We start from the raw sequence: 111,339 nt of genomic DNA on the forward strand, positions 1-111,339 counted from the left end.
ATGCGCAGCACCAGCTTGCCGCTGCGCGCGGGCCAGCGCAGCGCCTTTTCCGCGTCGGGCAAGGCCTCGCACGCGCAGACCACGCGCCACAATATGTCGGCAAGGCCGCTGCCTGCCTCCGCCAGCGCCCCGTCGAACCGGTCGCGCGCCGCGATCTGGCGTTCGCCCGGCGTCAGGTCCGCACCCCCGCCATCGACCCGCACCGGGTCCCAACGCATCGTCACCCGCGGGGCCAGTTGCGCGCGTTCGTAATCGGCGCGCAACCGCTCGCCCGCATCGAACAACCGGTCGTCCAGATGCCCGCGCGCGTGCAGCCATCCGAGCGGCGATTCCGCGATATTGACCGTGGCGGTCCGCCGCTTGCCCCGCACGCCGCCGCGCCGGCGCGGACCCTCGGATGTCAGTTCCCGTTCGACCAGTTCGCGCTTCAATCGCCGTCCTTTCCGTTGCAGGAAGCGGCCTTGCCAAAACCGCATGGATGTAGGACAGCGAAAAAACCAAAGCGGTTAGGCCATCGGGCCGGGAAAGGGTGCGGGCGTGATCAACCGGATACGCGATATTCGAAAGGCCAAGGGCTGGACCCTCTCGCAACTGGCGGAAGCCTGCGACCCGCCGACGACGGCGCAGACGATCGGCCGGCTGGAAACGGGAATGCGCAACCTGTCCATCAAGTGGATGGACCGGATCGGGGCGGCGCTGGACGTCGATCCCGAAAGCTTGGTGCGATCCGAGAAAAGCGAGCGTCCGCGCCTCGTCGCCCGGCTGACCGCCGCCGGCGCCGAAGCGCTGGAAACGCCCGCCGAAGCAGTGATGCCGACCGATACCGGCGGCCAGAGTCCGCTGATCGTCCTCGCTGTGGAAGCGGGCATGGGCGAATACCGCCCGGGCGACCGGCTCTGGCTGCGGCAGGTCGATCTGCAGGACGCGAGCCGCGCGATCAATCGCGACGTACTGGTCCCGCGCAAGGGCGGGCGGTTCGCTTTCGGACGGCTGATCGACCGCCGCGACACGCTGGTCGGCATCCTGCCGCCGGGCCATGGCGAGAAGCAGCAGGTGGTCGACAATCCGCCCTGGATCGCGGTGGCGGAAATGCTGGTGCGGCCGCTCTGACCGGCCACGCAGGCAAGGCTTAGCCGCGATGAAACGCGCCCTCGTCCTCAGCACGCTCTATCCCAACGCGCACGCGCCCCGTTTCGGGACCTTCGTCGCCCGCTCGATGGAAGCGGTCGCGGCCTGCGGCGACTGGGACGTGACGCTGTTCAACCCGATCGGCATCCCGCCGATCGTCTTCGGACGCTATCGCCCGCTGGCAGAGGCCGCGGTGGACGGCGTGGAAGGGGGTGTGGACATCCACCGCCCGACCTTCACCCTGATCCCGCGCGTGGGCGTGGCATCGAACGCGCGCCGCATCGCGCAGGCCGTCCTCCCCCTCGCCCGGGCCATGCACCGCGACCGGCCGTTCGACGTGGTCGACGCGCAATTCTTCTTCCCCGAAGGTCCGGCAGCGGCGCAGATCGCCGACGCGCTCGGCCTCCCGTTCACGATCCTGGGGCGCGGGTCCGACATCACCTATTGGGGCACGCGCGATTTCGCGCGCGAACAGATGCTCTATGCCGCTGCCCGCGCGGACGGATTGATGGCGGTGTCCGAGGCGCTCCGGCGCGATATGGCCGGTCTGGGCATGGACGGCGGAAAGATCGGCATCCGCTACACCGGCCTCGACCGCGACCGGTTCCGTCCGCTCGGCCATACCGGCCTGCGCACCACCCTGGCCCAGTCGCTGGGCGTCGACCTGCCCAGGGGTGCCCCGCTGTTCGCGACGGTCGGATCGCTGGATGCGAACAAGGGGCAGGCGCTGGTGGTCGAGGCGCTGGAGACGATCCGCGAAGCCCGCCTGCTGCTGGTCGGCAAGGGGCCGGACGAGGATTCGCTACGCCGCCTCGCAAAGGAACGCGGCGTTGCCGAGCGGGTGCATGTGCTGGGGACGGTCGATCACGATTTGTTGCCGGTCATCCTGTCCGCCGCCGATGCGATGGTCCTGCCTTCCGCGCGCGAAGGGCTGGCCAATGCCTGGATAGAGGCGCTCGCCTGCGGCACGCCGCTGGTCATCTGCGACGCGGGCGGCGCACGCGAAATCGTGACCACGCGCGATGCGGGCCTGATTGTGGAGCGGCGGGTGGATGCGATCGCGGACGGGATGCGCGCGATCCTGGCCGATCCCGTTCCGGCGGAACGGGTGGCGGCGACGGTCGAGAGGTTCAGCTGGGAAGCGACCGCCGGGACGGTGGCCAGCCACTGGGAGCGGCTGACCACCCGTCGCGGGGTAAGCAGCTAGATCCGGTTCGCCTCGCGTGCGATCCGTTCCTGCTTGTCGGCCACCGATTCCTGCGGGATGAAGCTGTCCGAATTGACGCCCATCCAGATCAGCATCGGCGCGGCCATGTAGACCGAGCTATAGGTACCAACCACGAGACCGAGGAAGATCGCGGCCGTCAGGCCGAACAGGCTTTCCGGGCCAAAAATCAGCAGCGGGATCAGGGCCAGCGCCAGGGTCAGCGACGTCATCACGGTACGCGCCAGCGTCTCGTTCACCGACAGGTCCAGCAGTTCGGGCAGCGGCATCTTGCGATACTTCTTCAGGTTTTCCCTGATGCGGTCGTAGACCACGATCGTATCGTTCAGCGAATAGCCGATGATCGCCAGGATGGCCGCGATGATCTGGAGGCTGAATTCCAGCTGGAACAGCGCGAACATACCCAGCGCCAGCGACACGTCGTGGAACAACGCGAACAGCGCGCCGACCCCGAACTGCCATTCGAACCGGACCCAGATGTAGAGCGCCACCGCGACCATGGCCGCGATCAGTGCGAGCACGGCGTCGTTGCGGAATTCGCCCGACACCTTGCCCGAAACCGAGTCCACCCCGTCGATACGGACGTCGGGATGGTTCTCGCGCATGACCTCGGTGATCTGCTCGGTCATCTGGTTGGCGAATTCGGGATTGCCTTCCGCTTCGGGCGGCAGCTTCACGCGGATCGAGACCTGGTTGTCCTCGCCGAAGCGCTGGATGACCGGATCGCTGACCGTCTCGAGCTGGCTGACGTTCTGGCGCAATTCGGAAATCGGGGCCTGCGCCTCTCCGACGAAGGTCGCCCGGATTTCCTGGCCGCCGGCGAAATCGACGCCGTAATTGAGGCCGTTCTGCCAGACGAGGAACCAGCTGGCCGCGATGATCAGGCAGCTGAAGATGTAGAACGGAGTCGCCCAGCGCAGGAACTTGATGTTCGTATCGTCGGGGACGAGCTTAAGCAGTTTCATGTCTCTCGCCTCCTACAGCACGATGTCGGTGGGCCGGGCCTTGCGCAGCCATCCGGCGACCCACATGCGGGTCAGGAAGACCGCGGTGAAGACGCTGGTGGCAAGGCCGACGATAAGCACGATCGCGAAGCCGCGCACCGGCCCCGAACCGAAGCCCAGCAACAGGGCGCCTGCGATGAAATTGGTGATGTTGGCGTCGTAAATCGCGCGGCTGGCTTCCTTGTAGCCTGTTTCCACCGCGGCGATCACGCGTCGCCCGCGTTTTCGCTCCTCGCGTATTCGCTCGTTGATGAGCACGTTCGCGTCGACCGCCGCGCCGATGGTCAGCACGAACCCGGCGAGGCCCGGCAGGGTCAGCGTGGAATTCATGATCGCCATGATCCCCAGGATCATCGCCACGTTGAACACGAGTGCCGCCGTGGCATAGACCCCGAACCGGCCGTAGGACGCGATCATCAGCGCGATGACCGCGACCGAGCCGATCAGGATCGCCAGCATGCCCTTGCGGATCGAGTCGGCGCCGAGGTCCGGGCCGACGGTGCGTTCTTCCACGATCGCCAGGTCGACCGGGAGCGAACCCGATTCGAGCTGGATCGCGAGATTGCTCGCCTCTTCGGTGGAAAAACCGTTCTGGCCGCCGGAAATGCGCGCCGATCCGCCGATGATGGCGGATTCGAAGACGGGCGCGGAAATGACCTGGTCGTCGAGGATAATCGCGAACTGGCGGCCGATATTCTCGGAGCTCAGCTTGGCGAAGCGGCGGCCGCCTTCTCCGTCGAACTCGATATTGACGACGGCTTCGTTGGTTTCCGGGTCGAAGCCGAGATCGGCCCCGATCAGGTTCTCGCCGCTGATCCCGCCGAGGCGCCGCACGGCGATCTGGCCGCCGGGCTGCTCACTGCCTTCGGCGAAGGGGAATATCTCGCTGCCCGGAGGGGCGATGCCCGCCTGCACTTCGGTCGGCAACGCTTCGTAATCGACCAGCTTGAATTCGAGCTGCGCGGTCTGCCCCAGCAGTTCCTTGAGCGCTTCGGGGTCTTCGAGACCCGGGACCTGCACCACGATGCGGTCGTCGCCCTGGCGGATGATGGTCGGCTCGCGCGTGCCGAGAAGGTCGATGCGCTTGCGCACGACTTCGGTGGCGCTTTCCATCGCGCTGGAGACGGCCTGGTCGGCACCCTGCGCGGTCTGCGTCAGGACGAAGCGCGTCTGGTCGACCACTTCGAGGTCCCACTCGCGCACGGTGCCGGTGCCGTTGATGATCGGCAGCAGTTCCTCGCGCGCGCGGTCGACGTCGGACACGTCCTGCACCATGAAGCTGAGCCGTCCGCCGCGGGTCGACACGTCGCCGATGTTGATGCGTGGGTCGGCGTTGCGCATCGCGTTGCGGACCGATTCCTCCATGTTCTCCAGCCGCGTCGCCGCGACCTGGGAAGGATCGGCCTCGAGCAGGATGTGGCTGCCGCCCGCAAGGTCCAGACCGAGATTGACGGTCGGGTTCGGCAGCGCGTCGGGCCACCGGATGTGACCCTGACCGAAAATGGTGGGGAGCGCCGCGAGGGCGAAGAACAGCGTGACGCCCCACAGGAGGAGCTTACGCCAGAGCGGAAATTCGAGCATCGTTGCGCGCCTTCCCGGTCAATCGTTCGCGGCAGTGCCGGTCGGCGGGATGATGTCGCCGATGGTCGACTTCACCGCCTTGACCCGGATGCCCTGCGCCAATTCGAGATCGGCGTAATCGTCATCCACCTTGACCACCTTCGCGACCAGGCCGCCGGCAGTGACGACCTTGTCGCCCTTCTTGATGGACGCGATCTTTTCCCGGTGCTGCTTCTGCGCGCGCATTTGCGGGCGGATGAGAAGGAACCAGAAAACCGCGAAAATTCCGACCCATGGCAGGATCTGGAGCCAGAACGGGGGTGCTTCGGCGGATGCCGCGGCGGCAAGCAATTCGATCATGTGTGACCTGTCTTAGAAATATGTATGTGCCGGAGCGACAGGAGTTCGCCCCCTCCGCTGGCTCAGGTGGGCGCGCCTAGCAGTATTGCAAGGACAGGGCAACGCGGCTGCGATGGCGGGTTGCGTTGCACAAAACCCAAAACTATAGCGCCCCCTTCCACTGGTCTCGGGAAGTAGCGCAGCCTGGTAGCGCATCACACTGGGGGTGTGGGGGTCGCAGGTTCGAATCCTGTCTTCCCGACCAGTGGTTTTTCACCCCCGCTTTCGGCCATTCTCCGGTTTGCACACCGCGCTCGCGCTTCGTAAGCGTGCGGGCAAGGAGAACGCCCGATGTCCGATACCACCCCTTCCCCTGCCAACGGTCCAGCGCTCGAACAGGCCGCCCGGTCCTGGCTGTTCGCGCCGGCGGACAGCACGAAGAAGATGACCAAGGCCGCCGATGGCGAGGCCGACATCGTGTTGCTGGACCTGGAAGATTCGGTGGCGCCCGCGAACAAGGAAAGCGCGCGAGACAACGTGCGTGACTTCCTTAAGGACCGCGCGGATCGCCGGCGCCTGTGGGTCCGTGTGAACCCGCTGGACGGTGAATGGACCGTGGCAGACCTTGCCGCGATCATGCCCTCCGCGCCGGGCGGGATACTCCTGCCCAAGGCACGCGGGCCCGCCGACGTCGCGACGCTGGACAATTACCTGACCGCATTCGAGGCCGCGAACGGGCTGGACATCGGGTCCACCCGCGTCGCCGCGCTGGTGACGGAAACCCCCGCATCCATGTTCACCACCGGCGATTACGCCGGCAGTCCGCGGCTCGCCGCGATGAGCTGGGGCGCGGAAGACCTGTCCTCGGCACTCGGCGCGCAGGAGCAATGGAAGCCCGACGGTAGCTACGCCCACCCCTACGAGATGGCACGCACGCTGTGCCTGTATGGCGCGGCGGCGGCAGGTGTCGCCCCGATCGAGACGATCCAGGCGGACTTCCGCGACCTCGAGGGCTTGCGCGACCGTGCCCGGCGCGTGCGCAAGGCCGGTTTTCGCGGGATGCTCGCGATCCACCCGGCGCAGGTTCCGGTCATCAACGAGGCCTTCACACCCAGCGAGGAGGAACTGGCCCATGCCCGGGCGGTGGTGGACGCCTTCGCCGCCAGTCCGGGTGCCGGCACGGTCGGGCTGGACGGGCAGATGATCGACCGCCCGCACCTCGCGCTGGCACAGGCTCTGCTGGCGGGTGCGGCACCCGAAAAATAGGCTGTCCTACACGAACCGATATGGTTATCTGATTCGGCTCCCACCATTCGCAAGGTCAAGGAGCCGTCCCATGCCACTCGTCGAATCGCTCATCGGTCCGGTCGCATCGCTGATCGACAAGATCATCCCCGACAAGGAAGCGCGCGCCAAGGCCAAGCTCGAACTGCTGCGGCTGGAAGGCACGCAGGAGATGCGCGAGATCGAAGCGCGCCTGTCCGCCATCGTGGCCGAAGCCAATTCGCGCGATCCTTGGACCAGCCGCGCCCGGCCGAGCTTCCTCTATGTCATGTACGTGCTGCTGCTGTTTGCCCTGCCGATGGGCATCCTCGCCGCGTTCCACCCTGACATCGCCCGCGACATCGGCACGGGCATGAACGCGTACCTGAACGGCCTGCCGGACGCGCTCTACGCTCTCTTCGGCACCGGATACCTCGGCTACACCGCCGCGCGCCAGTGGGGCAAGGTCAAGGGCGTGGAGGGGTAACTCTCGCTCGACTTGATCCATCCCACAGATCGTGTTGGGCGTTCGCATCTGAGAACTCAAACGCGAGGGCGAGAGGCTTTTGTCTTATGATCTTGTATGACCCGGTCCTCGGAGAGCTCCGCGCTCGATGGAGAAACGGCACTCCCTTCATCAGCAAGGACGATCTTGTAAGGTGGTCGGAATCGAGCGGACTGAGTGTCCTTGATTTTCTCGACACATTGGCCGTCGAATTGTCGATCGACTTTTGGATTAGTGTTCTCACATATGATTTTGTCTGTCTCACCGCAAACAATCTCAATTGGGCGTGGATAGACCTGACAGCCGATACCTCAGGCCTCGAATGGCCCGATACATTCGGCGAGTTCTACTGGGCGTTCGATCATAGCGATTCCATTGGGACGAAAGATCGCGAGATAATACGAGAGTTTTTACAGAAGCACCGGACGCTGACCTAGGGACACACAATTTGCTCTCTTGTCGGCAATAAGGAAACGCATCCTGCGAATGCGCTGGAAAAGCCCGCGCCTTTATAGCTAAGCAAGCGCTATGACCGACACCGTCTTCATCCTAAACGGCCCGAACCTCAACCTGCTCGGCACGCGCGAGCCGGAGATCTACGGGTCGGACACGCTGGCGGATATCGAGGCCCGGTGTGCCGACAGGGCGGCGGAGCTCGGCCTGGCGATCGATTTTCGCCAGTCCAACCACGAAGGCGTCCTCGTCGACTGGCTGCACGAGGCGCATGCGATGGGCGCGGTGGCGGTGATCGTCAATCCGGCGGCCTATACCCACACCTCCATCGCGCTGCTCGATGCGGCGAAGGCGATCGACCCGCCGGTGATCGAAGTCCACCTGTCCGACCCCGAGAGCCGGGAGGCATTCCGGCACGAATCCTTCATCGGGATGGCGGCCATGCGCACGATCAAGGGCCACGGGGCACAAGGGTACCTGATGGCGCTCGATGCCGTAACGCAAATCAACCGCTGACTTGCACACCCTCTTGTCAGGCGCAAAACCCCCGCGCATAGGCGCGTGCACGCAATGACAAGGATGGCCATGGCCGAAACAAAAGGCGCTGCGGCGCGTAAATCCGGCATGAATGTCGATGGGAAACTGGTCCGCGAACTTGCCGAACTGCTCGGCGAAACGGGCCTGAGCGAGATCGAGGTCGAGGACGGCGATCGCCGGATACGCGTCGCCCGCGAACTCATGGCGCCTGCCGCCGCACCGGTCGCGCATGCCCCCGCCCCGCAACCCGCGGTCGCGCAGCCCGCCGCCCCCGCCCCGCAGGCCGATGCCGGCGGCGCCGAGGCGTTCGATGGCGAAGCGATCAAGTCTCCCATGGTGGGCACGGTCTATCTCGCGCCCGAACCCGGCGCGTCCGACTTCGTGTCGGTCGGCGACAGCGTGAAGGAAGGCGATACCCTCCTGATCGTGGAAGCGATGAAGGTGATGAACCCGATCACCGCCGACCGGTCCGGCACGGTGAAGCAGATCCTCGTCTCGAATGCGCAGCCGGTCGAATACGACCAGCCGCTCGTCGTCGTCGCGTAAGCCGGCATGAGCATCAAGCGCATACTGATCGCCAACCGGGGCGAGATCGCCCTGCGTATCCACCGCGCCGCCCACGAAATGGGCATAGAGACGGTCGCGGTCCATTCGACCGCCGATGCCGACGCGATGCATGTCCGGCTGGCCGACCATGCCATCTGCATCGGCCCGCCGCCCGCGGCGGACAGCTACCTCAACCACGCGGCGATCATCTCGGCCGCGGAAATCTCCGGCTGCGACGCGATCCACCCGGGCTACGGCTTCCTGTCGGAGAACGAGAAGTTCGCCGAGATCGTCGAGGCGCACGAGATCAAGTGGATCGGGCCCAAGCCCGAACATATCCGCACCATGGGCGACAAGGTCGCCGCCAAGAAGACCGCTGGCGCGCTCGGCCTGCCGCTGGTGCCCGGTTCCGCCGGCGCGGTGTCGGATCTTGACGAGGCCAAGGCCGTGTCCGCCGAGATCGGCTATCCTGTGCTGGTCAAGGCGGCGAGCGGCGGCGGTGGCCGCGGCATGAAGGTGGTGCCCGAGGAATCGCAGCTCGAAAGCCTGATGAGCCAGGCCAAGAGCGAGGCGAAGAGCGCCTTTGGCGACGACACGGTCTATATCGAGAAATATCTCGGCAATCCGCGTCACATCGAATTCCAGGTCTTCGGCGACGGCGAAGGCAACGCGATCCATCTGGGCGAGCGCGACTGCTCGCTCCAGCGGCGGCACCAGAAGGTTCTGGAAGAAGCGCCCTCCCCCGTCCTCTCGCCCGAGGAGCGCGACCGGATGGGCGAAGTGTGCGCGCAGGCGATGCGCGACATGGCCTATCGCGGCGCGGGCACCATCGAGTTCCTGTGGGAAAACGGCGAGTTCTACTTCATCGAGATGAACACCCGCCTGCAGGTCGAACACCCGGTCACCGAGATGATCACCGGCCTCGACCTGGTGCGCGAACAGATCCGCATCGCCGCAGGCAAGCCGCTGTCGCTGACGCAGGACGAAGTGACCTTCACGGGCCACGCGATCGAATGCCGGATCAACGCGGAAGACCCGTTCACCTTCGCGCCCAGCCCGGGCAAGGTCACCGCCTATCACCCGGCGGGGGGCATGCATGTCCGGGTCGATAGCGGCCTATATGCCGGCTATTCCATCCCGCCGCATTACGACAGCATGATCGCCAAGCTGATCGTCTACGGCCGCAGCCGCGACAAGTGCATCATGCGCCTGCGCCGCGCGCTGGAGGAAATGGTCATCGAGGGCGTGAAGCACTCGATCCCGCTGCACCAGGAACTGATCAAGCAGGACGACGTGCTGAGCGGCGACTATTCGATCAAGTGGCTGGAGGAATGGCTGAAGGAGCGCGAGGCCTGAGTTCGGCCCTCACTGGAGAGCGGACGACATGAAATCCTTCATGGTGCCCGCAGTGATGATCCTCGTGATCGGCATCGGCGTTTTCTTCCTGCCGACCATGATGGGCGAGACGGACAACGCCGAACTGGTCGCGCTTACCGGCCAGATCGGCGGCGCGCTGATCGGCTTCGGCCTGGTCGTGACGGTGATCATTTTCCTGAAGACCCGTCGCAGGTAGCCCTACCGGCGCCCGGCATCGGCCTCAGTCGAACGTGAACCCGGCCGCTTTCGCTTCGGCGATGACCTCTTCCCCGGTCTGGCGTGGGTGGTCCCCCTGCAGTCGGGACCACGCGGCGGCTTCATCGACGAAGATTTCCTTTTCTATCGCGTGACTGGCCGCGGCGTCGAACAGTCCGGCGGAGAAACTGCGATTGCCGGTCGGCAGGAAGCGGAACCAGAGATGGGTGCCGCAAGCGCTACAAAAGGCACGCTCGGCCCAGTCGCTTGAACGATAGACGCTGACGCTGGCTTCGCCCGTCACCTCCGGATTTTCGCCATATTGCGCGCTGTAGAGCGATCCGGACCAGCGGCGGCACATGCCGCACTGGCATAATTCGACCTGTTCCGGTGCTTCCTCAAGGACGACCTGCACCGCACCGCACAGGCAATGGCCTTCGATTGATTCAGTTCTATTTTTTCCGTTCATCGAACCACTCCACGAAGGCTCTCGCATCACTTTCATCGACATTGCGCACTCGACGGGTCCCCGACCCGCGGACCGAAATGATAAGGTCCGAGGAAAGCGCAGACTGTTTGTGCCGAACCGAGCGAACATCGGCACCTGCAACTATCTTTCGCCGTGATTGGGAATAGAAAATCAGTCCGACGTCGGAATATCGGAGAGCATACGGGCGCGCCAGTTTGCGAACTGTGCGGTAGACTTCCCAGACGAGCCCTAGCGCCAACACCAGCAGAGGAAGGCTCACACCCCTCCAGCGCATGGCGGAGACGGCATCGAAAAAACGGCCGGCGCGATTTGATGGACCGTCACCGAGCAGCGTCGGATCGAAAGCGGCCCAGAAGAGGAAGCCAGTCGTCGGAACGAGCAGCAGGAGAAGAACGATCAGGCATCCGCCACGCCATCGAACGACATTCTCGGCGTCGGAATCGGACATCACCCCAGCGGGACGCCGGGTTCGTCCTTGCTTGTGCGGATCGTCAGGCTGGTCTTCACGCTTTCCACGTTCGGGGCCGGCGTCAGCTTGCCGGTCAGGAATTCCTGGAAGCTCTGCAGGTCGCGGCTGACGACTTTCAGGATGAAGTCGATCTCGCCGTTCAGCATGTGGACCTCTCGTACTTCGGGCAGGTCGTGCATCGCGTCCTCGAACTCGCGCAGGGCGCTTTCGGCCTGGCTCTTGAGGCTGACCATCGCGAAGACGGTGATCGAGAAGCCCAGCTTCGCGCCATTGAGATCGGCGTGATAGCCGCGAATGACGCCTTCCTCCTCAAGCGCGCGGACGCGCCGCAGGCACGGGGGCGCGGTCAGGCCGACGCGCTGCGCCAGCTCGACATTGGTGACCCGTCCCTCGTTCTGCAGTTCCGCTAGCAAGCGCCGGTCAATCTCGTCGAGATTTGCCATCTATCGCCCCCTGTTCGCCAACAGCCGAAACCCGTGATTCGGCAATCTATGCCGACCGTATTGCACGGTCCGCCTAATATTATTGTTCCTGCCAGCAATTGTCCCGCTTTGCAACGCGCCTCGCGCAAACGCTGCGCGACAAACCTTGCGTTGATAGTAACCATGCAGCCGGTCGCCCCCGCCCGGTGCCGCCGCTACCGGAGAACCGATGCAAATCGACGACCGCCTTGTCACCGTGCTGCGCCAGCGCGCCACGGGCGAGCGCGCGTTGCGAACGCAGTACCGGCAGCTGATCGACCTACTCGGAAATGCCCGGCCCGGCAGCGATACCAGCCTGCGAACGGCCGCCTGGATGCGGCTCGCCGAGCTCGCCCGGCAGATACCTGCCGAGGAACGCGCGGCGATCCTGCGCGAACCGGGCATTCGCCTGCGCCAGCCCGATCTGGTACGGAACCTCGCCGAGGGCGAATTGCAAACCGCCACCGCGGCGCTCGCCAAGGCGGAACTGCCGGGCGAGGCGTGGGAGACGCTGATCCCGCAATTGCCGCTGCGCGCGCGCGGCTTCCTGCGCCTGCGCCGCGACTTGCCAGGCGCGGCCATCGCCGTGCTCGAACGGCTGGGTGTGCACGATCGCGGACTGCCGCACCCCGAGCCGGTCGTGCCTACACCAGCCAACGAGGAACGGCCCGAAGAGCCTGCGAACGAGAACCAGCCCGACAGCCAGATCGGTGCGCTGGTCAAGCGGATCGAGCGATTCCGCCGCCACCGGCCGGCTGCGGGCGCGGCGCCGCGTCTTCCGCTAGAGGGGCGCGACGCTCCTGCGCGGACGGGCATCCAAGGATTCGATTTCGGCCTGGGTCCGGACGGAACGGTGGACTGGGCCGAAAGCCACGTCGCGCCCTATATCGTCGGAGCCCGGCTGGAGCACCCGCGCGTGTCGCGGGCCGTCCGGCTGCGGCAGCCGGTAGAAGGCGTCGCGATCCTCCTTGCCGTCCCGAACGAACTTGCCGGCCGCTGGCAGGTCGACGCCGTGCCGCGCTTCGCGGAGATCGGCGGGCATTTCCTCGGCCATGCCGGCCGCCTGCGCCGCATCGCGGACTTGCCCGAGGAGGCGCCGCGCGCGCCCGACACGGATGCCGGGACCGACCGGATCCGGCAGCTTCTCCACGAACTGCGCACGCCGGTGACGGCCATCCAGGGCTATGCCGAGCTGATCCAGCAACAGGTCGCGGGCGAACTGCCGCATGCCTATCGCGCGCTCGGCGCCAATATCGCCGGCGATGCGGCGCGCATGTTGTCGGGGTTCGACGAGATCGACCGCTACGCGCGCCTGACCGGGCGCAGCATGCAACTGGACGAGGGGCGCACTTCGCTGCGCGAAGCGGCATCGCTGACCATCGCGCATCTGGAGCCGGCCCTGAAGGCCCGCTCCGCCAGAATCGAGTTCGAGGCGGAGGAGGACGCGCAGGTGGCCCTCGCCCCGCACGAACTCGCCTCGCTCCTGTGGCGCATCTTCGCGGTCGTCGCCAACGGCCTGGGGCCGCATGAGACGATCCGCGCCTCGCTGGATTGCACGGACCGAACCGCCCGCCTCGCAATCGCCCTGCCCGCCTCGCTGGCGGGCGATGCCGACCCGTTCCTCGCCACTGCGGCCGAAGCGGCCGGGTCGCTCAGCGCCAGCATGCTCGGGTCCGGTTTCGCACTGCGACTCGCCCGTGCCGAGGCGACAGCGGCGGGCGGCGCATTCCTGCGCGAAGACGGTGCGCTGCGCCTGACATTGCCCGAATGTCCTGAGGATTCGCAGGAAATTAGCAATTCCGCCATAGACGGCCGCTGACTCCGCAGGTTTTGCGGGGGTACGGCACGCGAGGCGGAAGGGTTCACATGCAGGCGATTTCGGAACCACCCCGGGACGCAGAGCTCGTGCGGTTTCCCGACCGTTTCGGCCCCCGCTACATCCTGACCGTCGATACCGAGGAGGAATTCGACTGGGGCGCGCCGTTCACGCGCGACCGGCACGGGCTCGCGCATGTGCCCGCCCTCGCCCGCTTCCAGGCGTTCTGCGAGAAATCGGGCGTGGTGCCGGTCTACCTCGTCGACTGGCCGATCGCCAACGATCCTGCCGCGATCGAAATCCTGAAGCCGGCCTGCGCCGCAGGCCGTGCGGAAGTCGGCATCCAGCTGCACCCCTGGGTATCGCCGCCTTTCGACGAGGAAGTGACCACCCGCAACAGCTTCGCGGGCAATCTCCCGCAGCCGCTGGAACGGGAAAAGCTGACCCGGCTGCGCGACGCGATTGCGGAGAATTTTGGGCTGGAGCCGCGCATCTACCGCGCCGGGCGCTACGGCACGGGCAGCGCGACGGCCGACATGCTGAAGGACCTGGGTGTGCGGATCGACACTTCGGTGCGCAGCAATTTCGACTATTCGCGTGGCGGCGGGCCGGATTACCGCAAGCATCCGCTGAAGCCATACTGGCTGGAACGTGATGCGGGCCTCCTGGAACTGCCGCTGACGACCGTCTTCTGGGGCGTGCTGCGGCGGCAGGGCCGGCAGGTCGCGCCGATGCTGGGATCGGTGCCGAGGCTGGGCGGCGCCGCGGCCAGGCTGGGCCTGCTGGAGAAGATCGCGCTCACGCCCGAAGGCGTCTCCGTCGACGAGGCGATCCGCGGTATCGACATGGCGATCGACGACGGGCTGCCGATCCTCAACCTGTCCTTCCACAGCCCCTCGCTGGCGCCGGGGCACACGCCCTATGTCCGCTCCGAAGACGATGTGGAGATCCTCTACGACTGGTTCGAGCGGGTGTTCGCCTATCTGGAAATGCGCGGTGTCGCGCCCACGCATGTCGACGAGATCCTGCACGCGGTCGCTGCCTGAGAGCAGCACGCTTGCCTCTCCGCGGGCGGCGCTGTAACGGCCATCTCCACCGTACGGTATCCGGGGGCCTGTAGCTCAGTTGGTTAGAGCTGGCCGCTCATAACGGCTAGGTCGCGGGTTCGAGTCCTGCCGGGCCCACCAGGATCCCGCATGGTGCACCGCACGGGTCGGGGAGTAGCGCAGCCTGGTAGCGCATCTGCTTTGGGAGCAGAGGGTCGCAGGTTCGAATCCTGTCTCCCCGACCAGCATCCCGTGACGGGGCAATCCGCGCGGACGAGGCAAGGAGCCGATACGATCGCCCGCACCCGTCCCCAGCTAGACACCAGGCTCGATACGCGCGCGATCTGGGCGATCGCGATCCCCGCGATGCTGACCAACGTGGCGACCGCGCTGATCGGGATCGGCGACATCTGGATCGTCGGGCGGCTTGGCGACGTCGCGGCGCAGGGCGCGGTCGATATCGGGGCGCGCCTGTTCGCCGTGCTGTTCACGGTGATGAACTTCCTGAAGACCGGCACCACCGGACTTGTCGCGCAGGACGGGACGCGCAGCGGCGCGGCCGAACAGGCGACGACACTGCTGCGCGGCCTTGCCATCGGCCTGGCCATCGCTCTCGTCCTGCTGGCGATGAAGCCCGTTCTCCTGGCCTTCGCGCTGCACGCGCTGGGCGCGCAGGGCGACGTGCTGGTCGCCGCGCGCACCTATGCGGAGATCCGCTACTGGACCGCGCCCGCGGTGATGCTGAACCTGGCGCTGGTGGGCTTCCTCGTCGGCCAGCGCCGGATGACGGCCGTGCTGGTGTTCGAAGTGACCTACAACCTCCTCAATGTCGGGCTCGGCCTGTGGTTCGTGCTGGACCTGCAATGGGGCATTGCGGGGATCGGGTGGTCCAGCTTCATCGCGGAATATGCCAAGCTCGCACTCGTCGGCCTGTTCGTGTTCCGGGGCGACATGCTGCGCCATGTGCGCGATGCCGTGACCCAGCGCGCGGTGCTGCGCTGGGCCGCGCTGAAGCCGTTCCTGTCGGTCAACCGCGACCTGTTCCTGCGCACGCTTGTACTGACGGTGGCGCTCGCCTCGCTGACCCGGCTGAGCGCGGAACGCGGCGACGTGGTGCTGGCGGCGAACGGCATCCTCTACCAGATGTTCATCCTCACCGCCCTGCTGCTCGACGGGTTCGAGAACGCGGCGCAGGTCCTCAACGGGGAACGGTTCGGGGCAAAGGACGGGCGCGGCTTCGCGGGTTACGTGCGGGCAATCCTGTCGCGCGGCATGGGCATGGCCGCCATCGTGGCGCTGGGCTTCGCCCTGTTCGCCGATCCGCTGCTGGCGAGCTTCGCCGCGACGCCCGCCGTGGCGCAGGAGGCGAGCGCAATGGCGGTGTGGCTGGTTGTGATCCCCTTCGCGGGGCTGGCCGGCTTCGTGCTCGACGGGGTGTTCGTGGGCGCCAGCTGGACGCGGGGACTTTTGCTGACGATGCTCGGCTCGGTCCTGGTCTTCGTGGCCAGCCTCTACCTCACTTGGCCGATTGGCAATCACGGCCTGTGGCTGTCCTTCACTCTGTTCCTTGCCGTCCGGGCGGGGTTCCAGCTGGCCTATCTGTCGCGCCGGTTCCCGCAGGCGTTTCCGGCTCCGCGCTGACCTCTGCCGCCCACCGTTTCTCGCGCCGCAGCCTGCGCTGGTTGAGAACGAAGAACAGCAGCGCGCCGACGATCAGCGGCAGGTAGAAGAAAACGAGCCGCCAGATGGACACGGCCGGCACCAGCACGTCCCGGTCGGTGAAAGGCGAGAACAGCAGGAGGAAGGCGGCTTCCGCCGCGCCCGATCCGCCGGGCGTAGGGATGACGCTGCTGATCGCCTGCACGAGGTATTGCAGCAGCCAGTAAAGCACCGGCTGCCAGTCGGCGCCGAACGCCGCGAGGACTAGCGCCGCGATGGTGAAGCGCGCACCCCACTGGGTGGCGGACAGCGCCAAGTTGGCCGCGACCATCCCCTTCCCGTTGCGCAGCATGGCGCTCCAGTCTTCCGCGACCGACGCGACGATGGCGCGCAGCCGGCGAGCGAACCGGACCAGCAGGTCCCGGACCCTGCTGCCGAGCCACCCTTTGACCGCGGCCACGACAAGGCCGACCACCACGACGAAGGCGGCGGCCCCGACGGTCATCACCGTCTGCACCGATCCGCCGACGCTGCGCACGATGGCGGGATCGCTCGACAGTGCGGCAAAGGCGGCGAAGCCGGTAAGGATCACTGCCAGCAGCACCAGCGAGAACAGCGCCACGAAGTCTTCCGCCATCTGGAAGGTCAGCAGCGTCAGGGCGCGCGCGCTGGGTATCCCTTCGGACACCATCATCAGCCAGCGGATCGGCGCACCGCCCGTGGCAGACGGCGTGACCGCATTGGCGACCGTCGTGCCGATGACGATCCGCACGGATGCCGATGGGCGGAGGCCGAGACCGAGGAACCGGCTCCACAGGAGCAGCCGGATCGTGTTGCAGGTCCACGGCACGAACACGACGATGCAGGCCGCGACGAGGAATTCCGGCCGGACCAGCCGGTCCGCCAGCGGCACGCCGTCCAGCGAGACGAACAGCGCGACGATATTGGCGAGCGCCAGCAGCGGCAGGATGGACAGCGCGATCGCCCAGCCCCGGGGCGACAGCTTCCACCCGCTATCGGTGGCGCGCACCCATCGTGGGAGCTTCAGTTCGTCTGCCATGTCCCGGACACAGCCTTGCCCGCCTGCCCGAGGCGCCGGTCGCGCGCTTCGAGCGCGGCCTTGTATTCGACCTCGACCAGCTGGTCGAACGTGTCCTTCCACCTGTTCGAGCGATCCGCATTGGCGATCGCCGCCGCGCGCATGGCGGGATAATCCTCGCGCCAGGCGCGCACGACGTTGTCGGCCATCGCCTTCGCATCGTCGATCGGTCCCAAGAGGCCCGTCCCGGCGGGCACGCGGTCCGACATCGCCCCGCCATTGACGCCGACGACCGGGAGGCCGGACGCCTGCGCCTCCAACACGGAAATCCCGAAGGTCTCGTACTGCATGCCCGAGACGTAGATGTCGGCCGAGGCGAGCGCGCGGGCCATGAGGCCGCGATCCGCCTGGTAACCAGGAAAGGCGATCGGCAGGTCGTGCGACTTTTCCATCAGTTCGGTGCGCAGCTTGCCGTCACCCACCAGCACCATCGCCGCGCCCAGATCCGGCGGCAGCTGGCGGAACATGTCGACCAGCACGGCCGCGCCCTTCTCGTTGTCGATCCGGCCGGCATAGATCAGCAGCGGCCCGTCGCCCGGCGGCAGGCCGAGCTGCTGGCGATAGTCCGGGTCGCGCAGGTCGGGCGAGAACCGGTCCAGGTTGACGCCCAGCGGCAGGACGCCCGTCTGGTGGATGTCCAGCCCGGCGAACATGTCCTTCGCCTTGCTGTTGAGCGTGTAGACGCGGTCGAACCAGCGATAGGTGTGGCGTGCGTAGAAATAGGACAGGTCGACGAACACCTGCCCCGCCGCATCGCCGAACATGTCCTTCGCCACGCGGTCGACATGGGCGTTGGGAAAGTCCGTCCGGTATCCGGCGACGAGCGCCGTCTGCGGGAAGCGCCAGCGATGGCGGATGGCGACCCAGGGCAGCACCCAGGGGCACAGCGATTCCAGGATATCCGGCTGGTATTCCGCGAGCAGGTCGTAAACCTTGCCGGTGCGGCTGATCCAGCGGTAGTTCGGGCTGCCGATCACCGGCTTCCCCGCCACCTCGATCCGCGTGTAGCGCCCTTCCTTCGTGATGCGATCTTCCGGTCCCGGGATGATCTGCATCAGGCGATGCGGCGTGTTGGCGAGGAAATGCTCGCGCTTCTGCTTCAGGTAGGTGGTGATCCCGCCACCGCCGCTTGCCGACCAGCTTTGCGTCAGGTCGCACACCAGCAATTCTTTGCTCACAAAGGCTCTCCCCTGGATGGCCATGCGAGAAAAGGCCGGCGGAATTCAAGCGGCACGTCCGGAAAAACTGATCTGCGGACCGTGCCTATACGTCGGTGACCGCGCCTGCGGGCGCGATCAAGTGGACGCAATGTGGTATTCCCCGCCCAATATTGCCAGATGCTGAGCGCCCCGGTCAGGCGACGGCTCTATTTCGGGCGGATCGTGCCTTCGTAATTGGCGAGGATCCCGGCGATCTGCGTCCACACGGCCACGTTCTGCCGCAGCTGTTCGGGGTCGATCTTGTCCAGCGTGTCGTCGGGCGTGTGGTGGAAGTCGAAATAGCGGGTCCCGTCCTGCTGCAGGTCGATGATCGCCGTGTCCTGGTCGCGGGCGATGTTGATGTCCGCCCCGCCGCTGGCGACGATCGTGCTGTCGGCGACGCCGAACCGCGCGACCGAGGCCGCGAGGCGCGCGTGCAGGTCCGGGTTGCTGTCGCGGAAATTGCTTTCGAAGCGCCAGATACGGTCCGCCCCGAAATCGCTTTCGAAGGCGACCCCGATCGGCTCGTCGATATGCGCCTCGGAATAGGCGACGCTGCCCAGCAGGCCCACTTCCTCCGCCCCTGCGAACAGGACGCGGATTGTGCGCAACGGGGTGCCGGTAGCTTCCACATTCTTGGCCGCGGCCGCCGCGATGGCGCAGCCTGCCCCGTCGTCGAAGGCGCCGGGCGAATTCCACCAGCTGTCGATATGGCAGGCGAGCAGCACCGGCGGCAGCGACGGGTCGCGCCCGACGATCTCGCCCACCACGTTGCCGCTGACCTGTGTGCCGATGCGCTCGGGCGTCAGGGTCAGCCGCATCCGGATCGGCCGACCCTCGGCCCGCTCGAACATGCGCGCGAGGTTCTCCGCGTCGGGCAGTGTCAGCGCGCCTGCCGGGATCGGTTCGACACCGTCGGGAAAGCGGATCACGCCCGTGTGCGGGTTGCGGTGATAGTCTGTACCGATGGAGCGGATCACGATGCCGGCCGCGCCCTTGGCCGCGGCGATGCCCGGCCCTGAGAAGCGCGCTTCCCCGAAATAACCGTAATGCGATCCGTCCATCGAAGGCTTCATCGCGTGCGAAACGAAGGCGATCTTGCCGCGCACCGCCGCTGCCGGCGCCGCTTCCAGGTCGGCGAAGGAGGGGAAATAGACCACTTCCGCCTCGATCCCGTCCGCGCCGGTGGAGGCGCTGTTGCCGAGCGGCTGGATCACCAGGTCCTGCGCGAAGTCGCCGAGGACGCGGGCGCGATGCACTCCGCCGGGGATCCAGGTGTCCATCTCGAACGGCTCGTCGGCCACGTTGCGGAACCCGTTCGCGCGCAGCCAGGCAACCGCCCAGTCGCGGCCGCGCTTCTCCGCTTCGGTGCCCGCCTGCCGCGGCCCGACCTCGGTCGTGATGCCTTCCACGAAGTCCCAGGCAATGGCGTCGCTCTCGGCGGCCATGTCGGCCTGTGCTTCCAGCGAAGGTGCTCCGGTGGCGGTCTGGCCGGTGGCGGTCTGGGCGATTGCGGGGGCGGCGAAGGCGGCGGCCAGCGCCGCCAGAGTCAGGGTCGATTTCATCGGCAGCGCGCTATCGCCTCCCCGCCGCCAAGTCCAGCCGAGGCGCGCGCGCAGCCCTCCCCCGCGCACTTAATTTTCAGCAAGATAGAAACCGGATTCCCCGCCCGCGGTTCAGCGCACGAGAGGACGCCAGCGGCAATGCCACACTACACGTTGAACATCTATTCCGACGAGAACGGCATCGGCCGCCAGATCCGCGTGCATGCCACCACCCCCTGGCTCGCGATCGAGGAAGCCGCGTCGCGGATCGGAGCCTTCGGCGCGGAAATCTACTGCGGGAAAATCCACCTGGGCCGGGTCACGCGCCAGTCGCACGGGCGCAACTGCTTCTGGGAAATTTCCGGCCCCGCCAGGCGCTGACGGCCACGCGCCATTCGCCCCCCGCAACGGGCGGCTTGCCCGCGCCGCCGGTGCGGCCTATCTGCACCGGCAAATCCCGAACCCGTACGAACACCATCCGAACAGCGAGGAACGCCCGTGTCCGCCCAATACGCCTATGTCATGAAGAACATGACCAAGACCTTCCCCGGCGCGCCCAAGCCGGTGCTGAGCAACATCAACCTGCAGTTCTACCAGGGCGCGAAGATCGGCATCGTGGGCCCCAACGGTGCGGGCAAGTCCACGCTGATGAAGATCATGGCCGGGATCGACACCGATTACAGCGGCGAGGCATGGCCGGGCGAGAACATCACGGTCGGCTACCTGCCGCAGGAACCGCAGCTCGACGAGAGCAAGACGGTGCTCGAAAACGTCAAGGATGGCGCGCGCGAGACCGCCGACATGGTCGAACGCTTCAACGCGATCGGCATGGAAATGGGCGAGGAAGGCGCCGATTTCGACGCGCTGAGCGAAGAAATGTCGCAGCTGCAGGACAAGATCGACGCAGTCGACGGCTGGACGCTCGACAACCAGCTCGAAATCGCGATGGAGGCACTGCGCTGCCCGCCCTCCGACGCCAGCGTCGCCAACCTCTCGGGCGGCGAGAAGCGCCGTGTCGCCCTCACCCGCCTGCTGATCCAGAAGCCCAGCATCCTGCTGCTGGACGAACCGACCAACCACCTCGACGCGGAATCGGTGAACTGGCTCGAAAACCACCTCGCCGAATATGCCGGCGCCGTGCTGATGATCACCCACGATCGCTACTTCCTCGACAATGTCGTGGGCTGGATCCTGGAGCTCGATCGCGGGTCCTACTATCCGTACGAAGGCAACTACTCGACCTACCTCGACAAGAAGGCCAAGCGCCTTGCGCAGGAAGAGCGCGAGGATTCCGGCCGCCAGCGCGCCCTGTCCGAGGAACTCGAGTGGATCCGGCAGACACCCAAGGGCCGCCAGACCAAGTCCAAGGCGCGCCTGCGCAAGTTCGAGCAGCTGCAGGACGCGCAGAGCGACCGCAAGCCGGGCAAGGCGCAGATCGTCATCCAGGTGCCCGAACGCCTCGGCAGCCAGGTGATCGAGGCGCACGGCATCTCCAAGTCCTTCGGCGACAAGCTGCTGTTCGAAGACCTCTCCTTCACCCTGCCCCCGGGCGGCATCGTCGGCATCATCGGGCCGAACGGCGCCGGCAAGTCCACGCTTTTCAAGATCATCACCGGCCAGGAGGAACCCGATTCCGGCTCGATCAAGATCGGCGAGACCGTGCACCTCGGCTACGTGGACCAGAGCCGCGACGACCTGACCGCATCGAACAATGTGTGGGAGGAAATCTCCGACGGGCTCGATTACATGAAGGTCAACGGCCACGACATGAGCACGCGTGCCTATGTTGGCGCGTTCAACTTCAAGGGCCAGGACCAGCAGAAGAACGTCGGCAAGCTGTCGGGCGGTGAACGCAACCGCGTGCACATGGCCAAGATGCTCAAGGAAGGCGGCAACGTGCTGCTGCTGGACGAGCCGACCAACGATCTCGACGTGGAAACCCTGCGCGCGCTGGAAGACGCGATCGAGAACTTCGCCGGCTGCGCCGTGGTCATCAGCCACGACCGCTTCTTCCTCGACCGCCTCGCCACCCACATCCTCGCCTTCGAAGGCAACAGCCACGTCGAATGGTTCGAAGGCAACTTCGAAGCCTACGAGGAAGACAAGCGCCGCCGCCTGGGCGACGCGGCGGACCGGCCTACGCGACTGGCGTACAAGAAGCTGACGCGGTGATCTTGCGACAGGCCGCCAGAAGCGGCCTGTCGGCTAGCGACCGGACTGTAGACATTCGCGCAAACCGGAGATTTTGCGCGGGGTGGTCATATTTCCCGGACTTCTCGAGCCTCCAAGTCCCGTAGTGAGAGCGGACACGAGGGCTACCGTCCAAGTGCGATTTCATCGTAGTTATCGAGGAAGTACTGATACTGGCGTGCTTGGTTATGGTAGTGAGCGAGTGTAAGATACCCGAACGTCTGGTCATCCTTACATTTCTGGAGGGTTGAGAACAGGTCTAGGTAAAGCTCAGCGATACGGCGGTAAGGCGCTGGCTGACGGGACTGTAGAACAATTTGCCCGCCGTTAAAAAGAATGCCGAGCTCGTCCTCGAGAAAATATTCTTTATTACTACAAGAATTAGCTTTCTCTACGGCTATTTCGCCGTTTGCTACAATCACTTCGATGAATAGCCTTGTTTCTCCATCGTCCGGATAGCGCATGTCTCTCGGGCTTCTATCTTCTCGACGGAAAAGGTTCTCCATATCCTCGAAATCATAGTTGCCGAGATACTCCTGTTCGTACCGACGGACATCAAGACTGTGCAATGATGCAAGCAGTTGAACGCGGAACCGAAGATATCGGTATCGCTCAGCTCTCGATCGAAGCTTGTAGTCGCGAAGCTCCCGGTCTTGAAATGCCGGATCGAAAGCGCGCGCACTCCATTCATGCGCAGCAAGAATGCTCTCCTCTGTCCGATTTGTAGCTGCCCTTGCAACTGCGAGTGAACCTCCCAAGAATTCACCCTGCCGGAAGTAAGCAACTCTTCTCAACAATCGTTCTGGCCCTGAAAAGCTCTCCTCAGCCGGAGGCGGCTCGGGCGGCGGGAGGTAGCCGTACCAACGAGTGGCCTCATCCAGCAGAGAGGGCGAGCGATGCCAGTCTGCGGCGTCTATGTAGAACGAGACCAGGTCGCTGGTTTTGGAGAAAGTTTGGCTCAAAACCCATAGCTCAGCCATAGCCGGATAGAGTTCGGCATCAATGACGCGGTTTTCTTCGATGAATTTCTCGTAAGTGAGGTTCTTGGAGTGAAGATAATCCTCAGCCTCGGCCAGCCCTCTCGGAAGCAATTCGATATAACGCCGGGCAGCACCCGATGAGAGGTCGAACTCGAAGGTCATGCGTTCTGCGATGTAGCGCAACGCCTCCTGCGCCGAGCCTTCCGTGCCAAAGTCGAAGTGCCAATTCATTAGATCGTGGAAACAGCGGTATGTCGTCACGGTCGTATGTATTGTCGTGTAAGGTAGTTCCTCCGCCTCGCACCGCTCCTTATAGGAAGCCGGAACAGATACCCGATTAATCCGGCTCAGTTCCTGCGGGGTCCCCTGCCATGGTCGAAGTCCTGTTGGGAGAATAATCTGGGGCTCTCGGACATTTTCGATATAAACATCTTGAGCCGAGAGCGCGGTGCCGCTGTTTACGCACACTGCGATGATCAGAAATAGTCTACCAAGTCTGGCCACTGATCTTCCTTAAGGTCGCTAAGAGCTGAACTGTCACTTGAGAACACAGATCGCTAGCAAGAGAACTCCCCAATAATTTTGAGCCGCTGGAGGTAAAATTGAGATTAAAGAGTGCAATAGGCGCGTTTGGCGGAGTCGAAATAAATTGGTTCGGTATCATTAATTAGGCCAACCCCGAGCCTCGTAAAATCATATCCAGATCACAAAACCGGTCTCTGAAAGCGCCCCGTTTGCAGCCCCCCCCCCCAATCCCGTACGATCAACGTGAGTTCTTGATCTCTCGAGACCGGACCGGCAGCCACCAGACCTTGCAAGATACAAGCAGACGTCCTTCCGCCCCACCCCACAAATGTCCATCTTGGAGCCTCCCCGCCCCCCCCGCATTGAGGGGGCATGACAGGGGGAATGCAGTACAAGGTGTGGCCCTGGGCCACCGCGATCGCGATTGTAGCCATCGGGTACGGGGCGCGCAGCGCGATCGGGACGGTGTATGGCGAGGCGGAGGCGCGCCAGTTGCTGGAGGCGCTCTCGCGCGCCGGGCTCTACCTCGGCTCGGCCATCGCGACCGCCGCGGCCACGACGCTGGCCCTGATGCTGACCCTCATCGGGATGATCCGCCGGTCCGACACCGATTTCGATGATGACACATACCGCCGCGTGGTGCTGATCTCCACGCTGGCGACCGTCACCCTGCTGACGAGCCTGGTCGTGCTGCTCGCCTTCGTGTTCCCGGTCGGGGAGTTCGAGGCGTTGCCCGACGGCTGGTACAGCACGCTGTACGATGTCCTGTTCGGGGCGTGCGTCCTGATGGTCGCGCTGCTCGCCACGACAGTCATCGTCACTTACCTGACCCTGCGCCACGTCATCGCCCGCATCACGCCGACGGACGATATCTGACCGGCGCGCCGACCGGGCAGACGCACCTTTTTCCCGCTTCGTTTGACTAGAGCGGCCTGAGTTGCGAGACTCCGGGGCATGGCGTTCGCATTCACGACGCATTCCCCCGGCGGCACCCCCCGTGCCGCAAAACACGATCCCAAAAGGATTCACATGCCAACAGCAAAGAACGGTGACACCGTCACCATCGACTATACCGTAAGCCGCACCGACGGGACCGTCGTCGGCAACACCGCCGAAAGCGGCCCGCAGGAAATCACGCTGGGCGATGGCGGCATCTTCCCGCAGATCGAACAGGTCCTGACCGGCATGGAGCCGGGCGATAACGAGAAGGTCGCGATCGACGCGGAAAACGCCTTCGGCCCGCGGCGCGAGGAAATGGTCATCGACATTCCCCGCCAGAACCTGCCGCCCGAACCCGCCCCGCAGCCCGGAATGGCGCTGCAGGCGCAGCAGCAGGACGGTTCGCCGCTGACGCTCTATGTCGTCGAAGTCGGCGAGCAGTCGGTGAAGGCCGACGGCAACCACCCGCTCGCGGGCGAGGACCTGACCTTCGACGTCACGCTGCGCGACATCAGGCAGGCCGCCTGACCCGGTTGTTCGGAAGGGGCCCGGCCGCACATCCGGCCGGGCCCCTTCCCTCCTATTTTCTGCAGGACACTCTTTCCCCAAGTGACTTCGCGCCACCTCATCGTTCACGGCACGGTCCAGGGCGTCTTCTACCGCGACTGGACGGTCGCGGCCGCGCGCAATCGCGGCGTCACCGGCTGGGTCCGCAACCGGCAGGACGGAACGGTCGAAGCGAGACTGGAAGGCGAGGAGGACGCGGTCGAAACGCTCATCGCGGCCATGCACGAAGGACCGCCCAGCGCGCGCGTGGAGCGGATCGACCAGAATGAAGCGCAAACCGACGGATTTGCGTCGTTCGAACGCATATGAAGCGGTTCATTCGCACCCGGATGCACACCTGCGGGCGGTCTGATTAAGGCCTAGGGCGCGACCCAGCGGCCTTCCCATTCGCCCATCCCGGACCGATCGAACTGCGCCCGCCGATGCCCGTCATGGGCGAGGTACAGCCAGTCCAGGTGGTCCAGCGCGACCAGCAGAACCGCAAAATTCCGCCGCGCCGGCGCTACCTGCTCCGCGGTCGGCTCTACCCCTTCGAACTCGGCCGGCAAGCCCGACGTGGCCTCTTCCGACACGGCGCCCGGCCCTTCGCCCAGATAGCACCGCCGCGCGAAATTCGTCGCCTCCTCCCACGCCCTGTCCGCTCTCTCCCCCTCGCATTCGACCCGCCCAATGCCCTGCGCGCGGATCTGGATCTTCGCCTTGCGGTCGTAGAACAGCACGCCCGTCCGATCCCCTTCCGTGCCGATGAAGCGTGCTTTCGGCGCGCGCGAATCGGTATGGAAGCGCAGCATCCATACCGAGGAATTGAACTCGCGCAGCACCATGACCCGCACGCTCGCATCCGTCGTCGCAACGACCGGCGCGTGCATCGCGGACCGGCGATCGTTCGCCGCATTGCCGAGCCGCCGCATCACATCCTGCCGGATTTCGTCGAGAGTCGCGTACATTGCGCTCCCCTTCCCCGCCCTTCGTTAAGCGTCAAGTCATTCAGCTTCGCCTATACGAACCTTAACAGAAGCCGCATCAACCAGTTCAGTTTCGGGTCACACATCCTTAACTACTTCCCATAGGCCTTAGGGGCCGCAAGGTGGGCGCGGCGATCGACAAAGGAGAGCCGCAATGACTTTCAAGGAATTACTGACCGCGGGAAGCGCGTCGGGCCTGGCACTGGCCATGGCCCTGATCGCGCTTCCGTCACAGGCTGCCGCCGCTGCGGCCGTTACCGCCACTGCAACCGCCGACGCATCGGCAGCGGTGGCCGCGCAGGACCGGCAGCAGCGACGCCAGGCCCGCCAGGAACGACGGGGCAACCGCGGCCAGGCCCGCGAGAACCGACGCCAGCGTGCAGCCGTCGCCCCGCAACGCGCCCAGCGTGCGCCGCAAGTGCGTAACGAACGCCGTGCGGACCGGGTGGAACGCCGCGGAGACCGCCGGGCCAACCGCGCGGACAATCGCAGCGAACGGCGCGCGAACCGTGTGGAACGTCGCGGCGACCGCCGTGCCGACAATCTGCGTGATCGCGGCGCCGACCGCCGGGCGAACCGCGTCGACCGGCGCACCGACCGGCGGGCCGACCGCATCGAGAACCGCGGCGACCGCCGGGCGAACCGGATCGACAGGCGCTCCGAGCGGCGCGCTGATCGGATCGAGAACCGTGGCGATCGCAGGGCTCAGTGGCGCAACCAGGACTATCGGGACGCACGGCGTGCGCAGGACCGTCGTGACTATCGTCAGGACCGGCGCGAGGCACGCCGCGACTACCGGCAGGACCGCCGCGAATATCGCCGGGATCGCCGCGAGGCGCGCCGCGATTATCGCCAGTGGAACCGCAACCAGTGGCGCAATGATCGCCGCTACAACTGGCGCAGCTATCGCAACAGCAATCGGGGCATCTTCCGCATCGGTCGCTATTATTCGCCCTATCGCAACTACAGCTACCGCCGCTTGAGCATCGGCTTCACGCTTGGCAGCCTGTTCTACAGCAACCGCTACTGGATCAACGATCCGTGGCAGTATCGCCTGCCCGAAGTGTACGGCCCGTATCGCTGGGTCCGCTACTATGACGACGTTCTGCTGGTGAACACCTATACCGGCGAAGTGGTGGACGTGATCCACGATTTCTTCTGGTAATCGCTTCTCGCCGATAGCGAGACGGGGTCCTTGCGGATCGGCGATGCCCCCGGTTGGCCGCGTGCCGGCCGGGGGCAATCTTTTTTAGCAGGGATACCGCTCGGTCGGCCCCTTCCGCGTGTTGCGACGGCGCTTCGCCGTGCTATCCTCCGGTCCATGACGAAGACAGCCGTGATACCCGACCAGGACGCCCTTCGCCGCGTGGGCAAGTCCGTGCGAGAAAAGCTCGAGGACAATCCCAGAGTGCACCGGGTGCCCAACGACAAGGTGGAAATCTACGCGATCTCGGACTTCCTCAGCGTCGAGGAATGCCAGAAGCTGATCCACATGACCGATGTCGTGGCGCAGCCCAGCGTCCTTTACGACCGGGACTACGATTCGGGTTTCCGGACGTCCTATTCGGGCAATTACAACCCGAACGATCCGCTGGTGCGAACGGTCAGCGACCGGATGGACAAGCTGCTCGGTATCCGGAAGGAAAACGGCGAGTATATCCAGGGCCAGCGATACATGCCGGGCCAGCAATTCAAGCCGCACAACGACTGGTTCTATACCGACCAGCCCTACTGGAAGGGCGAACGCAAGCGCGGCGGGCAGCGCAGCTGGACGGCCATGGCGTTCCTCAACAATGTCGAGGAAGGCGGGGCCACGCACTTCACTCACGCCGGCATCAAGATCCAGCCCAAGTGCGGCGTACTGCTGACCTGGAACAACGCGCTGGAAGACGGCTCCCCCAATCCCGACACGATGCATGCCGGGACGCCCGTGGTGCGCGGGGTGAAGTACGTCCTCACCAAGTGGTATCGCACCCGCAAGTGGAGCTGACCGCCCTTTGGCGGGATGGTCGGCCGGTCACTCGACTTTGACGGTAATATCCGCGGAGAGGCCTTCCGGTTCGTAGCGGGTGTCGATCGAACCGCCGATGCCGCCAAGGACGCCGTCGATCAGGCGACTGCCGGTGCCGGACCCCTTGGGACTGTCCGAACCTGCGCCGTTTTCGACCGGCGGGCCGTTGCGCTCTTCCCAGTGGAGCTTCAGCTCGTCGTCCTGCTTGGTCCAAGCGATGGACACCTCGCCTTCGGGAACGCTCAGCGCCCCGTATTTGAGCGCGTTCGTCGCCAATTCGTGCAGGGTCAGGCCGACCGGCGTGACCATCCTGCGCGGCAGGCTGACGAACTGACCCGACGTGCTGATCCGGTCCAGCCGGTCGGTCTGGTACGGCTTCATGACTTCCTGCACGAGGTGCTTCAGATCGGTCTCTTCCTTCTGCATGCCTTCCGGCGACAGGGAAGCCCGGTGGGCCGCCGAAAGCGCGTCGATCCGCTGGGAAATCTTTTCGGTCACGCTTTCCACGCTGGTCGCATCGCGCGCCGAAAGGCGGACGATAGCGGTCAGCGCGGCAAACAGGTTCTCGGTCCGATGACGCAGCTCATGAGCGATCCGTTCCTGCCGCGCGGCGTTCTCGCGCTCGCTGACGAGGTCGGTGATGTCCCACTGTGAACCGTAGAAGTACTGCAGCGCGCCGTCGCGGTCGTAGACCGGGCCGACATGGACCGCGTTCCAGAACTTGGTGCCGTCCTTGCGGTAGTTGAGGATGTCGGTGACCCGGTAGGCTTCCTCGACCACCGCTTCGCGCAAGGTCGCCACTGCCGCCGGATCGGTCTCCGCGCCTTGGAGGAAGCGGCAATTGCGTCCCAGGATCTCGCGCCGCTCGTACCCCGTCAGGTCGCAGAATGCCTGGTTGCAGTAGACGATCGGCGTGTCGTCCTGGTGCGGATCGCTGATGCAGAGGGCCATGCGCGTCTGCTCGCTCGCTTCGAAGAACAGCTGCGACGGATCAATCCGCAGCGATGCTGCATCGAACCGGTCTTCTATGCGCACGGCCGCCGGCATCGGGACATTCCCGGCCTGCGAGCTGCGTTCTCTCTTGGTGGGCGTGTCCCCACCGCCAGTGGAGCGACCCATGGCTAACTCATCCTCGTCCAAGTGGGGAAACTTAACATTCGAACCGAACCGTTTGTACCGATCCCGCGACGGGAATCAACTCGTCGCAGCATCACGGTTCGTCTGTTTTGCGCAAATAGTCGTCAGCTTCGCGCAAGAGCCTCGGCGATGAGGGTGCGGGTGTTGTCGATTCCGTAAAGCGCGATGAAACTGCCCATGCGCGGACCCTGCTCGCTGCCCAGCAGCGTTTCGTACAGCGCCCGGAACCAGTCGCGCAGGTTGTCGAAGCCGAACTCCTCGCGCTTCCCGATCTCGTAGACCGCGGTCTGGAGATCTTCGGCGCTCGTCCCGGCATCCATTTCCGCGAGCCTCGCGTCCAGCGCGCGCAGGGCATCGGCTTCGCTCGGAGACGGGGCACGCTTCTTCAGGGTCGGTGCCACGAAATCGCGGTTGTAGGCGACCGCGAGCCGGACCAGCTCGTGCAGTTCCGGCTGGTCGTCGAGGCTGCCCAGATAGGTGCGCAAATAGTCCTCGAGCCGTTCCGGCGTCGCTTCGGTGCCGAGCACCCCGACGAGGTTCAGCAATAGCGAGTACGTGACCGGAAGCGTATCGCCCTCACCCGGCGCTGCGGTCCCCTCGCCCGCACCGTTAGCACGCGCGAGGTGCCAGACCGGGTTGCCCAGCTGCTTGTCCAGCTCCTGCTCCGCGAGCCTCTCGCGGAACTGCCAGTAATCGTCGACGGCGCGGGGAATGACCCCGGCGTGCAATTGCTTCGCGCTCTTCGGATTGTTGAAGATGTAGAAGCCGAGGCTCTCCTCGCTGCCATATTGCAGCCATTCCTCGATCGAGAGGCCGTTGCCCTTCGACTTGGAAATCTTCTCACCCTTGGCGTCGAGGAACATCTCGTAGATCAGGCCTTCGGGCTTGCGACCGCCCAGGACGCGCGCGATCTTGCCGGACTGGATGCCGCTGTCGGTCAGGTCCTTGCCGTACATCTCGTAATCGACGTCCAGCGCGACCCAGCGCATCGCCCAGTCGACCTTCCACTGGCACTTCGCCCGGCCGCCCAGCGCCGACTGCTCGACCGTCTCGCCGTCGTCCTCGAAACGGATGATCCCGTTCCCGGCATCGACGACCTCGACCGGCACCTGTAGCACTTCGCCCGACTTTTCCGAAATCGGCATGACGGGTGAGTACGTCTGGCGCCGCTCTTCCCGCAGGGTCGGCAGCATGATGTCGAGTATGGCGTCGAAATTGCGCAGGACATTGCGCAGGCCATCGTCGAATGCGCCGGACCCGTACCGCTCGCTCGCGGCGACGAACTCGTAATCGAACCCGAACCGGTCGAGGAAATCACGCAGCTGCGCATTGTTGTGATGCGCGAAGCTGGCATGGCCGGCATCGAACGGGTCGGGAATGCGGCTCAGCGGCTTGTTGAGATTGGCCCTGAGAAGGTCGGGATTGGGGACGTTGTCCGGCACCTTGCGCAGGCCGTCCATGTCGTCGCTGAAAGCCACCAGGCGCGTCCTGCCGTCTTCCGGCCGTGCGCCGATGAGCGCTTCGTAGGCGCGCCGGACCAGCGTGGTGCGCAGGACTTCCTGAAAGGTGCCGATATGCGGCAGGCCGCTCGGGCCGTAGCCGGTTTCGAACAGGACCGGTTCGCCATTCGGCTTCCCGTCGGGATAGCGTTTGAGCAACCGCTGCGCTTCCTGGAACGGCCAGGCTTTGGAAGAATGGGCAGCGTCGGTGAGGGCTTGGTTGCTCATGCGGGCAGCCTCTCGCCCAAGCGGCGGGGTGTTGCAAGCGCGAAGGCGAACCGGGCGGGCCCGGCGATCCGCGCCTAGAGCGCGCGTTCGTTCACCTGCGCGCACATGCCGGGGATCAGCAGCGCATCCACCAGTATCCAGAGGCCGCGCAGGCAAAGGATGGCGAACCCCACCATCACCTCTTCCATCAGGATGGCAACGCCGCCGAGCAGACCCAGGCCCAGCTGGTACAGGGCCGACTCGGTCTTGCCGAGGTAGAAGCGATGGACCGAAAAGCCGCCCAGGAAAAACCACAGCACATAGGCGAGACCGACCGATTTCGGGTTTGGTGCGGCCCGACCCAGTCCCCCGCGATAGGCTGCCTCGTCCGACTGGCGTTCCTGCCAGCGAGCGCGAGCGGCATCCTCGCCGACGAGTGCGCGGGCCGAGACGTATTCACGATAAGTTTCGTTGCGCAGGCGCGAAAGGTCGTTCGCCTCTTCGGGCGGCGGTGCCACCACGCGTTCAATTGCCTGCGGCGATGCGGGAATGGCGGCTGCCGCCCCGTTCAGTCCCTTGCGTCCAAAGCTCATCGAAACCCCCCGGTCAGATGGCGGACATTATCGTGCGGAAGCGTTAAGGAGGCGTTCCCGGATACCCCCGGTCAATCGACCGGTCCGAGCGCGGGATCGAGGTCGCGCGGGCGCCTGAAATGGACCAGCGTGCCCTTCGCGTCGGCGATATCCTTCCACCGTTCGATATCGCACTCGATCACGGCGAAGGTCGCGGTCGGAAACTTGGTGGCCGCCTCGTCGAAAAGCGCGTTTTCGTTCTGCGGCGGGACCAGTTGCATCAGCATTTCGTGAAGGCCGGGATTGTGTCCGGCGACCAGTACCGAGGCGGCATCGCCGGCAAACTCGGCAACCGTCTCGCAGATCGTCGTCGGGCTCGCCAGGTACAGGCGCGCATCCCAAACCGGGTCCAGGCCGATAGCTGCGCTGGCAAGGGTCTGGCGAACACGCTCGGCCGGGCTCGCCAGCAGCATGTCGAAAGCACCGCCCTCTTTCCTGATGTGCGAGCCGATCAGCTTGGCCCCGCGACGCCCGCGGTCGTTCAGACCGCGATCGAAATCGCGTTTAGCCGTGTCGTCCCAATCGGACTTCGCATGCCGCAGGAGGCCGATCCGTTTCATTGAGACCCTTTCGTCATGCCAGCGTCATGCCCGCCGTACCCGCGCGGGACAAGCGGCTTCGCTGCCGGAGATCACGCCCCGGCATTGCCGACCACGAAACACGCCATGGCGACCAGCGCGCCCGTCCACCGATTGCTGCGAAATCGGGCTAGCGGATTTGCGGCATCGCCCGGATCGAGTGTGGCGGTTTGCCATGCCAGATGGACTGCCGCGGGAAAGAGCGCCAGTATCGCCAGCCAGTCGGCTCGCAGGAACCAGAATGCCAGCGCCCAGCACAGGGCCGCACCGGCGTAGAAAACCGCGACACCCCATTGGACCCGTTTTCCGAGCCTCAGGGCGCTGGATCGGATTCCGACCAGCGCATCGTCCTCGCGATCCTGCAGGGCGTAGATCGTGTCGTATCCGATGACCCAGAGCGCCGCCCCGGCATACATCGCGAGGACCGCGTCCCAGTTGTCCCACCGGAATTGCGTCCATCCGACCAGCAGGCCCCATGTGAAGACGAGGCCGAGCCATGCCTGCGGCCACCAGGTGATCCGCTTCATGAAGGGATAGGCCGCGACGAGCGCCAGGCTGCCCAGCGCGACCAGTTGCGCCTCCGTACGCAGCTGGAGCAGGACGAGTAGGCCGAGCGCGCACAGGACGAACAGCCATCCCCATGCGAGGCGCGTGGAAATGCGGCCGCTGGCCACGGGGCGCGCGGCGGTCCGCGCGACCTGCCGGTCCAGATCGCGGTCCACGATATCGTTGTAGACGCATCCCGCGCCGCGCATCGCCACCGATCCCAGCAGGAACCAGAGCAGCAATTGCCACTGCAGGCCCGCGCCCGTCAGCCACACGCCCCAGACGCACGGCCAGAACAGGAGCCACCAGCCGATCGGCCGGTCGAACCGGGCAAGCTGCGCCAGGTCGCGGGGCACTTGGGGCAATCGCGCCACCAGGCCGCGATGCTCCGTGTCGGGGACGATAGTGTCGGTCACGCTTGCGCCCTAACCCGGCCGGAGCGTAACGCAAAGGCCATGCCCGCCACACCTGCCTGGCCGCCCAAGAGCGCACCGCGCCTTTTCATCGAGGACGTCATCGCCGGGGGTCGCAGCTTCGCGATCGAAGGGCCGCAGGCCCACTATCTCGCCCGGGTCATGCGGGTCGGCGAAGGCGATACGGTGATCCTGTGCGACAATGCGACCGGGGAATGGGCGACGACCGTGTCGCAGGTCGACAAGCGGCGCGTGACTCTGAAGGCCATCGAACGCCTGCGCGAGCGGGAGGATGTGCCCGATTTCTGGCTGTGTGCCGCCCTGCTCAAGAAAGACCGGTTCGACCTCGTCCTCGAAAAGGCGACTGAGCTCGGCGTCGGGAAAATCCGCCCGGTGATCACCCGGCGATGCGTCGCGGACAAGCTCAATGCCGATCGCGCGTCTTCCCTCGTGACCGAAGCGGCGGAGCAATGCGCCAGGACCGCCCTGCCCGAACTTGATGCTCCCGTGAAACTGGATGCGATGCTGCGGGACTGGCCGCAGGAACGGCACCTGTTCTTCGCGGACGAGGACGGGGGCGAGCCGGCCGCCGACGCCTTCTGCTATGCGGAGGGTCCGGCGGCCCTCCTGGTCGGTCCCGAAGGCGGCTTCGACGATGAGGAGCGCGCTGCGATCCGCGCCCACCCGGCGTCCGTCGCCATCAGCCTGGGCCCGCGAATCCTGCGCGGCGAAACGGCGGCAATCGCGGGAATGGCGGTCTGGATGGCAGAAGCGGGCGACTGGATCGGAGAAGAATAAATTCCTTTCCACGCCCGGATCGGTTTTCTATCGCGACCGGAATGAGCACGCGCGACACTTCCTCCGCCGATGATCCGGTCATCGAATCGCGCGACCAGCTGATCGCCCCGATGATCGGCGGCGAGAAGCCGAAGGACCGCTGGCGGATCGGGACGGAGCACGAGAAGCTCGTCTACCGCCGGTCGGACCATGCCGCGCCGAGTTACGACGAACCCGACGGTATCCGCGACATCCTCCTGAATTTGCAGGACTTCGGCTGGGAGCCGGTCGAAGAGGGCGGCAAGGTCATCGCCATGCGCGGCGAGGACGGCACGGTCAGCCTCGAACCGGCAGGCCAGCTCGAGCTTTCTGGTGCGCCGCTCGAGAACCTGCACCAGACCTGCAACGAGACCGGACGGCACTTGGAGCAGGTCAAGAAGGTCGGCGAGCGGTGCAGCGTCGGCTTCCTCGGCCTCGGCATGTGGCCGGACAAGTCGCGGGCCGAACTGCCGATCATGCCGAAGGGCCGCTACGACATCATGCTGCGGCACATGCCGCGTGTGGGCAGCCTCGGGCTCGACATGATGCTGCGGACCTGCACCATCCAGGTCAATCTCGACTATTCGAGCGAGCCCGACATGGTGCAGAAGTTCCGCACCGGCCTCGCGCTGCAGCCGCTTGCGACGGCCCTGTTCGCCAATTCGCCGTTCACCGAGGGCAAGCCCAACGGCTTTCTCAGCTATCGCAGCCATATCTGGAGCGATACCGACCCGCATCGCACCGGCATGCTGCCCTTCGTGTTCGAAGAGGGCTTCGGATACGAGCGCTGGGCCGACTACATGCTCGACGTGCCGATGTACTTCGTCTTCCGCGACGGGAAATACATCGATGCGGCCGGGCTGAGCTTCCGTGATTTCCTGGACGGCAAGCTGTCCGCCCTCCCTGGCGAACGTCCGACGCAGAGCGACTGGTGGGACCACCTTTCAACCGCCTTCCCGGAAGTTCGGCTGAAGAGCTTCCTCGAAATGCGCGGTGCCGATGGCGGGCCGTGGAGCCGCATCTGCGCCCTGCCCGCCTTCTGGGTCGGTCTGCTCTATGACCAGGGCGCGCTCGATGCCGCGTGGGACCTGGTCAAGGACTGGACGATGGAGGAACGCGAACGGCTCCGCAACGAGGTGCCTCGCCTTGCGCTGCAGACGGAACTGCCGGGCGGGAAAGGCACGCTGCGCGATCTCGGACGCGAGGCCCTCGCCATTGCCCGGGACGGACTCAAGGCCCGCGGACAGCTCGACAGCGGCGGCAGCAACGAGACCGGTTTCCTCGAAACGCTCGACGAGATCGTCGAAAGCGGCAAGGTCCCGGCCCAGCGCCTGCTCGACAAGTATCACGGCGAGTGGAACGGCGACATCAGCCGGGTCTACAAATACTCGTTCTAGCCTGCGGCATCGGTTACCCGGCGGGCGTAGCCCGGCCATCCGTTACCGTACCGAACAGCAGGCGACCCAGCCGCTTTCTTCCCCGGGACATGGCCGATGTGATCACGCCGTTGTGCTCCATCCAGGCGTAGTATTCGCGATATTTCGGGTCTTCCGCCAGCAGGTGCGCCTCTTCCGTACGCGCGCGCCAGTAGTAGATGCCGCTCACAACGGCGAGGAACACCGTGTTGCGCACCATGTCGGTTAAGGAATCGCTAGTGACGAGGAACGGCAGCGTCGCGCACCACCAGAACAGGTTCTTGGACAGGTAGGCGGGATGCCGCGTGAAGCGGTAGGGTCCGTTGGTGATGACCCCGCGATAGGTAAGGTTGGAAAACCGCAGGCCGAACGCAACCGTCGCCCAGGCGTAGACGGTCGTCAGCGCGATCAGCAGCGCCGCCCAGCCGTAGAGAAGGCCCGTGTGCCCCTCCATCCAGTAGGCCCAGCCGGGCGTGTTCACCTCGTAATGGATCATGCCGCTCCCGCCCATGAAGGCGTAGACCAGCGGCGGGTAGCAGATGAGGGCCGCCAGCCATCCGCTCAGGAAGGGGTTGCCGCTGCGGATCTGTGCGTCCAGCGGTCGCATGGTCACCAGATAGCCCACGGTGCCGATCTGCACGTCGATCACGAACAGCAACTCGATGACCGACATGCCCAGCCGGACCGGATCGGACACGATGTCGGCGAGGTCCCTTGTGACCACGTTGTAGAAGCCGCCGGGCAGGATCGAGATCATGAATGCGGCGAAGAACGCCTTGATGATCCAGGCCCGCCAGTGCTTCTTGATCTCGTCCACGTGCCAGCCGCCCCTTCGCAGGAGCAGCGCGCCGAAATGCCAGGAATGGTCCCGGGGTTCGACCATGTAGCGGTCCAGCCAGAGGACATAGGGCACGGTCAGCAGGACGATCGGCACGGCCGCGGCGCCGATCACCTGCATCGAGAACAGGTATTGCCCGTCCCAGTACCACCGGCCGAGCATGTAGAGCCCGGCGATGATGGCGAATGTCGCCCAAAGGCCGACGACCTTTACCGCCGACGTGCCGATCACCTGCCCGAAGGGGCGCGGATTGTCCCAGTCGATACCGGTGGACGGGCGGCGATGCACCTTTTCGACCACCATCGACCATGCGATCATCGGACCGGCCGAGAAAACGAGCGCCATGAGGGCCGCGTAGGGACCGGACAGGGGCTCCCGCGGACCGGGCAGGTCAAACGCCTCGGCGAAGCCGGCATAGTTCCGGCAGAACAGGATCCAGGCGAAAAGGCCTGCCAGTCCGACCAGCCCGACCATCGGCGACACATCGCTCCGCGGCGGCCGCGTTGCGAATTCGACGGTGTGATCGAGGCTGTGCGCGGTCATCGTCCGCCGCTTACCCGCAAAGGGTTAAGCGGCAGGTAACGCCGTTCGCCCCGGACGGGCGGTTACGTCCGTCCGCAATTGCGCGCGGACCCGCCTAGCGGAAGGCGTGGATCGTGCCTTCGTCGTCGAGGACATACATGGTGTTGTTGGCCACGACCGGCGCCAGCGAAACGGGCTTGCCGAGATCGCGATACAGGGCCGAAGACCCTTCCCCGAGGCTGACCTTGTGGATCTCGCCGCGCGTGCTCACCACCCACAGCGAATTGCCCGCCAGCACCGGACCCGACCAGAAGATCGGACCCTTCTTGTCTTCCTGGTCGCGGAACTGCTGGAGCTGCGAGATCCAGCGGATCTTGCCGGTCGAACGGGCGATCGCCAGCAGGCGCGCATCGTCGGTAAGCGCGAAAATCCATTCGCCCGCGATGGTCGGCGTCGAAATGCCCGCAACGTTGAGTTCCCAAAGCCGCTGCCCGGTCACCAGTTCGTACGCCGCCATGCGCCCGCCCTGGCCCAGCGCGAAGACGCGGCCCTGGTCGACGATGGGATCGGCATCGATGTCGGTCAGCGAACCGACGCGGGTGGAGATGGACGTGCGCGCGAGGGCATCCGACCACAGGACGCGGCCGTTTTCGTAGCGGTAGGCGGCAAGTTCGCCCGAGCTGTACCCTGCGATGACGGTGCCCTGCCCCGCGGCCGGGGCCGCCACGCCGAACACGCCGGCCTGTGCGCCCGCGCCCGATTCCTGCCACTGGATCGCGCCATCGGCGACCCCCAGCGAGTAGATCTGGTTGTCCTGCGTCATGACAAGGACGGAATTGAACGCCAGGGTCGGCGCACCGCGCAGTGGCCCTGCCGGCTTTACCGTCCAGATCTGCGAGCCGGTCGCCGCGTCCAGCGCAACGACGTCGCCGCCGCCGCTGGTCGCGTAAACCCGCCCGTTGTCGAAGCTGACACCGCCCCCGAACAGCGTGGCGGCGTTGCCGTCGCCCGACGGCATCTGGAATTGCCAGACGCGCGCGCCGGTCTGCTCGTCGAACGCATGGACCACGCCATCCGTATCCACGGCATAAAGCCGGCCCCCGGCGACGACCGGCGCGTTGGCGAGGCGGCGCTTGTTGCTGCCGCCCGCGATCTGCGCGGTCCAGGCCTGTGTCGGGTTATCCGCCAGCGCGAGATGGCCGGTCGATTTCCCGGCATTCCCGCCGGGCTGCGCCCAGCTCTGGTTGACCTGCGCAGGCGGTACGATCACCGACACGCCCGACAGCGCCGGATCGACAGCCGCACCGGTCTCGATACGCGACAGCACCGGGGTCCGCTCACCGACTGTCGGCGTAGCCTTTTTCGTTCCCCCGCCACACGCGGCGAGCACGGCGACCGAGCCCAGCGCGAGCGCCTTGCGCCATCCGATCTGGTTGGAACGTGAGATCATGCGATCAATCCTCAATTTTCTGAAGCCGGAGCCTGTTGCGGGGGTGCGGCACCCGCCGGCGCGGGTCCGGCCTGTTCTTCCAGCAGTTCCTCGACATCCTCGATGGCATCGACCCCCAGGAAACCGGCCAGCTGGCGGGTCCGGGCGCGCAGGCCTTCGGGCACGTCTTCGTTGCGCGCGATCCGTGAAAGCAGGTCGCCCGCCTCCTGTCGCTTACCCTGTTCGAGGTAGGCGATGGCGACAAGCTCGCCGGCGCTGCCGAAATAGGCATTGTCCTCGACAGCCAGCGGCTGGAGACGGCGGATGACTTCCGCCGGCTGCATGGTGTCGAAGCGCGCGGCGACTTCGCGGATGACCGCGAGATCGCGCATGGCGGGCGGTGCCGCTTCGTCGGCCGCAACCGCTGCGAAGCGTTCCGCGGCCGTGGCGCTGTCCCCGCGTTCGAGCGCGATACCGCCCTGCAGCATGGCGGCCGCGGCACGGGCGCCGCCTTCGCCTTCGGTGGCTAGTCCGTCGAGAGCCGCGGACCCGGTTTCGAGATTACCCGCCTCGATCTGGTCCAGCGCCGAGATCAACGTTTCGGACTGCTCCTCCGCCGCGGCCTCGTTCTGGCGATCCCACCAGAGATATCCGCCGAAAGCCAGCAGCGCCACTGCGACCAGCGCCAGGATGGGAACGCCGAACCGCTTCGCGAAATTGGCGAAATTGTCCTGGCGGACAGCCTCGTCGACTTCGCGCATCAGCACGTCGCCCTCGGCGTTTTTCGCAGGCTTCTTGGTGATTTCGGACTGTGCGTCGGGTTTGCGGGCCACGCGTGGAACGCTCTCGTCTTGTGTTGGACAGGAAGATCGCGTCTTTAGACGATACGGGTCGCGATGCAATTCACGATCATCAGACTGTCCCCGTCCCGGTGAATGGCATATGAAGCCGGCCGCGCAGCTGTCAGGGCATGCTTTCGCGCTGCATCGCGCTCAGGTAGAGGCGCCTGTAGGCGTCGACCATCCGTTTGGCATCGAACCGCTTCTCCGCCGCCGCGCGGTTGGCGGACCCGATCCGTGACCGCAATTCCGCATCGTCCGCCAGCGTGCGCAATGCCGCCTCCGGATCGCCGATCAGCGGGCGGTTCTCGTCCGAAACCATGTCCGCGATGTCGCCCACATCGGTCGCCGCGACCGGCAGCCCTGCGGCCATCGCCTCGATCACGGACACCGGCATCTGTTCGCTGTCGGACGACAGGGCGAAGATATCGAACAGGCCGACATACTGGGCAGGATAGGGAACGAAGCCCGTCAGGTGGACCCGCGAGGTGACACCGTGCTGCTCGGCCGCCTTTTCGATCGCGCGCCGCTCCGTGCCCTCGCCCACGATGACGAGCTGCCAGTCTTCCGGCAGCGCGGCAAAGGCCGCGACGAGCCGCGGCAGGTTCTTGACCGGGCGCAATCCCGCCAGGGTCCCCACCCACCGATCGGTCTCGCGTTTTTCCAGACCGGGGATGGCATCGGGTTCCGGCGTGCGCGCATATCCTTTCAGCTCGATGCCGTTGGGTATCCGCATGACCCGGCCGATGGGCTGGTCCCATTTTTCCAGCGCGATCGCTTCCAGCCGTTCCGACGGGACGACCAGCTTGGACGTGCGCCCCAGGGCGATCTTGCGGAACATGTTGCGCGACCACTTGATCCTGGTCCGCTCGTCCTCGTTGAAGCCGTCCTCGTGGTGGATCAGCGGCGGGAGGCCGAGCTTCTGGCCCATGACCGTGTGCGCCATCACCGCGTCCATCGCCCCCCAGTTGTAGGTCAGGACGAGATCGTAACCGCGCATGGCCATCGCGATCTTCGCCAGCCGACCCGGCAGGGGCTTGCCGACGAGCGAGGGAAAATCCTTCACGATCGTGGCCGTGTTGAACGGTGCGATCTGCTGCATGGCGCCGGTTTCGGCCCGGTTCTCGCTCACGATATCGTGGTGGACGTTGGGCCCGAACGCATTGATCAGCTGGACGCAGCGCAGTTCCTTGCCGCCCGCCGCGAAGGTCGAATGGAGGTGCAGGAAGCGAACGGTCTCTATCCTTCGGGCTTTCTTGCGCTTCGTCATGGGACCGAACCGAGCAGCTCGTCGATGGCCGCCAGCGCCGGCGGTTCGCTCAGCAGGGGTGCGTGCCCGGTATTGGCGATGGTGACCGTCCTCGCCTGCGGCAGGCGCTCGACCATGCGTTCAAGCGTTTCGGGCGAAAGGATGTTCGAGCTGTCCCCGCGCACGATCAGCACTGGAATGCCCGAAAGGGCATCCAGCGCGGGCCACAGGTCCGCCGGGGCGGCCCCGTCCTCCTGCGAAAAGGGCTCGGCGATCTTCATGTCGTAATCGAAACCGATCCGCCCGTTCTGCTGCACGGTCATGCCGCGCTTGGCCATTTCCAGCCAGTCTTCCAGCTCGAAACCCGGATGGGCATCGCCGTGGACGTCCTCCAGCGAACGGGCCGCGTGCAGCCAGGTCGGGAAACTGCGCCCCTGCCCGACATAGCTGCGGATCTTCGCGATCCCGTCCGCGCTGATGTCGGGACCGATATCGTTCAGGACCGCACCCTCGATCCGGCCCGGCTCGCCATGGGCAAGCATCATCGTCATAAGGCCGCCGAGCGAAGTTCCGATCGCGACGAAGCGGTCGATCGATTCCCGTTCCAGCAGGTCGAGAACGTCGCGCACATACTGCACCGGATTGTAGGTGGCAGGATCAGGCGCATAGTCGCTGTCCGCGCGGCCCCGCATTTCGGGCACGATGACCCTGCGCGACGGGGCGATGTGGGCGGCCAGATCCGAAAAGTCGCGCGCATTGCGGGTCAGTCCGTGGAAGCAGCAGACCGGCAATTGCCCGGCATCGCCGGCATAGTCGCGATAGTGCAGTTTGAGACCGTCTTCGCTGGTCCAGGAGGCATCGGTGTATTCGCTCGCCATGGCGTGCCTGTCCCCAGAATCGCACCGGATGGCAAGGGAAACCGTTGCGAAGCCGGCATCCTCGGACCACGTTGACGATCATGACCGACCCCGAAAGCCTGCCTGATTACCGACCTGATCCCGCCATACTGCCGCTTGCGGACTGGCTGGCGGACCCGGTTTCCCCGGCAGATTTTCCGGAAACGATCCTGCGCTTTCGCAATGACCGGGCAGCACGGACGGTAGGGCTGGTCGGGCTGGACGACGGGCAGTGGGTGGCGCATTTCGGCCGGTTCGATCCGCTGCCCGAAAACCTGCCGAGACCCCTCGCCCTGCGATATCACGGGCACCAGTTCCGCGTTTACAACCACGAGCTGGGCGACGGGCGGGGGTTTCTTCACGCGCAATTGCGTGACGACCGGCAGCGCCTGCTGGACCTCGGAACGAAGGGATCGGGCCAGACTCCGTGGAGTCGTCAGGGAGACGGCCGGCTGACGCTTAAGGGCGCCGTCCGGGAGGTGCTGGCCACAGAAATGCTCGAAGCGCTGGGCGTCTACACCTCGCGAACGTTCTCGATCGTCGAGACCGGGGAGGAACTCTGGCGCGGGGACGAGCCTTCGCCCACCCGCTCGGCCGTCCTGACACGGCTGAGCCATGGCCACATCCGCATCGGCACGTTCCAGCGGCTCGCTTTGCTCGAAGAGCGCGCGGCGATGGAACAGCTTGTGGAGTACTGCCTCGCCCGGTTTCCCGGCCCCGAAAACGCCTTCGATGGCCCCGGAGCCGACCATCCGGCGGCGATCCTCATGAACCAGGTCGTCGAACGCCTCGCCGACCTCGCCGCGAGCTACATGGTGGCCGGCTTCGTCCACGGCGTCCTCAACACCGACAACATGAACGTCACCGGCGAGAGCTTCGATTACGGGCCATGGCGCTTCCTCCCGCGCTGGGATGCGTCCTTCACGGCCGCCTATTTCGACCATTCTGGTCTTTATGCCTTCGGCCGGCAACCCGAGGCGCTGCACTGGAACTGCGCCCAGCTGGCGATCGCGCTGCGCACATTGTGCCCATCGGAGCCATTGGTCGCCGCGCTCGAACGATTCGGGCCGCTTTACGAACGGTTTCTGGCAAAACGCTGGTGCTGGCGCCTGGGGGTGGAACCGCGCGGCGACGATCGCGATACGAGGCTGGTCGCAACCTGCGAGAGGGTCCTGCAGGAATCAGGCGTCGCCCCGGACCGCTTCTTCCACACGCACCGCGGCGGACGGAACGCCAGCGGCGAACTCGCAGAGGCCCTCCGCCCCTACACGGTGACCGAAGACGATCACCCATACTGGCGCGAGGCCGAACCGCAGTCGATGCTGATCGACGAAGTGGAGGCCATCTGGACCCCGATCGCCGAGGACGACGACTGGACCCCGCTATGGAGCAAGATCGAGAGGTTGCGGCGGGTCGGCGAAGCGCATGGGACCCCGCCGACACCGGCGGGACATTAGCCTCGGTTCACTGACCTGTCGGCTGCTGTTCCATCTGTAGCGGCGCGATGTCGACGCCGGATAGTTTCCACTGCCCCTGCTCCCACTGGAAATACATGTCGAACCCGATCGAGATCGGCCGCATCAGGAACATGCCCTGCACCCGGAACAGATCCTCGCGAATCTGCTGCGGTGCCTCGGTATAGGTCGGCGGGACCAGCAGCGAACTGGCAAGATCGATGCGCTGCCGCCGGATACCTGCGAAGATCTCCGAGAGCCGGGCAGCGTTGAAATTGATCTGGAACCCTTGCGCGGAAATATCGCGCAGGACCGAGTAGTTGCCGGATCGATTGGCGTGATCGATGGCCGCCATCGTCGACCAGATCATCTTGGATAGCTCGAGCTGCCCCGGTGTCGGCCTCATCGACGGGGGAGGCTGCACCTGCGGCTCGGCTTGCGAGGCCTGCACTTGAGCCATGGCAGCCGGCGCAGTCCCCAGCGCAAGAGCAGAACTGCCGAGGAGGCAAACGAAAAATGCCGGGGCACGAAGCCCCGGCATCTTCTTCGATCGATACGTCAAAATCATGCTCGATCGTGTAGCGCGTTACCAGGCGACTTGGAAGCCGCCGCGTGCGCCGACTTCGCCGCTGTCGAAGCCGACACCGACACCTGCCGAGAACGCCGCGTTCTGTCCGACCCGCGCGGAGAGCGCGACCGTGCCTGCACCACGGTCCTCGAAGTAGCCCACGCCACCCGAGATTGCGAAGTTGGTACCGTTCGGAAGCATCGGCGATTCCATGGCCAGAGCCATGGCGACACCTTCGTTCGCACGCTCGATCGCAGAACGGTTGGCGGCGGTTTCACCGAACAGCTGGTTGATCTGGCCGGTCTGGTTCGAGGTCAGCGTCTGAAGCGCCGCGATGCTCGCAGTGTTCGTACCGATAGCAGCCGTATTGGCAGCAACCGCCGCATTCGTGGCGCCAAGATCGGCAGCGGAAGCGCCAGCGACGAGGCCGAGCGTTCCGTTGGCGTCGGAGGTAACGAACTGGATCGGACCGGTCTGGCTGGCAGTGCTGGTGTCGAGGCCCGCGATGACGACCTGGCCGTCATTCGCTGCGGTTGCACCGGCGCCGATCGCGACCGAGTTGGCACCGGTCGCCGAAGCACCCGTACCCATGGCGATGGCATTTTCGCCCGTCGCCGAGGTATTGCCACCCAGCGCGACCGAAGAAGCACCGGTCGCACTTGCATCCCAACCGAGAGCGACAGCGCCGAGTGCGGTTGCGTTGGCGCCGGTTCCATCACCATCGACGTCACCGCCGATCGCCACGGCGAAGTCGCCCGATGCAGCAGTCTGGTTGCCGAGCGCGATAGCCTGGACGCCACTGGCATTGGCCGCCTCACCCACGGAGAGCGAGCGAACGCCCGATGCCGAAGCGAGGTGACCGATAGCATGCGCCCGTTCCGCCGAGGCATTCGACTGCCAGCCGAAAGCCGTAGCGGCCGTGCCGTTGGCGACGGATTCGCCGCCGACTGCTGTCGTCGAAGTGCCGTTGGCAAAAGACGTGTCACCGATGGCGAGGGCATCGACACCATTCGCGATCGATTCGTTACCGATCGCGGTAGAGAAATCGGTCTGCGCATCCGCGTTCTCACCTACGGCAAGTGAGCGGACGCCTTGGGCGGTAGCAAGATGACCGAGCGCAGTTGCGCGCTCCGCACCGGCAACGGACTGCCAGCCATACGTCGTTGCCCCCGGACCGGTCGCAAGAGCCTCGCCGCCGACGGCCGTGGTGCTGTTGCCGATTGCCCGAGCGCCTGTCCCAGCGTCGTCACCGCCAATGGCGATGGCATCGACGCCGTCAGCGAGCGAACGCCTTCCGATGGCAATGCTGGAGGTACCGACTGCATTCGATGCGGAACCAAGTGAAACCGACCAATCCGCTTGAGCACGTGCAAAAGCGCCGACTGCTAGCGCATCGCGCGCGGTGGCACGAGAATTAACCCCAACGGCGGTCGATCCGAAACCCGTCGCTTGATTAAGCCGACCCAAAGCGGTGCTGCTTTGAGCTGTCGCAATTGCTTGGTCGCCGACAGCGGTTGCTCCGGGGCCAGATGCGACAGACTCCGCTCCCACGGCCGTTGTGCGAACGTTTGTTGCGAGAGCATCGGATCCAATCGCCGTCGAGTTGAGGCTGCTTGCGAGCGAACCACCACCGACGGCAGTCGAATTTTCCCCCCGAGCTCGGGCGGTAACACCGTTGGCCGTCGCGCCCGTGGCAGTGGCCTGTGCGTTCACACCAGTTGCAGTGGTATTGACAGCGGTCGCTTGGCTGCGCTCACCCACGGCCGTTGCGTTTGTCGAAGATGCCACGGCGCCCTCTCCGCAAGCGGTCGCGTTGGTGCCAGAACCATCGGCACCGCCATCGGTGTCGCCGGCATCGGCCACGCCGTTGTCGTTGGTATCGAGAAGACACTCTTCTGCCATGGCAGGAGCCGGTGCCAGGGCGAGACTTGCAATGGCGAGCGCCGAAGCAGAACCGCACATCGCGGCCATCTTGGAAAGATCGAATTTCATATCTGAGTCACCTTTTAGTACCTTACGTCAACAATCAACGTAAACGCACGAATTCCCGTGCGTTTTGCTTGCCACCCGGATTGTGGGAATGGCCTTTTCCAGGCCGGTCCTAAGGACTCTTTCCCCCTGATGAACATCGAATGACAGATGACAATGACAATTTCAAGGCGCTGAAATTCTCAGAAATTTGCGTTAACGACTGCTCTCTAGGTAATTTTACTATCCCGCATCATTGGAATTTGACCCCTGCGAACTAACCCCTAGATAGCGGGCCTGATCATTCGAGCGGGCGGTTCATTGCGTTCGGCCCATTCAGGAGCATGTGTGTCCCAAGCCGAAATCGTATCCTTCGAACCGGCGACCGGTAAGGAAATGTGGCGTGCGCCGCTGGACAATGTGGACGAGGCCGTCGACCGCGCGCGGAGAGCCTGGCCGGCTTGGGCCGCGAAGCCGCTGGCGACCAGGATCGAATTGTGCCGCCGCTTTGCAAACGAGGTGCTGAAGGAATCCGACAACCTCGCAACGACCATCGCGCGCGAAACCGGCAAACCGCTGTGGGAAGCGCGCACCGAAGTCGAAGCGGTCATCGCAAAAGTCGATATTTCAGTTACCGCCTATGCCGAGCGCACCGGGCAAAAGAAGCTGGACAGCGCGCTGCAAGGCTCGAGCGCGGTCAGGCACAAGCCGCATGGCGTCATGTGCGTGCTGGGTCCCTACAATTTCCCCGCCCACCTTCCGAACGGCCACATGATCCCGGCCTTGATCGCCGGCAATGTCGTGATCTTCAAGCCGAGCGAGAAAACACCGGCGACGGGCGAACTGTTGATGAAGTGCTTCAACCGTGCGGGCATCTCCGCTGCGGTCGCGCAATTCTTCGTCGGAGGACCGGAAGAAGGCAAGGCACTGGTCGCCCATCGCGACGTCGATGGCATCCTGTTTACCGGGTCGGCACAGGTGGGAATTGCGATCAACCGGAAACTTGCGAGCAATCCAGGCAAGATCGTCGCACTAGAAATGGGTGGCAACAATCCGATCGTCGTCATCGACACGCCCAAGATCGACGATGCCGTCACGCTGATCGTGCAATCCGCCTTCACGACTGCCGGCCAGCGTTGCACGGCGGCACGCCGGCTCATCATCAAGGACAGCATGTACGATGCCGTCGTCGGGCAACTGAAATCGCTGGTGTCCCGGATCATCGTCGACGAGCCATTCGCGGAGCCCGCCCCGTTCATGGGGTGCGTGATCGACAACGATGCTGCCGACCGGATGACGGAAAGCTTCCTTTATTTCCTGTCCAACGGCGGCAAGGCGATCCGTCACATGACGCGGCCGGACGACAACCTGCCCTTCCTGACCCCGGGCCTGATCGATACCACCGACATGGAAGACAGGCCCGATGTAGAGTTGTTCGGCCCCCTGCTCCAGATCGTCCGTGTACCCGATTTCGACAGTGCGATCGCTGAAGCGAACCGCACGCGTTTCGGCCTTTCCGCTTCGCTGATCGGCGGAAGTCCGCAGGATTACAACAGGTTCTGGGCCAATGTTCGCGCCGGTATCATCAATTGGAACCGGCCGACCAACGGTGCTTCATCGAAAGCGCCTTTTGGCGGCCTCGGGCTGTCGGGCAATCATCGTCCTGCGGCTTTCTATGCGGCGGACTACTGTGCCTATCCGGTCGCGAGCACGGAGATGGAGCAGCCTCGCGCCAATATCGGCGTTGGATTGCGCAATTAGGCGCCTCTTTCCAGCACCCACGCTTCGGTGAGCCCGTCGGCCCGGTTTCGGATCTGGACGGTGACCTTTGCATCGTTCGTGGCAGCCTCCAGACTGTATTCCGAACCGTGCTTCGTCACAGTCACATCATTGTCGCCCGGGCGTAACCACGCATAGTGGAACGCGAGCACGTCTTCCAAGCCGACCGGGGTGCGATAGCGAACTGCCCGCAGCTTGCACGAACCGGCATCCGAGCCGGCAGCTTCCACGACGTGTCCGTCGGGGTAGAGACCGACCGCACGGGACACCGGGGCGGCCCATTTCGCCGTATAGTCCAGCGTGTCGAGGCAACTGTCCTGCGCTCCTTGCAACGCCAGAGCGGAACCGGCGGTCAGCCAGGCTAGTTCGCCAAGCTCTTCGCCTTCCAGGGGTTCGGGCAATTCGTCGATCCGGTCGCTACCGCCCAACAACCGACGCGCTTCGTCCCGGGCGGCTTGTATGGCTTCGGGATGGCGCGCCAGCGGCGGGAGCGAATGGCCGGTCCGGATTGTGAGTGCCGCATTCGCCTCGTTCTGGTTCACCAGGTCCGGATCGGCCATAAGCTGGTTGTTCAGGGCCTGCTCCAGAACCGGATCGCGCGGCTCCGGCGCCTGCTCGGCATCGGGATCGCCGCAGGAGGCGAGCGCAAGCAAGCCGCAAAGCAGCACTCCGCCCGTCTTCGCTCGCGCTTTTGTCCAACCCATGCGCCCCCCAATAGGAGCGGCATGGTTAACAAGTGGCTCCCGACGGTTCTCAGGAACGGCGCCCGACCCTCCCGAAGAAGGACCGGGCGCCTCACGGCTCGGTTGCGGCTGCGCCCCGCCCATTGGTGGGGAACGGGCGGTGCGCCCAACCTCGCTATGTGCGTTCATCTTTAGCCGGATCTGTATGAACGCCATGCAACTCCGGGTTCAGCGGCCGTCAGTCGGCGATGGCTTGTTTCGCCCCCGGGGCAGGCCTAGGGGGCGGCGGTGACGCAGCCCGATCCCCCGCAAGAGCCCTCCGGCCTTCCCGCCGCGCTGGCGGCGTATGTGATCTGGGGTCTGCTGCCGCTCTACCTGATACTGGTGCGAGCGGTGCCGCCCTTCGAATTCGTCGCCTGGCGCATCCTGTGGACACTGCCGGTTTGCCTCCTGATCGTCGCCTTCCGCCGCCAGTTCGCCGATCTGGGCCGCGCGCTGCGGGACCGGCGGAGCATGCTGGTCCTGACCGCCAGCGCCACCCTCATCGCGATCAACTGGTTCACCTATGTCTGGGCGATCCAGATGGGCAACGTCTATGCCGCCAGCCTTGGCTACTACATCAACCCCCTTCTCAACGTGCTGCTCGGCACGCTGCTGCTGGGCGAGCGGCTGAGCCGGGCGCAGTGGGTCGCGGTGGGCCTTGCCGGGGTCGGCGTCGCGATCCTTGCGGCGGGCGCGATCACGACGCTGTGGATCAGCTTGACCCTGGCGCTCAGTTTCGGGACCTACGGCCTCTTGCGCAAGCAGGTCGCGGTCGGCTCGCTTCCGGGGCTGACGATCGAATCGACCCTGCTGCTGATCCCGTCCGCCGGCATCGCGCTGTGGTACGCATTGCAGCCGCCCGGCTCGTCCTTCCTCGTCAGCGTGCCGCGCAGCCTCGCCATCGTGCTCGGCGGCATCGTCACCGCGATCCCGCTGCTGCTGTTCGCGATCGCGGCGCGACGGATGGCCTATTCGACCATCGGGTTCATCCAGTTCCTTGCGCCTACCATCGTCTTCATCCTCGGCCTGACCGTCTTCGGCGAGGCGTTGAAGCCGGCGCAGCTCGCCTGCTTCGTCCTGATCTGGGCGGCGCTGGCGGTCTTCGCCTGGGACCTGTGGCACCGGTCCCGTGCGCCCAAGCCTGTCCCGCTCGACTAGGCGAGCTTCCAGCGCAGCGTGTCGCCGGCGTGGAACGGCACCACCGGCGTGCCTTCCGCATCGAACGCCGCCAGCACATCGTGCTCTTCCCGGCGCAGTGTCACCGTCCCTTCGTTGAGCGGCAGGCCGTAGAACCGCGGACCGTTCTCGCTGGCAAACGCTTCGAACCGGTCGATCGCGCCTTCCTCCTCGAACACGGCGAGATAGCTTTCGAGCGCGAAGGGCGCGTTGAAGATGCCCGCGCAGCCGCAGGCGCTTTCCTTGGCGTCCTGCGCATGCGGCGCGCTGTCCGTGCCGAGGAAGTAGCTGGCAGAGCCCGACGTTGCCGCTTTGCGCAAGGCCAGCCGGTGCGTCTCGCGCTTGGCGACCGGCAGGCAGTAGTTGTGCGGCCTCATCCCGCCGACCAGCATCGCATTGCGGTTGATGTGAAGGTGCTGCGGCGTGATCGTGGCGGCGACCCGGTCCCCCGCCCCGTCCACGAAACCGACCGCATCCTGCGTCGTGATATGCTCGAAGATCACCCTGAGCGCGGGCAGGCGGCGGACCAGCGGATCGAGGATGCGGTCGATGAACACCGCTTCCCGGTCGAACACGTCGATGTCCGCCTCGGTCACTTCGCCATGGACGCAGAGTGGCATGCCGATTTCGGCCATCCGTTCCAGCACGGCCTCGATATTGGCGATGTCGGTCACGCCGTGCGCGGAGTTGGTCGTCGCATTGGCAGGGTAGAGCTTGGCGGCCGTGAACGTGCCGTCGGCGAACCCGGCGGCTAGGTCGTCCGGATCGGTATCGTCGGTCAGGTAGCACGTCATCAACGGCGTGAAGTCGAGCCCGTCCGGCACCGCGGCCAGGATCCGGTCGCGATAGGCGCGGCCCAGCGCGGCCGTTGTGACCGGGGGCGCGAGGTTGGGCATCACGATGGCGCGCGCGAACTGGCGGGCGGTGTAACCGACCACGCCGCGCAGCATTGCGCCGTCGCGCAGGTGCACGTGCCAGTCGTCCGGCCGGCGGATCGTCAATTCATCCATGATACGGAACGTCCGGGCGAGACATGGACCGCATGGACCACTGTCCAGGGGCAAAAAACACAGGGCGGCAGACCGCCTGCGCGCGGGCGGCTTCGATCGGGGTTCGGACGCAATGCATGGCGGTTCCTTGGCAGATTGCGACCCTGTAGGACAGACCTTGAAAGCGTGCCCGCCCGATCCACCTTGGACCGATGACCGCCACCCGCCTGTTCGACCGCGCCATCATCCGCCTGACCGCGCAGGATGCGCAAGAAGACGTGCCCGCCTTCCTCCAGGGACTGGTAACGCAGGACGTGACCGGCACCCTCCCCGTCTGGGCCGGGCTGCTTACCCCGCAGGGCAAGGCGATGTTCGACTTCATCGTCTGGCCGGCAGGAGACGGCGGATTGCTGATCGATTGCGAGAAGGATGCGGCAGACGAGCTTGCGAAGCGGCTCATGCTCTACCGCCTGCGGCGCAAGATCGCGATCGAACGCGACGAGGGTATGGCGGTCCACTGGAAAGCGACGCCGGGCGATGGCGGCGCGCCCGATCCGCGGCTGGGCGACCTCGGCGAACGCTGGATCGCGCCCGTGGCCGAAACGGACGAACCCGCCGACGATGCTTGGCGCAAGCACCGCCTGTCGCTGGGCGTGCCCGAGGGGCGCGCGGAACTGGGCGACATATTGTGGCTGGAAACGAACGCTGCGGAGCTGAACGGCGTCAGCTTTTCCAAGGGCTGCTATGTCGGCCAGGAGAACACCGCCCGCATGAACTGGCGGCAAAAGGTCAATCGGCGCCTTGTCGTGGTGCCGCTCGCATCGTCGGAGGAGAAGCGCCGCAAGACCGCGCATGACGATCTCGGCCTTGCCGTCGATCACTTGCGGGTGAGCGATATCGATCCGGCCACCGTGCCGGACTGGATGCAGCTGGCGTCCGCCGGGGAATCGCCGGACGACTGAAGCGTTGCCGGGACCGCCCGGACGCTCGCCCCCTCAGATAGCGTCCGCGACTTGGCGCGTCATCCAGCGCGCGCGCGAACCGTAAGCGGCGATCTTCGCCGCGAGTTCGCCCGAAACCTCGCCCTCTGCAAAGCCCAGCCGCTGCCAGTAATCCGCCGCGCCTTCGACAGCGACCAGCTCCGCCTCCGCAAGGCCGGCTTGTGCCGCCATCCGGAAGGCGCGCCGCACCAGCCTGCGCCCGGCACACGTTCCGCGGCCCGATTCGGACACGGCGAGATCGTGCAGGAAGAGTATTTCGGCCGGCGTGTCCGGATCGAGCGCGACCGAAAGCGCCGGCGGCGAACGCCGGGTCCAGCCATGCGCCAGCAGGTAGCCGACCAGAGTATTCTCGTGCTTCGCGGCTAGGCAGAAGGACGTGCCGAGCGCGATGCGGCCGAGAAACGCGTCCGCTCCTTCGACCAGGAATGTCGGATACACCTCCCGCTGGATCGCGAGCGCCGCGGGCACGTCGCCGGGTTCGAGCGGGACGATCCGAAGTTCGGCAGTGTCGGACATCGGGAAACTAGCCGACGGCGGTCCCTAGGACGCGGTCGCCTTGGCATTGGCGAGCGAGGCTTCCAGCAGCGTCTTGGCCGTCAGCCGCGCGGTGTCTTCCGGCAGCTTCAGCGATTTCGCCAGCTCGCGGCCCATCAGCGAATGGCCCAGGGCCAGGAGGACGATGATCAGCGTGGACCGGTGCGCCACGTCGTCATGGCCCGGCGCGCAATCGGCCACTTGCGGGTGCAGTTCGTCCACCAGCGCGTGGATCGTCTCCACGATCGGGTCCAGCGCATCCTCGTTACCCGAAGCGAGCATCCACCCGGCGAGCGCGCCCCCGCCCTCCCGGTCGAACGCGTCGAAGGCGAGATCCACCGTCTCTCCCGGATCGGCGACACCGGCGCGCGCCGCGCGGACCGATTCCGCGATCGTGTCGCACACGGTCTGCGCAAGGTGCGCGGCGAGCGCCTTTTGCAAGCCCGAGGCGGAGCCGAAATGGTGCAGCAGGTTTGCGTGGGTCCGCCCGATCCTGTTTGCCACGGCTTTCAGCGTGACCGATTGCGGGCCGGTCTCGATCAGGAGGCCCCTTGCCGCTTCCAGCGCTGCGGTGCGGGATTCCTGCGGACTCAGTCTCTTGCGGCTCGACATCGGGAGGACCGTAGGACCGGGACGCAGCGCAGGCAAGCGAGCGGCACGCGCCGCAGTAATCCGGCAAGAAGGCGCAGGTGGATAACGCCTCGTCGTGACGGGCTGCGCGTCTTATTGACACCAATGTAAGTAAGGAATATTTCCGGAGCCGAACGAAACCACGGAGACCGGCATGAACGCCCCTGCCCGTATCGACCATTCCCGCAAGGACCCGACGCCCGAAGGGCTGACCATCACAGTGCGCGACGAGCGCTTCAACCGCGGCACCAAGCCTGCGCGCTGGTGGACCGGCGATGCCTTCGGCACGGCCTGGCTCAACACGCTGTCCGCGACCTTCCCGCGCGGCGAGGCGTTCTTCATCGAGGCGGTCAAGGCGCACCGCGAGGGCGCACCTCCCAAGCTGGAGGCGGAAATCCGAGCTTTCGTGCGGCAGGAAATCAACCACACGCGCGAACACGTCGCCTTCAACCGTATCGCGACCGATGCCGGGTACGACATCACCGCGATCGACACGAAGGTGAAGGAGCTGCTCGAGCTCATCAGGGGGCGTCCCGCGATCGTCGACCTCGGCGTCACCATGGCGCTGGAGCATTTCACCGCCATGATGGCGCACGATTTCCTGAAGAACCCGGACCATTTCGCGGACGCCGATCCGGAAGTCGCCGCCATGTGGCGCTGGCACGCGGTCGAGGAAGTTGAGCACAAGGGCGTCGCCTTCGACACCTGGCTGCACGCCACGCGCGACTGGAGCGACTGGAAGCGTTGGAAGACGCGCAACCTGCTGATGGTGCTGGTGACGATCCGGTTCTTCCGCAACCGCTGGGTCGATGCGCTGGGCCTGCTGGCGCAGGACGGCATCACCGGCTGGAAGGCGCGACTGGGCCTGGCGCGGAACCTGTGGATGAAGCCCGGCATGCTGCGCCGAATCGCGCCCGCATGGTTCGCCTATTTCCGGCCCGGCTTCCACCCGTGGGACCACGACGACCGGGCCCTCATCGGCAAATACGAAGGCGAGTTCGAAGCCGCCCTGCTGCCGGCGGAATAGGCCGTCCCCGGCGGAGGCCGACCGCCGATCAGGCGGCCAGCCTCTCCGGTTCCGTGTCCAGATCGATCGCGAAGCACACCAGCGGCGCCTCTGCTCCGCGTCCGGCGCTGAATTGCGGCCGGATTTCTCCGGTCGGCACGAACCCCGCCTTTTGCAGCACGCGGCCCGACGCCGGATTGTCCTGGAAATGCCCGGCCACGATGCGCCGGTGGCCGAGCGCACGGGCGATGTCGACGACGGCGCGCGCCGCTTCGGTCGCATAGCCGCGGCCCCAGTGCTCGCGTGCAATCCAGTACCCGATCTGCAGCTCGCCGCGATCGTCCATGCCGAGGCCCGCCGCGCCGATCAGGCGCGAGCCCGCCTCGCCCGGAAGCGTGACCATGAAGCTGGGAATGCGCGGATCGGCGGGCAGGCGCGCGGCGAATTCGCGGGCGTGGTCCTCGGTATAGGGCCACGGCGCACGCGCGAGATTGCACACGATGCCCTGCTCCGCGATCCCCTTGAAGATCGCGCGCCAGTCTTCGGGCCAGGCCGGCCGCAGCAACAATCGTTCGGTGCGATGGAACATCGTCTTTCTCCGCTCGCCCCACGCCGCACCATCTGGGCGCGAAATGTGGACCTAATGTGATGCCGGATGGAAAATCCGACGAACTGCGAGGGAGAAACGACAAGAGGGAGACGGGCTGGCCCCATCTCCCTCTTCGTCTGCCGGATCGTTAGCCCGGCTGGGACCGTCCCGTCTGGACGATCCCGTTATCGGAGCGTCCGGTTATTCGGCGGCTTCCGCCTGCATGTCGACCGATACGTACTTTCGGCCGAGCTTGCCGTCGTGGAAGCGCACGATGCCGTCGGTAAGCGCGAAAAGCGTGTGGTCCTTGCCCATGCCGACATTGGAACCGGCATAGAACTTGGTGCCGCGCTGACGCACGATGATGTTGCCCGCAACCACGCCCTGGCTGCCGAACTTCTTCACGCCCAGGCGACGGCCTGCCGAGTCGCGACCATTGCGGGATGAACCGCCTGCTTTCTTATGTGCCATGGTCCGTTACCCTTCGTTCTTGTCTTCGGTCTTCTTGGCGGCCGGCTTCTTCGCGGCAGCCTTCTTGGCCGGGGCCTTCTTTTCCTCGGCCGCCTTGGAAGTCGCAGCCGTCTTCTTCGGCGCGGCCTTCTTCGCGGCGGGCTTGGCCTCGGCGGTGTCCGCCTTCTTGGCCGGAGCCTTCTTCGCCGGTGCCTTGGCCTCGGCTTCGGTCGCCTTCGCGTCGGCGTCGGCCTTCTTGGCTTCGGCCTTCTTCGCCGGCGCCTTCTTGGCCGAACCTTCGCCCACGTCGGTGATGCGCAGCAGCGTCAGCTGCTGGCGGTGACCGGCCTTGCGGCGATAGTTGTGACGGCGGCGCTTCTTGAAGACCACCACCTTCTCGCTCTTCGCCTGGGCGATGATTTCGGCAGAGACGGTCACCTTGCTGGCGTCGGCGACGGAATCGCCTTCGCCCGCGAGAAGGACATCGCCCAGCGTGATCGTGTCGCCGGCTTCTCCGGCGAGCTTCTCGACTGCGATCTTGTCTCCGGCGGCAACCCGGTATTGCTTGCCGCCCGTACGCACGACTGCGAACATGGTGGTATACTCTCGATCTGGTGCTTACCCGCCCCCGGAACCAGCTCCGGGGTTGGCGCAATCGAGCCCCCGCCTGACGGCGTGGCCCGGAAAGAAGCGCGCAGGTAAGATAAGGCCGGAACAAAGTCAACGCCGATCTTGGCCGGAATGCCGGGAAAAGCTGGCAAGCCGGCGAAGCTTTGCTAGGGATCGGCGCATGAACCGCTTCGTCCCCGTCCTGGCGCTGGCCGCCGCCCTCCTGTCGGGCTGCGCGGGGTCCAGCGCGGACTATCCCTCGCTGGCGATCCGCGACTTCGAACGCAACCCCGAACGCTTCCGCCCGCCCGATCCCGAACCGCTCCCCCAGCCTGCCCCGCTGTCCGCGGCCACGCGCGCCCGGCTCGGCCCGCTGGTGGCGCAGGCGCAGGAGGAGCATCGCGGCTTCATGGCCGCGGTCGCCCGGACCCAGCGTGCCGTGAACGGTGCGCGCGGGGCGCCGATCGGCACCGAACCGTGGGGCGACGCACAGGTCGCTCTGGCCGACCTCGATTCGTTTCGCAGCCGCACCTCCGTACCGCTGGGCGATCTCGACCGCCTGTATGCCGACACACTCGCCGAATACGAGGAGGTGACCGCCGTCGCCGCGGCGCGCAACCAAGTGATCGGGCTGGTCGCCGAACAGGACGCGATCCTCGCCCGGATGCGCGCCGCCGTCCGATGAGCCTCGCCTGCGCGCAGTGCCCGGTGCGCGACCGCGCCGCCTGCGCCGTGCTGGACGAAACCGAACGCGGCGAACTGGGCCGGATCGGCCGGATGGTGGATCTTGCGCCGGGCGAAGTCCTGTTCCGCGCCGGCGACGAGGCACCCGCCTGCGCAACGCTCGTCGAAGGCGCCCTCAAGATCGTCGACACTACCGCCGAAGGGTTCGAACACATCCTCGGCCTTATCCACCCGGCCGGCTTCGTGGGCGAATTCTTCCAGCCTTTCGCCCGGCACGAAGTCGTCGCCCTGACCCGTTCGCGCCTGTGCGTCTTCGGCGGACACGACATGGAGCGGGCCATCGAACGCTACCCCGCCCTTGCCCGCGCGCTCCTGCGCCGCGCGCAGACGGACGTGCTCGCCAGCCGCGACCTGCTCTCCCTTACCTCCTCGCCCTCGGCAAAGCGCAAGGTCGCCGGCCTGCTGCTCGCCTTCGCCGATGCGGCGAGCGATTCGCCCTGCCATCCGGCTGCCGCCTTCGACCTCCCGCTGAGCCGGGGCGAGATGGCGGCCATGCTCGGACTGACGATCGAGACGGTCAGTCGCCGGATCACGGCCATGGAACGCGACGGCATCCTTTCGCGCACAGGAAAGCGCGGGATCGCCCTCCACGATCCCGCGCGCCTCTCCGGACTGGCGGAGAGGTCCTGAGGTCAGTTGAACGCGGCGATCGTCACCACGGCGAGACCCCAGACCACCAGCATCACCGGCAGGATCAGCATCTGGACGGTCGCGTCGCGCCCATCGAGGCGTCCGGTATAGGTCGCGATGCCCCGCCGGCGCAGCTGCCCCAGCGTGAGTGGGGCCTTGCCATCATCCGGCCCGATCCGGGTCCAGATCGCCGGGACGACGAAGAAGCCGGTGATGAAGACGACGAAGATCGCCATCGGGATGATCAGCCCGGGGCTCGCGAAGCCGACCGCCGTGATCGCGAGGAACGCGAACAGCGATGCCGCGAACACGCCGTAGAGTGCGGTCGGCATCTCGAAGCTCCGGTCGACCGGCGGCTGTTCGAAGGCCTGCTCGCGGATGATGGCCTTTTCGGCGAGGGCTTCGCGGAGAAGATGGCGTGACATGGATTGGCTCCTTTCGTTGAGGAGCCTTGTCGCGCGTTTTCGCGCGGTCCGCCTTGATCTCGATCAAATGGCGAAAATCAATTCCAGCGATCGAGGTCTTCGTAGTCGCCCTGCCGCGGTTCGATCCAGTGCCAGCCATCGCTGCGCCGCTCGCGCTTCCAGAACCACGCACCGGCCTTCAGGTGGTCCATCATGAAATCGACCGCGGCGAACGCATCGCGCCGGTGCGTGGCGGCAGCGGCGACGAGCACGATCGCCTCGCCCGGCACCATGGTACCGATCCGGTGCCAGGCGAGCAGGCCGTCGAGCCCGAACCGCTCGGACGCCTCGCCCGCGCGATCCTCGATGCCCGGCAGCGTCAACGGCTCGTAATGCGTGATCTCGAGCGCGCGCACATCCGTATCCGGCCGCACCTTGCCGACGAAGGAGACGATTCCCCCCGCCTGCGGGCTGACTGCGTTGAATGCGGCCAGAGCCTCGCCCACCGAAAGCCCCCTGTCGAGCAGGCGGACATCACGCGGCGTGGCGATTGCGAGCCTAGCCACCGCTGACCGGCGGCAGCAGCGCGACCTCGTCCCCGTCCGACGCGCGGAGTGCGGTCCGGTCGGACAGGACCCTGCCCGCGCAGGCTACGCTGACTCGCGGCTGCGCAACGGCTTCGGCCAAGGCTGGCGGGAGCCTTGCCCGGAGACCTTCCCAGTCGAGCGGCGCGGCGAGTTCCATCGCTTCGCATCCGGCAAGGTCGCGCAATGGGCCGAGGAACAGCACGCGCACGCTCACGCGGCGCCGGTCCGGTTCGCCTTGGTCGGCTGGTCGTGCAACGGCAGGTACTGGCCGGTCACGCCCGGCGTGCGGTCGAGGAAGGCGACCAGCGCGGCCAGCGCTTGCGCATCGTCGGTGGCGGTCACGTTCACGCGGCGTTCGGGCGCATGCCCCCGCGCCAGGTCCCGGGCGAGCGTGCGCCGCCAGTCTGTGTGCTCCCACCCGGCCACGGGAAATGCGACCAGCACGTCCGCGCCACCCAACAGCTTTGCGATCACCGCCGGCAGTTCGTCGGCCAGGAAGCGCGCCGCCGCCTGAACGGGATCCTCGCCCCCGGCATTAGCATGGTGGACGACGCAGCCGCTCACGGCCGCTCCCGGTGCAGCGTGATGCCGATCTGCTCGTTCGCTTCCGCGATGGCCAGCTTCACGATCTTCACCGTGACCGCCTCGACCCGGTCGTCCTGCAGGAACAGCGTTTCGCAGATGTGGTCCGCCACCGCCTCGATCAGCTTGAAATGCACCCCTTCGGGCAGCGCATCCCCGGCAGCGAACTTCAGGTCCATGTAGTTCTTGCTTTCGGACAGGGGCGTGTCCGGATCGTAGCGGTCGGCCACCTTCATCCGGGCGCGGATGGTGATCCGCAAGGGCTGCGGCTTGCCCGTCTCTTCGGAATAGATGCCGGTCAGGACATTGTGTTCGAGGTCGGCGACTTCGAGGATCAGCGAATCGGTCATGCGCCTGCGTCTAGACCGGATTGCTCCAGCGCGCGAAGATCGCGGTTGGAAGGACGCGCCCGCCCTCCCCTTCCTCGCGCACGGCCAGGTCGCCATGCTCCACCGTGCCGGGAAGGTCGGCGAACAGTTCGGCCAGCAACCCGCCCAGCGCGAGGCTGGACATGCGCACCGCATAGACGGTCAGGAACAGGAAGCGGCTGTCGGCATCGAGCAGCCGGCGGCAATCCGTCACGAGGTCCGGCAGGCCGTCCTCGATCCGCCATGTCTCGTTCTTCGGCCCGCGTCCGAACTTGGGCGGGTCGAGGATGATGCCGTCATAGCGGCGTCCCCGGCGCACCTCGCGCGCGGTGAACTTGCCCGCATCGTCCACCAGCCAGCGGACCGGCCGATCGCCGTAACCGGAAAGTTCCGCATTCTCGCGCGCCTGCGCGACGGATTTCTTCGAGGCATCGACATGCGCGACAGGGCCGCATTCGCTGAGCGCGAGTGACCCGACGCCGGTATAACCGAACAGGTTCAGCGTCTGCGCGTCCGGCGTGCCGGCCAGCTGCCCGAGCATCCAGTCCCACACGGGCGCCATGTCGGGGAAGAAACCCAAGTGACGGAAGGGCGTGCACTGGGCGGTGAAACGCACGTCGCGCCAGTGTAGCGGCCATCCGTCTTCGGGGACATCGCGGGCGAACTGCCACTTGCCGCCGCCATCCTCGTCCGATCCGGGGACGAACTCCCCGTCGGCCTGCCAATCCGCCCGTCGCGGAGCCCACATGGCCTGCGGTTCCGGGCGGATGAAGCTGTATGGGCCATAGCGTTCCAGCTTTCGTCCATGCCCGCTGTCGACGAGGCCGTAATCGTCCCACGCCTCCCCGATCATGAGTGTCGGTGAGAGGGTCAGATCAGCCACGCGACCCCGCCGCGTTTTCCACCACGAAGTCCCGGACCATGTCGTAATCGCCTGGCAGGTTCGTGAAGCGTTCCTCGCGCCCGAACAGGTCGCCGACGCGGGCGGGCAGCAGCGGGCGCGAACCGGTGGCACGCTCCACCGCGTCGCGGAACTTGGCCGGATGCGCGGTCGCCAGTGTCACCATGGGCACGTCCGGATCGATTTCGGCCGTGCGCGCCGCGTGGAGGCCGATCGCCGTGTGCGGATCGACGATCTCCCCGCACTGCTCGTGCGCCCAGCGCATCGCGCCCGACATTGCGTCCGCATCCGCGCGCGCGCTGCCGAACAAGCCGGTCGCGCCTTCGCGTTGCGCTTTGGTCAGCCGCATCGCCCGGTCCGCTTCGAAACCCTGCATCTGCGTGGCAAGCGCCGAACCGTCGCGCCCGCCGGTGTCGAACAGAAGGCGCTCGAAATTGGAACTAACCTGGATGTCCATGCTTGGCGCGGCGGTGGGCGTGACCTCGCCCGCGGAGTAATCGCCGTCGCTGAGCGCGCGGTGCAGGATGTCATTGACGTTGGTGGCGACGATCAGGCGCTCGATCGGCAGTCCCATCCGGGCCGCGACATAGCCTGCGAATACGTCCCCGAAATTGCCCGTCGGCACGCTGAAGGCGACCCGCCGCTCTGGCCCGCCCAATTGCAGCGCGGCGGCGAAATAATAGACCACTTGCGCCATCAGGCGGGCCCAGTTGATCGAATTGACCGCGCCGATGTTGAGTGTGCCGGTGAGCGCGGGATCGGCGAACATGCGCTTCACCATCGCCTGCGCATCGTCGAAGCTACCGTCGATGGCGATATTGTGGACGTTGGGCGCGAGCACCGTCGTCATCTGGCGACGCTGGACGTCGCTGACGCGGCCCGCGGGGTGCAGCATGAATATCTCGACATTCTCGCGCCCCGCCACCGCGTCGATCGCGGCACTGCCGGTGTCCCCGCTGGTCGCGCCGACGATCGTCAGCGGCGTGTCCCGGCGGGCGAGGAAGGTCTCGAACAGGCGGCCGAGCAGTTGCAGCGCCACATCCTTGAACGCGAGCGTGGGTCCGTGGAACAGTTCCAGCAGCCAGTGGCGCTCGTCCAGCTGCGTGAGCGGCGTGACCGCGGCGTGGGCGAACCGGCCATAGGCGCGTTCGCACAGGTCGCGCAGTTCGGCTTGCGTCAGGCTGTCGCCCACGAAAGGCATCATCACGCGTGTCGCGAGTTCCGCATAGGGAAGCCCGCGCATGGCGGCGATTTCGTCATTGGAGAAACCCGGCCAGCTTTCAGGCAGATAGAGGCCCCCGTCGCTCGCCAGCCCGGCCAGGGTGACGCCTTCGAAATCGAGGGGCTCGGCCCCGCCGCGGGTTGAAACATAGCGCATGTCCGGCGCGGGTTAGCGGCCACGACGTTGCGCGGCAAGCAAGCTCGGCTACCCGTCTCGCTTCTTCGCCCTGCCCCGGACCGCCAGGGCGAATATGACCAGCGCGACGAGCGCGAAGAAGAACCACTGGCCGGCATAGGCGAGGTGGTTGTTCGGCAGGTCCGACGGGTCCGGCCGCGCGAGCTGCCCGAGCCCGGCCAGCGCCGGCTCCGCCACGATGCGCGGTCCGGGCGCCAGGATGCCTTCGAACTCGCCGCCATCCCAGCTCGGCGTTTCCGGCTCGAGCGTCCAGCCCAGCACCACCGGCACTTCCAGCCCGTCTCCAACAACGCAATTGGCCGTGTGTGCCCAGCCCTTGGCGCCGTTCGCTGCCGTGCCTGCGCCGCTCTCGATCGAGCGGACCGTCTGGCAAATGCCCGAGACCGGGCGGTAGAGTTTCGCTTCGGTGTTGTCGGCAATGGTTTCGAAGATCACCGGGGGCCGGTCTTGGTCGACCGCCGCGTATTCCGCGATCAGCGCGGTCTTCTCCTGGTGGCGACCGAGCTGCCAGATGCCGAGGCCGATCATGACGCCCACTGCCAGCAGCACCACGATGGATGCGAACGGGGGGAAATCCTTCAGCTTCACGATCCGCCCTTGCCTTCCCCGGCACGGCGCCGGAACTCGAGATGGAGCAGCATGCCCTTGGCGACGCGAAGGCCTGCGAACACGAGCCCGAAAGTGACCGGGATCCAGATGATCGCGTGGACCCAGAACGGGTGCCGGACCGCCGCGTCGAGCCACAGGGCAAGACCCACGACGAAGGCGCCGATCACGAAGGTCAGGAACGCCGCCGGCCCGTCGCCCACGTTGAAGCCGTCATAGTCCAGTCCGCAGCTCCGGCAGCGCGGGGCGAACTTCACGAAACCGTCGAACAGGGTCGGCGCATCGCACCGCGGGCACTGGCCGAGCGCGGCCGCTTTCGCGGTTTCGATCATGCCGCCGCCCCGTTGCGGCGCCGGGACATCAATGGAATTCGGCGCCCCAGCCACCCCAGACGTAGACCACGATGAAAAGGAACAGCCACACGACGTCGACGAAGTGCCAGTACCAGGCCGCCGCTTCGAAGCCGAAATGCTGGCGCGGCGTGAAGTGGCCTGCATAGGCACGCGCGAGGCAGACGATCAGGAAGATCGTGCCGACGAGCACGTGGAAGCCGTGGAAGCCGGTCGCCATGTAGAAGGCCGAGCTGTAGGTGTTGCCGCCGAAGGCGAACGGCGCGACGACGTATTCGTAGGCCTGGATGCTGCTGAACAGCGCACCGAGCGCAATCGTGGCCCACAGGCCCTTCTTGAGGCCTTCGCGGTCGCCGTGGATCAGCGAATGGTGCGCCCAGGTGACGGTGGTGCCCGAGCACAGCAGGATCAGGGTATTGAGCAGCGGCAGGTCAAACGGATTGATGACTTCGAGACCGACATGCGGGAACGTGCGCGCCGCGGCTTCGCCATCCTGTCCGAACAGGCTCGTACTGACACCGTCGATCACCTCGATCGGTGCGGGGAACAGGGCGAAATCGAACCAGCTCCAGAACCACCCGACGAAGAACATGACTTCCGAAGCGATGAACAGGATCATGCCGTAGCGCATGTGCAGCTGCACGACCGGGGTGTGATGGCCGTCATGCGCTTCGCGGATGATGTTGCCCCACCAGCTGAAAAAGGTCGCGATCAGGCCCATGACGCCCAGACCCAACACGATCGGCCAAGAGCCGAACTGGGCGGGATCGGTTTCCGTCGCCGGGACGTGGTGCATGTAGAAAACCATGCCGGTCGTGAACGTCAGCGCCGATAGCGAGCCGACCAGCGGCCAGATGTCGGGCGGAAGGATGTGATAGGAGTGGTTGACTTTACCGGCCATCGGTTCGGGTCCTGTCTGTTCGTTCGGGGGCAGCCTCTAAACCGCGACGGCGCGCGGGTCCAGAGGCTAGCGCCGTACTTCCTTGGCTTTGTGGAATGTGTAGCTCAGCGTGATCTGTTCGACCCCTTCCATGTTGGGATCGTCCAGCGCCTTGGGATCGATGAAATAGAGCACCGGCATACGCATTTCCTCGCCCGGCTGGAGCGTCTGCTCGGTGAAGCAGAAGCACTGGATCTTGTTGAAATAGGCGCCCGCCTGTTCCGGCTCCACGTTGAAGGTGGCGGTCCCGGTGATCGGCTGGTCGCTGTTGTTGCGCGCGGTGTAGAAGGCAAGATCGCGCTGCCCGATCTGGACGGTGCGCGTCGATTGAACCGGCTTGAAGGTCCAGGGAACGGTGCGCGCGGTGCTGGCATCGAAGCGGATAGAATAGACCTGCCCGCCCGCGCTCGCCGCCATGCGCGCGGCAAGGTCCGCCTCGCCCTCGGTCGCGACCTGCGTGGTGCCGCCGAAACCGGTTACCCGGCAGAACAGCTCGTAAAGCGGCACCGCGGCATAGCCGAGGCCGAGCATCGCCGCCGCACCGGCAAAGGCAAGCAGCGCGACGCGCAGGTTCTTCTGATCGACAGGTGCGGCAGTCGCCATGATCAGAGCTCCATCCGCACGATGGTAATACCGTAGATCAGCAGGACGAACGCCAGCAGCAGCCCACCCAGTACGATGTTGCGCTGCTTCTGCCGGCGGCGGATTTCGGCTTCTTCTTCAGGTGTCATACGGTCCAGCCCTGCGTCACGGAAAAGCGATCGATTACCAGCACCGCGAACAGCGCGAACAGGTACACGATGCTGAACGCGAACAGCCGCTTTTCGGGCCGCATCGCGTCCTTGCCCTCGATGTCGCGCAAGCCCACCGGAATCGCAAGCGCAAGGAAGGCAAGCGACAATGCAAGCGCGGCAATTCCGTAGATTTCACCGGTCCCGCCGATGAAATAGGGCGCCATCGCGACCGGGATCAGCAGCACGCTGTAGACGAGGATCTGGCGGCGGGTAGAACGGGCGCCCTTCACCACCGGCATCATCGGAATGCCGACCTTGGCGTAATCGCTCTGCACGAACAGGGCGAGCGCCCAGAAATGCGGCGGCGTCCACATGAAGATGATCGCAAACAGGAGGATCGGCATCGCCGTCACCTCGCCCGTTACCGCGACCCACCCGATCAGCGGCGGAAACGCACCCGCACCGCCGCCGATGACGATGTTCTGCGGCGTGCGCGGCTTGAGCCACATGGTGTAGACGACCGCGTAATAGAAGATCGAGAGCACCAGCAGCGCGGCGGCGAGATAGCCGACGGCAAAGGCCATCACGAGGACCGAGGCGCCCGAGAGGAAGAAGCCGAAATCGCGCGCGTCGGTCGGCTGCAGGCGTTTCATCGGCAGGGGTCGCCCGGCCGTGCGCTTCATGCCGGCGTCGAGGTCCGCTTCCCACCACTGGTTCAGCGCCGCGGCCCCACCTGCACCCACCGCGATGCACAGGATCGCGGTAAAGCCGAGTATGGGATGGATGGAGCCCGGAGCCGCCAGCAGGCCGCACAAGCCGGTGAAGATCACCAGGCTCATCACGCGCGGCTTCGTCAGCGCGAAGAAGTCGCGCCAGTCCGCGGGAAGGCGCTGGGCGCTGGCAGGGCTGGAAGAAGTGGCGGTCATTGTGTCGGAAGATAGCCGCTCAGGCGCGGCTTGGCGAGCGTCCAGCGCCCGGTTGCGGAAAAGCGCCCCTCCCGCCGTGGGAGGGGCGCCTGTCCGGTTACTCCGCGGGAAGCGGGTCCCCTCCGCGCGATGCGGGGCGGGTGTCGTCCGACGTTTCCTCGCGCGTGCCGCGCGGAAGGTGGTCGTGATAGTCGTGGTGATCCTCGATCACCGGCAGCGTCTCGAACTGATGGTACGGCGGCGGGCTGGACAGTGTCCATTCCAGCGTCGTCGCACCTTCGCCCCAGTAATTCGCCTCGGCCTTGCGACCGGCTACGAGCGCGTAGGCGATGTTGATGAAGAAGATCACCATCGAGGCGGCCATGATGTGGTAGCCGACCGAGCTGATCTCGTTCCAGTAGCTGAACGCTTCCGGATAGTCGGGATAGCGGCGCGGCATGCCGTTCAGACCGAGGAAGTGCTGCGGGAAGAAGATCACGTTCACACCGACGAAGAACACCCAGAAGTGCAGGTGTGCCAGGAGTTCGGAGTGCCAGCGGCCGCTCATCTTCGGGAACCAGTAGTAGAAGCCTGCGAAGAGGCTGAACACGGCGCCCATCGACAGCACGTAGTGGAAATGCGCGACCACGAAGTAGGTGTCGTGGACCACGTCGTCGATCCCGCCATTGGCGAGGTAGACGCCGGTCACGCCGCCCACGGTGAACAGGAAGATGAAGCCCAGCGCCCAGACCATGGGCGACTTGAACTCGATCGAACCGTTCCACATCGTGGCGATCCAGCTGAAGATCTTCACGCCGGTCGGGACCGCGATGACCATGGTGGCCGCGGTGAAGTACATCTTCGTGTTCACGTCCAGACCGACGGTGTACATGTGGTGCGCCCACACGACGAAGCCGATCACGCCGATCAGGACCATGGCGTAGGCCATGCCGAGATAGCCGAAGATCGGCTTGCGGCTGAAGGTCGCGATGATCTGGCTGACCATGCCGAAACCCGGCAGGATCATGATGTAGACTTCCGGGTGACCGAAAAACCAGAACAGATGCTGGTAGAGAACCGGGTCCCCGCCGCCTGCCGGATCGAAGAACGTCGTCTGGAAGTTGCGGTCCGTCAGCAGCATGGTGATGGCGGCAGCCAGAACCGGCAGCGCCAGCAGCAGCAGGAAGGCGGTGACCAGCACCGACCACACGAACAGCGGCATCTTGTGCAGCGTCATACCCGGTGCGCGCATGTTGAAGATGGTAGTGATGAAGTTCGTCGCGCCCAGGATCGAGCCCGCACCGGCAAGGTGCAGCGCGAAGATCGCGAAGTCGACCGCCGGACCTTGCGAGCCGGTGGTCGAGAGCGGCGCGTACACCGTCCAGCCCACCCCGGCGCCCGGACCCGTGCCGCCCGGCACGAAGAGCGAGAACATGAGGCTGCAGAAACCGGCCACGGTGAGCCAGAACGAGATGTTGTTCATGCGCGGGAACGCCATGTCCGGCGCCCCGATCATCAGCGGCACGAACCAGTTGCCGAAACCGCCGATCATGGCCGGCATAACCATGAAGAACACCATGATCAGGCCGTGGGCCGTGATAAACACGTTCCACATGTGGAGCGCCGTATCGATGTCCGAGGTGCCGCCCATGAACTGGGCCCACCACTGCAGGTACTGGATGCCCGGTTCGGCGAGCTCCATGCGCATGATGCCGGAAATCGCACCACCGACGATGCCCGCGATGATCGCGAAGATCAGGTAGAGCGTGCCGATGTCCTTGTGGTTCGTGGACATGAACCAGCGCGCGAAGAAGCCGGGCTTGTGATCCGCGTCGTGATGCGCGTGATCGGCCTCTCCGTGGGCCTGGAACTGGTCTGCCGTGCTTGCCATCGTTTCAGTCTCTTACGCTTGATCGAATCACAAAATAACTGCGCGGGGCGGTCACTGGCCCGCTTCGGCTTCGGCCGTGCCTTCGGCCGTTTCGCCAGCGCGTTCCGCCGGGTCCATGGCTTCCGCCTCGCCTGCCTGCGGAGCACCGGGCTGCGCGCTTACCGGCGCCTTCAGGTTCGCCGGCTCGGGCGTATCCTCGTCACCACCCAGCGTGCCGCCGGGCTGCGCCAGGACCCAGGCCTGCCACTGCTCGAGCGGAACCGCCTCGACCGCGATCGGCATGTAGGCATGGCGCGCGCCGCACAGTTCGGAGCACTGCCCGTAATAGATGCCCGGCTCCTTGATGAAGAGCAGCTTCTCGTTCAGCCGGCCAGGAATCGCGTCCTGCTTGAACCAGAGCGAGGGAACGGCGAACGAGTGGATCACGTCGGCCGCGGTCGTCTGGATGCGCAGCGGAACGCCAGCGGGCACGACCATCCGGTTGTCCACTTCCAGCTGCGCCGGGAAGCCGCGCGCGCGCGCCTCGTCCTCGTCGAGCATGTTGGAAATGATCTCGAACCCGCCATTGTCGGGATACTCGTAACCCCAGTACCACTGGTACCCGATCGCCTTGATCGTGATCGCGTCTTCGGGCGGGGTTTCGTACTGGCGTGCCAGCAGACTGATCGACGGGATCGCGATACCGACCAGGATAAGGACAGGCACGATCGTCCAGATCACCTCGATCATGGTGTTGTGCGTCGTCTTGGACGGCACCTTGTTGGAGCGGCGATTATACCGCACGACGACCCAGACCAGCAGTGCGAGAACGAACGCGCTGATGATCGCCATCACCCAGACCAGGCCGATATGGAGCGGCTGCGCATAGTCGCCGATGTCCGAATACTGTTCCTGCAGGTCGATCGAACCGTCTTCGGGCTGGCCCTTGATCATATCGGGGCCGAGCGGCGTGTAGCCGGGAATCGCTTCCGCTTCCGGCGCGGCTTCCTCGGCCCCTTCGCCGACTTCCACGCCTTCGTCGGGCGTATCGGCCGCGGGCAGCGCCTCGGACGAGGCGGCCGGAACGGTTTCCGTCGCGGCCGGCGGCACGTCTTGGGCCAGCGCGGCCTGCGGCGCGAATGCCACCAGCATCGCCGCCCACAGGGTCATCATCGATTTCGAAAGGCCTCGAGCCTGCATAACCTACGCTATCCCGTTCAATGCCCCCCTGCCGCCCGTCCGGAACCGGATGGTACCGTTGCCGGACCCGGGGGCCGGATATGCGGTGCAGGGGCGCTAAAATGCGCCAAACTGCGAGGCCTATACGCATGCTTGCCGAGTGCCTCAAGCGCAACTAGGAGAAAAATCCGCAACCGTCCTTGCCGGACGCGAAACCTTCCGAAAGAATTTGCACCACGCATGACCGAAGACGACATCTACGCCGAATTCCGCAATGCCGAGGCACTGCTGGAAGGACATTTCAAGCTTTCCTCCGGTCGCCACAGCGCGATCTACCTCCAGTGCGCACGCGTCCTGATGAACACCGACCGCGCCGGTCGGCTCGCTCGCGCACTCGTGCAGAAGATCCCGCGCGAGCTGCGCGCGGAGATTCGCGCGGTCGTCTCGCCCGCGATGGGTGGCGTCATCATCGGCCAGGAAGTCGCCCGCAGCCTGGACCGCGACGCCATGTTCCTCGAGCGGCCCGAAGGCACGTTCGAGTTGCGCCGCGGCTTCCGCCTGACCGAAGGGCAGAAGGTTCTGGTCGTGGAAGACGTGGTGACGACCGGCCTTTCCTCGAAGGAAGCGATGGAAGCGGTGCGCAAGGCCGGCGGCGAAGTCGTCGCCCTCGCCGCCCTGGTCGACCGCACCGGAGGCGAAGCGAGCTTCGACGTGCCGTTCTACCCGCTCCTCGAACTCAATTTCCCCACCTATGCCGAGGACGAACTGCCCGAAGAACTGGCCGCACTCCCGGTCGAGAAGCCGGGCAGCCGGAAGGCGTGAAGCACGCCCTGATCGCCCTCGCGATGGCCGCATGTCTTGCGGGGCCAGGCCTTGCCGAACCTCCGCCCGCATTCACCCCCGCCCCCCCTTCTACTCGCCCGTCGCGCGAGCTATCGCCCGAGCAGCAATATGCCAGCGACCGGATGGTAGCCCTCGTAGAGGGCTGGAAGGAGATTGCTGGGGCAGCGGGCTTCAGTGGCGAGATCGCATTCGGAGCGGTTCCGCGGCGATACCCTATCCTGGTATCTGCCGCGCAGAATAAGGATGGCAGCGTCCGCGATGCAGGCCAGTTGTGGCGCTGGGCATCGGTCACCAAACAGGTTGTCGCCACGCTGGTGATGCAGCAGGTCGAAGCGGGGATGATCGACCTCGACGAAAGCGTCGCGACCTACCTTCCCGATTTCGCGTCGCCCAATGCCGCTACCATTACGGTCGAACACTTGCTGCGCCACCAGAGCGGGCTCCCCAATCCGAGTGCCATGCCGGAAGGGACCGAAGGCCTGCCGGCATTCTATCTCCCCGGCTCGGGAATCGATCCGCTTGCCTTTTGCGCCGGGACGCCAACTGGTGCGCCGGGTGGCGACTGGTCGTATAATAATTGCGACTACATCGTTGCCGGAGCCCTGCTGGAACGCGTGACAGGCAAATCATGGCGCGAACTCGTTGCCGAACGGATAGCCGATCCGGCCCAAATCTATACCTTGTCCAGCTTCCCCAACAACGAGCCGACCGTTTCTGGGATTTTTGGCGGTTCGCCCGAGGCCACCCAGGATATTGCGCAATACCAGGCGAGCGGGGCGCTGTATGGTCGCCCCTCCGACGTCATCAAGTTCGACCTCGCGCTGATGGGCGGCAAGCTGCTGGGTGCGGACGCGCTCGCGACCCTATGGGATGGCAAGCCGGAACTTGGGTACATGGCGCTTGGCCAATGGGTGTTCGAATTCCCGCTCGCCGGATGCACCGATCCGGTGCGGATCGTGGAGCGTCGCGGCGCGATCGGCGGGGTGCAGGTGCGCAATTTCCTGCTGCCCGATTTCGGCATCGCGATCGCGCTGTTCAGCGATCGCGGTGAAGGCGATTTCGATTTTGGCGAAGTTTGGCAGGGATCAGGCTTCTCGCACGACATGTTGAGCCTCGCCGCGTGCCCTCAGGAGGCAGCATGAGCCAACGGCTTAGACTCGGCGTCAACATCGATCATGTTGCCACCATCCGTAACGCGCGTGGGGGGGATCATCCCGATCCGGTGCGTGCGGCGGAGATCGTGGCGCAGGTCGGCGGGGACGGAATCACCGCGCATCTGCGGGAGGACCGGCGCCACATCAGGGACGAGGACCTCGCGCGGATCCAAGCGGCGACGCAGCTTCCGCTGAACCTTGAGATGGCGGCGACCGAGGAAATGCTGGAAATCGCGCTGCGCCACAAACCGTATGCCGCCTGCATCGTGCCGGAGAAGCGGGAGGAGCGCACGACGGAGGGCGGGCTGGACGCGGCGGGGCAGCACAACCGGCTGCAACCGATCGTCACGGCCCTGTCCGATGCCGGCATCCGCGTGAGCCTTTTCATCGAAGCCGACCCGCGCCAGCTCGAAGCGGCCATGCGCCTTTCCGCCCCGGTGGTGGAGTTCCACACCGGCGAATACGCCCATGCCGAGGGCGAGGCGAAGGCCGTCCAACTGCGGCGTATCGCGGACATGGCCGCGCTGGCGGCCAAGAACGGCATCGAACCGCATGCCGGGCATGGGCTCACCTATGAGAACGTCCAGCCCATCGCCGCCATTCCGCAGCTGGCCGAGCTCAATATCGGTCACTACCTGATAGGCGAGGCGGTCTTCATCGGCCTGGAAGCCAGTATCCGCCGCATGCGCGATCTCATGGACGAGGCGCGCTGAGATGAATTCGGCCCCGCAACTGACGCCTGCGCAGAAACGCTGGGGACTTGCCGCCACGGCGCCCTTCCTGCTGAGCATCCTTTTGCTCGGCATCGCGCTCAACACGGGCCATCTGGTGGCTTTCGCGATCGGCTGGCCGCTGCTGATGGCGTTCGGTTATTACGGGTCGTTGCAGATGGCGAAAGGCGATCTCGCGCATCCGCTGTTCAAGACGCAGGTCATTCTCCATTACACGGTGCTGGTCCTGCTGGTCGCCCTGCTGGTGAGGTCGCAATGATCATCGGCCTCGGTTCGGACCTGTGCAATATCGAGCGAATCCAGGCATCTCTGGACCGTTTCGGCGAACGGTTCGAGAACCGCGTCTTCACCGAGACGGAGCGCAAAAAGGCGCGCCGCCGCCCCTTCACCATCGCCGGCACCTACGCCAAGCGGTTCGCGGCGAAGGAAGCCTTTTCCAAGGCGGTCGGCACCGGTTTCCGGCGCGGCGTCTTCATGAAGGATATCGGGGTCATTAACGCTCCGTCCGGCGCACCCACGCTGCAACTCGCTGGGGGCGCAGCGAAACGGCTTGAAGAAATGCTGCCCCCCGGTCATGGCGCCGCCATTCATCTGACCCTCACAGACGATCATCCATGGGCGCAGGCCTTTGTGATCATCGAGGCGATCCCTCAAGAGTAACCTGGCCCCCCACATGAATTCCGGAATCATGGCGCTGAACCCCTTTGCGTCGCGCTCCAAAACACGCGAGTTCCGCAAGGACGGGACAAAGACCGACTGGGGTGCGGAACTGCGCGGCCTTGCGCTGATGCTGCTGGCGGTGCTGGGCTTCCACAGCTTCATCGCCAAGCCGTTCTACATTCCCAGCACGTCCATGATGCCCAACCTGCTGGTGGGGGACAGGCTGGTGGTCAGCAAGTATCCCTATGGCTGGTCCTGGTCGTCGATCAGTTTCCATGTCTGGCCGCGCGGCGACTGGCGCATCATGTCCGCGACGCCGGAATATGGCGATGTGGTCATTGCCGTCCATCCGGAGCGCAACGAGGACTATATCAAGCGCGTGGTCGCGCTGCCCGGTGACCGGATCGCGGTGCGCAACGGGCAGATCGTCCTCAACGGCGTGCCCGTACCGCAGGAAGTCGAAGTGCCCGTGCGCCTCCCGGTGGACGATTTGCAACAATGCGACGGCAATCCGTGCCTGTGGTACTTCGACGCCGACTACCGGACAGTCCTCGACGACGGGAGCGAGGTCTACGAGCTTCCGACCCTGCGCGAGACCATGCCCAACGGTGCGACGTATCTCGTCGTCGATCACCAGCGCCAGTATCTGGACGACATGGAAGAGATCGTCGTTCCCGACGACAGCGTCTTCCTGATGGGCGACAATCGCGACCATTCCGCGGACAGTCGCGAACGGATCAGTCCGCGCGGCCTGATGGGTCCCGTCCCGCTGTCCAATGTCGGTGGCCGGGCCGAATTCATCACCTTCTCGCTCGACGGGTCTGCCACCTGGAACCCGCTGACCTGGTGGGGCGCGGCGCGCGGCGAACGCGCGTGGACAACCTTGCGCCCGCCGGTGGAGGATAATACGGCGGAACGATGAACCATCCGGGGGACATTGTCGGGGGCGAGGAAGAACTCGGCAGCAGTCCGTCCAGGATAACCAATCCGAAACTGCGCTTCGAAGCGCAGCGGGCGATCATCTGGTCGCTCATCGTCGGCGGCTTCATCCTCGCGATCTACGTGTCCCAGGCGTTGCTGGTGGTGTTCGGCGCGCTGGTACTCGCTTCCATGATCGACGGCGGCGCTCGCCTGCTGGGCCGGATAATGCCGGGACCGCGTTTCCTGCGCGTCGGCCTGATCCTGCTGGCCGCGACGAGCTTCCTGATCTGGCTGGCCTATTTTACGGGTACGCAGGTCGTGCAGCAGGCCGCCGAGCTGCCCGGCATCGTCGAGCAACAGGCGGCCCGCGTCGTCCTGTGGGCCCGCGCGAACGGGTTCGAGATCGGCCTGCAGGAACTGCAGAGCCTGTCCGGCCAGATCGTCAGCGGCGTTGGCACGGTGACGGCGGCCTTTACCGGCCTGATCGGCGGACTGACCACGATCGTCCTCATCGTGATCATCGGCATCTACATCGCATTCGAGCCGCGCATCTACGAACGCGGCGTGGGCTGGATCACCCCGCGCAATCATCGCAAGGATCTGGCGATTACGCTGGACCGGATGGGCTACACCATGCGTCGCCTTATGGCGGGACGCCTGCTGGGCATGGTGGTGGAAGGCGTGTTCACCTGGCTTATGTTGACGCTGTTCGATTTCCCGATGGCGATCCTGCTGGGCATCCTGACGGGCCTGCTGGCCTTCATTCCCAATATCGGCGCACTGGTTTCCGGCGTGCTGATGGTGGCGGTCGGCTTTTCCGAAGGCACCGAATACGGCCTCTACGCGATCTTCACCTACTTCCTCGTGCAGACGATCGACGGCTACGTCCTCATCCCGCTGATCGCGAAGAAGACCGTCGACCTGCCGCCGGCACTGGTGCTGGCGTGGCAGCTCATCATGGGGCTCCTGTTCGGAATCATCGGCCTGTTCCTCGCCGATCCGATGCTGGCCATGCTGAAGGTGGTGCTGGAACGGCGGGCGGAACGACACCAGGCGCTCGACGACGAGGCGGCCGGACAGGAAAGCTTGATACCCGATGGCCCGTAAGTTCCTCTATTTCGTGTTCGGCTGCATCCTGCTGGTGATCCTGGCCGCCTTCGCCTTCAACATCTGGGGGGAAGAGCTCCTGCGCGACCAGCTCGTTCCGAGCCGCGAGTTCACCGAGCAGGAGGCGCTGGCCCCCAATGCGTATCAGGACCCCGAAATGTGGTATTCGCGCCCCGGCATGGGTGCGCGCGATCCCGCCCGCTTCGACCCGCCCTACGCCGCGCGCGAGGACGAGACCGGCGCGGCCGACCGCCCGCCCGTCCCTGCGCCCGCCATCGCCGAGGACGTGCCCGGCTTCGCGGTCTTCTTCGTCCACCCGACGAGCTTCATTCCCGATGCCATCGGCGCGGACACCGAGTGGAACGCGAACTTCGGCGACGAGATTACCGAACGGCGTGCGCGCCTTTTCACGCAAGGTATGGCGAGCGCCTTCGATCCGGCGGACGAGATCTGGGCGCCGAAATATCGCCAGGCAGTCGTCGGCGCGTTCCTGACCGACCAGCCCGAGGCGCAGCAGGCGATCGACGCAGCCTATCGCGACGTGCGGCAGGCCTTCGCCTTTTTTCTGGAAAGCGTCGATCCGGACAAGCCGATCGTGCTGGCGGGCCACAGCCAGGGTTCGCTCCACCTGCTGCAATTGCTGCTGGACGATGTCGCCAACAGCGAACTGGCCGATCGCATCGCCGCGGTCTATCCGATCGGCTGGCCGATCTCGGTCGAGCGCGACCTGCCCTCGCTCCCCTTCCCGGCCTGCGCGACTGCCGAGCAGCCGGCCTGCATTTCCAGCTGGTCCAGCTTCGCCGATGGCGGGAACGCGGACTTCCTGATGGACCGGTTCCGGATGACGCCCGGTTTCGACGGACAGCCACGCGGCGACAGTCCGATCCTGTGCACCAATCCGCTGACCGGCCGCATCGGCGGCGCTGCGCCGGCATCGGCCAATCTCGGGACGCTGGTGCCGAGCGCGGATCTCACCTCGGGCGAACTGGTCGTGGGCGCGGTGCCGGCCCGTTGCGGTGACAGCGGTATGCTGTTCATCGGCGATCCGCCGGAAATGGGCAACGCGGTCCTGCCGGGTAACAATTACCACGTGTACGACATTCCGCTGTTCTGGGCGAACCTGCGGCAGGATGTCGTCCGCCGGGTACGTGCATGGGAAGCGGCCCGCTGATTACCGACAGCGCCGCTGCCTATCGCGACGCCCTGCCCGATGGCGGCGCGTTGCTGGGCCTCGATCTCGGCACCAAGACCATCGGCATTGCCACATGCGACCGCGAATGGCGCTTCGCCACCGCCGGCAAGACCCTGCCACGCGGCAAGTTCGGCCGCGATGCGGAAGCGTTGCGCGCGATCCTGACGGAGCGCGGGACGAAGGGCATCGTGCTGGGTCTGCCCCGCAACATGGACGGCAGCGAAGGGCCGCGCGCGCAGGCCAGCCGTGCCTATGCCCGCAACCTGGAACAGGCATTCGCACTCCCCATCCTGCTGTGGGACGAGCGCATGTCCACCGTCGCGGCGGAGCGCGACCTCATCGGGCAGGACACCAGCCGTGCCAAGCGCGCCGGCAAGATCGACAGCCACGCCGCCGCCATCATCCTTCAGGGCGCCATCGACACGCTGGCGGGCGCTTCGTTTTAGGCGTTGCAACGCCGCGCCGCTTCGATAGGCAGCGCGGCATGAACGAACAGACGCAATTCGATCCGGGAAAGGCCGCGGGCATGCTGCTGCAGCATGGCCATCCGGGATGGCTGGGCCTGCGCTATACCGGCCATGGCGAGGACTGGGCGGAACTGGAGCTGCCGTGGCGCGAGGATCTCTTGGGCGAAGCCGACCGGCAGGTGCTCGCTTCCGGCCCGATCGTCAGCCTCATGGACATGGCATCCGGTCTTGCGATCTGGACGCGGGCGAAGCGCTTCAGCGCGATCGCCACGCTCGACCTGCGCGTCGATTACCAGCGCCCCGCCCGCGACCGGGCGGCGGTCATCGGCCGCGCCGAATGCTACAAGATGACCCGCTCTGCTGCCTTCGTGCGCGGAGTGGCGCATGACGGCGATCCCGAAGATCCGGTGGCCAACATTGCCGGCGTCTTCATGACCATTTCCGGAGGAACGCGCCGTGACGTCGGCTGAATCGAACACGCCCGACCATCCCGAGGCGCTGACGCCCTACGCCCGGTCGCTCGGCATCGCGGTCCATGGCCACGAGAGCGATGTGCCGGTGCTGTGCGTGCCGTTCGACAGCATCGTGGAGGGACGCCCCGGCTTCTTCCATGGCGGCGCGACCGGCGGCCTCTTGGAAACGGCGGGCTACGCCGCACTGCGCGCGGCATTGGCGGAGCGGGACGAGCAGCCGCAACTCAAGCCGATCAATATCACCGTCCAGTACCTGGCTCCGGCAAAGAACGAGACGACGTACGCCAAGGCGCGCATCACCAAGCTCGGGCGGCGCAACGCGAACATCGCGGTGGAAGCATGGCAGGGCGACAGGACGCGGCCCGTCGCCACCGCCGTGATGAACATCCTGATGGCGGAACCGAAGGACTAGCCGCCGGACAAGGCGTCAGGCGCTGCCGACGACGCTTTCTGGCAAGTCCTCGCCGAAAACGCGCTGGTAATATTCGGCCACCAGCATCCGCTCAGCCTCGTCGCACTTGTTGAGGAAGCTCAGGCGGAAGGCGAAGCCAGTGTCCTTGAAGATCGCGGCATTCTGCGCCCAGGTGATGACCGTGCGCGGGCTCATCACGGTGGAGATGTCCCCGTTCATGAATCCCTGCCGTGTCAGGTCGGCGACCTTGATCATGTCCGCCAGCAGCTTCTTGTCCGTGTCCGGGTTCTTCGACGCGACGATCTCCTGCTCGGTTTCGGCGGGCAGGTAGTTCAGGCCGACCACGATGTTCCAGCGGTCCATCTGGCCCTGGTTGATCGCCTGCGTGCCGTGATACAGCCCGCTGGTATCGCCCAGCCCGACCGTGTTGGACGTGGCGAACAAGCGGAACCACGGGCTCGGCCGGATCACGCGGTTCTGGTCCAGCAGCGTCAGCTTGCCCTGCTGTTCCAGCACGCGCTGGATCACGAACATCACGTCCGGACGGCCCGCGTCGTACTCGTCGAACACCAGCGCCACCGGGTGCTGCAACGCCCAAGGCAGCAGCCCCTCGCGGAACTCGGTGACCTGCAGACCGTCGCGCAGCACGATCGCGTCGCGCCCGATCAGGTCGATGCGGCTGATATGCGCATCCAGGTTGATGCGGATGCACGGCCAGTTGAGGCGCGCGGCGACCTGCTCGATATGCGTCGACTTGCCGGTTCCGTGATAGCCCTGGACCATCACGCGCCGGTCATGCGCGAACCCCGCGAGGATCGCGAGCGTGGTGTCCGGATCGAACACGTAGCTTTCGTCGAGGTCGGGCACCCGCTCGTCCGGCTTGCTGAAGGCGGGCACCTGCCAGTCGATGTCGATGCCGAACGTCTCGCGCACGTCCACCGTGGTGTCCGGCTCTGCCATAGCGGTGCTCTCGGTCGCGTCGAAGCTCTTGTCGGTCATGTCGTTCATTGCGGGCGAGGTAGCGAGGCCATGCGCATGCGGCAAGCGCCCGCGTTCCAATTCCTCGCCCGCCGCCTATATCCATCCCATGCCAGACAGCGCCCTTTCGGAACGCCTGCGCCAGCGCCTCGTCGGGCAGGTCAGGGCCGTGTTCAACGACGTTGAGGGGGGCGAGCAGCCGGTCCCGCCGTCGGACGATGCCTATTTCGCGAAGGATACGCCGATCCGGATGGTCCATGCGGACGTGGTGGGCATGATGGTCGGCGGCATTCGCAGCCTGCTGCTGCAGATGCTCCACCCGCACGCGCTGCAGGGCGTCCTCGACCATTCCAATTTTCGCGCCGACATGCACGGCCGCCTACGCCGGACGGCGCGCTTCATCGCGGTGACGACGTTCGGCGAGGCCGCCCGTGCGGACGAGGCGATCGCGCGGGTCAACCGCATCCACGCCGCCGTGTCGGGAACGCTTCCCGACGGTTCGCCCTATTCCGCCACCAACCCGCGCACGCTGGCCTGGGTTCACGTGGCCGAGGCGACCAGCTTCCTCGAGGCGTATCTGACCTATGTGCGCCCGGGAATGCCGTTTGCGGAGCAGGACGAATACTACCGGCAGTTCGCGCTGATCGCGCGCAAGCTCGGCGCCGATCCGGTGCCCGAGACGAAGAACGAGGCCGAGGCACTCTTTCGCGAGTTGCGGCGGGACCTGCGCCCGTCGAAGGAAGCGCGCGAAGTGGCGGACCTCGTCCTGACGCAGAAACCGGAAGGCGCCCCGCCCGCCGTGCAGGCGATGCTGGGTACGGCGGCAGTCGACTTGCTGCCGGGGTTCGCGCGCGAGATGCTGGGGCTCGGCCGCCCCGGCCTCGGTGCCCTGCCCGCCCGCTTCGCCACGCGCGCCGCGGGCCGGACGCTGCGCTGGGCGTTCCGGCAGGGCTGACCGGTGGCCTCACGCGAGCTTGGGCGGCAGGCCGAACAGGTTCACATATCGCATTGCCAGGTCCCGGTCGCCCGCGATCCGCAGGCCCGCATCGGCTTCCAGTTCCGTCCAGGGAATCCCGGCGTAGATCCCGGCGGCAATGATGGCTGCGTCAGGAGCGTGGAAGCTCGCATCCGCCTCGCCCACATCGCCGCGCCGGATCTTCACTTCGCCCGGCGCTCCGCTCGCGAGGAAACTCTCTTCCCCAATCGCAAACCCGACCGTGCCGCGAAAATCCCCGATCCGATCCCGATCGACCATGGTGCGCATGGACAGCATCAGGGACACGGCAGACAGCGGCAGCGTCGGATCGTGGTCCGAGGATTTCGCCGCCCAACGGCCCAGTTCCTGGATCAGGGGCTCGGCCGCGTATCCCCATTCGGTCAGCTCGTAGGCCTGCACGCGTCCCGGTGGCGGCAACTGCCGCCTTGAGAGAACGCCTGCCTGTTCCAGCGATCCCAGCCGCTCGGTCAGGACTTTGGCCGAGATTCCCGGCAAATGCGCACGCAGGTCCGAAAACCGCCGCGGCCCGAACATGAGTTCGCGCACGATCAGCAGGGCCCACCGCTCCCCTACGAGCTCCATCCCAAAAGCGGTTCCGCAGGCATCGTTGTACCACCTGCCATGCACGTCCTGTCGCTTGTTTGTTTCGTTTGGTAACTTCATTGTTGCTTTTAGTAACACACTATCGCACAAAGCTCAAGGTCCGAGTCGGCCTAAGGGGGAAGAGGGCCGACGCAATCGAAGGGAGAGTTTCGATGTATGTGAACGGATTTGTCCTCGCCGTGCCCGAAGCCAGCAAGGAGGCCTACAAGGACGTGGCCGAGCGGTTCTGGGGCATCGTCAAGGATTTCGGCGCGACCGGCCAGTTCGAATGCTGGGAAGCCGATGTCCAGGACGGTCACACCACCGATTTCCGCCGGGCGACCAAGTGCGAGGAAGGCGAAAGGATCGTCTTCAGCTGGGTCACCTGGCCGGACAAGGCCACCGCCGATGCGAGCCAAGACAAGATGATGGCCGATCCGCGCATGGAACAGTTCGGCGACATGCCGTTCGACGGCAAGCGGATGATCTATGGCGGATTCGAGCCGCTCGTCTGGAAGGAAGCGTGACCGACCCGGTCACCATCTGGACGCTCGACTGGGTGCCGGAGGGCCCGCGCGGCTTCGTGCGCGATCTTCGGCTACGCTGGGCGTGCGAGGAAGCGGGCATCCCCTACGAGATCGAGACCGTCGCCTTCGAGACGCGCGAGACCAACCATCTCGACCGCCAGCCCTTCGGCCAAGTGCCGATGCTGGAGGATGGCGAGATACGCCTGTTCGAAAGCGGCGCGGGACTGATCCATCTCGGCAGGAAAAGCGAGGTGCTCCTGCCGGCGGACGAGCGGGGCCGCGCCGAAACGATCCAGTGGATGCTGGCGGGGCTCAACACGCTCGAGATGGTCACCATGCCGTGGATAGTGCTGCAATGGTCGCAAGAGGACATTCCGGCGATCACGGACTGGCTGGACAAGCGGCTTGGCCAGATGGAGGCGGTGCTGGCAGCGCGCGAATGGCTGGTCGCCGACCGTTTCACCCTGGCCGATCTCGTCATGGCGGACGTGCTTCGCGTGGACCTGGTCCGGCGCCACGGGGACCGCCCGGCCAGCGAAGCCTACGTGGAGCGGATCACCGCGCGGCCCGCCTTCCGCAAGGTTCACGCCGAACAGATCGCGCAATTCGAGGCCGCGGACGCTGCACGCAAGGAGAGGGAACATGGCTAACCATCACGGCGACTTCATCTGGTACGAACTGCTGACGACGGATGCCGACGCGGCGCAGGAATTCTACGCGGGCCTGGTCGGCTGGCGCTTTCAGGGCGGCAACCAGCCGGACATGGATTATCGCATGTTCGGACCGGGCGACACGCCCGAAGTCGGCGGGCTCATGGCGATCACGCAGGACATGAAGGACGGCGGCGCGCGGCCCATGTGGGCTGGCTACATCGCGGTGGACGACGTCGATGGAACCGCGAAGAATATCGCCGATGCGGGCGGCACCATCCTGATGGAGCCGCAGGATATTCCCGATGTCGGCCGCTTCGCCTTCTGTACCGATCCGCAAGGCGCCCCGTTCTACATCATGCGCGGTTTCTCCGACGAGGAGAGCCATGCCTTTGCCCTCGACGGTCCGAAGGAAGGGCACTGCGCCTGGAACGAGCTCACGAGCGGGGATCGCGAAGGCGCCGCCCGCTTCTACGCCGACATCTTCGGGTGGGAGCTGGGCGACAGCATGGATATGGGCGAGATGGGCCCGTACGACATGTACCGGAACCCGCCGCACGAGAACATGCTCGGCGCGATCATGCAGAAGCCCCAGGAAATGCCGGTATCTCTCTGGAATTACTACTTCCGCGTGCCCGATATCGACACTGCGGCGGACTATACCAAGGCGAATGGCGGGCAGGTCCTGTTCGGGCCGTCGGAAATCCCCGGCGGGGAATATGTGTTCAACGGTATCGATCCGCAGGGTGCGATGTTCTCCCTGCTCGGCAAGAAAGGCAACTGATCCATGGCGGAATATACCTTCTACACCAATCCGATGAGCCGCGGGCAGATCGCGCGCTGGGCGCTGCACGAGGCGGGCGCGGATTACGAGCAGGTGCTGGTCGAGTACGGGCCCGACCAGCCCGACGCGTTCGTCAAGGCGAACCCGATGCGAAAGTTTCCCACGCTGGTCCACCATAATGGAGACCACGACCACGCGGTCACCGAAGCGGCCGCGATCTGCCATTACCTCGCCGAAATGCATCCCGATGCCGGCCTGCTGCCGGATACGCACGAGAAGGCGGCGTATTTCCGTTACCTCTTTTTTGCCGCCGGGCCGATGGAGCAGGCGATCACCGCCCAGAACATGGGCTGGACGATCGATGATCCGCAGAAACAGGGCATGGCAGGCTTCGGCAGCTACGACCGCGCGGTCGACGCCTTCGAAACGATGCTGGCGGATCGCGACTACGTGTGCGGCGACCGCTTCACGATGGCGGACGTCTATGTTGGTAGCCAGGCGATCTGGGGCGTCGATTTCGGCACCCTGCCCAAGCGCGACGCGTTCGTCGCCTATGGCGAGCGGTTGAAGTCGCGCGAAGGATACAAGGCGGCAAAGCAGATCGACAACGACCTGATCGCGAAGGCAAAGGCCGATGGCTGATCCCAGGGCCACCATCTGCCTGTGGTTCGACAAGGACGCAGAGGACGCCGCGCGCTTCTATGCCGCGACTTTCCCCGAAAGCAGGATGGGCGAAGTCCAGCGCGCACCGGGCGACAACCCCTCGACGAAGGAAGGCGAGGTTCTGCTTGCCACCCTCACCCTTTGCGGGCTGCCCTATCTCCTGCTGAACGGCGGCCCCGCTTTCAAACCGGACGAAGCATATTCGCTCCAGGTCCATACCGACGATCAGGAAGAGACCGACCGGCTGTGGAACGCGATCGTCGGCAATGGCGGGCAGGAGAGCGCCTGCGGCTGGTGCAAGGACAAATGGGGCGTTTCCTGGCAGATCACGCCGCGCGCGCTCACCAGCGCCCTGTCCGCCGGTGGCGAGGAATCCAGACGCGCCTTCGAAGCGATGATGGGCATGACGAAAATCGACGTCGCCGCGATCGAAGCGGCGCGGCGGGGAGACTGATGCGATGAGCGAGCACAACGAACTGACGGTGACCACCTACATTGATGCCCCAACCGAAAAGGTGTGGAAGGTCATGGCATATCGTCAGACCGAATGGTTCTGCCCCGCCCCGTGGAAGGCCGAAGTGGTGGAGCAGGACCGGCGTCCGGGCGGACGCGACGCAATGATGTTCCACGGTCCCGACGGGGAGGAAATGCCTCAGGAAGGCATTTTCCTTGCCTGGGACGAAGGACGGCGCTTCGCCAGCACAGACGCGATCGTCGGCGATCTCGAACCCGCCGGTCCTTTCATGATCGGCATCTGGCAAGTTGAACCCGAAGGCGACGGAACACGCTATACGGGAATTGCGCGCCATTGGAGCGACGAGGAACGCAAGAAGCATGAGGCGATGGGGTTTTTGCAGGGATGGCAAGCCGCTGCCGCACAACTGAAGGCGATCTGCGAAAACGACAGCTGACACTGGCAGGGTACAAAAAACCTTCGGGGGGCCTGCCTCGTGCCTCGTGCAAAGCTCGGTTGCATCGCGCGATCCGTTTTTCGAGGCATATGTTCGTGATCGCCGCCGGATTTTGGCCCGTACCTCTGCGATCCCCTCGCGGGCATTCGCTTGGCGCGCATCTACTTGCGCTTTGCGCACTAATTTCGGTCATTCGCCCAACCACCTATGGCTCCTGAATGCGGTTATCACCGCGAGCCTCTAGTCATAGCCGCTATCGGAACTGCTGGAGCGGTCCCTGAATGTCGGAGGTTGGACAGGAAATCATGCCCACAAATTGGGTCTGAGGGGTCCGCGCTTTCGGGCGGTACTTTCGCTTGTCCGATACTATCTCTACCCCTGTATAAATGGAGAACGAAGAGAAACTCGCCCGATTAACTGAGCGCGAGAAAGTGTGCCTGCGGCAATGGCTGCAACACAAAACCGCGAAAGAAATCGCTGCCAACCTGCAGATTTCGCATCATGCGGTAGAGAAGCGCTTAAAGATGGCTAGAACGAAGCTTGGCACCACTTCCTCGATGGCAGCCGCACGGTTGCTCAATGAGGCAGAGGGGTACGGTCGAACAGTACCCCAAGCGCCGGACCTTACTGCTTCATCTCGCCAGTCCCATACGGCCTTCACCAGGCCACTAATTATGGGAGCAATCGGCATGACCTTGATCGCAGCAACAGCATTATTCTTTATGTATCAGTCCGCAGCAGAGCAGACGCCCCATCGGGATACCGCGCCTCAGGTTCGGCAAGAAGATGAGCAACTTGACCTCGCACTTGCCAACCTTATCACTTCGGCTGAGGTTGGCCCTGATGGGGAGGTCTTTTTGGCAATCCCTCTTAGCGACCAACGCTATCTGCAACCGCTAAGCGGCCACTACTGGCAGATTAGCGCCGCAGGGCACCGCGACCTTGCTTCGCGCTCGCTGTGGCATCGCACCCTCGATGTGAAGGGCCGCCAAGCGTCGGGCAAACCGCTCTATTACGATTTAAATCAATTCCCGAGTGAACCCCTCCGGGTTGCTCAGCGTTCGATTTTCTTGCCACGCAGCAATGTCGAATGGCAATTTATCGTCGCGCGGTCACGCGAATCGTACGATTGAACCTTCTATCTTGGCGGATGTTCGAAGTGGGGCGTCAGCCGGACGGCAGCTTATTGTCTCGCATCGACTCAAAACGGACCGACCGCATTCGGTCCACAAGGTGTCGTTTCAGTCGCCGGCATCGATCAACCGCTTTCCACCCCACTCCCGGACGCTGCTCCTATCCGATCGCTCCGGATTTCCTCAGCAACTGGTACGCCTCGACCACCCGGCCGAGGCGTTTTTCGTATTTGCGGTCGCCGCCGTTGCGGTCGGGGTGATAGCGGCGGACGAGTTCGGAATAGCGGCGGCGCAGGCGCTGGCGGTCGGTGTCGGTGCCGAGCCCCATCGTCTCCAGCGCTTCCGCCTCCTCGCGGCTGAAATGCCGGTTGCCGGTGCCCGTCGCCATGGCCATCGCGGCCTTGCGTTCGGCCCGGCTGCGGATGCCAGCGACACGCGCGCCGATCGCGTCCAGCGGATCGTCGTAGTCCGCCCACCGCGGCATGCCGTCGACGCCGGCTGTCGGCTTGAACGCGGGCTGTTCCGTGCGCCAACCGGACGCGGGCGACTGCGCGGCGAGGATCTCGTCCGCGCTCATCCCTTCGAACCAGTCGTACCCGGCGTTGAATTCGCGCACATGGTCCAGGCACAGCCAGCGCCATTGGCCCGGTCCGTCGAAACTGCTGCCCTGCGGTCCGGGCGCGCGGAATTCGCCTGCGCGGGTACAGGCGGGATGCTCGCAGGTCCGGCCTTCGCTTTCGTATCGTCCGTGGAACTTCGATGGGCGCATAGGGCTTAATGGTGGAGACTAGGACGCCGGATTTGAAGGGCCAAAAGAAGGACGGACATGGCATCGGTACAGGACGAAATGGAAACCAAGCTGCGCGAGGCGTTCGCGCCAACCCGGCTGGACATCATCAACGACAGCGCCACCCATCGCGGGCATTCGGGCGATGATGGCAGCGGCGAATCGCATTTCACCGTGGTCATCGAGGCGCCGGCCTTCGGCGACATGAGCCGGCTGGAACGCCAGCGCGCGGTGATCGGCGCACTGGGCGACATCGTGGGCGAGCGGGTCCACGCGGTCGCCATCCAGGCGAGCGCACCCACGCAATGAGCTACGACCTGTGGTACTGGCCGGGCCTGCAGGGTCGCGGCGAATTCGTCCGCCTGTTCATGGCCGCTGCCGGGATCGAGTGGCGCGACAGGGCACAGCAGGCCGATGCGCAGGCTCTGGTCGAGGACATGGAAGCGCGCGAGGACGGTCCCGATTTCGCGCCCTGGGCCCCGCCCTACATCGTGGACGACAGCGGCTTCGCCATCAGCCATGTCGCCCATATCCTCAGCTGGCTGACGGACCGGCACGATCTGGGCACCGGAGATAGCCGGACGGACCTCCATTTGATCCAGCTGCAACTGACCATCACCGACATCGTCGCGGAGGCGCACGATACGCACCACCCGGTGGCTGACAGCGCCTATTACGACGAGCAGAAGGACGAGGCGAAACGCGCGGCCGCCGCATTCCGGGACGAGCGCATGCCGAAATATTTCGACCATTTCGAAAAGGCGCTGGGCAAGCGGGAAGGCCCGTTCGTGGCGGGCGAAGGCTGGAGCCATGTCGACACGTCGCTGTTCGAGCTGGTCGAGGGGTTGCGCTATGCTTTCCCGACCCGGATGTCCGAGCTGGAAGGCGAGTATCCGAAGATAATCGCGTGCCGTGACGCGGTCGCGAGGATCGACGGGGTTGCGCAGTATGTTGCATCGGACCGCCGGATCGCGTTCAACGAGGACGGCATCTTCCGCCACTACCCGGAGCTCGACGCATGATCGAACAGACCGTCACCCCCACCACCCACGATCTCGGCGCCTTCGAGGTCCGGCGCGCCCTGCCCAGCCCGAAGCGGCGGATGGTCGGCCCGTTCGTGTTCGTGGACGAGTTCGGACCCGGTCAGCTCGACATCGGCGGCGGAATGGACGTGCGCCCGCATCCGCACATCAACCTCGCCACGGTAACCTGGCTGTTCCAGGGCGCCATCGACCACCGCGACAGCTTGGGCACGTTCAGCACGATCCGTCCCGGCACGGTGAACCTGATGACCGCCGGCACCGGCATCGTCCATTCCGAACGCAGTCCGGAGGAAGAGCGCGCCAAGGGGCCGGAACTATACGGCATGCAGACCTGGCTGGCCCTGCCCGACGGACGCGAGGAGATCGATCCGGCGTTCGAGGCGGTCTCCGACCTGCCGGTGATCGAGGACGGGGGCACGAAGGCGATCGTGATCATGGGCAGCCTCTGGGGCGAGCGTGCGACGACGACGACCCATGCCGAGACGATCTACGCCGAGATCCTGCTGGGCGCGAATGGCTCCATACCGATCGAGGCCGATGCCGACGAACGCGCCCTCATGCTGGTCGGCGGGGAAGCCGAAGTGGACGGCATCGCGCTCGGCCTGTTCGAACTGACCGTCCTGAAGCCGGGCGAAGCGATGACGCTGCGCTCGCGCGAGGGCGCGCGCGCCATGCTGCTGGGCGGCGAAGCCTTCCGCACGAAGCGCCACGTCTACTGGAACTTCGTCAGTTCCGATCGGGACCGGATCGAGCAGGCGAAGGAGGACTGGCGCGAAGGGCGGTTCCCCAAGGTCCCCGGGGACGAGCACGAGCGGATTCCCTTGCCCGATCAGCCGAAGACGGTCAGCTATCCCTGACAGCGAGGACGGGGAGGAAAACATGGCGGACGCGAATGCCTTCGAAGGCCACGCATGGTGGATCACCGGCGCGAGCAGCGGCATCGGTGCGGCGCTGGCGCGCGAACTGGGCCGGCGCGGTGCGCGGATCGTGCTGTCGGGGCGTGACGAGGCCCGACTGGAGGCGGTCGCTACGGAGATCGCCACCGAAACCCTGGCCCTGCCATTCGACGTGCGGGACGAGGACGCGATGCTGGCGGCGCGCGGCCGGGCCCTGGAATGGTCCGGCGGGATCGACGGCTTCGTCGCCAATGCCGGCATCAGCCAGCGCAGCCGCGCGACGAAAACCGCGATGGAGGTCTATCGCGACATCATCGACATCGATCTGACGGCGCAAATCGCCGCGACGCAGGCGCTGCTTCCCCACATGACGACGCGCGGATCGGGGCGGCTCGTTTTCATCTCGTCCATCGCCGGCAAGGTCGGCGTGCCGATGCGCACCGCCTACAGCGCGGCGAAATTCGGTCTTGCCGGCTATGCCGACGCCCTGCGGGCCGAGCTTTCGCAGAACGGCGTGGACGTCCACGTGATCTATCCGGGATCGGTCGCCACAAACGTTTCGCGCAACGCGCTGACCGGCGAGGGCAAGGCGCGCGGGCGCAGCGACCGTGCGATCGACGAGGGCATCCCCGCAGACGAAGCGGCTGCGACGATGCTGGACGCGATCGCTCTCAACCAGCGGGAAATCATCGTGGCGCGCGGCATGGAGGAAGCGATGGGCGAAATGCGCCGGACGCCGGACCAGCTGTTCGACCAGGTCGCGGCGATGGTCGCCAACGGATACATGGAAAAGATGGAGGCGGACGAATGAGCATGGACCTGACACGCGTGACACTGGCCAACGGCATCGAGCTCGATGTCGTCGACACAGGTCCGAAGGACGCGCCCGTCCTCATGTTCCTGCATGGCTTCCCGGAAAGCCACCGGACCTGGCGCCACCAGATCGCGCATCTTTCGGACCGCTATCGCTGCATCGCGCCGGACCAGCGCGGCTATCGCGGCAGTTCCAAGCCGCAGGAGGTATCGGCCTACACGCCCGACAAGCTCATCGGCGACGTGTTCCTGCTGGCGGCGGAACTGGGCGTGGACGAATTCACCGTCGTCGGCCACGACTGGGGCGGCGCGATCGCCTGGGGCGTGGCGCTGATGGGACAGAAGGGTACCGGCACGGGCCGCGTCACGCGTTGCATCATCGCCAACGCGCCCCATCCCGCAGTCTTCCAGAAGCTGCTCTACACCAATCGCCACCAGCGCGAGTCCAGCCAGTACATGCGGGGTTTCCGCGATACCGGGAACGATGCGCTGGTGCGCGAACACGGTCTCGTCGGCATCCTCATGAAAGAGGTCAAGTGGGACCGCCCCGATGCCATGGAGAAGGAAGAGCGCGACGCGCTGCTGGAGGACTGGCAGGACCGCGAGGCGGCTTTCGGCATGCTCAACTGGTACCGGGCGAGTCCCGTCGAGGTGCCGGCAATGGACGAGCCCTTCGAACTGCCCGATGGCTATTCGGCCTCCGGCCTGCCCGACCTGAAGATCCCGACACTGGTGATCTGGGCGCTGGAAGACCGCGCCCTGCCGCCCGAAAACCTCGAAGGCCTGGACGCGGTGATCCCCGACCTGGAAATCGTGAAGGTGCCCGATTGCGGACACTTCGTGCCGTGGGAAGCGCCCGAAGCGGTCAACGCGGCGATGGACACGTTTCTGGACCGAACCGGCTGAGCCGGCGCGTCAGCCGGTCCACTCGATCCACGCCCCGTGCGGGTGTGCGGTCGCAAGCGTGTGCCACTCCTCGCCGCCGGGCCAGTATCGCACGCGCAGTTCGTGGCGGTGGAGGTCGCGGTTCGCTTCGAGCGATATCCAGGCGAGCGGCGCATCCTCGCTTGCCGCGGCGCCCAGTTCCTCCATGGTCGCCTCGATCCGCTCGCGCTGCTCCTGCGGCAGGTACTGCCACACGACCGAGTGCATCAGGACGCGCGTCGTACCGGCGCCCGGCCCTTCATTCTGCGCCATCGCGGCGACGAAGGCATCGGCCGCCTGCCGCTCGACCTCGGGCGGAAAGGTCCGCGCCGCGGCAATGGCCGCATCGAGGCGCGCGAAGCGTTCGGTCTGCTCTGGCCAGATATAGGCCCGCAGGCGCAGCGCCGCGTCCTCATCGGTCAGGTCGACCGGCTTGATGTCGCAGCCGCGCGCCGCAACGATGTCGATGTCCGCCTGCGGAGGCGGGTCCCCGCGCCAGTCGGGGGCAATCTGCATCCGCGCAGTGGCCGGGCCGGTGGTCGTTCCGCCCAAGTCGTAGCGATAGCGCCGCATCATCAGATTGACGCCCGCGCTCGACCCCAGCTCGTACAGCGCGAAATCGCCCGCCAGCCCGCGGTCCGCCAGCCACAGGAGCGCCGCCGCGTAGCAGGCCGACCGGCCCGCCTCGTTGGTCTGCGGCGGTCCGTCCAGCCACGGCATCAGCACCGCTTCGTGCCGCTCCATGACGTCCGCCAGGAGCGCGGCAGCCTCGCTCACGCGCTGTCCCGTGAAGAGCGGCGCGAGCTCGGGCGCATCGCCCGACAGGTGCAGCGCGTGCAGCCCGCCCGCCACTCTCAGCGGCAGTGCATCGGCCAGCGGCGGTCCGGCCCACATGCGGACGCGCCGCATGACTGCCCCGCCCCGCTCGCTATCCAGCAATTCCCGCAAGGCCGCGCAAATATCCGCGGTGATCTGCGCGCCGTTGTCCCGGCAATAGGCGACCTGGTTCTCGAAGGCGCGATCGACCGCCTCGGTCCCGGTCGCCTGCGGGTCGATCACCTCGTATTGCGCGTCCCTGTCGATTGCCATCGCGATTGCCCTTTCCGGTACCCGGCCCTATCTGGCGCGCCATGTCCCAAGCTCCGCTCACCTTCGCCGTGCCCAAGGGCCGTATCCTCGAAGAAGCGCTGCCCGTGATGGCACGCGCGGGCGTCGTGCCGGAAGAGGCCTTCCACGACAAGGCCAACCGGTCGCTGACCTTTGCGACCACCCGCGACGACATGTCGCTCATCCGCGTGCGTGCCTTCGATGTCGCGACATTCGTCGCCCATGGCGGCGCGCAACTGGGGATCGTCGGCTCCGACGTGATCGAGGAATTCGACTACGCCGACCTCTACGCGCCGGTCGATCTCGATATCGGGCATTGCCGTCTGTCGGTGGCGGAACCGGTCGAAGGTGCTGCCTCGGTCGACGGCGCGAGCCCCAACGAGAGCCACGTGCGGGTCGCGACGAAATATCCGAACTTGACCCGCCGCCATTTCGAGGCGCGCGGCATCCAGGCCGAATGCGTCAAGCTGAACGGCGCGATGGAAATCGCGCCCAGCCTGGGCATGTGCGGGCGGATCGTGGACCTCGTTTCCACCGGGCGGACCCTCAAGCAGAACGGGCTGGTGGAAACCGCCCGCATCATGGACATTTCCGCGCGGCTGATCGCCAATCGCGCCGCAATGAAGACCGACTCGCGTGTCGCCGAACTGATCCAGGCCTTCCGGTCCGATGCGAAGGAAAAGGCCGCCTGATGCTGTGGCTCGATAGCAGGGACGCCGATTTCGAAAGCCGCTTCGCGCGGCTGGTCGATGCGCGCCGCGAAAGCGACGAGGACGTCCGCGGCGATGTCGCCGCGATCCTGCGCGACGTGCGCGCGGAAGGCGATGCCGAAGTCATCGAACTGACGCGCCGTTTCGACCGGCACGAACTGGACGATGGCGACGAAAGCTGGTGGTTCGGTCCGGACGCCTTTCGCCGGGCCTACGATGCGCTGGAAACGGACCTGCGCGATGCGCTCGATCTCGCCGCCACGCGTATCCGCGCCTATCACGAAGCGCAGCTGCCCGAAGACCGGGACTATACAGACGATGCCGGGGTCCGGCTGGGGGCCAAGTGGCGCGCGGTGGACGCGGCGGGCATTTACGTTCCGGGCGGGCGCGCCGCCTATCCATCATCGCTCCTTATGAACGCCATTCCGGCGAAGGTGGCCGGGGTCGAGCGGATCGTCGCCGTCTCCCCCACGCCGCGCGGGCAGATCAATCCGCTGGTTTTGGCGGCCGCCCACATTGCCGGGCTGGACCGGCTCTGGCGGATCGGCGGGGCGCAGGCGATCGCGGCGCTGGCCTACGGCACGCAACGGATCGCGCGGGTGGACGTCATCACCGGTCCGGGCAATGCTTGGGTCGCGGAGGCCAAGCGGCAGCTTTACGGCGTGGTCGGCATCGACATGGTCGCAGGGCCGAGCGAGATCCTGGTGATCGCGGATGGCGAGAACGATCCCGACTGGATCGCTGCCGACCTGCTCAGTCAGGCGGAGCACGATCCCAGTTCGCAATCGATACTCATTACCGACGATGCCGCCTTCGCCCGCCGGGTGGAAGACCGGGTCACGGTCCAGTCTTCCATGCTCTCCACGCGCAAGGTCGCGCAGGAGAGCTGGAATGCGCACGGCACGATCATCGTGGTGGACCATCTCGACGAGGCGGTCCCGCTCGCCGACCGTCTGGCGGCCGAACACGTGGAACTGGCCGTCGCCGACCCCGAACCGATGATGGACCGGCTGCGACATGCGGGCAGCGTGTTCCTCGGCCGGATGACTCCCGAGGCGGTGGGCGATTACGTCGCCGGACCCAACCACGTCCTGCCGACCGGGCGCCGGGCCCGCTTCGCCAGCGGCCTTTCCGTGCTCGACTTCATGAAACGCACCAGCTTCCTCTCGGTCGGCGACAACGGCCTCGACGCGATCGGCCCTGCCGGCATCGCGCTCGCCCATGCCGAGGGGCTGCCCGCACACGCCAGATCGATCGAATTGAGGATGGGCAAATGAACAAACGCTCCCAGGCGCGTTCCGCCGCGCGGCTCGCCGCGGTGCAGGCGCTTTACCAGCAGCAGATGGAAGGCACCGCCCTTGCGAAGCTTCTCAACGAATTCCACCAGCACCGGCTCGGCCGCGAGATCGAGGACGAGCAGATGGCGGATGCCGACATCGACTTCTTCGACGATGTCGTGTCCGGCGTGGATGCCCGCCGGGACGAGATCGACGCGAAGCTGACCGCGCGCCTCGCTCAGGGCTGGACGTTGGCACGGCTCGACAAGACGATGCTGCAGGTCCTGCGCGCCGGGGCTTACGAACTGATGGCTCGTCCCGACATCGCGATCGGCACGGCGATCGGCGAATATGTCGACGTCGCAAAGGCCTTCTTCGACGATCGGGAGGCGAAATTCGTCAACGGCATCCTGGACGGTATCGCGAAAGAGGTGCGGTGAACGAAACCGCCTTCATCGCGGCCCTCCGTTCGCTCGACCTGTCGGATGCCGCGCGCAATCTGGAGGACGACGCGGCCGTCCTCGAGATCGGCGGAGAGACCCTGGTTGTCACCCACGATTCCATGGTCGAGGGCATTCACTTCCTCCCGGGACAGGACCCGGCCGACGTGGCGTGGAAACTGGTCGCCACCAATCTTTCCGACCTGGCGGCGAAAGGTGCCATGCCGGTCGGCGTGCTTCTTTCTTACATGCTCGGCGACGAGAACGAGCGCTTCATTGCAGGATTGCGTGACGTGCTGGCGCACTTCGAGGTCCCGCTTATCGGCGGAGACACCGTCAGGGGCGGACCGCCGCGGACCTTCGGCCTGACGGCCATCGGCCGCGCAACCAGCATGCCGGTGCCCGCACGCAGCGGCGCCAGGCCAGGTGACGCACTCTACCTTTGCGGTAACGTCGGTGCCGCGATGATGGAATTTGAAGCCCTAGAAAACGGCAAGGAGGTGGCAATCGGTACCTATCGCCGTCCGCATCCCCTGCTGGCTGAGGGTGCCGCACTGGCCGCGCAAGTCACTGCAATGATGGATGTTTCCGACGGACTGCTGCTCGATGCCTCCCGCATCGCGCGCGCCAGCGGAGTCACCATCGACATAGCGACCGAAAGCGTCCCGATCGAAGCGCCCGCGAACCGGCGCGCAGACACGCTTCGCTGGGGAGACGACTACGCCCTGCTCTTCACCCTGCGGCCGGGCACGAAACCGGCGGCGGCATCTGCGCGCATTGGACGAGTCCTCGACCTGTCGGGATCGCCGCTCCTGCTGGACGGTAAGCCACCCGCCGACGGAGACGCTCTCGGCTACATCCACCACTGAGCGCGCGAGAGGGCTTGCCCTGCGGCCTTCCCCAATTATACCCAGGCATTCCTATGCGTGACCCGTAGAAAGCGGGCGCGCTCTTCTCTGGGATTGGGGAACCTTCGTGACACTTGTATTGATCGCAATCGCGCTCGGCCTGCTGGCCGTTCTATACGGCTTCATTACCAGCCGACAGGTTTTGGGCGCCGCAGCCGGCAACCAGAAGATGCAGGAGATCGCAGGCGCGATCCAGGAAGGCGCGCAGGCCTACCTCAACCGCCAGTATACCACCATCGGCATCGTCGGCGTGGTCGTGGTCGTCCTGGTAGGCGTGTTTCTCGGGGTCATTCCGGCCGCAGGCTTCCTGATCGGCGCGATCCTTTCGGGTGTCGCGGGCTATATCGGGATGAACATCTCGGTCCGCTCCAACGTCCGCACCGCTGCCGCCGCGCAGAGCGGCCTGCAGCAGGGCCTGACGCTCGCTTTCCGCGCCGGTGCGATCACCGGCATGCTCGTCGCAGGCCTCGCCCTGCTCGCGATCGCGGTGTTCTTCTACGTCATGGTCGATTTCCTCGGCCTCGGCGCCAGCAGCCGCGAAGTGATCGACGGGCTCGTGGGTCTCGCCTTCGGCGCATCGCTCATTTCCATCTTCGCGCGCCTCGGCGGCGGCATCTTCACCAAGGCGGCCGATGTCGGCGCCGACCTCGTCGGCAAGGTCGAGGCCGGTATCCCGGAAGATGATCCCCGCAACCCCGCCGTGATCGCGGACAATGTGGGCGACAATGTCGGCGACTGCGCCGGCATGGCCGCGGACCTTTTCGAAACCTATGTCGTGACTGTCGGGGCCACCATGGTCCTGACCGCACTGCTGCTCGCCGACATCGGCGACCTTCTGCTCCCGATGATGTCCCTGCCGCTGCTGATCGGCGGTGCCTGCATCGTCACCAGCATCATCGGCACCTATTTCGTCCGCCTTGGCAAGGGCACCAATGTCATGGGCGCGATGTACAAGGGCTTCCTTGTCACCGCCGTCCTCTCGATCCCGCTGATCTGGCTCGTGATGCAGTACGCGCTCGGCGACATGAACGTCGCGATCGGCGCCGAAAACCTCGGCGCTGTCGATCCGGGCGCCCCCATTTCGGAAGAAGGTACCGCGGCCATCGCGCCCTTCACCGGCTGGGACCTGTTCTGGTCCTCGATCATCGGTCTGGTGCTGACCGGCGTCATCATCTGGATCACCGAGTATTACACCGGGACGAACTTCCGCCCGGTCAAGTCGATCGCCAAGGCTTCGGAAACCGGCCACGGCACCAACGTGATCCAGGGTCTGGCGATCAGCCTTGAATCGACCGCCCTGCCGACGCTGGCGATCGTCGCCGGCATCATCGGCGCCTACCAGCTCGCCGGCCTCATGGGCATCGCCTACGCTGCCACCAGCATGCTGGCACTCGCAGGCATGGTCGTGGCGCTCGACGCCTATGGCCCGGTCACCGACAACGCAGGCGGCATCGCCGAAATGGCAGGCCTCGACGACAGTGTTCGTGAAAAGACCGACGCACTCGACGCGGTGGGTAACACGACCAAGGCGGTGACCAAGGGCTATGCCATCGGTTCGGCGGGCCTTGCCGCGCTTGTCCTCTTTGCGGCCTATACTACCGACCTCGCCGAGTTCTTCCCGAATGCGGACGTCGATTTCAGCCTGGAGAACCCGTACGTCATCGTCGGCCTGCTGCTCGGCGCCCTGTTGCCCTACCTCTTCGGGGCGATGGGCATGACCGCGGTTGGCCGCGCTGCCGGTGACGTGGTGAAGGACGTGCGCGAGCAGTTCGCCGCGGACAAGGGCATTATGGCCGGCACCAGCCGTCCCAATTACGCCCGCACGGTCGACCTCGTGACCAAGGCCGCGATCAAGGAGATGATCATCCCCTCGATGCTGCCGGTTCTCGCTCCGATCGTAGTGTATTTCGGCATCTTCCTCATCGCCGGGCAGGAAAACGCCTTCGCGGCGCTTGGGGCCTTGCTCCTCGGCGTGATCGTCGGCGGCCTTTTCGTCGCCCTTTCCATGACCGCCGGAGGTGGCGCGTGGGATAACGCGAAGAAATACATCGAGGACGGCAATCACGGCGGCAAGGGTTCCGAGGCCCACAAGGCGGCAGTCACCGGCGACACGGTGGGCGATCCCTACAAGGATACCGCTGGACCAGCCGTAAACCCGATGATCAAGATCACGAATATCGTGGCATTGCTGCTTCTGGCTGCGCTGGCCGGTCAAGGGGCATAGACCATAATATTCGAGATTTAACACCCCGTTCAGCTTGTGTCAGACGGGGTTTTAACTTGCGGTTCAGACCACGTTATGCATCATAGAAACGTTGAGCTAAGGGTAGCCATTTTGGACTTACTCCAGCTTTGACTTGGCTAATGCTGGTCACAAAGGTCGCGGGATCGACCATAGATTTGGGGACGCATACAATGACGATCAGACGTATTATTTTTCGCGGTGCAAGCGCCTGTGCAATGTCTTTTGCTATATTGTCGGGGACCCCAGATGGAATGTCGGCATTCGCTCAAGAAACGCCGCCTCAGGTTGCAGAAACGGCAAACAAACGAATTCCTGTCGCGGAATTCGTGAAGCAATTAACGATGCGCAACACGAGGATATCTCCAGACGGGAAGAAGCTTGCGTATTTGACAGGGAAGGATGGTCGGGAGGTACTCGTCGTCTTCGATCTTGAAACTCTCGAAGAGAAACCAATCCTCGCTGCCGAAGAGGCTCGGAGCGGTGGCGACCGTACCTTGGCGGGGTTTCGATGGATTGGAAACGAACATGTAGTGATGACCGTCATCCTGCGGGAAGAAATCAATGGGAATCTCGGTGATTTCCGCCGCCTCGTTGCCTACGACGTCGTGTCCGGCGATCTTGTCAATCAGGCTTGGCGCGATTCCGGTGCAGACGCGGGCGCCATTCTCGATATTGATCACGCAAGCGGAACATACCTTCTCCAGCGCGACAGCGTTGCAAACAGCACCGAGAGATGGGGTTTTCCGGAAGTCGGTGAAGTCGAAGTCGATACGGGGAAATTTAAACGCGTGCAGCGGACCAATCCGATTGTTCGGAGTTGGTCGGCCGACTCGCGTGGGAATCTTCGTTTTGGGAGCGCTTACGATGGCGACACGGGCAAAGTTCGCATTTTGTACAAGGGCGAGAACGACAGCAATTTTAAGACAGTATACAACGAAGCGGACGAAACCTTTACGGAAGGGCCTCCTACGCCAATAGCCTTCATTCCTGGGACGGATATGGCCTATGCGACGTCGCGTCATGAGGGTCACACGAAAGTGTACAAACTCGACCTCACAACGATGAAGCCGGTCGAAACGGTCTTCGAAACTCCCGGCTTTGATGTGCAAGGCGTCGTTACCGACGATAATGGAAAAATACTTGGATACAGCGTCTTTGATGGTGAGCGTAAGGTCGAATATACGGATCCAAATCTGAAGGCGATCAAGCGTATGCTGGAGGATACCTTCGGCGAAGGCGAGGTCAGCCTCGTCGATTATACTGAAGATTTTGGCATGGTTCTCTTCAACGCGGGAGGCAAACAGCGTGCCAGCGGATATTACTCATTCAATACCAAAACCGGTCAAGTCCAGCTTTTGAATTGGCAGCGAAATACGCTTAAGGACGCACCGCTCAATCCCGTCCGAGCCGAGTGGTACGAAGCTAGCGACGGAACAAAAATTCAAGCAGTGGTCACGTATCCGCGACATCGCATGGGAGAAAAAAACCTCCCGGTGGTAGTCATGCCCCACGGCGGACCTTTTGGGGTCCTTTCTGCTACGAACAGCACGGAACCGTGGAACCAGCCGCTGGCAGAGCAAGGCTATGTGGTCATTCAACCAAACTATCGTGGTTCTGGAGGCTACGGAAAAGAGTTCGAACAATTGGGTCGCGAGCCTGGCGGTTATGGCAAGCGGATGCAGGATGATCTGAACGATATCCTCACTTACTACGGAGAAAAGGGCGTAATCGATCCTAATCGCGCATGCATTATGGGATGGTCGTATGGGGGCTTCGCTGCTGCCCGCGGCGCGCAACGTGACCCTGAAATTTGGAAATGCGCCGTTGCTGGTGCGGGGGTTTACGACATGCCTTTGATGAATAAGTGGGATGCAGACAATCTCGGTCGATTCAGCAGCGGCTTCCAAGCAACCTCCAACGATCCGGAAGCGATTTCTCCGGCACGCCATCCGAATGGCGATTGGGCCCCGATTCTAATCGTGGCGGCAGAGAGAGACGCACGCATTCCGATGGAGCAGGCTCGAACACTGGTGTCCGCTCTACGAGGTGCCGGAAAGAAAGAAGGAACGGATTTCAAATACGTTGTTCAACCGGAGGGTACGCACAATTTACCTTATGACGATGTCCATATCGAATGGATCGAAGAAGCTTATGCATGGCTGGAACGGTTTAATCCGGCGTATATTCCTGAGGACGATGGAGTTAAGCCAGAGCTTCTCAGCTTCAACTAGTTCGTGATCCCGACTTGCAAGCTCTATCTAGCCTTCAATTCGAAGTCCTTGTTGGACCAGCCGTAAACCCGATGATCAAGATCACGAATATCGTGGCATTGCTGCTTCTGGCTGCACTGGCCGGTCAATCGGCGGTCTGATCCGCGTCCTCGTTTAGGAAAGCCGGGTGATCGGGTTCATCCTGATACACCCGGCTTTTCTTTAAGCCTTCGTCAGTCTCTCCCCGCTAGGCCGCATTCGCGGCAATTCCGCCGCAAGTGCCTGCAGGCGGACACGTGCGTAGCGAAGCGCTTAACCAGTTTCATCAACCGCACCGGACGGCAACCGCCGCTCCGCACCTCGAGGTCGCCCGTTGGCCGGAGTCGTGCGCTCTGGACAACGCTGTCTGGTCCGAGTTGTCTGCCGACGCCCAAGTGCCCAATCCCTTCTTCACCGAATGGGGCCTTCGGCCTGCGCTGGACGCACTCGATCCGAAGAGCAGCGTGAAGCTCGCATCGCTCTTCAGCGGTCAACAACTGTCCGGGCTCATGCCGCTGGCCTTCAGGGGCGATTATTACGGCTATCCCCTGCCCCACTTCAGCGGTTGGCTGCATGCCAACGCTTTCGACGGAACCCCGCTCGTCAGGTCAGGCGCAGCCGAGGATTTCTGGCGAGCGCTGCTCGACTGGTGCGATGCCAATTCGGGCCGCGCACTCTTCCTGCACATACCGCTGATGGATCGCGACGGCCCGGTCTTCGCAGGATTGAAAGCCGTCACGGCAGACCAAGGGCGCGCAGCCGCAATCGTTCAGGAAGAGGACCGGGCCTCCCTGAACACGGAACTTGGATCGGAAGCCTACTACGAGGAATCCCTCAGCACGAAGAAGCGCAAGGAACTGCGTCGACAGCACCGGCGCCTGGCGGAAGTGGGCGAGCTCTCCTTCGCGCGCGAGACCGGGGAAGAGACGCTCGACGACTGGATCGCCGCATTCCTTGCATTGGAAGCAGCAGGCTGGAAGGGCGAGAACGGATCGAGCCTCGCCGCAGCGCCGGCGACCGACACGATATTCCGTGAAACGCTGACGGGCGCCGCGCGCGCAGGGGCGCTCGAACGGCTGAGCCTCACGCTGGACGGCAAGCCGATCGCTATGCTCGCCAATTTCATCGTTCCGCCCGGCGCTTTTTCCTACAAGACCGCCTTCGACGAAGAATATGCGAGATTTTCTCCCGGCGTCCTGCTGCAGCGCGAGAACCTCGCCCTGCTTGATCGCGCCGATATCGCCTGGACCGACAGCTGCGCCGCGCCCGATCATCCCATGATCGACCGCATTTGGCGCGAGCGACGGCGCATGGTCCGGGTCAGCGTTGCCATCGGCGGCAAGGCGCGACGCCTGCTCTGCCGCCAAATCCTGCGCCGCGAAACCGGCGAGGACCTGAAAGGACTATGACATGGGCGTGATGCAGCATCTGGACGGCGAGCCGCTTCATGACGAAATTGCCTTCGACGAAGACGCCCGCGCGCTGTTTGCTCGTAATTACCCGGAAGTGCCGCATAGGCTGACGCACGGCCTGTCCCTGCGAAGCGAGATGCAACTCGATGCGTTGGCAGAACTGGCCGAACGCCTTCCGGAAAACTCCATCGAGTACAACCGGGGCGACGTGCCGATCGGGGTGGACGGCAAACCGGGATCGACCGGGCGCTCAATCGGAGAAACGATTCGCGCCATCGCCACCAGCAACAGCTGGGCAGTCCTGAAGAACATCGAGCAGGATCCCGAATACGCGGCCCTGCTGCACGCGCTGCTGGGCGAACTCGCACCCCAGATCGAAGCGACGACCGGCGAACTTCTGACGCCGCAGGGCTTCATATTCATCTCCTCGCCGAACGCGGTCACGCCCTATCATTTCGACCCGGAGCATAACATCCTCCTGCAGTTGAAGGGGACGAAGGTCATGACCCAGTTCCCTGCGGGAGATGCGCGCTTCGCGCCCGATCGGGTGCACGAAAGCTATCACCTTGGCGGCGCGCGAGAGCTCGTGTGGGATGACGCATTCCTTTCCGACGGTCGCGAGTTTCCGCTGGGACCGGGGCAGGCCGTCTATGTTCCGGTCATGGCGCCTCATTTCGTGCGCAACGGGCCGGGAAGCTCGATCTCTCTCTCGATCACCTGGCGGTCGAACTGGTCCTATGACGAGGCGGGAGCCCGTTGCTTCAACGCGATCCTGAGGCAGGCCGGAATGAACCCGAATCCGCCGCATCGCTGGCCGGGGAGCAACCGGTGGAAGCGTCTCGGTTTTCGGGCCTGGCGCAAGGTCTTCGGTCCGCCTTCCCCGTCATGACCGCCTTGCCTCCCGCCGACGATTTCGCCGCTTTCGTGACCGACTGGTCTGCGCTGGACGCACTTGCCGCAGGTGAGCATCCGGCGCGCCGGTTCATGCGGGCTGCATGGTTCGCTTCCGGCACCGATGCCGCGGAAACCGTCGTGCCGATCCGTTCCGGCGATGGTGAATTGCTCGCGGCCATGCCGCTTTCGAAGAAGGCATTCGGGCCGGTGGGTATCTCGCAGATTGCCGGGCCCTACTGGCCTTTTCGCGGTTTTCCCGTGCGCGCCACGGCGGACGCGAATGAGCTTCGCAAGGCATTTTCATCGAAATCGCTTGGCAGGGAACTCGGACCTGTCTGGCGGCTCGGCCCCGCTGTGGACGACGATCCCTCGCTCGAGGCGACCGTCCGTGCAGCCACAGCCGCGGGCTGGACCGTGCTGTCCCGGCCAGTTGGCTCGCTGTTCGTCCTGGACCTGAAGGCCCTTCGTTCGGGCGGGAACTGGCCTTCCAGCAAGGGCAAACAGAAGGATCGCTGGCGGGTCCGGCAGCTGGGAAAAACGGGCCCCGTGACGATCCGCGCCTTTGATGGCAGGAACTGGACGGAGGAAGACCGCGAGGCGATCGCGCGAATAGAGAGCAATTCCTGGGTGGGGCAGCTCGAAGAGGGAGGCGATACCAAGTTCGCTGATCCGGCGCTTCGCAAGACCTGGACGCAAATGAGCCGTGATCCTGTCCTGGCAGGCATGATCCGCGGGCACATCCTGCATGTCGGCGACACGCCGGCGGCCTTCACTTTCTGCCTGGAGACGGGCGACACGCGCTATTGCATCGCAAACAATTTCGACCAGCGGTTCAAGAATTTCAGTCCCGGTCGCGTGCTGCTGTATTACGATTTCGAGGACGCCGCCGACCGGGGCATCGCCCGCATCGATTGGGGTTTGGGAGACGGCGGCTACAAGAGTCAGATGGGGGCGACGCAGGGATCCTCGGTTTCCGACTTGCTCTTCGTCCGCAGCAGGTTGCTGGCACCCATCCTCAAACGGATCTGGCAGCGCGGTTGACGGCCGGTGCCGCGTTTCGCATGGCGAAGCGTGCACGAAAACACCGATCCCGCCCGCCTCGTCGACGACCTTGTCTCCCTGCTCACGGTAGAGCCGACCGACGATCATCACTGGCAGGCGAAGCCGCAACCGGGCGGCGTCGGGCGCGTCTTCGGGGGGCAGGTCATTGCCCAGGCACTGCAGGCGGCGCAGGGCACGGTCGGCGATGGCAAGATCGCGCATAGCCTCCACGCCTATTTCCTGCGGGGCGGAAAAGAGGGACCGCCAATCGATCTCAGGATCGCGCGCGATTTCGACGGCCGCAGCTTTTCCAACCGGCGCGTGGTGGCCAGCCAGTCTGGCGAGCCGATCCTCAACCTGACCGCCAGCTTTCAACGGCCGGAGACGGGCATCGAGCACCAGCAGTCTTCGATGCCGACGGTAACGCCGCCCGAAGAGCTCGTGTCCGACCAGGAGCTGCGCCGCAAGATGGTCGAGAAGCGGCGCGATGATATGTCGGAGGCGCAACTGGCGATCCTCCTGCGCCCCCGTCCGATCGAAATCCGCTCACCCGATGCGCGGCACTGGACCAATACCGAGCCGCGCGAGGCACAGCTTGAGAGCTGGTTCCGGACGGTAGCCCCTCTGCCGGACGATCCGGCCCTGCACCGTGCGGTCATCGCCTACGCCAGCGACTACACCCTTCTTGGCACCAGTGCCCTGCCCCATGGATTGTCTTGGATGCGCAACGAAATCGTGGGCGCCAGCCTCGATCATGCCATCTGGTTCCATCGCGACGCCCGCGCCGACGAATGGCTGCTTTACAGCACCGACAGCCCTTGGAGCGGCTCCGGCCGGGGATTCAACCGCGGCAGCATCTATGACCGCAAAGGCCGCTTGGTCGCCAGCGTGGCACAGGAAGGGGTGATGCGCAGACAGAAGGGCTAAGGACGGCAGGCATTTGCCCATAAAAAAGGCCTCCGAACGGAGGCCTTTTTCACGTCAAATGAAAGGATCTTAGCTGTAGATCCAGTCCCAGATCGAACGGAACATAACAATTCTCCTAGCTGCGTCACCAGCAGGAGTATGTTAACCTTAACTGTTTGTAAAGCATTAACCCTGTTGAATCTTGGGCCTCAGACTATCGTTCTGTAAAACAAGGATTTCCCGAAACTCGACCAAGTGAAGGGGCCGGGAAATGTAAAAGCCCTGCCCCGTGCGGCAGCCCATCTCACGCAACAATCTGTATGATTCGGCGTCCTCAATCCCCTCTGCGACAGAGTGCATCTCCGACTCCTCCGCCATGCGCACGACATTCGAAACGATCGCACGCGCGCGCGAAGATGACGCCAATTGCCGGACGAACATCTGGTCGATCTTGATCTCGTCGAAGGGAAGCTCGAACAATGCCTCGAGGTTCGCACTTTCGACGCCGAAATCGTCCATGGAGAAGCGGATTCCCGTACGCCGGATCTCCTCGAACACGTCCCTCGCCGACCGGAAATCCTCGATGCGAGCCGTTTCGGTGACTTCAATGGCAAGGCTCGCCGGATCGACCTCGAACTTGCGCAGATTTTCCTCGAACAGATCTGCGATTCGGTTGTCCACAAACTGGATCGCCGAAACATTGATCGAGATCTTGGGCTGGTGGCCGTGTTCGCCGAGCATGGACGCGGCGCGCAAGCTTTTCAGCACGACGCGCTTGGTCAGTTCGTCCAGCCTTCCGGCGCGTTCGCATTGCAGGATAAAGCGCGCTGGCGAGATTTCGCCCCGTTCCTCGTCGACCCATCGTGCCAGCGCCTCGGCCCCCTCGATCATTCCCGTTCGCAAATCCACCTGCGGTTGAAGCTTGATCGAAATGCGGTCTTCCGAGAGCGCCGTTTCCAGTCGCGCCTGCAGAGAATAGTCCCACGTATCTCCGTTCTCTTCGAGTTCGGAGATAACGAAGACGGGGCGATAGGCTTCGCGCGCTTGGTCGGCGGCTGCAATCGCCGAGCTCAACCGGCTGGCTATCGGCTTGCCGGTTCCTTCGTCCGCGCCGAAGGTCAGCGAAACATCGAGAGCACGGTCGCCCGTCGCGATCGACTGAGACGCAACCGCTCGCAGCCCTTCGAGATGCGCCTGCAGGTCGAGGTCTGGGGTCTTCTTCAGAGCAAAGGCAAAATACTTCCCGCCGTCGTAATAGATCGCCGTCCCCGAATCGCCGAGTGCAAGGCGGGAGGCGATCTGCCTCAAATAGCCAGCGCGTTCTCCTTGCGGCAGGTTGGCGAACATGGCGTCGAGCCTGGCAATTTTCGCCACAACTATGGCATGAGACGGTCCATGGTCACCGTTCTCGACATCACGCTGGAGGGCGGCGAAATTCGGTAGCTTCGTCCGGTTGTCGATGTAGACGTGCCGCCGCTTGTAGCGCGCTATCGCGCGCAGCATCGCGTACCAGGCGCCGAGCAATGCAGGTTCGGAAAAGGTGATGCGGATGCCGAATTTAGCGCTCAGGACGAAGACGACAAGAAGCGCCGCTACCCACGAACAATAGAACAGGCGCCTCGCCCTGTCCTTCTTGAATTTCGCGGCCCCGGCGATGAGTGCGATGGCGAAAAGCGCGAAAACGATCCAGGGCGCGGTGTAGCCCGTTCCCCGTTTCAAGGTTTCCGCTCCGATGATGTGAATGACGCTCGACGGTACTATTCCGGCGTCCGGCACCTTCACGAGAACAGAATTCGGCCCTGCCTCGCCAATGACAACCGTCTTGCCGCGCAAATCGGTCGCGGGAATTCGCTTAAGGTCCAGCGCCGAGATACGTGGGATCGTTGCCGGGTCGATTGTGTAATCGGGTAGCACGAAGGACCGCGATGTATCTTCGCCTGCGATCGCGAAACTGAGCGATTCCAGTTCGGCCCCATCCCAGGACTGCCGGGCTCCTATATCCCACACGAAGCCGAGAAAGTCGGTCTGATAGTCACGGCTTACCTGCGGCATACCCCTGGTAAAGAAGGGATCCGTTTCGGAATAGGTCTCGCTGTCGTGGAAATCGCTTCGCACCGTGCGGGTCAGAAGGACCCTATTGCGATTGGCCTGAAGTACCGACCGCAAGTCGTCATTGGTCCGGTCGGAGCGGCTGAGCTTGATAGGAAGATCGACGACGATCGTTTCGGCATTGGAATCGGCAAGACGTCCTAGGACCTCGGCAAGCTGGTCGTTTTGCTCGCTGTTGCTGGGAAACTTGCTCCCATCCATCTCGACGAAGACAATATCGCCGCTCGCCGAATGATCGAAGAACTTCGACTGGGTCGTCCACACCCCGATATCGAGCGGTCGCAACAACGTGACCAGCCCCACCACGAACGCGACGAGGGTCGCGATCACAGCGTGGCGGAGCCGTATGTTGCTGGTCAGTTTGCGCACGATAGTCCTGGTTACTAGGAGCGAACCCTGCGTGTTCTCTATCGTGTTAAGGTAAACAGGGCGTTCACAGACGCGACGTTCCGCGCCCGCGACGAAGCAGGTAATTCTACCTAGTGACGTGCATGCAGACGGGATTGCCGCGACTCATCCGGCCCGCCGCAGCGCGGGTATCGCGCTGTTATCACCCGAGAATATCAATGGCCCGCGCCGTGCTGCCGAGCGCCCAGCAAGTCCTCGGAGGCAAGCAGACGAATTCAAGAAAAATCAGGACGGCGGGACTGATCAGGCTGAGACGTTAACCGTCTTTGCCGAACTGGGACCAGAAACACGAGCTTCGAACCACGGCGAAATCCACTCCCGGAGGCGCCTATTGATCGCCGAGGGCAGCCTCGATCGCACCGAGTGGCACGAACTTGAAATTCTGTGCCGATCCCGGATTGACACCATCCTGAGCAACGAACAGGCCGCCCGGGAAGGCCGGGCCGAAATCTCCGCGCATCGCTTCGATCCCGTCGGTTTCCTCGGTAGATCCCAGTTCGCCCTGTGCGATGCGGAAGCGACCTGCCGGCACCATGTCCGGCAGGCGATAGCGCATATAGGTGTTGTCACCCTGGCTCGACGCATAGAGCCATCCGCCGTCGCGTCCTTCGGGGACGAGCGCCAGACCTTCGAGGTCTGCCACGAGATTCCGGTTGTCGACGCGGGCGACCAGTTCGCCATCCGTCCGGCCAGTTTCGAAGCGCCAGACACCGCCAGCTTCTTCGCCGATGTAAAGTGCCCCGTTGCGCTGATCGATGGCACAGCCTTCCGGCTGGCTGGGCACACGCATCGTCCGCAGAAGCTCGGCCGAAGGCCCGCCGTCCAGCGTGACGCGATATTCGCGTATCTCGCCTTCCTTGGGCACGGCGTAAGCAATCAGCGCTTCGCCTTGGCGCCACGCGCAGATTCCGTATCCCTCACCCGGTCCGCTCGCCACCTGTCCGATCGGCCGCAGTTCGGCCGAAGCCGTTTCGAGCCGGAAAAGCGAGAACTTCGAATTTGCGAGATCGCTCCGATCACTGGCAATCACGATGATGCCCCCGCTCCCCATATCGACGAGGTCGACATTGTTGAGCCCCGGTGCCGCCAGGAAATGGCGGACCGCCCCCGTCAGGTCATAAACGTACAGGCCGCCCTTCTTGTCGGTACCGATGACCAGGCTTTCGGCACCATTGTCGGGATTAAGCCAAATGGCGGGATCGTCCGCCGCATCCTCATTGTTCGTCGCAACCGGCTCCGTTTCCGCGACGGCGTAGACAGGCACCGCGGGGTCTCCGGTGATGGGGATCGTAGCGCAGGCCCCAGCCATGCCGAGAGAGAGAAGCGCCAGGCTTTGAAATCCGTATCGCATCAGAACGTCAACCTCACGCCACCCTTCATGGTCCAGTTGTATTCCTCATACTGGTAGATGTTACGACGACCACCGAGCTGGTTGTACGCGAAGTACTTTGCGTCGTTGATGTTCACCCATTCGTAGAACAGCTGGATCCTGTCATTGAAGCGGTACTTCGCGGAAAGATCGAGCTGGAAGTGATCGTCGACGAACCGGTCGAGGTCGGGCTCGCTGCCGAGCTCGTCGAGATACTTGTCGCGGTAGGTGCCCGAAAGACGGATGTCGATCGGCCCCTTGTCATAGCCGATCGAGACATTGCCTGTGTGCCGGCTCGTCGTCGGTAGGGCGATTTCGCGCGGGCCTTCGGCGGCGACCAGCGTGACGGTCCCGGACGCGTCGGTGAAGGTGTAGTTCGCGCGAAGGACGAACCCGTCCAGCATCCCGGTGAAGGCTTGCGCCGCACCGATCTCCACGCCGAAAATGTCGGCTTCGTCACCGTTGAACCAGATCGTCGCCTCGTCGAATGCGACCCCGCGGAAGCTTCCGTTGAACGGCGCGTCGTCTGCTTCGAACACGGTTTCGACGAAGAAGTTCTCGATGTCCTTGTAGAACAGCGAGGCATACAGCGCGCCATTGTCGTTCGTGTAATATTCGATAGCTGCATCGATATTCCACGCTTCCGCCGGCATCAGGCCAGGGTTCCCGAATTCGCCTTCGCGTTCGCCATCGTCGGCTTCTTCCACCGCGACACGCGGCGCCTGCTGGAAAGGGCCGGGTCGCACGATGGACCGGTATCCGGCCGCCCGCAGGATGACGTTCGGTGAAGCTTCGACGCGGACATTGAGGCTCGGCAGCCAGTGATCGTAATCCTTGTCGATCGCGATGGGCGTCACGATGACCGTCTCTTCGTCAGCAATCCCCCCGCCGGGAAGCGTTCCGTCTTCTTCCACCAGAAGGACATCGTTCCCGCGCAACGTGTTCGATGTGTCTTCATATCGCAGGCCCCCGATAACGGTCAGCGTCGAACTGTCCCAGCGGCCCAGAAGATACCCCGCCAGAATATCCTCCTCGACGACGAAATCCTCGACATTGCTATCGAAGAGGCTGTCGATTTCCTGCAGCTCGAAATCGTCGAAATTCGCATTGAAGAAGTCACGGGTTTCGGTGAAGCCGGGCACGGGGGCGATGTCCCCGATGCGATAGGTCGGACCGGTACCCAGCGCGTCCGCCAGGGTAAAACCGTCGTTTTCGTAGAATTCGACCGTACCGTTGAAGCTCTTCTCGCGCCAGCGGCCCTTCGCCCCGGCCTGCACGGTGAACTCCCCGCCATCGGTCGCGAAGCGACGCCCGACGTCGAAGCGCGCCGAGTACTCCTCGTCCTGCGAATCCGAAAGTGCGACGAACTCGATGTCGTTCAGTTCGTAAGCCTCCGGCGCAAAGAAATCGCCTGTCGGGTCGGCTATGACCGAATAAGAGGGGAAGCGCGGATCGGTCAGATCGACACCGATCTGAATACCTTCGGCCTCGAATTCCCGCTCGAAGCTTGCCGGATCGATGCTGCCGTCTTCCCGTTCGCTCGATTTCGCCCAGCTGGCGGAATACTCTGCGAACCAGTCGCCCCAGTCGCTCTCGCCGCCGGCCACGAGGCTGCGGATCTTCTGGCTTTCGAAGCGGTCCTTGACGTCGCGCTCTATGACGATCGCCTCGTCGTCCTCGTAGATGAGTGAGTCCGCGGTTCCCGAGACGGCGGCATCGCCGAAATCGAAGATCAGCCGGCGCCGGTATTCCTGATCGTCGAACTGGCTATATATGCCCCGGACATACAATTCGGTGAAATTGCCCGCCCGGAAGTCCAGGCCAAGCGTGGCGCTGATGCGCTCGCGCTCCACGTCGTAATCGCGGAATTCGAGATCTTCGGCATAGACGAGGCCATCGTCGATTTCCCAGCCGTCGGCTTCGATATTGTCCGTCTCGAAGGTGCGATTGTAATAGGAGACCCCGCCCGAGACTCCGACATTGTCTGTCAGGCGATAGGCGAAATCGACACTGCCTTTCGGGCTGATTTCGTTGGCGAAATCGTTGTAGCTGCCTTCGAGCTTTACGCTCAGCAGATCGTCGCGGCGGTCGAAAGCACTGGTGGTCTCGATTTCGATGGACGCACCGACCGTATCGGCATCCATGTCCGGCGTGAGCGACTTCTTCACCTCGATCGATTCGATGATGTCGCTGGATACCACGTCGAGCGCTACCGCGCGGATGTCGCTTTCCGGGGAGGGCAGCCGGACGCCGTTGAGCGAGGTCGCGTTAAGGCTCGGATCGAGCCCGCGGACCGACACGAAGCGGCCCTCCCCCTGATCGTTGAGGACATTGATCCCGGGCAACCGACGCAGGCTTTCCGCCACGTTCTGGTCCGGAAACTGCCCGATTGCATCGCGCGTCAGCACGTCGGACACGACATCGCTTTCCCGCTTGCGCGAAAGCGCGCTGGAAAGGTTGGCCGCCTGGCCGACGACGAGGATTTCGTATCCGTTGTTACCCGAAAGGGCGAGGTCGAGGCGCACCGACCCGGTCGCAGGAACGGCGACGGTGCGGCGCAGGGTCTCTGCGCCGACATAGCGGACTTCAACCGTATATTGCCCCTCTGGCACGTCGGCGAAGATGAAGGAGCCGGTGCGGTCGGTCGCGACAGACCGGTCGAGCTCGACGATCCGGACCTCTGCCGCGCGAAGGGCGATCCGGCCCGATCCATCGACCACTTCGCCCGTGATCTCGCCCGCGAGCGCCATGCCCGGCATGCACATTGCGAGTGCGAGTGCGCCGGCCTGCAGCCTGAACCTGTTCTTCATCGAATTGCCCTCCTGAGTCAGGAGGGCCGTTAGTCGCGCGCTGTGACCGAATGACTGCGTTTCCCTGACAGGATTACGACAATCGACAGGCTTTTGGTGACAGTCCTGTCACACTCCATTGGGCGTCGTTGGACCGGGCCTAGCCGCCCGCATGATAGAAATCGTGGACTTTGCGAGCCACCGCTTCGCTGATGCCGGGCGCCCGGCGCAGATCTTCCAGGGCTGCCGCGCGAACCTTTCCGGCGGTGCCGAAATGAAGCAGCAAGGCCCGCTTTCGGGTCGGACCGATGCCCGGTATCTCGTCGAGCGGACTGGCACTGATTGCCCGGCTCCGCTTCGCCCGGTGGGCCCCGATGGCAAAGCGATGCACTTCGTCGCGCAGGTTCTGCAGGTGGAACAGCACGGGTGAATTGACCGGCAGCGTTTTCTCGCGCCCGTCGGGGAAGTGGAAAACCTCCCGGCCTTCCCGCCCATGGTGCGGGCCCTTCGCAATCGCGATGAGCGGCACGTCCTCGATGCCCAATTCCTCGAGCGTGTCGCGGACAGAAGACATCTGGCCCTTGCCGCCGTCGATCAGGACCAGGTCGGGCCATACACCGGCCTTCTCACGGTCCGGATCGTCCTTCATCGCACGCGCGAACCGTCGCTGCATGACCTCGCGCATCATCCCGAAATCGTCGTTGGTCTGCGCGGTCTTGATATTGAACTTGCGGTACTGGCTTTTCTCGAACCCCTCGGGGCTGGCGACTACCATCGCGCCGACCGCTTTCGACCCCTGGATATGGCTGTTGTCGTAGATTTCGATGCGCTGCGGAATATCCTCGAGTTCAAGGAACTCGGCCAGCTCGCGCAGTATCTTCGTCTTGGTTCCGGTTTCGGCCAGCCGGCGGTCCAGCGCCTCTCTGGCGTTGCGGCTGGCCTGTTCCATCAGCCGCCGCCTGTCGCCACGCTGGGGGATCGAGATCGCGACCTTCACGCCCGCGCTTTCGCACAGGGCAGCTTCCAGCAGGTCCTGCTCCGGGAGTTCGCGGTCCACCAATATGGTCTTGGGCGGCGGGACTTCCTCGTAAAATTGCATCAGCACATCGGCGAGAACCTGGTCCTCTTCCACGTCCTGGGTGTGCGTCGGGAAGAACGCCCGGTGGCCCCAGTTCTGGCCACCGCGGACGAAAAAGGCCTGGACACCGATCTGGCCGCCCTTCGCAGCCAGAGCGAACACATCGGCATCGCCGACACCGTTGGCATTGATTGCCTGACTGCCCTGGATGAAGGTCGCGGCGCGCAGCCGGTCGCGAAGGATCGCGGCAGTCTCGAAATCGAGGTCTTCGGCCGCCCGCGCCATCTGGCGTTCCAGATCCTGCTGCACTGCGCTCGACCTGCCGCCGAGGAAATCCTTCGCCTGGCGGACCAGCTCGGCGTAGCCGTCCTCGTCGATGCGGCCGACGCAGGGCGCACTGCATCGCTTGATCTGGTAGAGGAGGCACGGACGGTCGCGGCGGCTGAAGAAGCTGTCGGTGCAACTGCGCAGGAGGAACAGCTTCTGCAGGGCATTGATGGTCGTGTTGACGCTGCCTGCGCTGGCGAAGGGTCCGTAATAATTGCCCTTCGCCCGGCGTGCGCCGCGGTGCTTCATGATGCGCGGAAAGTCGTGCCCGTCGCGCAGAAGGATGAAGGGGAAACTCTTGTCGTCCCGCAGCAGCACGTTGAACGGCGGCCGGTAGCGCTTGATGAGCTGCGCCTCCAGCAGCAGGGCTTCTGCCTCGCTGTTGGTGGTGACGATTTCCATTCGGCGCGTTTGGCTGACCATACGCTTCAACCGGTTGGAGAGGCCCGGCAATTGCGTGTAGTTCGGAACGCGAGACTTCAGGCTGCGCGCCTTGCCGACATACAGCACATCCCCGCGCGCATCGAGCATCCGGTACACGCCAGGCACCGGTTTCAGTGTCCGCGCCGTTTCGCGGATGGCGTTCACACCAGCATCAATATCCGGTTGCGCGCGGGCGACCGTGTAGGAGGCCCTTTCCTCGTTGAATCGCTCGGCCCCGCGGGGGTTATGGGGTGTTCCGGCGGAAGTTCGGCTCATGTCGGCAGAGATAGGATGGCTGGCCGCAGTCCGCAAAGCGCAATCGGGCCCTCGAGGCGCTCATTCGAAACAGATCGTAGCGGATCTGTGTTCGGGAATATCGATCCACATGGCTCGATTTTCGTCCCCGCACCGGCACAACGACTTCTCCAGCCGGCATTCGCTTCCGGTCGCAAGTTCGACTGCAAGCATTTGTGGAACTCGCGCCCAGTAAATAAGCTTGTGGATAACTCTCGCTTAAGCAATCCTGTCGACAATCGGCAATCGATTCGACGCGTGGTTGGGGACGGCGAAATGGAAGAAGCGGGCTGGACCGAAACCGCGCGAAATGAAGGCGATCGGTACGAAAACGGCGAGTGCCCGTCCCGCGTTCTCGACGCTATTTCGCAACGCGGCCGGCCGGACGCCGACATTATCGTGTTCGCGAACGAGAAGGGTGGCGTGGGCAAGTCGACCCTCGCCTTTCACACCGCCGTCCGGCTCGCCGAAGAAGGACGCAAGGTCCTCACGATCGATCTCGATTATCGCCAGAAAAGCATGTCTTCCGCGATAGCCGCTCGTTCGGGAACGGCCAGTTGCCTTGGCGCGGAACTTGCGATCCCGCGGCACTGTGTGATCGACAAACCGAGCGGCAGCCTCCTTCTGCAGGAAATGTTCCGGCTTGGCGGCCAATGCGATGCGATCGTCATCGATTGTCCGGGCAGCGACAGCGGTCTGGCGCGCCGCGCCATCGCCCTTGCTACGACGCTGGTCACGCCGATCAACGCGTCGCATTTCGACTGCGACGTGCTGGCACATTTCCACGCCGCCTCTGGGCGGCTCGAAGGGCCGGGCGCTTTCGGACAGACCGTGCTCGACCTGCGGGCCGAACAGAAGCAGCGCGGACAAAGGCTCGCCGACTGGATCGTCGTGAAGAATCGCGTGCGAACCCTTGAAAAGGCGCAGATTGCAAGGATCGACGATCAACTGGCGCGCCTAGCAGACCGGTTCGGGCTGCGGACCGGCGAAGGCCTGAGGGAGGGCATCGCCTACCGGGAACTGCTCCCTTACGGTCTGCTGCGGAGCGACCTGAAAAGGATCGCCGAACTCGACCAGTTCAGTACCCGCGACAACGGAGAGCTGGACGAATTCATCGCCACTCTCGCCCTTCCCGACCGCTCCGGGATGACCGAAACGCCCAGCTCCTTTCCCTCGCGCTCGCGAACGCTTCGCAGCACGCGGGAGCGTTATGCACAATCGCTTCGCGCGAGCGTCGCCGGGAAGCTCGCGGTCGCCTGAGCTTATCGCTCGCTGTGTCAGAACCGCTTGCGGATTTCCGCGCTGAGGTAACGTCCCGTCGGATCAATCCTGAGCGGATCGTAGGCATCGGGCGTGATCCCGTTCCCGTCCACGACGGACCGGCGCGCATCGAAGATGTTGTCGACACCCAGGGAGACACGAAGGCCGTCCAGCCAGCCGTCCTCCTGCTTCAACGCCTCGCCAAGATCGGCGAACAGGCGCAGGTCGAACGTGGCAAGGTCACCGAAGAAGAGGTCCGAACTGCCGCCGGTACCGAAGCCCTGAAGTGTCGCCTCGCCTATGTAATTGCCGGAGAGGCGGAAGCCGTAGCCCTGCCAGAACAGGCCGCCCTCCAGCCGGGCGGAGTGCCGCGGGATCGCCCCGCCGCCGATCACCTGCCCGTCGAGCTGGTCGAAGACCGGGCCGTTCTCGGCCAGCGTCACTTCGCTTTCCAACTGGATCGAATGGTTGAGGCTGATGAAATAGCGCGGCCGGGGATCGCGGTCGCCGCGGCCGAACGGAAGGCTCGGAGCACCACTGCCACCACCGCGTCCCTGCCCGCGATTGCCGGCTTCGCCCGAACCGGACGCAGCCTGCTCGCCGCCGCCCTCACACACCCGCGCCTTGAGTTGCGCCAGACGTTCCTGGTCGATTTCGCCGTTCTCGTTGCGCAGCCTTTCGAGCACGCGCGGCGGAAGGGCATCTATGTTCACCGGGTCGACGCACAAGGCCCCGCGGATCGCAGCGAAACGATCGAGACCCTGCTGGGCCTCCTCACCACAGAACCGCTCGCGCGCTTCGGCAATCTTCTGCGGATCCGGATTGCCGTTCTCGTCCAGCAGGCGCGCGCGGAACTGTTCGGGGATGCCGGACAGATCGGGAACCTGGTCTTCGGGCGTTGCGCAGAACGTCTGGCGAATGGCCTGCATGCGCTGCGGATCGAAGCGGCCCGCGCCTTGCTGCGAACCCTGATTGCCGGTGGCTTCGGCAGGAGGTGTCGCCGCCTGACCGCCGCCCATGCCACCGCGCCGGCCCCCGCGACCACCGCGACCTTCGCTGTCTGCGGGTGCGGGACCGATCTGTCCGCGTGCGTTGATGCCGAAGCTCAAGCTGCGTCCACGCGTTTCGAACAGAGTTACCGGGCGCCGGTCGATGGCAAGAAGGTCGCCGGCCGCGTTGCGGGTGACGCGATCGGGAAAGGCGTCTTCGAACGCGGATGTGAAAGCCGGGGACGACAGGGTGACATCGTCCGACCGGTTGACGGTGTAATTCATCTGGAACCGTGCCCCGTCAAGGAACGGCAGTTCCCAGTTGAGGCCGAGCAGCCAGTCGCTCTGCGTCTCCGCCTCGAGGTTCGGATTGCCGCCCGAGATCACATCCACCAGCGCGTTCTCTCCGGTGGTGAAATCGAACACCGGAACGTTGAAGTCGGTGACGACGGGCGCACCCAGCGCGCTGAGGCCGGGCGCGCTCTGCCTCCACACACGGGTGGCCGTCAGATCGAGACCGTCCAGAGGCGACCAGGTCGCGCCGATCGAGTAATCCGCCAGCAGGCCGAAGTCCGAGATATCCTCGAAGCCGCCGGCAAGGTTTATGCTCAGATCGCCGATGGCACCCCAGTGACCGTCCCGCTCCGCAAGCG

General features: G+C 64.8%; 117 protein-coding genes and 3 tRNA genes (2 of these 120 only partly in view). 65 read left to right on the forward strand and 55 right to left on the reverse strand.

Annotated elements, in window-relative coordinates; all coding sequences use genetic code 11:
• Positions 1–431, reverse strand: the 5' portion of a protein-coding gene (locus AB1K63_RS05225; protein WP_366958895.1) for a DUF6456 domain-containing protein. 40 nt of this gene lie to the left of the window's left edge; 431 of the gene's 471 nt are visible here — the first part of the coding sequence; it begins with the start codon at positions 429–431; its stop codon lies off the left edge, out of view.
• Positions 432–537: 106 nt separating this feature from the next.
• On the opposite strand from AB1K63_RS05225, the gene AB1K63_RS05230 reads away from it, so the two are divergent.
• Both AB1K63_RS05230 and AB1K63_RS05235 read left to right on the forward strand, forming a co-directional pair.
• Entirely contained in the window at positions 538–1,110 is a 573-nt protein-coding gene (locus tag AB1K63_RS05230; RefSeq protein WP_366958896.1) for a helix-turn-helix transcriptional regulator, read from the forward strand.
• Positions 1,111–1,138: 28 nt separating this feature from the next.
• Positions 1,139–2,335 (forward strand): glycosyltransferase, encoded by a 1,197-nt coding sequence (locus AB1K63_RS05235; RefSeq protein WP_366958897.1) that lies wholly within the window; start codon positions 1,139–1,141, stop codon positions 2,333–2,335.
• Here AB1K63_RS05235 and secF read toward each other — a convergent pair.
• From secF to yajC, 3 genes are read right to left on the reverse strand one after another with little or no spacing between them, the layout of a single operon-like run.
• Positions 2,332–3,318: a protein translocase subunit SecF gene (secF, locus tag AB1K63_RS05240; RefSeq protein ID WP_366958898.1), complete on the reverse strand. Its 987-nt coding sequence runs from the start codon at positions 3,316–3,318 to the stop codon at positions 2,332–2,334. The genes AB1K63_RS05235 and secF overlap by 4 nt on opposite strands.
• Positions 3,319–3,330: 12 nt before the next feature.
• Entirely contained in the window at positions 3,331–4,938 is a 1,608-nt protein-coding gene (gene secD, locus AB1K63_RS05245) for a protein translocase subunit SecD (protein ID WP_366958899.1), read from the reverse strand.
• A gap of 18 nt (positions 4,939–4,956) precedes the next feature.
• A complete protein-coding gene (gene yajC, locus AB1K63_RS05250; protein WP_366958900.1) occupies positions 4,957–5,277 on the reverse strand; it encodes a preprotein translocase subunit YajC in 321 nt (106 codons plus the stop codon).
• A gap of 167 nt (positions 5,278–5,444) precedes the next feature.
• On the opposite strand from yajC, the gene AB1K63_RS05255 reads away from it, so the two are divergent.
• From AB1K63_RS05255 to AB1K63_RS05285, 7 genes are all read left to right on the forward strand, one after another.
• Positions 5,445–5,521, forward strand: a tRNA-Pro gene (locus tag AB1K63_RS05255).
• 86 nt (positions 5,522–5,607) lie between these two features.
• Positions 5,608–6,522, forward strand: coding sequence for a CoA ester lyase (locus AB1K63_RS05260; RefSeq protein WP_366958901.1), 915 nt, complete (start codon positions 5,608–5,610; stop codon positions 6,520–6,522).
• Positions 6,523–6,592: 70 nt separating this feature from the next.
• Positions 6,593–7,006 carry a holin family protein gene (locus tag AB1K63_RS05265; RefSeq protein ID WP_366958902.1) on the forward strand — a complete coding sequence of 138 codons (414 nt, stop codon included), beginning with the start codon at positions 6,593–6,595 and terminating at the stop codon, positions 7,004–7,006.
• 546 nt (positions 7,007–7,552) lie between these two features.
• Entirely contained in the window at positions 7,553–7,993 is a 441-nt protein-coding gene (locus AB1K63_RS05270) for a type II 3-dehydroquinate dehydratase (RefSeq protein WP_366958903.1), read from the forward strand.
• 108 nt (positions 7,994–8,101) lie between these two features.
• Positions 8,102–8,560 carry an acetyl-CoA carboxylase biotin carboxyl carrier protein gene (gene accB, locus AB1K63_RS05275; RefSeq protein WP_366960649.1) on the forward strand — a complete coding sequence of 153 codons (459 nt, stop codon included), beginning with the start codon at positions 8,102–8,104 and terminating at the stop codon, positions 8,558–8,560.
• Between the two features lie 6 nt (positions 8,561–8,566).
• On the forward strand, positions 8,567–9,916 hold the full coding sequence (gene accC, locus AB1K63_RS05280; RefSeq protein WP_366958904.1) for an acetyl-CoA carboxylase biotin carboxylase subunit: 1,350 nt from the start codon (positions 8,567–8,569) through the stop codon (positions 9,914–9,916).
• A gap of 28 nt (positions 9,917–9,944) precedes the next feature.
• The gene (locus AB1K63_RS05285; protein WP_366958905.1) at positions 9,945–10,133 is read left to right on the forward strand and encodes a hypothetical protein; all 189 of its coding nucleotides are present in this window, start codon (positions 9,945–9,947) and stop codon (positions 10,131–10,133) included.
• 24 nt (positions 10,134–10,157) lie between these two features.
• Here AB1K63_RS05285 and AB1K63_RS05290 read toward each other — a convergent pair whose 3' ends face one another.
• From AB1K63_RS05290 to AB1K63_RS05300, 3 genes are read right to left on the reverse strand one after another with little or no spacing between them, the layout of a single operon-like run.
• On the reverse strand, positions 10,158–10,547 hold the full coding sequence (locus AB1K63_RS05290) for a GFA family protein (RefSeq protein WP_366958906.1): 390 nt from the start codon (positions 10,545–10,547) through the stop codon (positions 10,158–10,160).
• 37 nt (positions 10,548–10,584) lie between these two features.
• Positions 10,585–11,070: a hypothetical protein gene (locus AB1K63_RS05295; RefSeq protein ID WP_366958907.1), complete on the reverse strand. Its 486-nt coding sequence runs from the start codon at positions 11,068–11,070 to the stop codon at positions 10,585–10,587.
• Positions 11,070–11,534 (reverse strand): Lrp/AsnC family transcriptional regulator, encoded by a 465-nt coding sequence (locus AB1K63_RS05300; RefSeq protein WP_366958908.1) that lies wholly within the window; start codon positions 11,532–11,534, stop codon positions 11,070–11,072. The genes AB1K63_RS05295 and AB1K63_RS05300 overlap by 1 nt, the downstream gene beginning before the upstream one ends.
• Positions 11,535–11,742: 208 nt before the next feature.
• Here AB1K63_RS05300 and AB1K63_RS05305 point away from each other — a divergent pair, with 208 nt between their 5' ends.
• From AB1K63_RS05305 to AB1K63_RS05325, 5 genes are all read left to right on the forward strand, one after another.
• Positions 11,743–13,371 (forward strand): histidine kinase dimerization/phospho-acceptor domain-containing protein, encoded by a 1,629-nt coding sequence (locus AB1K63_RS05305; protein ID WP_366958909.1) that lies wholly within the window; start codon positions 11,743–11,745, stop codon positions 13,369–13,371.
• Between the two features lie 47 nt (positions 13,372–13,418).
• Positions 13,419–14,414 (forward strand): polysaccharide deacetylase family protein, encoded by a 996-nt coding sequence (locus AB1K63_RS05310; RefSeq protein WP_366958910.1) that lies wholly within the window; start codon positions 13,419–13,421, stop codon positions 14,412–14,414.
• Between the two features lie 64 nt (positions 14,415–14,478).
• Positions 14,479–14,555 (forward strand) — tRNA-Ile (locus tag AB1K63_RS05315).
• A 27-nt stretch (positions 14,556–14,582) separates the two neighbouring features.
• Positions 14,583–14,659, forward strand: a tRNA-Pro gene (locus AB1K63_RS05320).
• Between the two features lie 7 nt (positions 14,660–14,666).
• Complete coding sequence (locus AB1K63_RS05325; RefSeq protein WP_366958911.1) at positions 14,667–16,055, forward strand: MATE family efflux transporter; 1,389 nt, start codon at positions 14,667–14,669, stop codon at positions 16,053–16,055.
• Here the strand turns inward: AB1K63_RS05325 and AB1K63_RS05330 are convergent.
• The 3 genes from AB1K63_RS05330 to AB1K63_RS05340 form a co-directional block, all read right to left on the reverse strand.
• Positions 15,970–17,133, reverse strand: coding sequence for a flippase-like domain-containing protein (locus AB1K63_RS05330; protein ID WP_366958912.1), 1,164 nt, complete (start codon positions 17,131–17,133; stop codon positions 15,970–15,972). The two genes, AB1K63_RS05325 and AB1K63_RS05330, sit on opposite strands and share 86 nt — an antisense overlap.
• The gene (locus AB1K63_RS05335) at positions 17,118–18,350 is read right to left on the reverse strand and encodes a glycosyltransferase (RefSeq protein ID WP_366958913.1); all 1,233 of its coding nucleotides are present in this window, start codon (positions 18,348–18,350) and stop codon (positions 17,118–17,120) included. The genes AB1K63_RS05330 and AB1K63_RS05335 overlap by 16 nt, the downstream gene beginning before the upstream one ends.
• A gap of 188 nt (positions 18,351–18,538) precedes the next feature.
• Positions 18,539–19,936 carry a M20/M25/M40 family metallo-hydrolase gene (locus tag AB1K63_RS05340; protein WP_366958914.1) on the reverse strand — a complete coding sequence of 466 codons (1,398 nt, stop codon included), beginning with the start codon at positions 19,934–19,936 and terminating at the stop codon, positions 18,539–18,541.
• A 138-nt stretch (positions 19,937–20,074) separates the two neighbouring features.
• On the opposite strand from AB1K63_RS05340, the gene AB1K63_RS05345 reads away from it, so the two are divergent.
• Complete coding sequence (locus AB1K63_RS05345) at positions 20,075–20,296, forward strand: hypothetical protein (protein WP_366958916.1); 222 nt, start codon at positions 20,075–20,077, stop codon at positions 20,294–20,296.
• A gap of 117 nt (positions 20,297–20,413) precedes the next feature.
• Positions 20,414–22,087: an energy-dependent translational throttle protein EttA gene (gene ettA, locus AB1K63_RS05350; RefSeq protein WP_366958917.1), complete on the forward strand. Its 1,674-nt coding sequence runs from the start codon at positions 20,414–20,416 to the stop codon at positions 22,085–22,087.
• 143 nt (positions 22,088–22,230) lie between these two features.
• Here ettA and AB1K63_RS05355 read toward each other — a convergent pair whose 3' ends face one another.
• Positions 22,231–23,589 carry a hypothetical protein gene (locus AB1K63_RS05355; protein WP_366958918.1) on the reverse strand — a complete coding sequence of 453 codons (1,359 nt, stop codon included), beginning with the start codon at positions 23,587–23,589 and terminating at the stop codon, positions 22,231–22,233.
• A gap of 393 nt (positions 23,590–23,982) precedes the next feature.
• Between AB1K63_RS05355 and AB1K63_RS05360 the strand changes: the two genes are divergently transcribed.
• From AB1K63_RS05360 to AB1K63_RS05370, 3 genes are all read left to right on the forward strand, one after another.
• Positions 23,983–24,486: a hypothetical protein gene (locus AB1K63_RS05360; RefSeq protein WP_366958919.1), complete on the forward strand. Its 504-nt coding sequence runs from the start codon at positions 23,983–23,985 to the stop codon at positions 24,484–24,486.
• A gap of 153 nt (positions 24,487–24,639) precedes the next feature.
• Positions 24,640–25,077 carry an FKBP-type peptidyl-prolyl cis-trans isomerase gene (locus tag AB1K63_RS05365; RefSeq protein WP_366958920.1) on the forward strand — a complete coding sequence of 146 codons (438 nt, stop codon included), beginning with the start codon at positions 24,640–24,642 and terminating at the stop codon, positions 25,075–25,077.
• 81 nt (positions 25,078–25,158) lie between these two features.
• Entirely contained in the window at positions 25,159–25,425 is a 267-nt protein-coding gene (locus AB1K63_RS05370; RefSeq protein WP_366958921.1) for an acylphosphatase, read from the forward strand.
• A gap of 50 nt (positions 25,426–25,475) precedes the next feature.
• On the opposite strand, the gene AB1K63_RS05375 is transcribed toward AB1K63_RS05370, so the two are convergent.
• A complete protein-coding gene (locus AB1K63_RS05375) occupies positions 25,476–26,063 on the reverse strand; it encodes a flavin-binding protein (RefSeq protein ID WP_366958922.1) in 588 nt (195 codons plus the stop codon).
• A 172-nt stretch (positions 26,064–26,235) separates the two neighbouring features.
• On the opposite strand from AB1K63_RS05375, the gene AB1K63_RS05380 reads away from it, so the two are divergent.
• A complete protein-coding gene (locus AB1K63_RS05380) occupies positions 26,236–27,246 on the forward strand; it encodes an RcnB family protein (RefSeq protein ID WP_366958923.1) in 1,011 nt (336 codons plus the stop codon).
• Between the two features lie 156 nt (positions 27,247–27,402).
• Positions 27,403–28,071: a 2OG-Fe(II) oxygenase gene (locus AB1K63_RS05385; RefSeq protein WP_366958924.1), complete on the forward strand. Its 669-nt coding sequence runs from the start codon at positions 27,403–27,405 to the stop codon at positions 28,069–28,071.
• Between the two features lie 27 nt (positions 28,072–28,098).
• Here AB1K63_RS05385 and AB1K63_RS05390 read toward each other — a convergent pair whose 3' ends face one another.
• The 5 genes from AB1K63_RS05390 to ubiA form a co-directional block, all read right to left on the reverse strand.
• A complete protein-coding gene (locus tag AB1K63_RS05390) occupies positions 28,099–29,211 on the reverse strand; it encodes a PAS domain-containing protein (RefSeq protein WP_366958925.1) in 1,113 nt (370 codons plus the stop codon).
• A gap of 122 nt (positions 29,212–29,333) precedes the next feature.
• Positions 29,334–30,956 (reverse strand): lysine--tRNA ligase, encoded by a 1,623-nt coding sequence (locus tag AB1K63_RS05395; protein ID WP_366958926.1) that lies wholly within the window; start codon positions 30,954–30,956, stop codon positions 29,334–29,336.
• Positions 30,957–31,030: 74 nt separating this feature from the next.
• The gene (locus AB1K63_RS05400) at positions 31,031–31,528 is read right to left on the reverse strand and encodes an NINE protein (protein ID WP_366958927.1); all 498 of its coding nucleotides are present in this window, start codon (positions 31,526–31,528) and stop codon (positions 31,031–31,033) included.
• A 71-nt stretch (positions 31,529–31,599) separates the two neighbouring features.
• Positions 31,600–32,127, reverse strand: coding sequence for a histidine phosphatase family protein (locus tag AB1K63_RS05405; protein ID WP_366958928.1), 528 nt, complete (start codon positions 32,125–32,127; stop codon positions 31,600–31,602).
• A gap of 71 nt (positions 32,128–32,198) precedes the next feature.
• Positions 32,199–33,107, reverse strand: a complete 909-nt coding sequence (ubiA, locus tag AB1K63_RS05410; RefSeq protein ID WP_366958929.1) for a 4-hydroxybenzoate octaprenyltransferase — start codon at positions 33,105–33,107, stop codon at positions 32,199–32,201.
• 39 nt (positions 33,108–33,146) lie between these two features.
• Here ubiA and AB1K63_RS05415 point away from each other — a divergent pair, with 39 nt between their 5' ends.
• Both AB1K63_RS05415 and AB1K63_RS05420 read left to right on the forward strand, forming a co-directional pair.
• Positions 33,147–33,902 carry a 16S rRNA (uracil(1498)-N(3))-methyltransferase gene (locus tag AB1K63_RS05415; protein WP_366958930.1) on the forward strand — a complete coding sequence of 252 codons (756 nt, stop codon included), beginning with the start codon at positions 33,147–33,149 and terminating at the stop codon, positions 33,900–33,902.
• Between the two features lie 41 nt (positions 33,903–33,943).
• The gene (locus AB1K63_RS05420; RefSeq protein ID WP_366958932.1) at positions 33,944–35,317 is read left to right on the forward strand and encodes a glutamate--cysteine ligase; all 1,374 of its coding nucleotides are present in this window, start codon (positions 33,944–33,946) and stop codon (positions 35,315–35,317) included.
• A gap of 13 nt (positions 35,318–35,330) precedes the next feature.
• On the opposite strand, the gene AB1K63_RS05425 is transcribed toward AB1K63_RS05420, so the two are convergent.
• The 5 genes from AB1K63_RS05425 to AB1K63_RS05445 all read right to left on the reverse strand — a co-directional run bounded on the left by AB1K63_RS05425 (position 35,331) and on the right by AB1K63_RS05445 (position 41,090).
• On the reverse strand, positions 35,331–36,716 hold the full coding sequence (locus tag AB1K63_RS05425) for an isoprenylcysteine carboxylmethyltransferase family protein (protein ID WP_366958933.1): 1,386 nt from the start codon (positions 36,714–36,716) through the stop codon (positions 35,331–35,333).
• Between the two features lie 94 nt (positions 36,717–36,810).
• Positions 36,811–38,145: a PQQ-binding-like beta-propeller repeat protein gene (locus tag AB1K63_RS05430; RefSeq protein ID WP_366958934.1), complete on the reverse strand. Its 1,335-nt coding sequence runs from the start codon at positions 38,143–38,145 to the stop codon at positions 36,811–36,813.
• Positions 38,146–38,156: 11 nt separating this feature from the next.
• The gene (locus AB1K63_RS05435) at positions 38,157–38,957 is read right to left on the reverse strand and encodes a tetratricopeptide repeat protein (protein WP_366958935.1); all 801 of its coding nucleotides are present in this window, start codon (positions 38,955–38,957) and stop codon (positions 38,157–38,159) included.
• Between the two features lie 130 nt (positions 38,958–39,087).
• Positions 39,088–40,233, reverse strand: coding sequence for a glycosyltransferase (locus tag AB1K63_RS05440; protein ID WP_366958936.1), 1,146 nt, complete (start codon positions 40,231–40,233; stop codon positions 39,088–39,090).
• Complete coding sequence (locus AB1K63_RS05445; protein WP_366958937.1) at positions 40,230–41,090, reverse strand: alpha/beta hydrolase; 861 nt, start codon at positions 41,088–41,090, stop codon at positions 40,230–40,232. Before AB1K63_RS05445 ends, AB1K63_RS05440 begins: the two co-directional genes overlap by 4 nt.
• Before the next feature lie 80 nt (positions 41,091–41,170).
• Between AB1K63_RS05445 and AB1K63_RS05450 the strand changes: the two genes are divergently transcribed.
• Positions 41,171–42,565, forward strand: coding sequence for a protein adenylyltransferase SelO family protein (locus AB1K63_RS05450; RefSeq protein WP_366958938.1), 1,395 nt, complete (start codon positions 41,171–41,173; stop codon positions 42,563–42,565).
• Positions 42,566–42,572: 7 nt separating this feature from the next.
• Here AB1K63_RS05450 and AB1K63_RS05455 read toward each other — a convergent pair whose 3' ends face one another.
• Together AB1K63_RS05455 and AB1K63_RS05460 are read right to left on the reverse strand one after the other, a co-directional pair.
• Entirely contained in the window at positions 42,573–42,968 is a 396-nt protein-coding gene (locus AB1K63_RS05455; RefSeq protein ID WP_366958939.1) for a hypothetical protein, read from the reverse strand.
• 180 nt (positions 42,969–43,148) lie between these two features.
• Positions 43,149–45,122, reverse strand: coding sequence for a YadA-like family protein (locus tag AB1K63_RS05460; protein WP_366958940.1), 1,974 nt, complete (start codon positions 45,120–45,122; stop codon positions 43,149–43,151).
• Positions 45,123–45,446: 324 nt separating this feature from the next.
• Between AB1K63_RS05460 and astD the strand changes: the two genes are divergently transcribed.
• Entirely contained in the window at positions 45,447–46,859 is a 1,413-nt protein-coding gene (gene astD, locus AB1K63_RS05465) for a succinylglutamate-semialdehyde dehydrogenase (RefSeq protein WP_366958941.1), read from the forward strand.
• Here astD and AB1K63_RS05470 read toward each other — a convergent pair.
• Positions 46,856–47,581, reverse strand: a complete 726-nt coding sequence (locus AB1K63_RS05470) for a hypothetical protein (RefSeq protein ID WP_366958942.1) — start codon at positions 47,579–47,581, stop codon at positions 46,856–46,858. The two genes, astD and AB1K63_RS05470, sit on opposite strands and share 4 nt — an antisense overlap.
• 267 nt (positions 47,582–47,848) lie before the next feature.
• Here AB1K63_RS05470 and rarD point away from each other — a divergent pair, with 267 nt between their 5' ends.
• Positions 47,849–48,760 (forward strand): EamA family transporter RarD, encoded by a 912-nt coding sequence (gene rarD, locus AB1K63_RS05475; protein WP_366958943.1) that lies wholly within the window; start codon positions 47,849–47,851, stop codon positions 48,758–48,760.
• Here rarD and pyrC read toward each other — a convergent pair.
• Positions 48,757–49,791, reverse strand: a complete 1,035-nt coding sequence (gene pyrC, locus AB1K63_RS05480) for a dihydroorotase (RefSeq protein WP_366960650.1) — start codon at positions 49,789–49,791, stop codon at positions 48,757–48,759. The two genes, rarD and pyrC, sit on opposite strands and share 4 nt — an antisense overlap.
• A gap of 188 nt (positions 49,792–49,979) precedes the next feature.
• Here pyrC and AB1K63_RS05485 point away from each other — a divergent pair, with 188 nt between their 5' ends.
• Positions 49,980–50,729, forward strand: a complete 750-nt coding sequence (locus AB1K63_RS05485; RefSeq protein WP_366958944.1) for a folate-binding protein — start codon at positions 49,980–49,982, stop codon at positions 50,727–50,729.
• A gap of 33 nt (positions 50,730–50,762) precedes the next feature.
• On the opposite strand, the gene AB1K63_RS05490 is transcribed toward AB1K63_RS05485, so the two are convergent.
• Positions 50,763–51,284, reverse strand: a complete 522-nt coding sequence (locus tag AB1K63_RS05490; protein ID WP_366958945.1) for a GNAT family N-acetyltransferase — start codon at positions 51,282–51,284, stop codon at positions 50,763–50,765.
• 24 nt (positions 51,285–51,308) lie between these two features.
• Positions 51,309–51,914, reverse strand: a complete 606-nt coding sequence (locus tag AB1K63_RS05495) for a TetR family transcriptional regulator (protein ID WP_366958946.1) — start codon at positions 51,912–51,914, stop codon at positions 51,309–51,311.
• Positions 51,915–52,086: 172 nt separating this feature from the next.
• Between AB1K63_RS05495 and AB1K63_RS05500 the strand changes: the two genes are divergently transcribed.
• The gene (locus AB1K63_RS05500; RefSeq protein WP_366958947.1) at positions 52,087–52,959 is read left to right on the forward strand and encodes a metal-dependent hydrolase; all 873 of its coding nucleotides are present in this window, start codon (positions 52,087–52,089) and stop codon (positions 52,957–52,959) included.
• 28 nt (positions 52,960–52,987) lie between these two features.
• Here the strand turns inward: AB1K63_RS05500 and AB1K63_RS05505 are convergent, their stop codons facing one another.
• The 3 genes from AB1K63_RS05505 to rplU all read right to left on the reverse strand — a co-directional run bounded on the left by AB1K63_RS05505 (position 52,988) and on the right by rplU (position 54,571).
• A complete protein-coding gene (locus AB1K63_RS05505) occupies positions 52,988–53,527 on the reverse strand; it encodes a GNAT family N-acetyltransferase (RefSeq protein WP_366958948.1) in 540 nt (179 codons plus the stop codon).
• 201 nt (positions 53,528–53,728) lie between these two features.
• Complete coding sequence (gene rpmA / locus AB1K63_RS05510; RefSeq protein WP_366958949.1) at positions 53,729–53,998, reverse strand: 50S ribosomal protein L27; 270 nt, start codon at positions 53,996–53,998, stop codon at positions 53,729–53,731.
• Positions 53,999–54,004: 6 nt separating this feature from the next.
• Complete coding sequence (gene rplU, locus AB1K63_RS05515) at positions 54,005–54,571, reverse strand: 50S ribosomal protein L21 (RefSeq protein ID WP_366958951.1); 567 nt, start codon at positions 54,569–54,571, stop codon at positions 54,005–54,007.
• A gap of 196 nt (positions 54,572–54,767) precedes the next feature.
• Between rplU and AB1K63_RS05520 the strand changes: the two genes are divergently transcribed.
• The gene (locus AB1K63_RS05520) at positions 54,768–55,271 is read left to right on the forward strand and encodes a hypothetical protein (RefSeq protein ID WP_366958953.1); all 504 of its coding nucleotides are present in this window, start codon (positions 54,768–54,770) and stop codon (positions 55,269–55,271) included.
• On the forward strand, positions 55,268–55,960 hold the full coding sequence (locus AB1K63_RS05525; RefSeq protein WP_366958954.1) for a Crp/Fnr family transcriptional regulator: 693 nt from the start codon (positions 55,268–55,270) through the stop codon (positions 55,958–55,960). Before AB1K63_RS05520 ends, AB1K63_RS05525 begins: the two co-directional genes overlap by 4 nt.
• Positions 55,961–55,962: 2 nt before the next feature.
• On the opposite strand, the gene AB1K63_RS05530 is transcribed toward AB1K63_RS05525, so the two are convergent.
• The 15 genes from AB1K63_RS05530 to coxB all read right to left on the reverse strand — a co-directional run bounded on the left by AB1K63_RS05530 (position 55,963) and on the right by coxB (position 66,797).
• A complete protein-coding gene (locus tag AB1K63_RS05530) occupies positions 55,963–56,385 on the reverse strand; it encodes a hypothetical protein (protein WP_366958955.1) in 423 nt (140 codons plus the stop codon).
• Positions 56,386–56,462: 77 nt separating this feature from the next.
• A complete protein-coding gene (locus AB1K63_RS05535) occupies positions 56,463–56,930 on the reverse strand; it encodes a molybdenum cofactor biosynthesis protein MoaE (RefSeq protein WP_366958956.1) in 468 nt (155 codons plus the stop codon).
• Positions 56,923–57,165 carry a MoaD/ThiS family protein gene (locus AB1K63_RS05540; RefSeq protein WP_366958957.1) on the reverse strand — a complete coding sequence of 81 codons (243 nt, stop codon included), beginning with the start codon at positions 57,163–57,165 and terminating at the stop codon, positions 56,923–56,925. The genes AB1K63_RS05535 and AB1K63_RS05540 overlap by 8 nt, the downstream gene beginning before the upstream one ends.
• Positions 57,162–57,515, reverse strand: coding sequence for a Rossmann fold domain-containing protein (locus AB1K63_RS05545; RefSeq protein ID WP_366958958.1), 354 nt, complete (start codon positions 57,513–57,515; stop codon positions 57,162–57,164). The genes AB1K63_RS05540 and AB1K63_RS05545 overlap by 4 nt, the downstream gene beginning before the upstream one ends.
• Positions 57,512–57,883 (reverse strand): dihydroneopterin aldolase, encoded by a 372-nt coding sequence (locus AB1K63_RS05550; RefSeq protein WP_366958959.1) that lies wholly within the window; start codon positions 57,881–57,883, stop codon positions 57,512–57,514. Before AB1K63_RS05550 ends, AB1K63_RS05545 begins: the two co-directional genes overlap by 4 nt.
• Positions 57,884–57,893: 10 nt before the next feature.
• Positions 57,894–58,784 carry a class I SAM-dependent methyltransferase gene (locus tag AB1K63_RS05555; RefSeq protein WP_366958961.1) on the reverse strand — a complete coding sequence of 297 codons (891 nt, stop codon included), beginning with the start codon at positions 58,782–58,784 and terminating at the stop codon, positions 57,894–57,896.
• Positions 58,777–60,180 carry a threonine synthase gene (gene thrC / locus AB1K63_RS05560; RefSeq protein ID WP_366958962.1) on the reverse strand — a complete coding sequence of 468 codons (1,404 nt, stop codon included), beginning with the start codon at positions 60,178–60,180 and terminating at the stop codon, positions 58,777–58,779. Before thrC ends, AB1K63_RS05555 begins: the two co-directional genes overlap by 8 nt.
• A 48-nt stretch (positions 60,181–60,228) precedes the next feature.
• Complete coding sequence (locus AB1K63_RS05565; RefSeq protein ID WP_366958963.1) at positions 60,229–60,807, reverse strand: SURF1 family protein; 579 nt, start codon at positions 60,805–60,807, stop codon at positions 60,229–60,231.
• Positions 60,804–61,157 carry a DUF983 domain-containing protein gene (locus AB1K63_RS05570; protein ID WP_366958964.1) on the reverse strand — a complete coding sequence of 118 codons (354 nt, stop codon included), beginning with the start codon at positions 61,155–61,157 and terminating at the stop codon, positions 60,804–60,806. The genes AB1K63_RS05565 and AB1K63_RS05570 overlap by 4 nt, the downstream gene beginning before the upstream one ends.
• Positions 61,158–61,185: 28 nt before the next feature.
• Complete coding sequence (locus tag AB1K63_RS05575; protein ID WP_366958965.1) at positions 61,186–62,076, reverse strand: cytochrome c oxidase subunit 3; 891 nt, start codon at positions 62,074–62,076, stop codon at positions 61,186–61,188.
• Positions 62,077–62,142: 66 nt separating this feature from the next.
• A complete protein-coding gene (locus tag AB1K63_RS05580; protein WP_366958966.1) occupies positions 62,143–62,718 on the reverse strand; it encodes a cytochrome c oxidase assembly protein in 576 nt (191 codons plus the stop codon).
• Between the two features lie 2 nt (positions 62,719–62,720).
• Positions 62,721–62,846 carry a hypothetical protein gene (locus AB1K63_RS05585; RefSeq protein WP_366958967.1) on the reverse strand — a complete coding sequence of 42 codons (126 nt, stop codon included), beginning with the start codon at positions 62,844–62,846 and terminating at the stop codon, positions 62,721–62,723.
• The gene (locus tag AB1K63_RS05590; protein WP_366958968.1) at positions 62,843–63,775 is read right to left on the reverse strand and encodes a heme o synthase; all 933 of its coding nucleotides are present in this window, start codon (positions 63,773–63,775) and stop codon (positions 62,843–62,845) included. The genes AB1K63_RS05585 and AB1K63_RS05590 overlap by 4 nt, the downstream gene beginning before the upstream one ends.
• A 97-nt stretch (positions 63,776–63,872) precedes the next feature.
• The gene (gene ctaD, locus AB1K63_RS05595) at positions 63,873–65,645 is read right to left on the reverse strand and encodes a cytochrome c oxidase subunit I (RefSeq protein ID WP_366958969.1); all 1,773 of its coding nucleotides are present in this window, start codon (positions 65,643–65,645) and stop codon (positions 63,873–63,875) included.
• Positions 65,646–65,696: 51 nt separating this feature from the next.
• Positions 65,697–66,797 (reverse strand): cytochrome c oxidase subunit II, encoded by a 1,101-nt coding sequence (gene coxB, locus AB1K63_RS05600; protein WP_366958970.1) that lies wholly within the window; start codon positions 66,795–66,797, stop codon positions 65,697–65,699.
• 246 nt (positions 66,798–67,043) lie between these two features.
• Here coxB and pyrE point away from each other — a divergent pair, with 246 nt between their 5' ends.
• From pyrE to AB1K63_RS05655, 11 genes are read left to right on the forward strand one after another with little or no spacing between them, the layout of a single operon-like run.
• Positions 67,044–67,625: an orotate phosphoribosyltransferase gene (gene pyrE / locus AB1K63_RS05605; protein ID WP_366958971.1), complete on the forward strand. Its 582-nt coding sequence runs from the start codon at positions 67,044–67,046 to the stop codon at positions 67,623–67,625.
• Positions 67,622–68,788 (forward strand): serine hydrolase domain-containing protein, encoded by a 1,167-nt coding sequence (locus tag AB1K63_RS05610; RefSeq protein WP_366958972.1) that lies wholly within the window; start codon positions 67,622–67,624, stop codon positions 68,786–68,788. The genes pyrE and AB1K63_RS05610 overlap by 4 nt, the downstream gene beginning before the upstream one ends.
• A complete protein-coding gene (locus AB1K63_RS05615; RefSeq protein ID WP_366958973.1) occupies positions 68,785–69,513 on the forward strand; it encodes a pyridoxine 5'-phosphate synthase in 729 nt (242 codons plus the stop codon). The genes AB1K63_RS05610 and AB1K63_RS05615 overlap by 4 nt, the downstream gene beginning before the upstream one ends.
• A 1-nt stretch (position 69,514) precedes the next feature.
• Positions 69,515–69,790, forward strand: a complete 276-nt coding sequence (locus tag AB1K63_RS05620) for a pyridoxal phosphate biosynthetic protein (RefSeq protein ID WP_366958974.1) — start codon at positions 69,515–69,517, stop codon at positions 69,788–69,790.
• Positions 69,787–70,191 (forward strand): holo-ACP synthase, encoded by a 405-nt coding sequence (acpS, locus tag AB1K63_RS05625; RefSeq protein WP_366958975.1) that lies wholly within the window; start codon positions 69,787–69,789, stop codon positions 70,189–70,191. The genes AB1K63_RS05620 and acpS overlap by 4 nt, the downstream gene beginning before the upstream one ends.
• A 13-nt stretch (positions 70,192–70,204) precedes the next feature.
• Positions 70,205–71,113, forward strand: coding sequence for a signal peptidase I (gene lepB, locus AB1K63_RS05630; protein ID WP_366958977.1), 909 nt, complete (start codon positions 70,205–70,207; stop codon positions 71,111–71,113).
• Positions 71,110–72,219 carry an AI-2E family transporter gene (locus AB1K63_RS05635; RefSeq protein ID WP_366958978.1) on the forward strand — a complete coding sequence of 370 codons (1,110 nt, stop codon included), beginning with the start codon at positions 71,110–71,112 and terminating at the stop codon, positions 72,217–72,219. Before lepB ends, AB1K63_RS05635 begins: the two co-directional genes overlap by 4 nt.
• Positions 72,209–73,390 (forward strand): DUF3089 domain-containing protein, encoded by a 1,182-nt coding sequence (locus tag AB1K63_RS05640; RefSeq protein ID WP_366958979.1) that lies wholly within the window; start codon positions 72,209–72,211, stop codon positions 73,388–73,390. The genes AB1K63_RS05635 and AB1K63_RS05640 overlap by 11 nt, the downstream gene beginning before the upstream one ends.
• The gene (gene ruvX / locus AB1K63_RS05645; RefSeq protein ID WP_366958980.1) at positions 73,372–73,857 is read left to right on the forward strand and encodes a Holliday junction resolvase RuvX; all 486 of its coding nucleotides are present in this window, start codon (positions 73,372–73,374) and stop codon (positions 73,855–73,857) included. Before AB1K63_RS05640 ends, ruvX begins: the two co-directional genes overlap by 19 nt.
• Positions 73,858–73,895: 38 nt before the next feature.
• Entirely contained in the window at positions 73,896–74,348 is a 453-nt protein-coding gene (locus tag AB1K63_RS05650; RefSeq protein ID WP_366958981.1) for a PaaI family thioesterase, read from the forward strand.
• Entirely contained in the window at positions 74,335–74,763 is a 429-nt protein-coding gene (locus AB1K63_RS05655) for a PaaI family thioesterase (protein ID WP_366958982.1), read from the forward strand. Before AB1K63_RS05650 ends, AB1K63_RS05655 begins: the two co-directional genes overlap by 14 nt.
• 15 nt (positions 74,764–74,778) lie before the next feature.
• Here AB1K63_RS05655 and cobS read toward each other — a convergent pair whose 3' ends face one another.
• Positions 74,779–75,771 (reverse strand): cobaltochelatase subunit CobS, encoded by a 993-nt coding sequence (cobS, locus tag AB1K63_RS05660; protein ID WP_366958983.1) that lies wholly within the window; start codon positions 75,769–75,771, stop codon positions 74,779–74,781.
• A gap of 79 nt (positions 75,772–75,850) precedes the next feature.
• Here cobS and AB1K63_RS05665 point away from each other — a divergent pair, with 79 nt between their 5' ends.
• Positions 75,851–76,696: an oxygenase MpaB family protein gene (locus AB1K63_RS05665; RefSeq protein WP_366958984.1), complete on the forward strand. Its 846-nt coding sequence runs from the start codon at positions 75,851–75,853 to the stop codon at positions 76,694–76,696.
• Positions 76,697–76,705: 9 nt separating this feature from the next.
• On the opposite strand, the gene AB1K63_RS05670 is transcribed toward AB1K63_RS05665, so the two are convergent.
• The gene (locus AB1K63_RS05670) at positions 76,706–77,320 is read right to left on the reverse strand and encodes a helix-turn-helix domain-containing protein (protein ID WP_366958985.1); all 615 of its coding nucleotides are present in this window, start codon (positions 77,318–77,320) and stop codon (positions 76,706–76,708) included.
• 173 nt (positions 77,321–77,493) lie between these two features.
• On the opposite strand from AB1K63_RS05670, the gene AB1K63_RS05675 reads away from it, so the two are divergent.
• From AB1K63_RS05675 to AB1K63_RS05705, 7 genes are all read left to right on the forward strand, one after another.
• Positions 77,494–77,847, forward strand: coding sequence for a DUF1428 domain-containing protein (locus AB1K63_RS05675; protein WP_366958987.1), 354 nt, complete (start codon positions 77,494–77,496; stop codon positions 77,845–77,847).
• Positions 77,844–78,497 carry a glutathione S-transferase family protein gene (locus AB1K63_RS05680; RefSeq protein WP_366958989.1) on the forward strand — a complete coding sequence of 218 codons (654 nt, stop codon included), beginning with the start codon at positions 77,844–77,846 and terminating at the stop codon, positions 78,495–78,497. The genes AB1K63_RS05675 and AB1K63_RS05680 overlap by 4 nt, the downstream gene beginning before the upstream one ends.
• A complete protein-coding gene (locus AB1K63_RS05685) occupies positions 78,490–79,281 on the forward strand; it encodes a VOC family protein (protein WP_366958990.1) in 792 nt (263 codons plus the stop codon). Before AB1K63_RS05680 ends, AB1K63_RS05685 begins: the two co-directional genes overlap by 8 nt.
• Positions 79,282–79,284: 3 nt before the next feature.
• A complete protein-coding gene (locus AB1K63_RS05690; protein ID WP_366958991.1) occupies positions 79,285–79,923 on the forward strand; it encodes a glutathione S-transferase family protein in 639 nt (212 codons plus the stop codon).
• Positions 79,916–80,398 (forward strand): VOC family protein, encoded by a 483-nt coding sequence (locus AB1K63_RS05695; RefSeq protein ID WP_366958993.1) that lies wholly within the window; start codon positions 79,916–79,918, stop codon positions 80,396–80,398. Before AB1K63_RS05690 ends, AB1K63_RS05695 begins: the two co-directional genes overlap by 8 nt.
• A gap of 4 nt (positions 80,399–80,402) precedes the next feature.
• Positions 80,403–80,855, forward strand: a complete 453-nt coding sequence (locus AB1K63_RS05700) for an SRPBCC domain-containing protein (RefSeq protein WP_366958994.1) — start codon at positions 80,403–80,405, stop codon at positions 80,853–80,855.
• A 386-nt stretch (positions 80,856–81,241) separates the two neighbouring features.
• Positions 81,242–81,988, forward strand: coding sequence for a helix-turn-helix transcriptional regulator (locus tag AB1K63_RS05705; RefSeq protein WP_366958995.1), 747 nt, complete (start codon positions 81,242–81,244; stop codon positions 81,986–81,988).
• Positions 81,989–82,148: 160 nt separating this feature from the next.
• Here AB1K63_RS05705 and AB1K63_RS05710 read toward each other — a convergent pair whose 3' ends face one another.
• On the reverse strand, positions 82,149–82,757 hold the full coding sequence (locus AB1K63_RS05710) for a J domain-containing protein (protein WP_366958996.1): 609 nt from the start codon (positions 82,755–82,757) through the stop codon (positions 82,149–82,151).
• Positions 82,758–82,814: 57 nt separating this feature from the next.
• Between AB1K63_RS05710 and AB1K63_RS05715 the strand changes: the two genes are divergently transcribed.
• From AB1K63_RS05715 to AB1K63_RS05735, 5 genes are read left to right on the forward strand one after another with little or no spacing between them, the layout of a single operon-like run.
• Entirely contained in the window at positions 82,815–83,084 is a 270-nt protein-coding gene (locus AB1K63_RS05715) for a BolA family protein (RefSeq protein ID WP_366958997.1), read from the forward strand.
• Positions 83,081–83,797 carry a glutathione S-transferase gene (locus AB1K63_RS05720; RefSeq protein WP_366958998.1) on the forward strand — a complete coding sequence of 239 codons (717 nt, stop codon included), beginning with the start codon at positions 83,081–83,083 and terminating at the stop codon, positions 83,795–83,797. Before AB1K63_RS05715 ends, AB1K63_RS05720 begins: the two co-directional genes overlap by 4 nt.
• Positions 83,794–84,675 (forward strand): pirin family protein, encoded by an 882-nt coding sequence (locus AB1K63_RS05725; protein ID WP_366958999.1) that lies wholly within the window; start codon positions 83,794–83,796, stop codon positions 84,673–84,675. Before AB1K63_RS05720 ends, AB1K63_RS05725 begins: the two co-directional genes overlap by 4 nt.
• 22 nt (positions 84,676–84,697) lie before the next feature.
• A complete protein-coding gene (locus tag AB1K63_RS05730; protein ID WP_366959000.1) occupies positions 84,698–85,525 on the forward strand; it encodes an SDR family NAD(P)-dependent oxidoreductase in 828 nt (275 codons plus the stop codon).
• Positions 85,522–86,433: an alpha/beta hydrolase gene (locus AB1K63_RS05735; protein WP_366959001.1), complete on the forward strand. Its 912-nt coding sequence runs from the start codon at positions 85,522–85,524 to the stop codon at positions 86,431–86,433. The genes AB1K63_RS05730 and AB1K63_RS05735 overlap by 4 nt, the downstream gene beginning before the upstream one ends.
• A 9-nt stretch (positions 86,434–86,442) precedes the next feature.
• Here the strand turns inward: AB1K63_RS05735 and AB1K63_RS05740 are convergent, their stop codons facing one another.
• Positions 86,443–87,540 carry a DUF2332 domain-containing protein gene (locus AB1K63_RS05740; RefSeq protein WP_366959002.1) on the reverse strand — a complete coding sequence of 366 codons (1,098 nt, stop codon included), beginning with the start codon at positions 87,538–87,540 and terminating at the stop codon, positions 86,443–86,445.
• A gap of 41 nt (positions 87,541–87,581) precedes the next feature.
• Between AB1K63_RS05740 and hisG the strand changes: the two genes are divergently transcribed.
• The 10 genes from hisG to AB1K63_RS05790 all read left to right on the forward strand — a co-directional run bounded on the left by hisG (position 87,582) and on the right by AB1K63_RS05790 (position 99,661).
• A complete protein-coding gene (hisG, locus tag AB1K63_RS05745) occupies positions 87,582–88,250 on the forward strand; it encodes an ATP phosphoribosyltransferase (protein WP_366959003.1) in 669 nt (222 codons plus the stop codon).
• Positions 88,250–89,545, forward strand: a complete 1,296-nt coding sequence (hisD, locus tag AB1K63_RS05750) for a histidinol dehydrogenase (RefSeq protein WP_366959004.1) — start codon at positions 88,250–88,252, stop codon at positions 89,543–89,545. The genes hisG and hisD overlap by 1 nt, the downstream gene beginning before the upstream one ends.
• Entirely contained in the window at positions 89,542–89,985 is a 444-nt protein-coding gene (gene nusB, locus AB1K63_RS05755) for a transcription antitermination factor NusB (RefSeq protein ID WP_366959005.1), read from the forward strand. The genes hisD and nusB overlap by 4 nt, the downstream gene beginning before the upstream one ends.
• On the forward strand, positions 89,982–90,854 hold the full coding sequence (gene thiL / locus AB1K63_RS05760) for a thiamine-phosphate kinase (protein ID WP_366959006.1): 873 nt from the start codon (positions 89,982–89,984) through the stop codon (positions 90,852–90,854). Before nusB ends, thiL begins: the two co-directional genes overlap by 4 nt.
• A gap of 106 nt (positions 90,855–90,960) precedes the next feature.
• The gene (locus AB1K63_RS05765; protein ID WP_366959007.1) at positions 90,961–93,117 is read left to right on the forward strand and encodes a sodium-translocating pyrophosphatase; all 2,157 of its coding nucleotides are present in this window, start codon (positions 90,961–90,963) and stop codon (positions 93,115–93,117) included.
• A 191-nt stretch (positions 93,118–93,308) separates the two neighbouring features.
• Entirely contained in the window at positions 93,309–95,369 is a 2,061-nt protein-coding gene (locus tag AB1K63_RS05770) for an alpha/beta fold hydrolase (protein WP_366959009.1), read from the forward strand.
• A gap of 395 nt (positions 95,370–95,764) precedes the next feature.
• The gene (locus AB1K63_RS05775) at positions 95,765–96,796 is read left to right on the forward strand and encodes a GNAT family N-acetyltransferase (RefSeq protein ID WP_366959010.1); all 1,032 of its coding nucleotides are present in this window, start codon (positions 95,765–95,767) and stop codon (positions 96,794–96,796) included.
• Positions 96,797–96,806: 10 nt separating this feature from the next.
• Positions 96,807–97,688, forward strand: a complete 882-nt coding sequence (locus tag AB1K63_RS05780) for a transcriptional regulator (RefSeq protein ID WP_366960651.1) — start codon at positions 96,807–96,809, stop codon at positions 97,686–97,688.
• Positions 97,685–98,734, forward strand: coding sequence for a GNAT family N-acetyltransferase (locus tag AB1K63_RS05785; protein ID WP_366959011.1), 1,050 nt, complete (start codon positions 97,685–97,687; stop codon positions 98,732–98,734). Before AB1K63_RS05780 ends, AB1K63_RS05785 begins: the two co-directional genes overlap by 4 nt.
• A gap of 30 nt (positions 98,735–98,764) precedes the next feature.
• Positions 98,765–99,661, forward strand: a complete 897-nt coding sequence (locus AB1K63_RS05790) for an acyl-CoA thioesterase II (RefSeq protein ID WP_366959012.1) — start codon at positions 98,765–98,767, stop codon at positions 99,659–99,661.
• Between the two features lie 165 nt (positions 99,662–99,826).
• On the opposite strand, the gene AB1K63_RS05795 is transcribed toward AB1K63_RS05790, so the two are convergent.
• From AB1K63_RS05795 to uvrC, 4 genes are all read right to left on the reverse strand, one after another.
• On the reverse strand, positions 99,827–102,118 hold the full coding sequence (locus AB1K63_RS05795) for an EAL domain-containing protein (RefSeq protein ID WP_366959013.1): 2,292 nt from the start codon (positions 102,116–102,118) through the stop codon (positions 99,827–99,829).
• 367 nt (positions 102,119–102,485) lie between these two features.
• On the reverse strand, positions 102,486–103,466 hold the full coding sequence (locus AB1K63_RS05800; protein ID WP_366959014.1) for a phytase: 981 nt from the start codon (positions 103,464–103,466) through the stop codon (positions 102,486–102,488).
• A gap of 41 nt (positions 103,467–103,507) precedes the next feature.
• A complete protein-coding gene (locus tag AB1K63_RS05805; protein ID WP_366959015.1) occupies positions 103,508–106,336 on the reverse strand; it encodes a TonB-dependent receptor in 2,829 nt (942 codons plus the stop codon).
• 139 nt (positions 106,337–106,475) lie between these two features.
• Positions 106,476–108,419 (reverse strand): excinuclease ABC subunit UvrC, encoded by a 1,944-nt coding sequence (gene uvrC / locus AB1K63_RS05810; protein ID WP_366959016.1) that lies wholly within the window; start codon positions 108,417–108,419, stop codon positions 106,476–106,478.
• Between the two features lie 276 nt (positions 108,420–108,695).
• Here uvrC and AB1K63_RS05815 point away from each other — a divergent pair, with 276 nt between their 5' ends.
• Entirely contained in the window at positions 108,696–109,697 is a 1,002-nt protein-coding gene (locus tag AB1K63_RS05815) for a division plane positioning ATPase MipZ (RefSeq protein WP_366959017.1), read from the forward strand.
• Between the two features lie 17 nt (positions 109,698–109,714).
• Here AB1K63_RS05815 and AB1K63_RS05820 read toward each other — a convergent pair whose 3' ends face one another.
• Positions 109,715–111,339, reverse strand: partial view of a hypothetical protein gene (locus AB1K63_RS05820; protein ID WP_366959019.1) — the 3' portion only. It continues 1,186 nt past the right edge of the window; the window shows 1,625 of its 2,811 coding nt (coding positions 1,187–2,811); the start codon falls outside the window, past its right edge; it ends in the stop codon at positions 109,715–109,717.

The organism is Qipengyuania sp. JC766, from assembly GCF_040717445.1.
Taxonomy (GTDB): Bacteria; Pseudomonadota; Alphaproteobacteria; order Sphingomonadales; family Sphingomonadaceae; genus JC766.

Excerpts from the sequence above, each read along its gene's own strand:
- AB1K63_RS05450 (WP_366958938.1), top strand. The coding sequence starts at position 41,171 with ATGACCGACCCCGAAAGCCTGCCTGATTACCGACCTGATCCCGCCATA.
- secF (WP_366958898.1), bottom strand. The coding sequence starts at position 3,318 with ATGAAACTGCTTAAGCTCGTCCCCGACGATACGAACATCAAGTTCCTG.
- yajC (WP_366958900.1), bottom strand. The coding sequence starts at position 5,277 with ATGATCGAATTGCTTGCCGCCGCGGCATCCGCCGAAGCACCCCCGTTC.
- AB1K63_RS05575 (WP_366958965.1), bottom strand. The coding sequence starts at position 62,076 with ATGGCCGGTAAAGTCAACCACTCCTATCACATCCTTCCGCCCGACATC.
- AB1K63_RS05710 (WP_366958996.1), bottom strand. The coding sequence starts at position 82,757 with ATGCGCCCATCGAAGTTCCACGGACGATACGAAAGCGAAGGCCGGACC.
- AB1K63_RS05725 (WP_366958999.1), top strand. The coding sequence starts at position 83,794 with ATGATCGAACAGACCGTCACCCCCACCACCCACGATCTCGGCGCCTTC.
- AB1K63_RS05310 (WP_366958910.1), top strand. The coding sequence starts at position 13,419 with ATGCAGGCGATTTCGGAACCACCCCGGGACGCAGAGCTCGTGCGGTTT.
- accC (WP_366958904.1), top strand. The coding sequence starts at position 8,567 with ATGAGCATCAAGCGCATACTGATCGCCAACCGGGGCGAGATCGCCCTG.
- AB1K63_RS05805 (WP_366959015.1), bottom strand. The coding sequence starts at position 106,336 with ATGAAGAACAGGTTCAGGCTGCAGGCCGGCGCACTCGCACTCGCAATG.
- thrC (WP_366958962.1), bottom strand. The coding sequence starts at position 60,180 with ATGCGCTATGTTTCAACCCGCGGCGGGGCCGAGCCCCTCGATTTCGAA.
- AB1K63_RS05285 (WP_366958905.1), top strand. The coding sequence starts at position 9,945 with ATGAAATCCTTCATGGTGCCCGCAGTGATGATCCTCGTGATCGGCATC.
- AB1K63_RS05500 (WP_366958947.1), top strand. The coding sequence starts at position 52,087 with ATGAACGCCCCTGCCCGTATCGACCATTCCCGCAAGGACCCGACGCCC.
- AB1K63_RS05305 (WP_366958909.1), top strand. The coding sequence starts at position 11,743 with ATGCAAATCGACGACCGCCTTGTCACCGTGCTGCGCCAGCGCGCCACG.
- AB1K63_RS05340 (WP_366958914.1), bottom strand. The coding sequence starts at position 19,936 with ATGAAATCGACCCTGACTCTGGCGGCGCTGGCCGCCGCCTTCGCCGCC.
- pyrE (WP_366958971.1), top strand. The coding sequence starts at position 67,044 with ATGACCGAAGACGACATCTACGCCGAATTCCGCAATGCCGAGGCACTG.
- AB1K63_RS05470 (WP_366958942.1), bottom strand. The coding sequence starts at position 47,581 with ATGGGTTGGACAAAAGCGCGAGCGAAGACGGGCGGAGTGCTGCTTTGC.
- AB1K63_RS05735 (WP_366959001.1), top strand. The coding sequence starts at position 85,522 with ATGAGCATGGACCTGACACGCGTGACACTGGCCAACGGCATCGAGCTC.
- AB1K63_RS05590 (WP_366958968.1), bottom strand. The coding sequence starts at position 63,775 with ATGACCGCCACTTCTTCCAGCCCTGCCAGCGCCCAGCGCCTTCCCGCG.
- uvrC (WP_366959016.1), bottom strand. The coding sequence starts at position 108,419 with ATGAGCCGAACTTCCGCCGGAACACCCCATAACCCCCGCGGGGCCGAG.
- AB1K63_RS05385 (WP_366958924.1), top strand. The coding sequence starts at position 27,403 with ATGACGAAGACAGCCGTGATACCCGACCAGGACGCCCTTCGCCGCGTG.
- AB1K63_RS05365 (WP_366958920.1), top strand. The coding sequence starts at position 24,640 with ATGCCAACAGCAAAGAACGGTGACACCGTCACCATCGACTATACCGTA.
- AB1K63_RS05580 (WP_366958966.1), bottom strand. The coding sequence starts at position 62,718 with ATGGCGACTGCCGCACCTGTCGATCAGAAGAACCTGCGCGTCGCGCTG.
- ruvX (WP_366958980.1), top strand. The coding sequence starts at position 73,372 with ATGGGAAGCGGCCCGCTGATTACCGACAGCGCCGCTGCCTATCGCGAC.
- AB1K63_RS05740 (WP_366959002.1), bottom strand. The coding sequence starts at position 87,540 with ATGGCAATCGACAGGGACGCGCAATACGAGGTGATCGACCCGCAGGCG.
- AB1K63_RS05685 (WP_366958990.1), top strand. The coding sequence starts at position 78,490 with ATGGCTAACCATCACGGCGACTTCATCTGGTACGAACTGCTGACGACG.
- AB1K63_RS05615 (WP_366958973.1), top strand. The coding sequence starts at position 68,785 with ATGAGCCAACGGCTTAGACTCGGCGTCAACATCGATCATGTTGCCACC.
- AB1K63_RS05585 (WP_366958967.1), bottom strand. The coding sequence starts at position 62,846 with ATGACACCTGAAGAAGAAGCCGAAATCCGCCGCCGGCAGAAGCAGCGC.
- AB1K63_RS05800 (WP_366959014.1), bottom strand. The coding sequence starts at position 103,466 with ATGGCTGGGGCCTGCGCTACGATCCCCATCACCGGAGACCCCGCGGTG.
- AB1K63_RS05705 (WP_366958995.1), top strand. The coding sequence starts at position 81,242 with ATGGAGAACGAAGAGAAACTCGCCCGATTAACTGAGCGCGAGAAAGTG.
- AB1K63_RS05495 (WP_366958946.1), bottom strand. The coding sequence starts at position 51,914 with ATGTCGAGCCGCAAGAGACTGAGTCCGCAGGAATCCCGCACCGCAGCG.
- AB1K63_RS05665 (WP_366958984.1), top strand. The coding sequence starts at position 75,851 with ATGCCAGACAGCGCCCTTTCGGAACGCCTGCGCCAGCGCCTCGTCGGG.
- AB1K63_RS05405 (WP_366958928.1), bottom strand. The coding sequence starts at position 32,127 with ATGAAACGGATCGGCCTCCTGCGGCATGCGAAGTCCGATTGGGACGAC.
- AB1K63_RS05650 (WP_366958981.1), top strand. The coding sequence starts at position 73,896 with ATGAACGAACAGACGCAATTCGATCCGGGAAAGGCCGCGGGCATGCTG.
- rpmA (WP_366958949.1), bottom strand. The coding sequence starts at position 53,998 with ATGGCACATAAGAAAGCAGGCGGTTCATCCCGCAATGGTCGCGACTCG.
- AB1K63_RS05690 (WP_366958991.1), top strand. The coding sequence starts at position 79,285 with ATGGCGGAATATACCTTCTACACCAATCCGATGAGCCGCGGGCAGATC.
- secD (WP_366958899.1), bottom strand. The coding sequence starts at position 4,938 with ATGCTCGAATTTCCGCTCTGGCGTAAGCTCCTCCTGTGGGGCGTCACG.
- AB1K63_RS05270 (WP_366958903.1), top strand. The coding sequence starts at position 7,553 with ATGACCGACACCGTCTTCATCCTAAACGGCCCGAACCTCAACCTGCTC.
- AB1K63_RS05715 (WP_366958997.1), top strand. The coding sequence starts at position 82,815 with ATGGCATCGGTACAGGACGAAATGGAAACCAAGCTGCGCGAGGCGTTC.
- accB (WP_366960649.1), top strand. The coding sequence starts at position 8,102 with ATGAATGTCGATGGGAAACTGGTCCGCGAACTTGCCGAACTGCTCGGC.
- AB1K63_RS05460 (WP_366958940.1), bottom strand. The coding sequence starts at position 45,122 with ATGAAATTCGATCTTTCCAAGATGGCCGCGATGTGCGGTTCTGCTTCG.
- hisG (WP_366959003.1), top strand. The coding sequence starts at position 87,582 with ATGTCCCAAGCTCCGCTCACCTTCGCCGTGCCCAAGGGCCGTATCCTC.
- lepB (WP_366958977.1), top strand. The coding sequence starts at position 70,205 with ATGAATTCCGGAATCATGGCGCTGAACCCCTTTGCGTCGCGCTCCAAA.
- AB1K63_RS05490 (WP_366958945.1), bottom strand. The coding sequence starts at position 51,284 with ATGTCCGACACTGCCGAACTTCGGATCGTCCCGCTCGAACCCGGCGAC.
- AB1K63_RS05520 (WP_366958953.1), top strand. The coding sequence starts at position 54,768 with ATGAACCGCTTCGTCCCCGTCCTGGCGCTGGCCGCCGCCCTCCTGTCG.
- coxB (WP_366958970.1), bottom strand. The coding sequence starts at position 66,797 with ATGATGACCCTGTGGGCGGCGATGCTGGTGGCATTCGCGCCGCAGGCC.
- AB1K63_RS05420 (WP_366958932.1), top strand. The coding sequence starts at position 33,944 with ATGAGCACGCGCGACACTTCCTCCGCCGATGATCCGGTCATCGAATCG.
- AB1K63_RS05375 (WP_366958922.1), bottom strand. The coding sequence starts at position 26,063 with ATGTACGCGACTCTCGACGAAATCCGGCAGGATGTGATGCGGCGGCTC.
- AB1K63_RS05785 (WP_366959011.1), top strand. The coding sequence starts at position 97,685 with ATGACCGCCTTGCCTCCCGCCGACGATTTCGCCGCTTTCGTGACCGAC.
- AB1K63_RS05425 (WP_366958933.1), bottom strand. The coding sequence starts at position 36,716 with ATGACCGCGCACAGCCTCGATCACACCGTCGAATTCGCAACGCGGCCG.
- AB1K63_RS05390 (WP_366958925.1), bottom strand. The coding sequence starts at position 29,211 with ATGGGTCGCTCCACTGGCGGTGGGGACACGCCCACCAAGAGAGAACGC.
- rplU (WP_366958951.1), bottom strand. The coding sequence starts at position 54,571 with ATGTTCGCAGTCGTGCGTACGGGCGGCAAGCAATACCGGGTTGCCGCC.
- AB1K63_RS05640 (WP_366958979.1), top strand. The coding sequence starts at position 72,209 with ATGGCCCGTAAGTTCCTCTATTTCGTGTTCGGCTGCATCCTGCTGGTG.
- AB1K63_RS05550 (WP_366958959.1), bottom strand. The coding sequence starts at position 57,883 with ATGACCGATTCGCTGATCCTCGAAGTCGCCGACCTCGAACACAATGTC.
- AB1K63_RS05360 (WP_366958919.1), top strand. The coding sequence starts at position 23,983 with ATGACAGGGGGAATGCAGTACAAGGTGTGGCCCTGGGCCACCGCGATC.
- AB1K63_RS05380 (WP_366958923.1), top strand. The coding sequence starts at position 26,236 with ATGACTTTCAAGGAATTACTGACCGCGGGAAGCGCGTCGGGCCTGGCA.
- AB1K63_RS05720 (WP_366958998.1), top strand. The coding sequence starts at position 83,081 with ATGAGCTACGACCTGTGGTACTGGCCGGGCCTGCAGGGTCGCGGCGAA.
- acpS (WP_366958975.1), top strand. The coding sequence starts at position 69,787 with ATGATCATCGGCCTCGGTTCGGACCTGTGCAATATCGAGCGAATCCAG.
- AB1K63_RS05670 (WP_366958985.1), bottom strand. The coding sequence starts at position 77,320 with ATGGAGCTCGTAGGGGAGCGGTGGGCCCTGCTGATCGTGCGCGAACTC.
- AB1K63_RS05675 (WP_366958987.1), top strand. The coding sequence starts at position 77,494 with ATGTATGTGAACGGATTTGTCCTCGCCGTGCCCGAAGCCAGCAAGGAG.
- hisD (WP_366959004.1), top strand. The coding sequence starts at position 88,250 with ATGCTGTGGCTCGATAGCAGGGACGCCGATTTCGAAAGCCGCTTCGCG.
- AB1K63_RS05235 (WP_366958897.1), top strand. The coding sequence starts at position 1,139 with ATGAAACGCGCCCTCGTCCTCAGCACGCTCTATCCCAACGCGCACGCG.
- AB1K63_RS05730 (WP_366959000.1), top strand. The coding sequence starts at position 84,698 with ATGGCGGACGCGAATGCCTTCGAAGGCCACGCATGGTGGATCACCGGC.
- AB1K63_RS05415 (WP_366958930.1), top strand. The coding sequence starts at position 33,147 with ATGCCCGCCACACCTGCCTGGCCGCCCAAGAGCGCACCGCGCCTTTTC.
- AB1K63_RS05260 (WP_366958901.1), top strand. The coding sequence starts at position 5,608 with ATGTCCGATACCACCCCTTCCCCTGCCAACGGTCCAGCGCTCGAACAG.
- AB1K63_RS05770 (WP_366959009.1), top strand. The coding sequence starts at position 93,309 with ATGACGATCAGACGTATTATTTTTCGCGGTGCAAGCGCCTGTGCAATG.
- AB1K63_RS05440 (WP_366958936.1), bottom strand. The coding sequence starts at position 40,233 with ATGACGAAGCGCAAGAAAGCCCGAAGGATAGAGACCGTTCGCTTCCTG.
- AB1K63_RS05635 (WP_366958978.1), top strand. The coding sequence starts at position 71,110 with ATGAACCATCCGGGGGACATTGTCGGGGGCGAGGAAGAACTCGGCAGC.
- AB1K63_RS05400 (WP_366958927.1), bottom strand. The coding sequence starts at position 31,528 with ATGAGCTTTGGACGCAAGGGACTGAACGGGGCGGCAGCCGCCATTCCC.
- AB1K63_RS05330 (WP_366958912.1), bottom strand. The coding sequence starts at position 17,133 with ATGGCAGACGAACTGAAGCTCCCACGATGGGTGCGCGCCACCGATAGC.
- AB1K63_RS05345 (WP_366958916.1), top strand. The coding sequence starts at position 20,075 with ATGCCACACTACACGTTGAACATCTATTCCGACGAGAACGGCATCGGC.
- AB1K63_RS05780 (WP_366960651.1), top strand. The coding sequence starts at position 96,807 with ATGCAGCATCTGGACGGCGAGCCGCTTCATGACGAAATTGCCTTCGAC.
- AB1K63_RS05530 (WP_366958955.1), bottom strand. The coding sequence starts at position 56,385 with ATGTCACGCCATCTTCTCCGCGAAGCCCTCGCCGAAAAGGCCATCATC.
- AB1K63_RS05525 (WP_366958954.1), top strand. The coding sequence starts at position 55,268 with ATGAGCCTCGCCTGCGCGCAGTGCCCGGTGCGCGACCGCGCCGCCTGC.
- AB1K63_RS05395 (WP_366958926.1), bottom strand. The coding sequence starts at position 30,956 with ATGAGCAACCAAGCCCTCACCGACGCTGCCCATTCTTCCAAAGCCTGG.
- AB1K63_RS05445 (WP_366958937.1), bottom strand. The coding sequence starts at position 41,090 with ATGGCGAGCGAATACACCGATGCCTCCTGGACCAGCGAAGACGGTCTC.
- AB1K63_RS05505 (WP_366958948.1), bottom strand. The coding sequence starts at position 53,527 with ATGTTCCATCGCACCGAACGATTGTTGCTGCGGCCGGCCTGGCCCGAA.
- AB1K63_RS05485 (WP_366958944.1), top strand. The coding sequence starts at position 49,980 with ATGACCGCCACCCGCCTGTTCGACCGCGCCATCATCCGCCTGACCGCG.
- AB1K63_RS05570 (WP_366958964.1), bottom strand. The coding sequence starts at position 61,157 with ATGATCGAAACCGCGAAAGCGGCCGCGCTCGGCCAGTGCCCGCGGTGC.
- ctaD (WP_366958969.1), bottom strand. The coding sequence starts at position 65,645 with ATGGCAAGCACGGCAGACCAGTTCCAGGCCCACGGAGAGGCCGATCAC.
- AB1K63_RS05695 (WP_366958993.1), top strand. The coding sequence starts at position 79,916 with ATGGCTGATCCCAGGGCCACCATCTGCCTGTGGTTCGACAAGGACGCA.
- cobS (WP_366958983.1), bottom strand. The coding sequence starts at position 75,771 with ATGAACGACATGACCGACAAGAGCTTCGACGCGACCGAGAGCACCGCT.
- AB1K63_RS05300 (WP_366958908.1), bottom strand. The coding sequence starts at position 11,534 with ATGGCAAATCTCGACGAGATTGACCGGCGCTTGCTAGCGGAACTGCAG.
- AB1K63_RS05620 (WP_366958974.1), top strand. The coding sequence starts at position 69,515 with ATGAATTCGGCCCCGCAACTGACGCCTGCGCAGAAACGCTGGGGACTT.
- AB1K63_RS05700 (WP_366958994.1), top strand. The coding sequence starts at position 80,403 with ATGAGCGAGCACAACGAACTGACGGTGACCACCTACATTGATGCCCCA.
- AB1K63_RS05430 (WP_366958934.1), bottom strand. The coding sequence starts at position 38,145 with ATGATCTCACGTTCCAACCAGATCGGATGGCGCAAGGCGCTCGCGCTG.
- AB1K63_RS05265 (WP_366958902.1), top strand. The coding sequence starts at position 6,593 with ATGCCACTCGTCGAATCGCTCATCGGTCCGGTCGCATCGCTGATCGAC.
- nusB (WP_366959005.1), top strand. The coding sequence starts at position 89,542 with ATGAACAAACGCTCCCAGGCGCGTTCCGCCGCGCGGCTCGCCGCGGTG.
- AB1K63_RS05455 (WP_366958939.1), bottom strand. The coding sequence starts at position 42,968 with ATGAGGCCGACACCGGGGCAGCTCGAGCTATCCAAGATGATCTGGTCG.
- AB1K63_RS05295 (WP_366958907.1), bottom strand. The coding sequence starts at position 11,070 with ATGTCCGATTCCGACGCCGAGAATGTCGTTCGATGGCGTGGCGGATGC.